The 111,647-nt window shown below is 72.5% G+C and carries 103 protein-coding genes, 6 tRNA genes and 1 riboswitch (1 of these 110 running past the window's edge); of the genes, 55 read left to right on the top strand and 54 right to left on the bottom strand.

The genetic code is table 11. The annotated features are described in order from the left end of the window. The 3 genes from ABTY61_RS26815 to ABTY61_RS26805 form a co-directional block, all read left to right on the top strand. On the top strand, positions 1–2,291 hold the 3' portion of the coding sequence (locus ABTY61_RS26815; protein ID WP_350507633.1) for a helicase-associated domain-containing protein. 133 nt of this gene lie to the left of the window's left edge; the window shows 2,291 of its 2,424 coding nt (coding positions 134–2,424); its start codon lies beyond the left edge, outside the window; its stop codon occupies positions 2,289–2,291. A gap of 615 nt (positions 2,292–2,906) precedes the next feature. Continuing rightward, a complete protein-coding gene (locus ABTY61_RS26810; protein ID WP_350507632.1) occupies positions 2,907–6,842 on the top strand; it encodes a DEAD/DEAH box helicase in 3,936 nt (1,311 codons plus the stop codon). 268 nt (positions 6,843–7,110) lie between these two features. Beyond that, the gene (locus ABTY61_RS26805; RefSeq protein WP_350507631.1) at positions 7,111–7,302 is read left to right on the top strand and encodes a hypothetical protein; all 192 of its coding nucleotides are present in this window, start codon (positions 7,111–7,113) and stop codon (positions 7,300–7,302) included. Positions 7,303–7,558: 256 nt separating this feature from the next. On the opposite strand, the gene ABTY61_RS26800 is transcribed toward ABTY61_RS26805, so the two are convergent. The 3 genes from ABTY61_RS26800 to ABTY61_RS26790 all read right to left on the bottom strand — a co-directional run bounded on the left by ABTY61_RS26800 (position 7,559) and on the right by ABTY61_RS26790 (position 9,605). After that, a tRNA-Phe gene (locus ABTY61_RS26800) sits at positions 7,559–7,636 on the bottom strand. Between the two features lie 89 nt (positions 7,637–7,725). Next, positions 7,726–8,271, bottom strand: coding sequence for a Uma2 family endonuclease (locus ABTY61_RS26795; protein ID WP_350507630.1), 546 nt, complete (start codon positions 8,269–8,271; stop codon positions 7,726–7,728). Positions 8,272–8,720: 449 nt separating this feature from the next. Continuing rightward, entirely contained in the window at positions 8,721–9,605 is an 885-nt protein-coding gene (locus ABTY61_RS26790; protein ID WP_350507629.1) for a restriction endonuclease, read from the bottom strand. A gap of 727 nt (positions 9,606–10,332) precedes the next feature. Here ABTY61_RS26790 and ABTY61_RS26785 point away from each other — a divergent pair. The 5 genes from ABTY61_RS26785 (at position 10,333) to ABTY61_RS26765 (ending at position 12,335) form a co-directional block, all read left to right on the top strand. Next, complete coding sequence (locus tag ABTY61_RS26785; protein WP_350507628.1) at positions 10,333–11,241, top strand: HNH endonuclease signature motif containing protein; 909 nt, start codon at positions 10,333–10,335, stop codon at positions 11,239–11,241. A 125-nt stretch (positions 11,242–11,366) separates the two neighbouring features. Beyond that, positions 11,367–11,504, top strand: coding sequence for a hypothetical protein (locus ABTY61_RS26780; RefSeq protein ID WP_350507627.1), 138 nt, complete (start codon positions 11,367–11,369; stop codon positions 11,502–11,504). A gap of 111 nt (positions 11,505–11,615) precedes the next feature. Continuing rightward, on the top strand, positions 11,616–11,771 hold the full coding sequence (locus tag ABTY61_RS26775) for a hypothetical protein (RefSeq protein ID WP_350507626.1): 156 nt from the start codon (positions 11,616–11,618) through the stop codon (positions 11,769–11,771). A gap of 142 nt (positions 11,772–11,913) precedes the next feature. Then, positions 11,914–12,039 carry a hypothetical protein gene (locus ABTY61_RS26770; protein WP_350507625.1) on the top strand — a complete coding sequence of 42 codons (126 nt, stop codon included), beginning with the start codon at positions 11,914–11,916 and terminating at the stop codon, positions 12,037–12,039. Continuing rightward, positions 12,036–12,335 (top strand): tyrosine-type recombinase/integrase, encoded by a 300-nt coding sequence (locus ABTY61_RS26765; protein ID WP_350507624.1) that lies wholly within the window; start codon positions 12,036–12,038, stop codon positions 12,333–12,335. The genes ABTY61_RS26770 and ABTY61_RS26765 overlap by 4 nt, the downstream gene beginning before the upstream one ends. Positions 12,336–12,741: 406 nt before the next feature. Here the strand turns inward: ABTY61_RS26765 and ABTY61_RS26760 are convergent, their stop codons facing one another. The 4 genes from ABTY61_RS26760 to ABTY61_RS26745 all read right to left on the bottom strand — a co-directional run bounded on the left by ABTY61_RS26760 (position 12,742) and on the right by ABTY61_RS26745 (position 18,988). Continuing rightward, positions 12,742–13,959: a response regulator transcription factor gene (locus tag ABTY61_RS26760; RefSeq protein WP_350507623.1), complete on the bottom strand. Its 1,218-nt coding sequence runs from the start codon at positions 13,957–13,959 to the stop codon at positions 12,742–12,744. After that, entirely contained in the window at positions 13,956–16,973 is a 3,018-nt protein-coding gene (locus ABTY61_RS26755; RefSeq protein WP_350507622.1) for an ATP-binding protein, read from the bottom strand. The genes ABTY61_RS26760 and ABTY61_RS26755 overlap by 4 nt, the downstream gene beginning before the upstream one ends. A 295-nt stretch (positions 16,974–17,268) precedes the next feature. Then, positions 17,269–17,742 carry an NUDIX domain-containing protein gene (locus tag ABTY61_RS26750; protein ID WP_350507621.1) on the bottom strand — a complete coding sequence of 158 codons (474 nt, stop codon included), beginning with the start codon at positions 17,740–17,742 and terminating at the stop codon, positions 17,269–17,271. 28 nt (positions 17,743–17,770) lie between these two features. Further along, entirely contained in the window at positions 17,771–18,988 is a 1,218-nt protein-coding gene (locus ABTY61_RS26745) for a helix-turn-helix domain-containing protein (protein WP_350507620.1), read from the bottom strand. A gap of 111 nt (positions 18,989–19,099) precedes the next feature. Here ABTY61_RS26745 and ABTY61_RS26740 point away from each other — a divergent pair, with 111 nt between their 5' ends. The 12 genes from ABTY61_RS26740 to ABTY61_RS26685 all read left to right on the top strand — a co-directional run bounded on the left by ABTY61_RS26740 (position 19,100) and on the right by ABTY61_RS26685 (position 29,074). Then, the gene (locus ABTY61_RS26740) at positions 19,100–19,690 is read left to right on the top strand and encodes an ATP-binding protein (RefSeq protein ID WP_350507619.1); all 591 of its coding nucleotides are present in this window, start codon (positions 19,100–19,102) and stop codon (positions 19,688–19,690) included. Beyond that, positions 19,687–19,914 (top strand): hypothetical protein, encoded by a 228-nt coding sequence (locus ABTY61_RS26735; protein WP_350507618.1) that lies wholly within the window; start codon positions 19,687–19,689, stop codon positions 19,912–19,914. Before ABTY61_RS26740 ends, ABTY61_RS26735 begins: the two co-directional genes overlap by 4 nt. 316 nt (positions 19,915–20,230) lie before the next feature. Beyond that, positions 20,231–21,328, top strand: a complete 1,098-nt coding sequence (locus ABTY61_RS26730) for a hypothetical protein (protein ID WP_350507617.1) — start codon at positions 20,231–20,233, stop codon at positions 21,326–21,328. Next, positions 21,322–23,367: a phosphoketolase family protein gene (locus tag ABTY61_RS26725; RefSeq protein WP_350507616.1), complete on the top strand. Its 2,046-nt coding sequence runs from the start codon at positions 21,322–21,324 to the stop codon at positions 23,365–23,367. The genes ABTY61_RS26730 and ABTY61_RS26725 overlap by 7 nt, the downstream gene beginning before the upstream one ends. After that, positions 23,367–24,416, top strand: a complete 1,050-nt coding sequence (locus tag ABTY61_RS26720) for an enolase C-terminal domain-like protein (protein ID WP_350507615.1) — start codon at positions 23,367–23,369, stop codon at positions 24,414–24,416. The genes ABTY61_RS26725 and ABTY61_RS26720 overlap by 1 nt, the downstream gene beginning before the upstream one ends. Beyond that, positions 24,413–24,853 carry a hypothetical protein gene (locus ABTY61_RS26715; RefSeq protein WP_350507614.1) on the top strand — a complete coding sequence of 147 codons (441 nt, stop codon included), beginning with the start codon at positions 24,413–24,415 and terminating at the stop codon, positions 24,851–24,853. Before ABTY61_RS26720 ends, ABTY61_RS26715 begins: the two co-directional genes overlap by 4 nt. Next, positions 24,853–25,515 carry an HAD family hydrolase gene (locus ABTY61_RS26710; protein ID WP_350507613.1) on the top strand — a complete coding sequence of 221 codons (663 nt, stop codon included), beginning with the start codon at positions 24,853–24,855 and terminating at the stop codon, positions 25,513–25,515. The genes ABTY61_RS26715 and ABTY61_RS26710 overlap by 1 nt, the downstream gene beginning before the upstream one ends. After that, positions 25,512–26,303, top strand: coding sequence for a methyltransferase domain-containing protein (locus ABTY61_RS26705; RefSeq protein ID WP_350507612.1), 792 nt, complete (start codon positions 25,512–25,514; stop codon positions 26,301–26,303). The genes ABTY61_RS26710 and ABTY61_RS26705 overlap by 4 nt, the downstream gene beginning before the upstream one ends. Next, the gene (locus ABTY61_RS26700; protein WP_350507611.1) at positions 26,300–27,136 is read left to right on the top strand and encodes a creatininase family protein; all 837 of its coding nucleotides are present in this window, start codon (positions 26,300–26,302) and stop codon (positions 27,134–27,136) included. The genes ABTY61_RS26705 and ABTY61_RS26700 overlap by 4 nt, the downstream gene beginning before the upstream one ends. Next, complete coding sequence (locus ABTY61_RS26695; RefSeq protein WP_350507610.1) at positions 27,117–27,866, top strand: phytanoyl-CoA dioxygenase family protein; 750 nt, start codon at positions 27,117–27,119, stop codon at positions 27,864–27,866. Before ABTY61_RS26700 ends, ABTY61_RS26695 begins: the two co-directional genes overlap by 20 nt. Before the next feature lie 96 nt (positions 27,867–27,962). After that, on the top strand, positions 27,963–28,610 hold the full coding sequence (locus ABTY61_RS26690; protein WP_350507647.1) for an L-threonylcarbamoyladenylate synthase: 648 nt from the start codon (positions 27,963–27,965) through the stop codon (positions 28,608–28,610). 53 nt (positions 28,611–28,663) lie between these two features. Then, the gene (locus ABTY61_RS26685) at positions 28,664–29,074 is read left to right on the top strand and encodes an NUDIX hydrolase (RefSeq protein ID WP_350507609.1); all 411 of its coding nucleotides are present in this window, start codon (positions 28,664–28,666) and stop codon (positions 29,072–29,074) included. Positions 29,075–29,140: 66 nt separating this feature from the next. Here the strand turns inward: ABTY61_RS26685 and ABTY61_RS26680 are convergent, their stop codons facing one another. The 6 genes from ABTY61_RS26680 to ABTY61_RS26655 all read right to left on the bottom strand — a co-directional run bounded on the left by ABTY61_RS26680 (position 29,141) and on the right by ABTY61_RS26655 (position 35,350). Next, complete coding sequence (locus tag ABTY61_RS26680; RefSeq protein ID WP_350507608.1) at positions 29,141–29,473, bottom strand: hypothetical protein; 333 nt, start codon at positions 29,471–29,473, stop codon at positions 29,141–29,143. A 272-nt stretch (positions 29,474–29,745) separates the two neighbouring features. Further along, complete coding sequence (locus ABTY61_RS26675; protein WP_350507607.1) at positions 29,746–31,506, bottom strand: relaxase family protein; 1,761 nt, start codon at positions 31,504–31,506, stop codon at positions 29,746–29,748. After that, positions 31,503–32,075, bottom strand: coding sequence for a plasmid mobilization protein (locus tag ABTY61_RS26670; RefSeq protein ID WP_350507606.1), 573 nt, complete (start codon positions 32,073–32,075; stop codon positions 31,503–31,505). Before ABTY61_RS26670 ends, ABTY61_RS26675 begins: the two co-directional genes overlap by 4 nt. Before the next feature lie 449 nt (positions 32,076–32,524). Beyond that, entirely contained in the window at positions 32,525–33,472 is a 948-nt protein-coding gene (locus ABTY61_RS26665) for a DUF2637 domain-containing protein (RefSeq protein WP_350507605.1), read from the bottom strand. 121 nt (positions 33,473–33,593) lie between these two features. Next, positions 33,594–34,223 (bottom strand): ATP-binding protein, encoded by a 630-nt coding sequence (locus ABTY61_RS26660; RefSeq protein WP_350507646.1) that lies wholly within the window; start codon positions 34,221–34,223, stop codon positions 33,594–33,596. 80 nt (positions 34,224–34,303) lie between these two features. Further along, a complete protein-coding gene (locus ABTY61_RS26655) occupies positions 34,304–35,350 on the bottom strand; it encodes a hypothetical protein (protein ID WP_350507604.1) in 1,047 nt (348 codons plus the stop codon). Positions 35,351–35,973: 623 nt separating this feature from the next. Here ABTY61_RS26655 and ABTY61_RS26650 point away from each other — a divergent pair. The 4 genes from ABTY61_RS26650 to ABTY61_RS26635 all read left to right on the top strand — a co-directional run bounded on the left by ABTY61_RS26650 (position 35,974) and on the right by ABTY61_RS26635 (position 39,558). Further along, entirely contained in the window at positions 35,974–36,606 is a 633-nt protein-coding gene (locus ABTY61_RS26650; protein WP_350507603.1) for a helix-turn-helix domain-containing protein, read from the top strand. Between the two features lie 663 nt (positions 36,607–37,269). Continuing rightward, on the top strand, positions 37,270–37,452 hold the full coding sequence (locus ABTY61_RS26645; protein WP_350507645.1) for a helix-turn-helix domain-containing protein: 183 nt from the start codon (positions 37,270–37,272) through the stop codon (positions 37,450–37,452). Next, entirely contained in the window at positions 37,452–38,660 is a 1,209-nt protein-coding gene (locus ABTY61_RS26640) for a tyrosine-type recombinase/integrase (RefSeq protein WP_350507602.1), read from the top strand. The genes ABTY61_RS26645 and ABTY61_RS26640 overlap by 1 nt, the downstream gene beginning before the upstream one ends. A 142-nt stretch (positions 38,661–38,802) precedes the next feature. Beyond that, a complete protein-coding gene (locus ABTY61_RS26635; protein WP_350507601.1) occupies positions 38,803–39,558 on the top strand; it encodes a DUF6928 family protein in 756 nt (251 codons plus the stop codon). Positions 39,559–39,634: 76 nt separating this feature from the next. On the opposite strand, the gene ABTY61_RS26630 is transcribed toward ABTY61_RS26635, so the two are convergent. The 6 genes from ABTY61_RS26630 to ABTY61_RS26605 form a co-directional block, all read right to left on the bottom strand. Beyond that, the gene (locus ABTY61_RS26630) at positions 39,635–40,273 is read right to left on the bottom strand and encodes a hypothetical protein (RefSeq protein WP_350507600.1); all 639 of its coding nucleotides are present in this window, start codon (positions 40,271–40,273) and stop codon (positions 39,635–39,637) included. 314 nt (positions 40,274–40,587) lie between these two features. Next, on the bottom strand, positions 40,588–41,772 hold the full coding sequence (locus tag ABTY61_RS26625) for an NADAR family protein (RefSeq protein WP_350507599.1): 1,185 nt from the start codon (positions 41,770–41,772) through the stop codon (positions 40,588–40,590). 238 nt (positions 41,773–42,010) lie between these two features. Next, a tRNA-Phe gene (locus ABTY61_RS26620) sits at positions 42,011–42,084 on the bottom strand. A 27-nt stretch (positions 42,085–42,111) separates the two neighbouring features. Next, positions 42,112–42,185: transfer RNA gene (locus tag ABTY61_RS26615), tRNA-Asp, on the bottom strand. A gap of 55 nt (positions 42,186–42,240) precedes the next feature. Continuing rightward, positions 42,241–42,313, bottom strand: a tRNA-Glu gene (locus ABTY61_RS26610). A 165-nt stretch (positions 42,314–42,478) separates the two neighbouring features. Next, positions 42,479–42,820: a metallopeptidase family protein gene (locus tag ABTY61_RS26605; RefSeq protein WP_350507644.1), complete on the bottom strand. Its 342-nt coding sequence runs from the start codon at positions 42,818–42,820 to the stop codon at positions 42,479–42,481. 70 nt (positions 42,821–42,890) lie between these two features. Between ABTY61_RS26605 and crcB (ABTY61_RS26600) the strand changes: the two genes are divergently transcribed. The 6 genes from crcB (ABTY61_RS26600) (at position 42,891) to ABTY61_RS26575 (ending at position 48,402) form a co-directional block, all read left to right on the top strand. Continuing rightward, positions 42,891–43,364: a fluoride efflux transporter CrcB gene (gene crcB / locus ABTY61_RS26600; protein ID WP_350507598.1), complete on the top strand. Its 474-nt coding sequence runs from the start codon at positions 42,891–42,893 to the stop codon at positions 43,362–43,364. Then, positions 43,361–43,747, top strand: coding sequence for a DUF190 domain-containing protein (locus ABTY61_RS26595; protein ID WP_350507597.1), 387 nt, complete (start codon positions 43,361–43,363; stop codon positions 43,745–43,747). Before crcB (ABTY61_RS26600) ends, ABTY61_RS26595 begins: the two co-directional genes overlap by 4 nt. Further along, the gene (crcB, locus tag ABTY61_RS26590) at positions 43,744–44,118 is read left to right on the top strand and encodes a fluoride efflux transporter CrcB (RefSeq protein ID WP_350507596.1); all 375 of its coding nucleotides are present in this window, start codon (positions 43,744–43,746) and stop codon (positions 44,116–44,118) included. The genes ABTY61_RS26595 and crcB (ABTY61_RS26590) overlap by 4 nt, the downstream gene beginning before the upstream one ends. Before the next feature lie 211 nt (positions 44,119–44,329). Further along, the gene (locus ABTY61_RS26585) at positions 44,330–44,959 is read left to right on the top strand and encodes a hypothetical protein (RefSeq protein WP_350507595.1); all 630 of its coding nucleotides are present in this window, start codon (positions 44,330–44,332) and stop codon (positions 44,957–44,959) included. 195 nt (positions 44,960–45,154) lie between these two features. Then, entirely contained in the window at positions 45,155–47,332 is a 2,178-nt protein-coding gene (locus ABTY61_RS26580) for a DEAD/DEAH box helicase (RefSeq protein WP_350507594.1), read from the top strand. A 236-nt stretch (positions 47,333–47,568) separates the two neighbouring features. Continuing rightward, positions 47,569–48,402 carry a TIGR02452 family protein gene (locus ABTY61_RS26575; RefSeq protein ID WP_350507593.1) on the top strand — a complete coding sequence of 278 codons (834 nt, stop codon included), beginning with the start codon at positions 47,569–47,571 and terminating at the stop codon, positions 48,400–48,402. Between the two features lie 69 nt (positions 48,403–48,471). Here the strand turns inward: ABTY61_RS26575 and ABTY61_RS26570 are convergent, their stop codons facing one another. Next, positions 48,472–48,807 carry a hypothetical protein gene (locus tag ABTY61_RS26570; protein WP_350507592.1) on the bottom strand — a complete coding sequence of 112 codons (336 nt, stop codon included), beginning with the start codon at positions 48,805–48,807 and terminating at the stop codon, positions 48,472–48,474. 99 nt (positions 48,808–48,906) lie between these two features. Next, positions 48,907–50,001: a hypothetical protein gene (locus ABTY61_RS26565; protein ID WP_350507591.1), complete on the bottom strand. Its 1,095-nt coding sequence runs from the start codon at positions 49,999–50,001 to the stop codon at positions 48,907–48,909. 286 nt (positions 50,002–50,287) lie between these two features. On the opposite strand from ABTY61_RS26565, the gene ABTY61_RS26560 reads away from it, so the two are divergent. Beyond that, positions 50,288–50,752 (top strand): RICIN domain-containing protein, encoded by a 465-nt coding sequence (locus ABTY61_RS26560; RefSeq protein WP_350507590.1) that lies wholly within the window; start codon positions 50,288–50,290, stop codon positions 50,750–50,752. A gap of 78 nt (positions 50,753–50,830) precedes the next feature. On the opposite strand, the gene ABTY61_RS26555 is transcribed toward ABTY61_RS26560, so the two are convergent. From ABTY61_RS26555 to ABTY61_RS26545, 3 genes are all read right to left on the bottom strand, one after another. Beyond that, positions 50,831–51,526: a tyrosine-protein phosphatase gene (locus tag ABTY61_RS26555; RefSeq protein WP_350507589.1), complete on the bottom strand. Its 696-nt coding sequence runs from the start codon at positions 51,524–51,526 to the stop codon at positions 50,831–50,833. Positions 51,527–51,662: 136 nt separating this feature from the next. Beyond that, complete coding sequence (locus ABTY61_RS26550) at positions 51,663–52,424, bottom strand: SDR family oxidoreductase (RefSeq protein ID WP_350507588.1); 762 nt, start codon at positions 52,422–52,424, stop codon at positions 51,663–51,665. A gap of 10 nt (positions 52,425–52,434) precedes the next feature. Beyond that, complete coding sequence (locus ABTY61_RS26545; RefSeq protein ID WP_350507587.1) at positions 52,435–53,652, bottom strand: DNA glycosylase AlkZ-like family protein; 1,218 nt, start codon at positions 53,650–53,652, stop codon at positions 52,435–52,437. 112 nt (positions 53,653–53,764) lie between these two features. Here ABTY61_RS26545 and ABTY61_RS26540 point away from each other — a divergent pair, with 112 nt between their 5' ends. Together ABTY61_RS26540 and ABTY61_RS26535 are read left to right on the top strand one after the other, a co-directional pair. Further along, positions 53,765–54,517, top strand: a complete 753-nt coding sequence (locus ABTY61_RS26540) for a nucleotidyltransferase domain-containing protein (protein WP_350507586.1) — start codon at positions 53,765–53,767, stop codon at positions 54,515–54,517. A 48-nt stretch (positions 54,518–54,565) separates the two neighbouring features. Beyond that, positions 54,566–54,641, top strand: a tRNA-Lys gene (locus tag ABTY61_RS26535). A 68-nt stretch (positions 54,642–54,709) separates the two neighbouring features. Here the strand turns inward: ABTY61_RS26535 and ABTY61_RS26530 are convergent. Continuing rightward, positions 54,710–54,961: a hypothetical protein gene (locus tag ABTY61_RS26530; protein ID WP_350507585.1), complete on the bottom strand. Its 252-nt coding sequence runs from the start codon at positions 54,959–54,961 to the stop codon at positions 54,710–54,712. 250 nt (positions 54,962–55,211) lie between these two features. Here ABTY61_RS26530 and ABTY61_RS26525 point away from each other — a divergent pair, with 250 nt between their 5' ends. The 3 genes from ABTY61_RS26525 (at position 55,212) to ABTY61_RS26515 (ending at position 57,810) form a co-directional block, all read left to right on the top strand. Continuing rightward, positions 55,212–56,867: a sensor histidine kinase gene (locus ABTY61_RS26525; RefSeq protein WP_350507584.1), complete on the top strand. Its 1,656-nt coding sequence runs from the start codon at positions 55,212–55,214 to the stop codon at positions 56,865–56,867. A gap of 24 nt (positions 56,868–56,891) precedes the next feature. After that, on the top strand, positions 56,892–57,413 hold the full coding sequence (locus ABTY61_RS26520) for a F0F1 ATP synthase subunit B family protein (protein ID WP_350507583.1): 522 nt from the start codon (positions 56,892–56,894) through the stop codon (positions 57,411–57,413). A 133-nt stretch (positions 57,414–57,546) separates the two neighbouring features. After that, positions 57,547–57,810, top strand: coding sequence for a hypothetical protein (locus tag ABTY61_RS26515; protein ID WP_350507582.1), 264 nt, complete (start codon positions 57,547–57,549; stop codon positions 57,808–57,810). Positions 57,811–57,816: 6 nt separating this feature from the next. Here the strand turns inward: ABTY61_RS26515 and ABTY61_RS26510 are convergent, their stop codons facing one another. After that, positions 57,817–59,250 carry an MFS transporter gene (locus ABTY61_RS26510; protein ID WP_350507581.1) on the bottom strand — a complete coding sequence of 478 codons (1,434 nt, stop codon included), beginning with the start codon at positions 59,248–59,250 and terminating at the stop codon, positions 57,817–57,819. Between the two features lie 147 nt (positions 59,251–59,397). Next, positions 59,398–59,973: a TetR/AcrR family transcriptional regulator gene (locus ABTY61_RS26505; RefSeq protein ID WP_350507580.1), complete on the bottom strand. Its 576-nt coding sequence runs from the start codon at positions 59,971–59,973 to the stop codon at positions 59,398–59,400. A 255-nt stretch (positions 59,974–60,228) separates the two neighbouring features. Between ABTY61_RS26505 and ABTY61_RS26500 the strand changes: the two genes are divergently transcribed. Beyond that, a complete protein-coding gene (locus ABTY61_RS26500; protein ID WP_350507579.1) occupies positions 60,229–61,212 on the top strand; it encodes an alpha/beta fold hydrolase in 984 nt (327 codons plus the stop codon). Positions 61,213–61,294: 82 nt separating this feature from the next. On the opposite strand, the gene ABTY61_RS26495 is transcribed toward ABTY61_RS26500, so the two are convergent. Further along, positions 61,295–62,011: a G1 family glutamic endopeptidase gene (locus ABTY61_RS26495; protein WP_350507578.1), complete on the bottom strand. Its 717-nt coding sequence runs from the start codon at positions 62,009–62,011 to the stop codon at positions 61,295–61,297. Between the two features lie 351 nt (positions 62,012–62,362). On the opposite strand from ABTY61_RS26495, the gene ABTY61_RS26490 reads away from it, so the two are divergent. The 9 genes from ABTY61_RS26490 to ABTY61_RS26450 all read left to right on the top strand — a co-directional run bounded on the left by ABTY61_RS26490 (position 62,363) and on the right by ABTY61_RS26450 (position 73,978). Next, complete coding sequence (locus tag ABTY61_RS26490; RefSeq protein WP_350507577.1) at positions 62,363–64,075, top strand: LCP family protein; 1,713 nt, start codon at positions 62,363–62,365, stop codon at positions 64,073–64,075. A 341-nt stretch (positions 64,076–64,416) separates the two neighbouring features. Further along, entirely contained in the window at positions 64,417–66,171 is a 1,755-nt protein-coding gene (locus ABTY61_RS26485) for an LCP family protein (protein ID WP_350507576.1), read from the top strand. Positions 66,172–66,308: 137 nt separating this feature from the next. After that, a complete protein-coding gene (locus ABTY61_RS26480) occupies positions 66,309–66,758 on the top strand; it encodes an SRPBCC family protein (protein ID WP_350507575.1) in 450 nt (149 codons plus the stop codon). 214 nt (positions 66,759–66,972) lie between these two features. Further along, positions 66,973–67,767 carry a VOC family protein gene (locus tag ABTY61_RS26475; protein WP_350507574.1) on the top strand — a complete coding sequence of 265 codons (795 nt, stop codon included), beginning with the start codon at positions 66,973–66,975 and terminating at the stop codon, positions 67,765–67,767. A 116-nt stretch (positions 67,768–67,883) separates the two neighbouring features. Next, on the top strand, positions 67,884–68,633 hold the full coding sequence (locus ABTY61_RS26470) for an HAD family hydrolase (RefSeq protein WP_350507573.1): 750 nt from the start codon (positions 67,884–67,886) through the stop codon (positions 68,631–68,633). Then, the gene (locus ABTY61_RS26465; protein ID WP_350507572.1) at positions 68,630–71,035 is read left to right on the top strand and encodes a glycoside hydrolase family 65 protein; all 2,406 of its coding nucleotides are present in this window, start codon (positions 68,630–68,632) and stop codon (positions 71,033–71,035) included. The genes ABTY61_RS26470 and ABTY61_RS26465 overlap by 4 nt, the downstream gene beginning before the upstream one ends. A gap of 175 nt (positions 71,036–71,210) precedes the next feature. After that, positions 71,211–72,944, top strand: coding sequence for a pyruvate dehydrogenase (locus tag ABTY61_RS26460; protein WP_350507571.1), 1,734 nt, complete (start codon positions 71,211–71,213; stop codon positions 72,942–72,944). A 91-nt stretch (positions 72,945–73,035) separates the two neighbouring features. Then, the gene (locus tag ABTY61_RS26455; protein WP_350507570.1) at positions 73,036–73,701 is read left to right on the top strand and encodes a helix-turn-helix domain-containing protein; all 666 of its coding nucleotides are present in this window, start codon (positions 73,036–73,038) and stop codon (positions 73,699–73,701) included. Between the two features lie 31 nt (positions 73,702–73,732). After that, positions 73,733–73,978 (top strand): DUF6126 family protein, encoded by a 246-nt coding sequence (locus tag ABTY61_RS26450; RefSeq protein WP_350507569.1) that lies wholly within the window; start codon positions 73,733–73,735, stop codon positions 73,976–73,978. 72 nt (positions 73,979–74,050) lie between these two features. Here the strand turns inward: ABTY61_RS26450 and pdxR are convergent, their stop codons facing one another. Beyond that, positions 74,051–75,493: a MocR-like pyridoxine biosynthesis transcription factor PdxR gene (pdxR, locus tag ABTY61_RS26445; RefSeq protein WP_502895438.1), complete on the bottom strand. Its 1,443-nt coding sequence runs from the start codon at positions 75,491–75,493 to the stop codon at positions 74,051–74,053. A 231-nt stretch (positions 75,494–75,724) separates the two neighbouring features. Between pdxR and ABTY61_RS26440 the strand changes: the two genes are divergently transcribed. Further along, on the top strand, positions 75,725–76,621 hold the full coding sequence (locus tag ABTY61_RS26440; protein WP_350507567.1) for a sigma-70 family RNA polymerase sigma factor: 897 nt from the start codon (positions 75,725–75,727) through the stop codon (positions 76,619–76,621). Between the two features lie 86 nt (positions 76,622–76,707). Here the strand turns inward: ABTY61_RS26440 and ABTY61_RS26435 are convergent, their stop codons facing one another. From ABTY61_RS26435 to ABTY61_RS26420, 4 genes are all read right to left on the bottom strand, one after another. After that, on the bottom strand, positions 76,708–77,445 hold the full coding sequence (locus ABTY61_RS26435) for a glucose 1-dehydrogenase (protein WP_350507566.1): 738 nt from the start codon (positions 77,443–77,445) through the stop codon (positions 76,708–76,710). A gap of 132 nt (positions 77,446–77,577) precedes the next feature. Beyond that, positions 77,578–78,495 (bottom strand): undecaprenyl-diphosphate phosphatase, encoded by a 918-nt coding sequence (locus tag ABTY61_RS26430; protein ID WP_350507565.1) that lies wholly within the window; start codon positions 78,493–78,495, stop codon positions 77,578–77,580. Between the two features lie 135 nt (positions 78,496–78,630). Continuing rightward, the gene (locus ABTY61_RS26425) at positions 78,631–78,804 is read right to left on the bottom strand and encodes a hypothetical protein (protein ID WP_350507564.1); all 174 of its coding nucleotides are present in this window, start codon (positions 78,802–78,804) and stop codon (positions 78,631–78,633) included. A gap of 194 nt (positions 78,805–78,998) precedes the next feature. Continuing rightward, positions 78,999–79,778 (bottom strand): NRDE family protein, encoded by a 780-nt coding sequence (locus tag ABTY61_RS26420; RefSeq protein ID WP_350507563.1) that lies wholly within the window; start codon positions 79,776–79,778, stop codon positions 78,999–79,001. A 136-nt stretch (positions 79,779–79,914) separates the two neighbouring features. On the opposite strand from ABTY61_RS26420, the gene ABTY61_RS26415 reads away from it, so the two are divergent. Next, positions 79,915–80,451: a carboxymuconolactone decarboxylase family protein gene (locus tag ABTY61_RS26415; RefSeq protein ID WP_502895439.1), complete on the top strand. Its 537-nt coding sequence runs from the start codon at positions 79,915–79,917 to the stop codon at positions 80,449–80,451. A gap of 11 nt (positions 80,452–80,462) precedes the next feature. After that, positions 80,463–81,272 (top strand): isocitrate lyase/PEP mutase family protein, encoded by an 810-nt coding sequence (locus tag ABTY61_RS26410; protein WP_350507562.1) that lies wholly within the window; start codon positions 80,463–80,465, stop codon positions 81,270–81,272. Between the two features lie 108 nt (positions 81,273–81,380). Here ABTY61_RS26410 and ABTY61_RS26405 read toward each other — a convergent pair whose 3' ends face one another. The 12 genes from ABTY61_RS26405 to ABTY61_RS26350 form a co-directional block, all read right to left on the bottom strand. Then, positions 81,381–81,638, bottom strand: a complete 258-nt coding sequence (locus ABTY61_RS26405; protein ID WP_350507561.1) for a hypothetical protein — start codon at positions 81,636–81,638, stop codon at positions 81,381–81,383. A gap of 125 nt (positions 81,639–81,763) precedes the next feature. Continuing rightward, the gene (locus ABTY61_RS26400; RefSeq protein WP_350507560.1) at positions 81,764–82,894 is read right to left on the bottom strand and encodes a cytochrome P450 family protein; all 1,131 of its coding nucleotides are present in this window, start codon (positions 82,892–82,894) and stop codon (positions 81,764–81,766) included. Then, on the bottom strand, positions 82,858–84,414 hold the full coding sequence (locus ABTY61_RS26395; protein WP_350507559.1) for a cytochrome P450: 1,557 nt from the start codon (positions 84,412–84,414) through the stop codon (positions 82,858–82,860). The genes ABTY61_RS26400 and ABTY61_RS26395 overlap by 37 nt, the downstream gene beginning before the upstream one ends. After that, positions 84,411–85,037 carry a GTP-binding protein gene (locus ABTY61_RS26390; protein WP_350507558.1) on the bottom strand — a complete coding sequence of 209 codons (627 nt, stop codon included), beginning with the start codon at positions 85,035–85,037 and terminating at the stop codon, positions 84,411–84,413. The genes ABTY61_RS26395 and ABTY61_RS26390 overlap by 4 nt, the downstream gene beginning before the upstream one ends. Continuing rightward, positions 85,015–85,380 carry a DUF742 domain-containing protein gene (locus ABTY61_RS26385; protein WP_350507557.1) on the bottom strand — a complete coding sequence of 122 codons (366 nt, stop codon included), beginning with the start codon at positions 85,378–85,380 and terminating at the stop codon, positions 85,015–85,017. Before ABTY61_RS26385 ends, ABTY61_RS26390 begins: the two co-directional genes overlap by 23 nt. Further along, the gene (locus ABTY61_RS26380) at positions 85,377–85,790 is read right to left on the bottom strand and encodes a roadblock/LC7 domain-containing protein (protein ID WP_350507556.1); all 414 of its coding nucleotides are present in this window, start codon (positions 85,788–85,790) and stop codon (positions 85,377–85,379) included. The genes ABTY61_RS26385 and ABTY61_RS26380 overlap by 4 nt, the downstream gene beginning before the upstream one ends. Before the next feature lie 96 nt (positions 85,791–85,886). After that, the gene (locus ABTY61_RS26375) at positions 85,887–87,119 is read right to left on the bottom strand and encodes a sensor histidine kinase (protein WP_350507642.1); all 1,233 of its coding nucleotides are present in this window, start codon (positions 87,117–87,119) and stop codon (positions 85,887–85,889) included. A 286-nt stretch (positions 87,120–87,405) separates the two neighbouring features. Next, positions 87,406–89,607 (bottom strand): SpoIIE family protein phosphatase, encoded by a 2,202-nt coding sequence (locus tag ABTY61_RS26370; protein WP_350507555.1) that lies wholly within the window; start codon positions 89,605–89,607, stop codon positions 87,406–87,408. A 54-nt stretch (positions 89,608–89,661) separates the two neighbouring features. Next, on the bottom strand, positions 89,662–90,774 hold the full coding sequence (locus ABTY61_RS26365) for a PP2C family protein-serine/threonine phosphatase (protein WP_350507554.1): 1,113 nt from the start codon (positions 90,772–90,774) through the stop codon (positions 89,662–89,664). 366 nt (positions 90,775–91,140) lie between these two features. Next, on the bottom strand, positions 91,141–91,719 hold the full coding sequence (locus ABTY61_RS26360) for a TetR/AcrR family transcriptional regulator (protein ID WP_350507553.1): 579 nt from the start codon (positions 91,717–91,719) through the stop codon (positions 91,141–91,143). 29 nt (positions 91,720–91,748) lie between these two features. Further along, the gene (locus ABTY61_RS26355) at positions 91,749–92,573 is read right to left on the bottom strand and encodes an alpha/beta fold hydrolase (protein WP_350507552.1); all 825 of its coding nucleotides are present in this window, start codon (positions 92,571–92,573) and stop codon (positions 91,749–91,751) included. A 144-nt stretch (positions 92,574–92,717) separates the two neighbouring features. Next, complete coding sequence (locus tag ABTY61_RS26350) at positions 92,718–93,008, bottom strand: YiaA/YiaB family inner membrane protein (protein WP_350507551.1); 291 nt, start codon at positions 93,006–93,008, stop codon at positions 92,718–92,720. 196 nt (positions 93,009–93,204) lie between these two features. Then, positions 93,205–93,363, top strand: a riboswitch (cyclic di-AMP (ydaO/yuaA leader). A gap of 12 nt (positions 93,364–93,375) precedes the next feature. On the opposite strand from ABTY61_RS26350, the gene ABTY61_RS26345 reads away from it, so the two are divergent. Then, positions 93,376–94,224 carry a M23 family metallopeptidase gene (locus tag ABTY61_RS26345; protein ID WP_350507550.1) on the top strand — a complete coding sequence of 283 codons (849 nt, stop codon included), beginning with the start codon at positions 93,376–93,378 and terminating at the stop codon, positions 94,222–94,224. Positions 94,225–94,289: 65 nt separating this feature from the next. On the opposite strand, the gene ABTY61_RS26340 is transcribed toward ABTY61_RS26345, so the two are convergent. Further along, positions 94,290–95,207, bottom strand: coding sequence for a hypothetical protein (locus ABTY61_RS26340; RefSeq protein ID WP_350507549.1), 918 nt, complete (start codon positions 95,205–95,207; stop codon positions 94,290–94,292). A gap of 42 nt (positions 95,208–95,249) precedes the next feature. On the opposite strand from ABTY61_RS26340, the gene ABTY61_RS26335 reads away from it, so the two are divergent. The 4 genes from ABTY61_RS26335 to ABTY61_RS26320 all read left to right on the top strand — a co-directional run bounded on the left by ABTY61_RS26335 (position 95,250) and on the right by ABTY61_RS26320 (position 98,073). Continuing rightward, positions 95,250–95,846 carry a GNAT family N-acetyltransferase gene (locus tag ABTY61_RS26335; protein ID WP_350507548.1) on the top strand — a complete coding sequence of 199 codons (597 nt, stop codon included), beginning with the start codon at positions 95,250–95,252 and terminating at the stop codon, positions 95,844–95,846. A 116-nt stretch (positions 95,847–95,962) separates the two neighbouring features. Then, positions 95,963–96,706 carry a sensor domain-containing protein gene (locus tag ABTY61_RS26330; RefSeq protein WP_350507547.1) on the top strand — a complete coding sequence of 248 codons (744 nt, stop codon included), beginning with the start codon at positions 95,963–95,965 and terminating at the stop codon, positions 96,704–96,706. A gap of 101 nt (positions 96,707–96,807) precedes the next feature. Continuing rightward, a complete protein-coding gene (locus tag ABTY61_RS26325; RefSeq protein ID WP_350507546.1) occupies positions 96,808–97,590 on the top strand; it encodes a hypothetical protein in 783 nt (260 codons plus the stop codon). A gap of 36 nt (positions 97,591–97,626) precedes the next feature. After that, entirely contained in the window at positions 97,627–98,073 is a 447-nt protein-coding gene (locus ABTY61_RS26320) for a GNAT family N-acetyltransferase (protein ID WP_350507545.1), read from the top strand. Here the strand turns inward: ABTY61_RS26320 and ABTY61_RS26315 are convergent. From ABTY61_RS26315 to ABTY61_RS26280, 8 genes are all read right to left on the bottom strand, one after another. Continuing rightward, positions 98,070–99,281: a hypothetical protein gene (locus tag ABTY61_RS26315; RefSeq protein WP_350507544.1), complete on the bottom strand. Its 1,212-nt coding sequence runs from the start codon at positions 99,279–99,281 to the stop codon at positions 98,070–98,072. The two genes, ABTY61_RS26320 and ABTY61_RS26315, sit on opposite strands and share 4 nt — an antisense overlap. A 373-nt stretch (positions 99,282–99,654) precedes the next feature. Then, on the bottom strand, positions 99,655–100,482 hold the full coding sequence (locus ABTY61_RS26310; RefSeq protein ID WP_350507543.1) for a hypothetical protein: 828 nt from the start codon (positions 100,480–100,482) through the stop codon (positions 99,655–99,657). Between the two features lie 194 nt (positions 100,483–100,676). Beyond that, positions 100,677–100,750, bottom strand: a tRNA-Met gene (locus tag ABTY61_RS26305). Positions 100,751–100,815: 65 nt separating this feature from the next. Further along, the gene (locus ABTY61_RS26300) at positions 100,816–102,207 is read right to left on the bottom strand and encodes a PrsW family intramembrane metalloprotease (RefSeq protein WP_350507542.1); all 1,392 of its coding nucleotides are present in this window, start codon (positions 102,205–102,207) and stop codon (positions 100,816–100,818) included. 116 nt (positions 102,208–102,323) lie between these two features. Further along, entirely contained in the window at positions 102,324–103,154 is an 831-nt protein-coding gene (gene trmB / locus ABTY61_RS26295) for a tRNA (guanosine(46)-N7)-methyltransferase TrmB (RefSeq protein WP_350507541.1), read from the bottom strand. A gap of 82 nt (positions 103,155–103,236) precedes the next feature. Beyond that, positions 103,237–104,472, bottom strand: coding sequence for an L-2-hydroxyglutarate dehydrogenase (lhgD, locus tag ABTY61_RS26290; RefSeq protein WP_350507540.1), 1,236 nt, complete (start codon positions 104,470–104,472; stop codon positions 103,237–103,239). Between the two features lie 414 nt (positions 104,473–104,886). Beyond that, a complete protein-coding gene (locus ABTY61_RS26285) occupies positions 104,887–106,476 on the bottom strand; it encodes a TROVE domain-containing protein (protein WP_350507539.1) in 1,590 nt (529 codons plus the stop codon). Between the two features lie 612 nt (positions 106,477–107,088). Then, a complete protein-coding gene (locus ABTY61_RS26280) occupies positions 107,089–108,516 on the bottom strand; it encodes an NsdA family TPR-like regulatory protein (protein WP_350507538.1) in 1,428 nt (475 codons plus the stop codon). A 710-nt stretch (positions 108,517–109,226) separates the two neighbouring features. Here ABTY61_RS26280 and ABTY61_RS26275 point away from each other — a divergent pair. Then, entirely contained in the window at positions 109,227–111,356 is a 2,130-nt protein-coding gene (locus ABTY61_RS26275; protein ID WP_350507537.1) for an asparagine synthase-related protein, read from the top strand. The last annotated feature ends 291 nt before the right edge of the window (positions 111,357–111,647 follow it).

Raw genomic sequence — 111,647 nt, 5'->3', positions numbered from 1 at the left:
TGACGGACGCCTCGACGGCCCTGGGGCTGAGTGAGATCAGCCTCGGGGACCTTCAACTGCTGCTCGCTGTGGCGACCTTGGCCGAACGGTTGCACGGTCCGCTACCGGCCGTCCCGCCCGCTCATCACCTGTTCATGGGTTACGGCGGCCGTTCACCGCGGCTCGACGCGTCTGCGGTCGACCCCGCTGACCGGTCCGTGACCCGGGACCAGCTCTTCCGATTCCTGCAGCTCGACGGCGCCGGTCGGTCTGCGGCCGAGGCCGCGCTGTCGCGGTTGGCCGAGCGGGCCCTGGTGCTGCCCTCGTCCGGAAGCAGGGTCATCGTTCCGATCATGGTCCACCGCCAGGCGGGTGAAGGCGGCGGTTACGGCCGGCCCGCCGAACAACTGCTCACCGAGGCCTTCAACGCTCCCGAGATTCACTGTGTCGCGCAGGGGCTGGGGCTCGCGAAGGCGCGGACTCGGGACGAGGCGCAGCGGCAGATCGTGGACGTGCTCAGGGACGCGAAGCGCGTGCGCGCCATGGCCGCCGAGGCGCCGCCCGCGGCCTTGGACCTGCTGGACAAGCTGGTCCCGGGCCCGCCACTGCTGCGCACGCACTGCTTCGTCTCCCGGTACGGCGGTTTCTACCCGGGCTCCGGAGGAAAGTTCACCTTCCGGGAAGGCGGCTCGGGAGATCCCGGCACGGACTGGCTGGCCGCTCGTGGCCTGGTCCTTCCAGTGGATGAGGACCTGGTGGAACTGCCGCGCGAGGTGGCCGACGCGTTGCGCGACCACGACCGTGCGCCGAGCTACCAGCCTGCTCCGCCCCGGGTCGAGGGCGCGGTGGAGATCCCCGGTGGCGCAGTCGAGAGCCAGGCCCAGGCGGCGTTGGCCGAGGCGGCCTCCCGGGTCGAGCTGATGCTCCGTCAGGTGGCCGCACAGCCGCTCGTCGTGCGCAAGGCGGGCGGAATCGCGGTCCGGGACACCCGCCGGCTGGCGAAGGCGGTCGGCATGCCGGAGGAACAAGCCCGGCTGTGGCTCGACCTGGCGAACAACGCGGACCTGATCACCCCGTGCGCCGAGGAACCGCAGGCCCCGGCGAGCGGCCGGGGCCGCGCGCGCCGGCCGGAATCCCAGCCACCTGCCCGGATGCTGCCCACCGAGCGGTACGACGTGTGGCTGGCGGCCGCGCCTGCTCAGCGGCTGCTGCCGCTCGTCGCCACCTGGGCAGTGGTGCCCGAGGTGTTCAGCCACTGGCCGGACGAGAACGGCACCCCGGTTGCGCTGGTCGCGCCGGAGGACGCCGAGGCCGTCGATCTGCGCCATGCCGTGCTGGAGGCTCTGGCCACCCTTCCGGCCGGGCACGGAATCGCCGACGGCAAGGCTGCTCGCGCGCGGGCGACCGCCCTCGCCGGTCTCATCGCCACCGCGGTCTGGTTCCGCCCGACCGCCCTCGCCCAGGGCTCGTGGGAGGTGGAGCGGGTCGAGGCGACCCTGGCGGAGGCAGAACTGCTCGGGGTCGTCGCCCACGGAGCGCTGACCCCGCTCGGGCACGCCGTGCTCGGGCTCCTGAGGGCGGGGGCGCACCGCCACTTCCCCGCCGTTCCGGGCGCCGGGCCGGCGCTGCGCGAGCATCCTGCCCTGGACGACGCGGTCCGGCAGTTGTCCGTGGCCCTGGACGCGCTGCTGCCCGCGCCGCAGACCACCGCCCGGTTCCAGGCCGACCTCACGGCCGTGGTCGCCGGAGCCGCCGCACCGGAGCTGACCGACCTGCTGGCCGCCTGCGCGGACCGGGAGTCGGAGGGGCATGCCGTGGTGTGGCGGATCACCCCTGCGGCGGTCCGCCGGGCGCTGGACTCCGGATGGGACGCCGCCGACCTGCTGGCTCGGCTCGCCGACGTCTCCGAGGGCGGGCGGCCGCTTCCGCAGCCCCTGGCGTACCTGATCAAGGACACCGCGCGGACCCATGGCCGGATGCGCGTGGTGCGCTCCGCCTGCTGCATCCGCTCCGACGACGAGGCACTGGTCTCGGAGCTCGCCGCGGCCCGTGCGCTGTCCAGGCTCGGCCTGCGACGGATCGCGCCGACCGTGCTGATCAGCACGGCCGAGCCCGAAGCCACCCTGGCCGCGCTCCGGTCTGCCGGCTACGCCCCCGTGCTGGAGGCGGAGACCGGGACGACGGTCATCGAGAAGGCCCGCCGGGAACGCGGTCCCAAGCGCATGCCGTCACTGTCCGGAACACGACCGCGCCACGGCAAGGGACCGAGCACCGCATCGGCGTTGGCGAGCGCGCTGCTGGCCGACCGCTGACGCAACGAGCGAGCTGTCGGAGGTCGTCGGCCGCGATGATCTCGGTAAGGATCCCCCAGTCCGGGTGTTCGAAGTCTGCACGTACGTTCAGCACGCACTCGTAGGCCCATGGCGGCGCCGGACATCGCGGTTGGAGTCCGCTCCGACAGTCGGTGCCGGGAGGCGCGGGAGGCGCGGGAGGCGCGGGGGGCCGACTCGACCGACGGCCGGCTCGGTTCGATTCGGCGTGAGACGGGGCCGGCCCGGCATAAGCGGGTCGTGTGGCCGTCCCGTCACAGAAGGGTGGAATATGCCTCAGGTTCGCCAAATCCGGCGATAAGATGCCGACTTGGGACCTGGGAAAGCCTCTCCGGCCGGTGAGCCGGTCCTGCTGCCGTTGTGCCTTTCCGTCGGCCGAGGATGCGCCGGCTGTCGTCTTGCGCTCGACACGCGAGGGCTACGGCGCACAGATCGCCCTGCCGGCGGTGCGTGCCGTGCGACCTCCGCGCGACCCGTTCTGCGCGAACTCGAGCTGCCAGGTGGTTGTCGTGCGACCCGTCCGACCCCCATGCAGTCCTTGTCCACATGTTCCGGTGACCACCCCGACAGGTGCGCCGGTCAGGAGAGGAAGAGACCATGATCGACGGCACCCTCGGCCATACCCGGCGGCTCTTGAGTCCCGTGACGGGCCACCCGTCGGCACGTCAAAGGGATGACGACGAGTCGGCCTGGCAGCCCGCGGCGACCCTGCTGGTCGCCGGGCTGGATATCGCTCGTGAGATCACCAGACTGATCGTCGGTGGTCAGACCACGCGGGTGGAGGGGAAGTTGCTCTCCCTTGCGGAGAGCGAGTTCTTCCGGGTGGCGTCGGGCGTCGAGGAGACCCATGCCCACGTGGAGCGCGGCCGGGCCGCGCTGCTCGACCGCCACCCGGGGCGCGCCACCGAGTTCGAGCTGGTGTGGGCCACCGCCACGGTGGGTCTGCGCAGGGGGCACCTGCTTCACGCGCTCGTCGCAGGCGTGCTCTGCGAGCTGGTGGAGGAGTTCGGCGGTAGGCCCGCCGACCAAGCCGAGATGGACGACCGGATCCGCCAGGAGTCCCTTTGGTGTTGGCGTGAGCTGGTGCTTGCCGGACTCTCGGGCCGCGAGTCGGTGGGAAGAAAGTCCTATGGGCCGAACCGGGGTGTCTACCCCAACGACGAGACCTCGAAGGCGCGCAAGGACTGGGCGTTGCGGCGCACGGGAGCACGCAGCAACAGCGCCCAGGGCGAGAAGTTGGCGGCCCGCGATCTGGTGGTGCGGATCGGCAGGGCCATCGAACCCGCGCCTCACCGCGTTGGGCCCGAGGACTCGCTCAGCGTGCTCGACCAGATGCTTCCGCCGGCCCTCGCTGCCGCCACCCGCAGGCGACTGGCACGACATTCCGGCACTGCCGAACTGACGGCCTATCAGGCCGATGCCATCCCGATCCTGGCCAAGGCGATGGGCTCGGGCGAGAACCTGTTGCTCAGCGCGGTGACCGGGAGCGGCAAGTCACTGCTGGGGCAGCTCGCAGCAGGGTATGTGGTGGGTCGCCGGGAACTGGGCCACCGCAACAGGCGGGCGGTCATAGCATTGCCGCTCAAGGCGCTGGTCGGCGATGTCGTGGACGAGCTGACCGACTGGTTCAATGACGCGGGGCTCCAGTACCGCGTGTTGGGTGGCAGCCGCGACTACCCCGAGAACGTGGAGGATCTGGCCGCCGGCCGGTACGAGGTCGCGGTGATGATCTACGAAACCCTCGACGGGTACCTCAGTAGCGGGCAGGACCCGCTGCGCGGTTGCGGTGTCCTCATCGTCGACGAGCTGCAGTACCTGGACGACGAGGCGCGCGGCCCCAGACTCGAGTCGATGCTCACCAAGGTCCGGCTCAACTACCCCACCCTCCCCATCGTCGGCATCAGTGCCGTGCTGTCCCAGGGGAGCAGGGACAAGCTCGCGCGGTGGCTCGACGTCGACAGTGAGAGGCGAAGGCACACGTCACGGCGTCCCGTGCCGTTGGACGTACGTGCGTTCGACGGGTGCACCTGGCGTAAGTTGCGTGATACCACCGCGGTCGACGACGTGGCGAATGAGACGGACCTTGGTCCCGTGGAGGTGGAGCAGCTCGACCTCAGGTCGGAGTTCTTGTCCGAGTGGGCGAAGGACAGGGTCTGGGACCGTTCGATCGTCGCCCGCGCGCGCAGCGGCGGCAACGTCCTGGCCCCGGCGGTGGTCGTCCACAAGCTGAAGGAGATCCCCACCCCCCGGATCCTCGTCTACACCCGGTCCAGGTCCAGCGCTTTCGCTCTTGCCGAGGCGATCCAGGCGGCGATGGACCGCGAGTTCGGCGCGGTCCGGCGTACCCGGCCGAACCCGTGGCTGTCCGGCAGATACCGCGATGAGACATTGACCCAGCTGGAGGCGGCCGAGAAGCAGGGGCGCCTGCGGCGAACCGCTGCGCACGGCGCACGCAAGGACGTCGAGACCGCCTTGATGACGGGTTGCGCCTACCATACGCGCCAGCTGACACGCCCCTTGCGTGAGCTCGTGCAGGAGGAGTTCCGAGGCGGGCTCCTGCACGTTCTCGTCACCACCGACACCCTCAGTGTCGGCTTGAACCTGCCCGTCGACGTCGTGGTGATCGCCAGCACGACCGTGAGTACCGGTGGCGCGGCAGGTGAGGTGCGCTCGCTCGGTCTGGGGGAGGTCAAGAACAGGATCGGCCGCGCGGGCCGACTCGGTCTGAGCGCCGGCGGGGACGCCTGGCTGCTCACCGAGGATTCGGAGTACCTGCACCGCAAGCTGCGCCGTGACGACGACATGGACGCAACGACGTTGAGCACCACCGACGGGCTGTGGCAGCACTACATCCTCCCGAGGCACGGCGGGACCGAGGTCGCCAGCCGCATGTCTGACGAGGACATGGTGCTACTGGTGCTTCAGGACATCACGGCACGCGGCCGCAGCCAGTCACTCGCCGAGCACCACCGCAGGGCGGACGAGGTGATCGGGGCGACCCTGCGGGCTGGCCTGGCGGCGTCCGAACTGCCATCGGCGAAGCGGTTGCTCACCGAACTGACGAGTCGTCGTCTTGTCGCCGGGTCCGAGGCGCGCGGCTGGAAGGCCTCCGCGCTGGGCATCGCGATCGCGGTCAACAACCTGCCGCTGTCCGCGGCGCCGGTGCTGGAGCGACTCGCCGACCTCACCGCGTCGAATGCCTGCGAACTCGACCTGCTGGCGGTGGCGGCCTCCAGCTCCCCGGTGCGGCGGCTGAACTGGATCTCCATGATGCCGTGGAACCCGGACTGGACGCAGGGCGACCTTGAACAGCGGACGATCGCAGCGGTCAGCCGTCTGATCGCCCCGTTGCGTGTGGTCGGGAGAGATGCGCGACTCGACGCCGACGAGCGGCTCCTGCAACAGCTTCGGCAACGTGATGCCCACGCCGTGCTGGGTACGCTGCCGGAATCGGTGTTGGCGGACGAGGCCCTGACCGAGGACAGCGTGCTCGTGCGACTGGTGGAGGACGCCGCCGGGCTCGACGACGCGAACGTGGCCCTGCGCGCACTGATCGCCTATCTCTGGCGTCATGGCGCATCGTTCGGCCAGATCAAGGGGCGAATCGAGGCCGCGACCCGCTACGAGCGGGAACGCAGCCGGCGTCGCCGTAAGGGGCGCCTCGAGGTGCGCCGCGTGGAAGTGCACCTCGCGGATGTCGAGCAGCTTTGCGACCAAGTGAGCAACGTGCTCGGTGCCGCTGACCACTACGCTCGGCACCGCGACGCGGGGGTCCGCACCCAGCGGTTGCGCCCACTGGCCGAGGCGATCTGGGCGGGGGTTCCTGCGTGGCTCACCCCGCTGCTCGACTTGCACGTCGAGGCATTGCACCGTGAACGGCTGCTCTCAGTGGTCGGTGACGAGGCGCCCGAGGAACTGTGTGACCTCCTCGAGGACGAGCGGCTGGCGCTGACGCGCCCCGAGATCGACGCAGCGCGGACCGCGCTCGACGGCCGAGATCGCAGGCAGCAGCGCGATCAGGCACGGCTGCCGGTAGGTCTGGGCGCCAAGGAGGTCGCAGATGACCCGGACGCCCCCACCTACGGTGACTTCTTCAGCGACCTCAGCCAGGCGCAGGACGTCCCCGACGTGCTCGCCCTCCTTGCGGACCTCCTGGAGTGTCACCACCTCACGGTCGAAGTCGCGGACCACGCCGTGCGGTTCCGGGCTCCCTCGGCCCGTAGCGCGACCCTTGTCGTTTCCGAGGAGCGGGTCACCAGTGCCATCGTTCGGGAGGTCCTCCTGGACGTCGGCCAGAGCGAGGAAGCCCGCGCCCTGCTGTGCTTGAACGGTATGACTGACCGGGCGAAGACTTTCGCCCAAGAGGCCCTGGGGATGGGACGCTTGCTGCTCACCGGCGTGGACGGCCTGCTCGTGCTGCTGAACCGGTCGTTGCGTGCGGGGCACGATGCCGAAACCCCGGTGGCCGAGGCAGTGCTCGGTGTGTTCAGCACGGAGAGCGGGAGGGTGTCGGTCGTCGCGACGTCCACCTGAGGGCAGAGGACCGCAGAACGCAGGAGCGGGGCGGACGCGAGGCGTCTGCCCCGCTCCTCTGTCCGGTCGCACGACCGCCGAATCGCGCGTGCGACCCCCGGGCGTCGATTGGCCCGCTGTCAGCTGGCCTTGCGACCCGTGCGTCCGGCATACATCACTCAGGCGCCCCAAATCCTGGGGAGCCACACGTACGGGAAACGGCCGCCGCCTCCGGCTGTAGGAGGTGGGAAGCGGCGGCCGTCCGAACGAACGCTCAAGGAGAACGCTCGTGAATAATGAAACCACCGGGCTCAAGGGCGCGGTAGCCGCCATCGGCGGCACCGATCTGGCGGTGCTGGTGACCGACGGCAACCTCGCCCCCTTCGTCCTGGACATCATGGCTGTCACCCTGAGCCTGGCCACCCTGTTCTACGCGGTCGCGCTGCTCGTCTCCGCGTTGAAGGGCACCGCCGGCGAGTGACCTGCCAACCCCGGCGCCGGGTGCTCAGGCCCCGGCGCCGAGGGTTCCACTGAACGCGAGGACTGCCACAGAGCCCGGGGGCGGCTGCGCCGCCTTCACCTCCGCCGCTGTGCTCCGCCGGCTGGTGGCCCCCGGTCCAGAACCGCTGGAGACATGCGATCGCCTGAGTCCCGTTCGCTGCGCCGTTGGCGTCAGAGGATGCGAAAATGCCCCCGAAGCGATCTGCTTCGAGGGCATCGTGCCTGGTCAGGCGATGTGGCCAGGGCCGGGGTCGAACCGGCGACCTTCCGCTTTTCAGGCCAAGCCGGGGCGACGAGATGCCCCACTTTGGGCTCTCCTGCCATCCGCAGAAGGCTGCCGTCGGACGCCGCGGTTCGGGCCGGTTGGCGTCAACCGGTGGCGGGCGGTGCGAGCGGGTGCGGGTCAGTACGGCAGTAGGTCGTTCGTGACCAGGTCGAAGTCGAACGGCTCGGGGATGCGCAGAGTCTCGCCGAACTCGATGTCCTCGCGGCGGTGGTATTTCGTACCGTCGGGCCGGCTGAACAGGGTGACGGTCTTCTGCCTGGCGTCGACCAGCAGGTACAGCGGGATGCCCATCAACGGGTAGTCGCGGACCTTCCCCACCCAGTCGTTCTCCGGGTTCGAAGGGGAGACGAGTTCGACGGCGATGGCGGCGAACTCGGACGGGACCTGGTTGTCGGACGTTTCCAGTGCCTCGCTCGGAAGGTACGTCAGATCCGGGTTGCGGCTCTTGCCGACGTTGGGTGACACCAGGTCGGTGTTCTCGCTCGGCAGCAGATCGACCGGGGCGTGCCTGTCGAACTGGCGGCGGACCAGCAGCAGGTTCCGTTGGTGGATTCCCGAGGGGCTGACCATCATGACGATGGTGTCGCCCGAGATTTCCACCTTGAACCCGTCGGGCAGGCTCCGTCGGGCTTCTTCGAGGAGTGCGAAGTGCTCCGGGTTCATGAGGGGTGTCTCCTGGAGTGTGCCGGGCAACACCCTCAGAGTAGTCCGGCGCCCGGGCCGACAGCGCTCGTGCGCGGTGCTTGCTGCGGCGCCCGTTCTCCGGCCCCTCGCGGGGCCTCGACCGCTCCGGCGGCCGACCGTCCGCCGTGCGGTTGGCATCAAGCGACACGAAGATGCCCCCGAAGCGAGCTGCTTCGAGGGCATCGTTCCTGGTCGAACACTGTGGCCAGGGCCGGGGTCGAACCGGCGACCTTCCGCTTTTCAGGCCAAGCCGGGGCGTTGAGATGCCCTGGTTTGGGCGATTCTGCCGTCCGTGGACGCCTGCCGTCGGACGCCACCGTTCGGGACGGTTGGCGTCAGCGTTGGCGTCAACCGGACCGTACGGACCCCAGGCACTGCGTTCTCGGGCTCGGCGTGAGGGGCTATGAACCGCACGCCATGGCCTACCGTTACATTTCGGAGGCTCGATGGCGCTCTTTTGGGTGCGTGAATTTTGATGAGATATCGACCGTCGAGTACTCGCGCGCGAGCTCCTGCGCTGTCCATCCTTGAAAGACAGCCTTCTTGCTGCCGTCCTCGTCGACATAGGGGTGGCCGATGGCGAAGAGTCGATCCTCATCATTGGCCATTAGCGCAAGGAAGCGCAGCATGGGTTGCTCCACGCCGCGCACACAGACCTCTGATGATCCCCCGTAGAAGGCCTTGTGGAACCATTGCGCATGTGGCTTCGAATAGAATAGGGGGAAGGCTCCAGGCTGGTTTAGCTTCTGTTTCCGGCGTCCCGCAGGGGACTTCTCTTGGTCGGCAAGTTCCGGGATTAGGCACCAAACTCCAGTCGTCTGACCTTCCTTCTGCTTCATCAATGTCCAGAACGGCTGGCCTGTGGCAGACTCGCTTGGCAGTGCGATAGGCGAGATCATGGAAGCGATCACGCTGCCGAGATGGGGGAGATCGCCACCCGAGTAGTGCACAATACCGTGATCTTCCAGGTATTTCTTGGCGGCTGGCTGGAATCCGCTCTTTGAGATGAAGATCCCGATGGTGCTCGGAAGGTCACGGATCTTGCCCGCGAATGCGATTGCATCGTCCCGCTCGACTGGGCGGCGGGTATCCTTGCACTCGATGGCTACGCGATGATGGAGGCCGGCGACATCAAATTCGTAAAAGATGTCGATGTTGTAGGAATTTCCGCGGTTGTCGTAGACTGTAGCCCGTCGCGATACCGAGATGTTCTTCCCGTGGGCCCCGAGAAGGGTCTGATATACGAACTGGATGTAGCTCTCGAAAGATTCGCCCGAGTTTGCCATGGCGTGTCCGGTCTGGTCCTTTTGCATGGATGTGGTGCTGCGGCGCGGTGTCGCCCGTAATGGCCAGGCCGATGCCGACGATGATCACGGGCCTCGGGCGGGCCGGTGCGCCCTTTCGAGAGCAACCGGACCCAAAGCGTTCAGGCTGCTCCCGAGCGCCCTTTTCGGCATTGGTCGGCCTACCTGCTGCGAGAATCTCACTCCTCAGTAGGTACTGTCGCCGTCCAGCCGCTGTCAGGCGATCGGTCCTGACTTCCCCCGATCGGATTCAATGCCCACCCTCGGTCCAGAACTGCTGGAGTCGCGCGATCGCCTGGGCCTTGTCCAGCTTGGCGACCTGGTCCTCGGTGAGTCCGACACGATTGATCAGTATGTAAACCAGATCCACGGGAAGCGCCGCGCGTGATGGTTCAGGCGCGCCTCGATCGGTAAGTGTGCCGTCCAGGACGCACGGCCAGAAGACATCCTCCGTCACGTCCGGGTGCTGGGCTCCCCCGCGCACCCGCCCCGGGACGTCACGGGCCCCTCCCAGACCCGGCCGATGACCGCCCCGACGGCCTCCTGCGCTGACACCCGCTCACCCCGGGAACGGTGGCGGAACCTTCGGCCGCCGCCCGAGGGGGCGGAGCCGGTGTCGGTGGGCCGTGCAAGCCTGTGCGCATCGGTGGGAGGGAGCACGGCGTTGCCGAAGAGCAGGGTTCGCAGGAAAGCCGGACAGAAGGCCGGGCGGAAGACCTCGCCTGAGGTCAAACCGGTGGCGCTGTACCACGACATGGCCGTGTACGAGAACTTCGAGCGCTCTGCGCCGCGCATATTTCAGGTCCTCCACAAGGCACAGCAGACCGCACCGGGGGCGCCCCGGCTGCTGTTCTTCGACGTGCAGGGCCACCGGGACAGCGAGGGCGGCTACGACCACGACGCTTGGGAGATGCTCAATGACTTCCTGCCTGAGAAGGCGTTCCCCTACGTCACCGAGCTCCACACACCGCTGTACGTGATGAAGAACCCGCGTCGGCAGAACGACCTGGTCCCGGACCAACTGCTCGTGGGCTACCCGGAAGGGGAGGAGAAGTCGTTCTGGTACGACATCGACTCCCTGCCCCTGCGCACCCGGGAGACCGAGGAAACCAGCCGCAGAACCTCCCCGTCCAAGCAGTCGATCATGGAGTACCTCGGGATCGCTGAGGAGTGCCTGATCTGCTGGGGCTCACCGGTCGAGCGGGCGCATGTGGTTCCTGCCTCTCTGGGCGGCTCGATGGACGTCCGGAACTTCGCCCTGCTCTGCGTGGAGCACCACCGACAGGCGCCGGACATCGCCGACGCCGAGGCCTTCTGGGCTTGGGTCGACTACGCCGAGCTGCGCGATTCGGGCAGCAAGTGGAAGCGGGCGCCGGAGGAAGTGAAGCGCTGGGTGGAGGCCAGCGGTGGTCGGGTCGAGCCCGTGGACCGCGGCGAGACGGCTTTCCTGGCCGCGGTGGAGTTCGAGCTCCGTCACCTCTACAACTGGTCCGACGAGGACTTTGCCAAGGTCTCCTGGGCCTTTCTGGAGGAGTACCACCACGTGCTGGACCGCGCGACCGGGCGGCACTTCGGCGTCGAGCGGAAGGTCGCCACCCACGCCTGGGCCTACCACGTGGCCATGCTGAGGCTCTCCCGTTCCTGACTGCGGCCCGCAACGACCGTGGTCCGGGTCGGCGAGGAGTGTCCTCGAGGCCCTGGCCACGAACGACCGCCATCCGTGCCCCAGGCAGTATTCGAACCTGCTACATCGGCAAGACTCGTGACCAGGTGTTGGAGAAGATTACGGCGCTCAAGGCCCAGGACAACCAGGGCATCCCGACACCCGACACGAACGTGAAGGTGGCCGAGTACCTGACCCACTGGCTGGCTGCGGTCGTGAAGGTGAATCGCCGGCCGAGGACCTAGCAGGGGTATGAGAGCGTGGTCCGGGGCCACCTTGGCGCAAGAAGCTCAGGACCCTTCGGGCTGGGGTGCTGTGCCGCGGGCGAGTGCTGCGAGACCAAGCTGTCCCGCCGCATGGTGCAGTCGATTCACGCCGTCCTGCGGAACGCCCTGAAGAGCGCCGTCCGGGAGGAGCTGATCCTGCGGAACGTCGCCACGCTGGTGCAAGCGCCCACGCCCGACTACGGCACCGGGAAGGGCCTCACTGTCCCGCAGGTCCGCTTGCCCTGAAGGCGGCCAGCGCGGACCGCCTGCACGCCCTCTACGCCCTCGCCCGCGCCATGGGTCTGCGGCGCGGAGAGCTGCTGGGCTTCCACTGGGCGGCGGTGGATCTGGAGCGCGGGATGCTCATCGTCTCAGCAACCTCCAGCGGGTGGACGGCACCCTCCAGATCGGCCCGACCAAGACGGCGTGCTCGCTGTGGCCCCTGCCGCTCGTTCTGGCGGCTCTGCGGGCCCACCGGGAGCGGCAGGCTCAGGAGCGGGCGGGCGGCGCGTGAGCGGTGGAAGGACACCGGCCTGGTGTTCACCAGTCGGATCGGGACGCCGATCGAGCCGGACAACCTTCGGTGGAGCTGGTAACCCGCTCCGGGATCGGCTCGGGCTCTCGCTCCGGTTCCACGACCTCCGCCACGCCTGCGTGAACCTGCTGCTGCTCGACCTGGGTGTTCCGCCTCATATCGTCCGGCAGATCGCTGGCCACAGCGACATCGCCGTGACGATGAAGGTCTATGCCCACGCGTCCCTGGACGAGCAGCGGAAGGCCCTCGGGCCGCTGAGCGACAAGCTTGGCTGAGCCGTTGGCGTACCAGTTGGCGTACGGGACATGAAAACGGCCCCGGAGAGTGATCTCTCCGGGGCCGTTTTGCCTTTTCAGGCGCTTGTGGCCAGGGCCGGGGTCGAACCGGCGACCTTCCGCTTTTCAGGCCAAGCCAGGGCGGTGAGATGCCCCAGTTTGGGCGCTTCTGCCGTCCGTGGGAGTGTGTATTCGGTTGCTGCCATTCGGGGTGGTTGGCGTCAGCACTGGCGTCAACCGGGATGCGAACCGGCTGGCCCAGCCACATCCTTCGCGAGCGTGAACCGATCCGCACGGGCTCAGCCGACCAGCGCAAGGCCGCAAGGCACTCCGCCGCAGGGAAGTCGATCACGCGCTTGGTGGTGATATCGCCGGGGTGAGTGACTCGGCGGGCTGGGCGAGGGCGTCATTCTCGCGGGTGGCTGGTCCACGCGGCAACGGCCGGCCAGGTGAGAGATGGGTGGGATGCGGAGCTGTGCTCCTCGGTGACGTTGGTGCGGGCAAACTTTAGGGCCGAGGTCGGGCCCAACTCGCCCTTGCCCCTCACGAACCCGTTGAACTGGAGGCATTGGACACTGCCGGGGGGCTCGGCCATGGCAGTGGCCATGAGGGGGCTCAGCGGGATGGGCTCAACGTCCTTGGCGACGAGCAGCACTGTTCCGCTGACCACAGGGGTGCTGGTGAGGAGGGCGTCCGGGCTGGGCTTTCCGGTTCCGCGAAGGCTGAGAAGCTCGACCGCGTACTTCTCTCCGTCATATGTCATCGATTTCGCGACAGCCAGATCGCCAGCACCGCACGAGATCATCCGGTGTGAGATCCGGCGAAGGTATGCGTCGAGGCGGGCGAGATCTTCTGGGTGTGGGTCGGCGCTGTCGTGGAAGATCCCATTCCGGATAGGGATGAAACCCTGGAGGTGCTGTCGTGCTGCGGAGTCAGGTGCGACACAGGCAAAGAGACGACGGAAGTTGCTGCTGGCGTCAGGACCGTCAGCGAGCGCTGTGCATACGTTGAACCACGTTCCCATGGCCGGCGCAGCGAGCTTCTCGATGGTGATTCCAGGTAGGGCGAATGGTGGCGTACTGGAGAGGCCAACCACGGCTGCGAAGCGCAGTACCGATTCCAGGGCGTGTAGCCCCTCAGTGAGCTGCTTCTCGGGGTCGGTGGTCCGGATGTACCGGGCAAGGCGTGAGGCTATGGGCGTGGGCAGCTGCTCGCTCGCTATAGTCAGGGTCTGCTCATGGTGACTGGCGAGGACGGTAGTTACGCGGTCAAGGAGTTCCTGGTCGGCGTCGTCCTTGTCGATCCAGTCAGTGGCTCCGAGTCGCATGGCCAACTTGACTTGTTGCTTGGCGCCCTCCCCGGACAGGACAAGAGTGGGGATGCGCGAGCCCTCAGCGTGAAGCTGCCTCAGTAGCCACAGGCCGCCCCACTCCTCCGGGGGCATCTTCATGTCGATGAGGATGAGATCGAAGGGCTGCGCGGCAAGCGCGTCAAGGGCTGCCTGGCCGTCACCGACGAAGGTAAGCCGTGCCTTGGCCCGCCGGAGTGGCATGCACAGGGTTTTTGCGACATCGGTCTGATCGTCTGCCACCAGAATCTGGATGTTGGTGAGAGGTTGGGTCATGTCGTCTCCGGGTCTGCGGTTGGCGCGATGGGGATGGTGATGAGCCACGTGGTACCGGAGTTCACGGGCAGAGCCGAAAGGTGTCCGCCGGCGCGCGTAAGCAGCGAGCGCGCTCCGAGGAGGCCGAGGCCGTTTCCTCCGGGTTTGGTGCTGCGGATCCGCTCGCCAGATTCGAGGGCTGCGAGGACATCGGCTGGGAGGCCAGGGCCGGAGTCGGAGACTTCGATAACGGCTTCGTTGTCATCTGAGGTCCAGTCAAGGGCCATCCCACCACCATGGCGCATGGCCTCTATCGCGTTGCCAACCAGGTTGTCCAGAATCGCGCGGAGGGTTCGCTCTCCCAGAGCAACATGTGCAACGCTCCGGGCGTCGGGGACCGACAGTGAGATCGTTTGAGGAAGCCGGGAAAGCAAGGCTGCAGCGTACGAACGCAGGAAGGACCCCAGCTCGCTGCTCAGCTCGTCGTCGTGGCCGAGCATAGAGGTGGAAGACTTGAGCCGGACGGCGAGCGCCTGGGCTTGGTCGAGGTGCTGGCTGGCCGCCCATTGCTGCTTGCGGCCCATAGTGCGTGTGGTGGCAGGCGCAGAAGCGGCCGTGCGCGCGGCGGTAACCTGGTTTTTCAGGTCGTGGAGGAGGTCCGCGACGGTGGCGCGGTACGGCTCGGTTCTGGGTTGGAGGACGGCAAGCGCAGCGCCAGCGATAGGTCCAGGAGCTGTCGGGACGTGTGCCCGGGTGACTGTCGCCTCGATGCCGAGTTCGAAGGGCCGGAGAGCTACGGTCCTGGTCACACCAGCCCAGAGAGCACAGGTGCGGCCGACTGCCGCCTGTTGTGCGTCGTTGAGGGCGGCGGTGAACCTGAATCTCAGGGGCTCGTGACTGAGCAGCTCGACGCTCGCCTGGCCGGACGTCTTTACCAGGGCGCTGGCAAGCGCGTCGAGGACAGCCCGTTCGCGGCCAGTGAGTTGGGCATCGGGTACGTCTGTTCCGAAACGGATGTCGACACGTCCACGGTGCAGTAGTGCCCAATCGTCAATGAGCTCTGGAACGTGGGCGCCGGGATCATCAGTGCCCATGCAGCGATAGATGTCGCAGAGCCGAACCAGTCGATCGAGGTCCTCGCGAGTCAGGGACTCAGGCTCATCGAGTTGCTCTATGTATTCGACGACCTGCGAGAGCTCGACATCGATACGTCGGGACTGGTCGTCAGCCAACTCGGCCTCGCGAGCGGCACGAAACGCCTTCTCGAACCGGTCAGTCTGCTCGTCGAAGCTTACGACGCGGGTCATGAGCTGGTCAGCTTCGGTGGCCCACTCGAGAAGCGCTTCGGCGGATGCTGCCCATTGGAGACCGAACAGTTTTCCAGCGATCCACCGTTGAAGAGGAACGGTGGTCCTCGTGAGTGCCGCCGCTTGGTGGGCCAGGAGGAAGCGAGCCACTGACTGGTCGCGTGCAGGCGTGGACGCCAGGGCTTTGGCTGGTCGGCGATCAGCGAGGTTGTCCAGGATACCCAGGACTACCTCGCTGGCATTGTGGCGTGCGGCTGTTTTCGATGGACCTGCGGCGCCTTCCCTGACACTGACGCTGGCAGACAGCAGGGCGCTTGAAAGCACGACTGTGGCGCGGCGTTGCTTCAGATGGTCTGGCCCGTATTCGCGCAAGGTGTAGTCGATATGAAGCTGCATGCTGCTGGCGAGGCGGCCGAGGACAGTCGAGGGATCGTGCTCGGCGTCGGGCATGATCGTCCGCCACAGCGGACTCCACACTAGAGGCCACTCCTGAGCGAGAGACGCTGGGAAGTTCTTAGCGATGTAGACGGCACCGATTACAGCCTGGAAGGCGTTTGACCCCACCTCGACAGGGATTCCGTGGTTGGCCTGCCCAATGCCCAGCAGGAGGGCAGGCGCCAGCCCTGTCTGGCGTAGAACAGAGTCGTACACGGTGTTGGTCACAGAGCTGGTGACAACTGATTGGGGTGGTGAGAGAACCGCCCTCTGGGCCCGGACAAGGAGGTATTCGAAGTTGAGGACCTGAGAGCCCATGAATCCGATCGCCTGGTTGTCCTGCTGGTGAAGCGGCGCCAGGAGATTGCGTTGTTCGTAGGCCCAGGAAGCGTGGATCAGGGCCTGTCCCAGTATCGGACGGGCTGCGGGAGGTAGGGAGAATAGGTCCTGCAGCCGCTGTACAGCTGCGGCGTGTTTCTCGGGGCCAGGGATTTCCCCGGGCGCCTGGCGGGGAGCCGACCTGATCGAGATGTCCTTCAGTACGTGGGGCATGTACTTGGAGACGAAGTCCAACGCCGCGTTTCGGGCCGCTGTCTTCTTGTTACTACCTTGTCCCTTTCCCGGCCGACCCAGTCTGTCCGTCACGACGGCTATGAAGACTTTGGCGTGATCAGGGCCTTCGTCGCTGAACTTGTAGCTGGCAGGCTGCTTGCCGCTGCGGGAGAGGAGAGCCTCAAGCATGGTTCTTGGGTCAGCGAGTACCTCCGATCGCGCCATGTTCCCAGCCAACCCGCCTAGGAGCCGCTCGGCCACATCCTGCTCATCAAGAAGGCACAGCACGCCGATCAGCTGGCGGAACAAGCCACCCGCGACGCTCAACGGCAGTGGCTTACCGAGAAGGCCGGCACTGACTCGGCACGAGGGAATCAGCCAGGACTGGTTGACGGCCCATTCGGCGAGTTGGGGTGTGATGGTGCTGGCGTGCTTGCTCAGCGCACCTGCTGTCAACGAGGGCAGTTGCTGATAGCCCCGGACCGCACCGAGCCGCCTTGCGTAAGCGTCTCCGAGCGTTGAGAGGGTGTCCAGTAGCCCTCGCGTCACTCCCGGTAGGAGATCCTGGTGCTCGTAGACGAAGGAGATATGGGTGAGCGCGACGGCCACCGCCCGCCTGATGTTGCCACTCGGCGCACGGAGGCCGACGCTCTGAAGGTGTGTCAGGACAGGCGATATGTCGTGTTCGCGATCGACCACGCAGTGTTCAAGTACACCGAGTGAGCGTCCGATTGAGGTCACGGGAGCGCTCGCTGTCATCTATCCCCCACGCGCACATGCCATCCGTAAGTCGCCCTGACAATACCGGCGGCGCGGTCCCTAGGGGTCGTGATCGACAAGATCCGACTGAGCTAGACCGCGTGTGGGGTGGTGAGCCAGAGCGGCCCACCACCCCACCGCTGCTCAGACGTCGACACGGACGATCTTCCGGTCGGCCTTGAGATAGTAGGTCGCCTCGCTGGCGAGCTCGGCCTCCCATGAGGGCGGACAGTGGCTGCTGGGTGTTGCCCTCTTCTGGGACGCCCCGGGCGACTGGTCAAAGGCGAGGCGTCCCGTGCTCCAAGTAGGAGGTCGCCGAGCGAGATCGGGCGTCAAGGCCGGCGTGGACCCGCCGGGCCAGGCGAGGGATTAGGAGCTCGTCGATCTGGTCGGCGGTGTGGAAGGCGTACTCGCCGATCTCCACGCCGTCCAGGTTGATCTGAGCTCGCTCCTCAGCCGAGAGGATCCCCCCGTCGAAGACGAAGAGCAGCTTGTCGCCCTCGGTCGGGTGGGGTGCCCAGTCCGCGACGAGGAGGCGGCCGATGGGCGGGGTGATGCCGAGCTCCTCCTTGACCTCTCGGGCCGCGCCCTCGCTCGGGGTCTCGCCGGGGTGGAGGTAGCCGCCCGGGATCTCCCAACCCGGCTTGTACGTGGGCTTCACCAGGAGCACGCGGCCAGCTTCGTCGAAGAACAGCACGCCGGCGGCGGTGCGCGGCTGGGCAACGGCCTCGGGGGCGTCGGAGTCGCTCATGACCATGACTGTAGCCGTCCCCGGCGGGCTACCCCACGATGCGCAGTCGCTGGGCCACGCCCGCGAGCTGGTGGCTCGGCTTGCCGCGCTGCTGCCTGACCCAGGTGGTCACCAGGTGTCGTGGGATGAAGTGGTAGCGGACCTGTTCCGGGGCCAGTTCCTCGGCGTCCAGTACCAGGGCGAGGGCCTCGTCCGTGCGGTTCTGCGCGCTGTAGGCGCGGGCTACTTCGAGGGTGTGGCGGACACGCCGCTCGAGCGGCAGGGTGGAGGAGTCCACGCGCGGCCCCTGGTCTGCGGCGACCTGGACATCGCCCAGTTCCATTGCCGTTGAGATGCGGTGGATGGCGACGTTGGTCGGCCCGAAGGCCGTCCACATGTGGTTGGCGTCGTGGCCAAGGCGCTGTGCGGCCTGGTCCGCCTCGGAGAGGAACGTGGTCACCGTGGCCCGGTCGTCGAGCCGGGCGGCGGTCACTGCGCCGACGAGGAAGAGGGTCCCGTAGATCGACAGGTATGTCGGCGAGGCGTCCACAAGGCCACTCTCCAGATAGCCCGCTGAGTCCGCCACCAGGTCCCGCGCTGCGGTGAGGCGACCGCTGGAAAGGAGGCAGTGGGAGACCGATCGGAACAGGGAACCGGTGACGACGAGGTCGCCCGACTCCTGCGCTGCAGCAAGACCGCGGTCGGCGGCCATCCAGGCGAGATCGGCTTCCCCTATCTTCGTCAGCACCATGGCCGCGCCCTGGTACGCCATCGCGAGCAGGGCCTTGGCCTTCAGCTGGTCTTCGCCGTCGTAGGCACGGACAGCAAGCTGGGCGTCCGCCAGGATCTCCGGGATGAGACGAGTGGCCCTGGCGTACCGGGCGTCCTGGTAGGCCGACCATGCGGACCCGACGTCCGCTCGCAGGATTTCCAGGTCGGGTGGCGGATCCGTGGACTCGGACGCCAGTAACGGTGACATGTGCTTGTAGTCCGTGAGTGCTTCGCGCAGCTTCGGCACCGCGCCACCCCGGCTGTCGGTACTCCAGTCGATGAGGGACGGTTCGACCAGCAGGTCGCCCAGTTGTACGTCGAGCGCAGCCGCCAGCGCTTTGATCACCGAGAGCCGGTCGAGTTCGATACGGCCGTTCTCGACCTTGCTCAGCCAGTCGGCGGTCCGCCCGACGAGGCCGGCCAGTACCTCCTGCGGTATGCCTCGTCGGCGGCGGTACCAGGCGACGCGCTCCCCGATGCTCAGCGTCTCGGTCATTCCTCGCATGCCCCCAGCCTGGCGCTGCTTGGTTTCCTTACCCCGGAAGAATTTTCCGGGTTCCGCTGCGTCCATCCTCCTAGCGTTCTGACGTGCCATCAAGCAGTGCTGATGAGCCGCCTGTTGCGAGACGAGGAGGGGCATATGGCGATGGAACGTCGCGGCCGACAGGCCACTGCACCCGCCACGGAGGAGGCGGTCGCGCTCCACCCGGACTCTGAGCGTCCGCACATCCGGCGGCCACCGGGCAGCCTCGTCCTGGGCGACAGCAGCGTGCCCACGCAAAGCACACGGATCGAAGAAGTCCGGTGTGTCTCGGTGCAGATGAGGTTCGTCCTGTCCGCCCGTTCCGTGCCCTTGATCCGGACATCGGTGAGGCGGATCGCGGATGCCTGGGGATTCGACGCCCTGCTGATCGACGATATCGAGCTGGTTGCTTCTGAGCTCTCGGCCAACGTCGTGTTGCACGGTGGCGCGGCGGGCTGTGCTTGCTTCGATGTCCGCCTCGCTCCTTGCCCCTGCGGGCTGAGGATCGAGGTCTCGGACGAAAGCCCGCGGTTGCCTGGCGTCGAACAGTCCGAATCGACCTCGGAGCACGGCCGTGGGCTCTTCCTGGTCGAGGCGGTATGCCGGCGCTGGGGCGTCGAGGAGGGTGGCGGCGGCAAGGTCGTCTGGGCCGAAGTCGGAGCTGATGCGGCGTGAACGCCTACCACGCGTCGTCGGCCCGACACCGGGGCGCGCACCACGACCCGTTGGGTGCCGCGCTCACCTGGCTGTGGGTACTCGGCCACCTGGTCGTTCTGACGCTCCTCGGACTCACGGCACACCACCAGCTCAGCGCTGATCACTCCGGCCCCGCCCTGGCGGCCGACCACGAGCCCGACCGCGAGCCACTGCGTGAGCCCGCGGTCGAAACCGGGGCCTGACAACGATGCCAGGCCCGGCACCATCGCGCACCGCTGATCAGAAGGGAGCACAGCCATGACGTTCACCAGCGTTCGCCTGGAGGCGCCGCAGCCTCCGCCGCCACCTCCCCCGCCGCCGCCGGCACCGCCGACCCCGCAGCCGCCCTACCCGGGGCGGTAGGCGGAAGAGAGACCGTGCGGGCCTGCCGGACGGAACCCGGCAGGCCCGCACGGGCTGATCCTCCCAGACGGCGGTAGGGAGGACGGCATGTCCAGCACGGCGCACAGGCGGACGACTCATCCCAGGCCCGGTCCAGACACCGACGGAGAACGGATCATGACGGCAGTCCTTGGAGACTCATCAACAGCAGCGCTCACCCTCCCGCACGTCGAACGCCTGGCGGACCGCTTCGGCGTGCCGGTAGAGGACGCACTACTCATGGCGATCAACCTGTTCGGCATCTCCTCCGTCCACGCCCGCCACCGGGCCCGGGTCGCAGTGCGCATGGCCACCCGGCCCGAGGTCTCCTGGATGGTGATCGTCCCGCTCAACGCCGAGGCATCACCGTTCAGGCTGGAGGGCCACGACCTCATGCTGGCCGGCAGCCCGATCGCCACCGTCGAGCGGGTCGCCGCCGATGAGGCGGTCGGCGGGTACTTCCGGGACGGCGGTCGCGCCGCCACGCTCAACCCCAACGCCCGCAGCCGCTGCGTGGGGTGCGCGTTCTGCCCGAACACGCTGGAGGCGGCAGCAGACCCCCGGCTCGCCGAGGAACGGGAGCTGAGCGAGTTGCTCGCCGCCATGGTCGAACAGCACCCCCACCGGGACCTGACCGAACTGCGCGAGGTCACCGTGTCGACCGGCTGTTTCGAGCGCGAGCGGGCTGCCGTTGACCACCTGATAGGACTGCGTCAGGTGCTCAGCGCCCACGGAATCGGCGCCCGGATCGGCTTCCTCACCTCGGTGATCCGGAGCACCGGCGCTTTCGAGGAACTGGCCCAGCGCGTGACGCCGTTCGTGCTCCGGCTGACCGCCGAGTGCTTCAGCCGGCGGGACCTGCTGCTCAAGGCCAGCAAGGCGGTGCTGACGGCCGAGGAGATGCCCGAGGTCCTCCGGCGGGCGATGGCGGCCGGTCATGCCACGTCGTTCACCTACATAGTCGGTCTGGACAGCCTCGCGGAACTCAGCGACGGGGTGTCCAAGTTGATGCCGTTCGTCACTGAGTTCCCGAACTTCCAGGTCTACCAGGCGCACAACTCGATCATGGCTGGCCTGCGGGCCGGCGGGTCCGACTCACTGGAGTTCTACCTCCGAGCGCGCCGCGAGATCGAGCGGATCGTGAGCCCGACCGGGCTCCGTCCGGCAGCCTGGGAGTGCTACCGGCCGCTGTGGTACTTCACCTTCGACGGCGAGAGCCTGGTGCCCCCGTGCTGAGCCGGGCCGATGCGCTCTGGAGGGCCGCCGTCTACGTGTCGGTGGTGCTCCTGCACCTCGACGAGAACGTGCTCCTGGAAGAGCCCTTGCGAGCCCGCCACATCAAGCGCCGACCGACGGGCCACTGGGGAACGGTGCCGGGAACCGCGTGGGCCCTTGCCCACACGGCGCTCGCAGCGGGGGAGGCGGCTCCCTGCCGGGCCCTCGTTCCCGTACTCGGTGCCGGCCACGCGGGTGTGGTGCAGCTGGCCTTCGCGTGGTTGTCGGGAGAGCTCGCCTCGGTACGTCCGCAGTACTCCCGGGATGCCGCGGGCCTGGCGCGTCTGGCCCACGACTTTCCCGAGGTGGACGGCCTTGGGGCAGAGGTTCACCCTCTACTCGGAGCGGGGTCGGCTCCGGGGGGCTGTCTCGGTGGTGCCTTGGCGTTCAGCCACGGGTTCGCACTGGACACGCCTGACCGGGTCGTTCTCCCGATCATCGGGGACGGCGAGTGCGAAACGCCCACCACAGCGGCCTCCTGGCTCGCGGCACGGGCGTTGCCTGCAAGCGCGGTGGTCCCGATCATCCACGTCAACGGCTTCCGCATGGGCGACCGGTCCCTGCTGGGCGCGATGACGGACGGGGAACTCGCCGGATACGCGGCCGGGCTGGGCTGGCAGAGCCGCGTGGTGCACGTGTCTGCTGCCTCCCGCGATGAACATGAGTCCTTCCGACAGGCCCTCCTGGAGTCCGTGGGGCAGGCCGCAGACGGTGCGCGTACCGCCGTCTTCCTGCGGTGCATGAAAGGCTGGAGCGGGCCGGAGCAGATCGGTGAACGGCCGCTCCTCGGCACGCCTGGCACCCACAAGACACCGCTCGGCCTGGCGCGCGAAGACGGCTGCCAGCGAGAGCTCCTGGGGCAGTGGCTCGCCTCGTACCGGCCGGCAGAGCTGTTCGACACCGATGGGCGCCCGACCGGAGAGCTGGCCGGCGCGCTCGAAACGGCAGGGCGGCGCCCGGCAGCCCCGCTCTCTCAGCCGACTGCGATCCAGCCCGTGCGCCGTCCGACCTGGGACGGCGGCGACTTCGGGTACGCCATGGACCAAGTTCTTCGGACCCACGCCGTCGCAGGGGATTTCCGCCTCTTCAGCCCTGACGAGCTCGCCTCGAACCGCCTCGGTGCGCTTCAGGACGAGCCGTGGGTGTCCGAGGTCCTGGCGGAGGAGGTCCTGCTGGGATGGCTGTGCGGCTGGCTCGCCGGTGGCCGACGCGGTGTCCTGGTGTCCTACGAGGCTTTCGCGCCGCTCCTGACCTCCGGAGTCGTCGGCCACCTCAAGCACCGTCGGCTCACCGCCGGAGCCCCCGCACCAAGCCTCAACCTGCTGCTGACCTCGTACGGGTGGCACAACGTCTACACGCACGGCGATCCCTCTCTGGCGACTGCCCTGCTGGCGACGTGCGATCCGGCCGTGCGGGTGCTGACCCCGGCGGACCCTGCGCGGGCGGCCCTCGTCCTGGACGAGGCGCTGGGGTCGACCGGCCGCGTCAACATGGTGGTCGCTGGCAAGCATGCGACGGCACAGCAGCCGGACGAGACCATCGAGCAGGAACTGGCACGGGGCGTGGCGGTCTGGCCTCACCTGAGTGATGAGGGCGAGCCCGAGCTCACCATTCTGGTTGCAGGCGATCTTCCTGCGGAGGCCACCACAGTGGCGGTTCCCGTGATCCGAGCCCAGTTGGGCTGCCGGATTCGCGTCGTGGGTGTGCTGGACCTGACGGTCCTCGGAGATCCGCAGGTCTGGCCAAGGGGCCTGTCGGCGGCCGAGACAGCGACGTACCTTGGCGAGAACGCTGCGGTCCTCGTGGCCACGCTGGGCCACCCGGCTGCCGTCTGGGGACTGCTCGCCGGACGGCTCGGCCGTCCTGTCGAAGTCATCGGCTGGCGCGAGCCCCCTGGGCCGATGTCCCAGGCAGCACTCGCCGGTGAACTCGGCCTCGACCCGGCTGGTCTGCTTCAGGCTGCCCGCAAGCTGACCGCCCCGCGGGAGGTGGCGTGCTGATGGACGTCACCATCGACAAGATCGAGACGATGCTGGTCGGAGCCGGCGCGGCTGCCGGGGACGACACCGTCTTCGTCACCGTGCACGGCGGTGGCCGGACAGGTTGGTACGGCCCGGTCAGCGAGCCCGTCGGCCGCGCTGTCGACGTGCTATCCCACGCTGCGGTTGGTCACCTCGTGACCGACCACGACGGCCACCGAGCACGACTGCAGGTCGCGGCCGGCGCACTGGTCGGCAGCGTGGCCGAGTGGGCCGTCGGAGCAGTGGACTGTGCTCTGTGGGATCTCCACGGACGTCTGGCCGATCAGCCAGTAGCCGACCTGTTGGCCCCGGCAGCGAGCCGCTCGTCCGTACCGGCGTACGCCTCGTGGCTCCGCCTTGATCTCAGCGGCCCTCCCGCTTCGGGTGCCCTGGCCCAAGTCGCCGACGAAGGCTGGGCCTTCACCAAGTGGGGTCTCCGGCGCCGACCGGATTCCACCACCGCCACCGAAGCCAGGCACCTTCTCCAGTCCGTGGATCGGGCAGCCGAGATCCTCGGCAAGGGCTTCGCCGTCGACGCGGTCGGAACGTGGAGTCCCGAGCTCGCCACTGCGTTCGCGAAGCGATTCGACAACCCGGCACTCACCTGGCTGGAAGACCCCTTGCCGGAGCACTACCTGCGGATCTACCACCGCCTCGCCAACGCCGGCCTGCCCGTGGCCGTGGGGGAGCGACTGCGGCCGGAGGAAGACCTGCCCATGTTGTTCGACCAGGTGAGGCCGAAGGCGCTCACCATCGACGTCGTCGCGTGTGGCGGGCTAACCCGAGCCGTCGAGATCACCGCGGCGGCTCGCCAGGTCGGCGTCCCCGTCTACCCCCACGGCCGTTCGATGGTGCCGGGGATCCACCTGGCGGCGGCTTTCCCCGACGCCGTCCCCGCCGTCGAGTACCGCCGTCAGTGGGAGCCCCGCCGCCAGACCCTCTACGCCGAACCCTGGACACCCGAGCACGGCCATCTCCCCTCGCCCCGAACCCCCGGCCTCGGCACCCAACCACGGAGACCCCAATGACCCGGAGCAGCGAGAGCCTTCCCGTCCGCGGCACGACCCGGCACGACGAACAGGGTCCCCTCCTCGTGCTCGACCACCGCCTCGACGGCCACGACACCTTCCTGTCCGGCGAACTCGACCTTGGCGATGGGCGCGCGCCGGTGCGCATCATCAGCCTCGACGACGTCACCGTCCTGCGGCCGATGTATCGGGTGGCGGTGCCAGCGCCCGTCTGGTCGGGCACGCTTCACCTGCCGCACGGACTGCGTCCGCGCACCATCCCGACGGACCTCGCGGAGGCGGCCCAGAGGCACGGACGCAACCTGGACGCGCTCGACCAGGCGGAGATGCGGTACGCGCTCACCTTCCTCGGAGAGGCCACGACGGAGTCGATCCGTACAGCGCGCATCGAGGCGATCGTCTCCGCCTTGCCCGTCACCGGAATGGAGGCCGCCTGATGGAGCCCGTCGGATCGCTGATCAGCCTCGACATCGGAGGCACGCTGGGGAACGCGCAGGGCCCGGGTCTCGCCGCCCACCTGGCTGCCGCCTCGCCGCTTGGCCCGAAGCAAGCCCGACGCATCATGCGCGACGTCCTGCACACCGCGCCCGAGATCACCGATGCGGTGGTCGACCGGGTGTGCCGTGCCCTGAGCATCGAGCCATCGGCCTTCCCCCGAGACCTTCCGGTGGCCCCGCTCGTGCTGTTCCCGGGGACGGTCGATGCGCTGCAGGAACTCAGCCGGGAGGCGACCGTCGTGACGCTGTCGAACGTCACGTGCACGGAGGCCGACCCCGAGCGACTCCTCAAGCTCCTGTCCCCTTGGGTCAGCGGCCACTTTCCCTCGTGCCGCACCGGCTACGCCAAACCGGACCGCCGGGCCTTCTGGGCGGTCGCCGACTCGCACCAGGTGCCGCCCTCGCAGATCATCCACGTCGGCGACGACTGGGAGTGCGACATCCGAGGTGCCACGGCCGCGGGACTCCGTGCCGTGTGGGTGTCCCACGGGCGTACGGTGCCTGACGAAACGTCACTCGTTGGACATGGCGTGCTGGTGGCCAACGATCTCGCTGATGCTGTGCAGCACGTACGTCATCTACTCGACCGGAGGCTTCCATGAGCTTGTTCACCGGCACCGTCGGCTACTACCGCCAGTACCGCCCGGGTATCCCGGAGGAGGTCGCCACCGTCCTCGACCAGGCCGCACCGAAGAGCAGCCCTCGCCGGCTCCTGGACGTCGGCACCGGCACCGGCCTGGTCGCCGAGGCCCTGCTGGACCGGTTCGACGACATCATCGCGATCGACAACGACAGCGAGATGCTCGCGGCGGCGGAGTCGGCTCTCCGCCCCGCACTGCCGGACGGGACTGCCCTGGCACTCGTCGAGTCCACGGCCGAGGACTTCACGCCTCCGGCGGGCTGGCTCGCCGACCTCGTCACGATCTGCCGGGCCTTCCACTGGCTCGACCAGGCCACCGTCCTCGCGCTCCTCGACGACCAGGTCGCGCCGGACGGCGCGGTCGCGATCTTCGGGGACAACAGCTTCTGGGCTGCGGACAGCCCCTGGAAGCAGTCCGTGCGCGCGGTCGTCCAGGAGTTTCTCGGAGAGGAGCGCCGGGCCGGCACCAGCACCTTCAAGCACCACAACCGGCCCTACAGCGAAATCATGGAGGAATCCCCGTTCAACCAGGTCGAAGAGGTCCGGGTGCCGGTCCAGCGCACCTGGACCACCGAGGGCATCCTCGGCTACCTCTACTCGACCAGCTTCGCCGCACCCCATCTCTTCGGCGATCGACTCGCCGACTTCGAGACCGCCGTCCGGGCCGTTCTCGCCGAGCACAGCAGCGACGACACCTTCCTTGAGGACAACGAGTTCCTCATCCGGATCGGCCGCCGGAGCGGGATGTGACGCCAGCCGCAGCAACGGCTCGGCAGTACGGTCGGCTCGCCGCCCCGGACGTCGCTGCCGGGCTCGGTGCCGGATCGGTGCTGTGCCTGCCGATCGGCTCCGTCGAACAGCACGGCCCCCACCTGCCGTTGAACACGGACACGGTCATCGCGGAGCAGTTCACCACCCGGCTGGTCGAGCGCTACGGCGACCACCACGACCTGTGGGCGCTGCCCGCGATCCCGTACGGCCTGTCGCTGGAACACATCTGGTCGCCCGGAACGGTCTCGCTGCGAGTGGCGAGCTTCATGTCCCTGCTCGACGCGGTGGTCGGCGGCTACGTCCGATCCACCCCTGCCCGGACCCTTCTGATCGTCAACGGCCATGGCGGCAACCGCGGCGTCCTGGAGGCCGCCCTCTACGAGTTACAGGAGCGGTACGCGCTCGCAGCCTGTGTGATCCACCCGAGTTCGCTGTCGGCCTTCCGAAGCGAAGGCGAGCTGCCGGAGATTCACGCCGGCCACCGCGAGACCTCGCTCATGCTCGCTCTCGCCCCCGAGGACGTCCATCTCGACCGCCTCCCTGTGGACTTCAGCGCCGACGGAGAGCGGCGCGGGGAGATCGACCGGTTGGTGCTCGACCGTGGAGCGACGTGGCCGTGGAACTCCGGCGACAGCGCCATCGGGGCCTGCGGGGTGATCGGCGGCGACCCGCGAGCAGCGTCCCCCGACGTCGGCCACGCGATCGTCGAGAGCGCCCTGGACTCGGCTGCCGGAGTCCTGACCCAGCTTCTCCCTCACCGCCCGCAGTGGCCCGCCTTCGTCAGGAGTTCCCATGGCCCTCACCCCTGCTGAGAAGAGCGCCTTCATACGTGACGGCCTGCTCATCAAGCGCGGCGCCGTTGGCTCCGATCTCGTCGCTCGCGCTCGTGTGCTCGTCGACGACTGGCTCCGAGAGTCGATGGACCCTGCCCTCATCCACTCCTACACCCAGCGCACCTTCGCCCCTGAACTCGGCGGCCACCCCGATCTGCTGGGTCTCTTCTCCAGCTCCGGGGCAGCCACTCTCGCTGGTGCGCTGCTCGGAGACTTCCAGCCCGTCTCAACCACGCAGATCCAGGTCCGCATCCCCGAGTCGCAACCCGAGAAGGCGATGCACGTCGACGGCGTCGCCTGTCCCCACCTCGATCCCGACGAACTGCGGACCTTCTCGCTCCTCGTCGGCGTGGTGCTCTCCGACATCACGGACCCGACCGGCGGAGCGCTGCGCTACCAGCCCGGCGGACACCTGACCATGTCCGAGTGGTTCCGCGACCAGTGGTCCCTCGGCATCACTGACCAGGTCCCTCCGGACGTCGATGCCCGAGCGGGCACGCCGTTCCTCGGGGCTCCTGGAGACGTCCTGCTCATGCACCACCTCGTGCCGCACGCCGTAGGCCGCAACCTCAGCCGCGAACCCCGGATCATGGCGTACTTCCGCGTGTCGCACGTCGCCCATGCCGAACACCGACTCCAGTCACTGCGGGACCCATGGCTGGACTACCCGGGTCTCGCCGGACTGCACCAGGCCGAGGCGTCCTCGTAGGAACCTCCCGCAGCTCCCCCGTGCCGGACAGCCGTTGGAAGCACTACTGCCGAGCCAGACCTGATCCAACTCGCCGATCTTGAAAGCGGAGTGTTCATGCAGCAGATCCCAACCGACCAGCTCGACCGAGCCGCCAGCGCCCTCGAAGCCGGCGAGCTGGTCATCGTCCCCACCTCGCGCTGGTACATGATCTGTGCCGACGCCACCAACGCGCCCGCCTGCCGGAGCATCTTCGAAGGCAAGCGGCGGCCCACCGCCAAGTCCCTCGTCCTCGTCACCCCGTCCCTGGCGGACTGCGAACAACGCTTCGTGATCTCCGACGAGGCCCGCAGCCTGGCGGAGGCATTCTGGCCGGGCGATCTGGCCCTCCTCCTGCCTTGGCGTGACGCCGACGAGGGTGCTCGGCATTCTGCCGTCGGTACTCCGGCCCTCGTCACCAACTCCCCGGGCCCACTCGGGATGCTGGCCTCGCTGACCCGCACTCCCATCGCCGCGACCACTGTCAACATCTCCGGGGATGCGGGCATCGACGCGCGCGGGCCGGCGATCTCGCCCGAGGAGGTCGCCGACTTCCTGAGCCTCACGGGTGTCAAGGCGACCGTGATCCTGGACAGCGGTGTCTGCCCGGCCGCCAACCACCTGACGATCATCGACTGCTCGACCGCTGACGCACGTCTCGTCCGGGCCGGACTCGTTCACGAACGCGCGGTCGAAGCGGTACTCGGACGCGAGATCCTTTCCTGAACGGAGCCACCGATGCTCCGATCTCGGCGCCACCTCTCGCGGAAGGAGTAGGCGTGACGCAGACGTCCGACGGGGTGCCTGGTATCGCCGCTGCGATCGTGGTTCACAAGGGCCGCGTGCTGATGGTGCGGCGCCTGGTCAGCGAGGGGGAGCTGTCCTGGCAGTTCCCGGCCGGCAAGATCGAGGCCGGGGAGACGCCGTTGCAGGCCGCTGTCCGTGAGACCCGGGAGGAAACGGGCCTGAACGTGGCAGCCGTCAGGCTCTTGGGCGAGCGTGTCCACCCGAAGACAGGGCGGTGGCTGTTCTACGTAGCCTGCGCGGTCCAGACCGGAGAGGCGCAGGTTGCGGCTCCCGACGAAGTGGCCGAGCTTGCCTGGGTCTCGCCTGATGAGATCCCCGCATACGTGCCCTACGGGATCTTTGAGCCCGTGCAGGCATGCCTGGACGGCGCGTCCCTCGGTTAACCGCGCTGCCGGACATGCTTGCCGCGGGGTCGTCACCGGTTTGGGGCGACCCCGCGCCAGTTCGGCCTACTCGTTCCAGATCGCTCCGGCCATCATCCCGTCGAAGGCGAGGGCTCTCATGGCGGTGTCGAAGTCGTCCCATTCGTGCTCGGGTTCGATGTAGTGCAGGTCGAAGTCGGCCCGGGTGAGGTCGGGCTCGCGCCACTCGTGGGCGCAGCGGCAGCGGACGAAGATCTGGTCGTGGACGGCGAGGAGGAGCCAGTCGCGGCGGGCGCCGCAGGCGGTGCAGGTGATGGTGATGCCGCGGGGGTTGAGCTCGGCGGGGTGCGGGACGGCGCGGATGACGGCACGCGCGGGTTCGGGGGCGGGGTTGTAGAAGTCGTGGTCGTAGTCGGTCATGCGGTCCCTTCGGGTCGGCAGCGGGGCAGCACGGGACCATACGACGAGCGGTGCGGGAATGGATCCCTCCCAGCGAGAAGGACATCGAATCGACACCGTCACCTCGCTGCAGGGTAGTTGTGGCGCTCTGGCTGAGCGGGTTTCCTCGGGAAGTCCCGGCGGTCTGCTTCGTTGGCTGGGTTCTGCTTTCGGCGGCGGCTGACGGGTGATGTCCGTGCTGGGCGAGATTGGTGGGCGGGTGCGGAGGCTCCGTACCCGCCCACCTGGGTTGGTCAGCGTGTTCGGCGCACCTGGTCGGGTTCGACCGGCGCCGGCAGTGTGATGACCGCGGTGGCCGGTGTGCCGGGGGTGCGGGCGGTGGTGCGGGCGCGGGCTGCCCTGGTGCGCAGTTCGTCGGGGGTTGCGGCCGGTGCGGGGGCGGGGAGGCCCGCGTCGCGGCGGATGCGCCAGGTGAGGACGGCGGCGGGTGAGTCGGCGGTGGCGAGTTCGCGGCGCCCGGCGGCGTTGGTGAGCAGGGTGGTCGGGTTGTGGCCGGCGGCCTCGGCCTGGGCGAGGGTGGCGGCGAGGGCTGCCCAGTTCTCCTCGGCGAGGAGCCGGGTGGCCTGGTCGGCGGGCAGCGTGCGGCGGACGGCGTCGGCCTGCCGGTCGTGGTCGGGCTTCGGGAGGAGTCGGCCTTCGAGGGTGAGGTGGGCGATCGGCTTGGCCGCGTGCCGGGTGTAGGCCGCGCGAAGGTGGTCCGCCGCCGTGCGGGCGGCGTCGGCCTGGTGGCGGTGGCCTTGGGCGGCGTGCCACTTGGCGATCACGATGGCGAGCAGGACGAGGCTGGTCAGGGCCGTGGCGGCGGCCGTGCCGTCCTCGCCCCGGCCGGTGGCGGGTCCGGCGTGGAGGAGTTCGCGGGCGGCGGAGCGCATCGCGCGCAGGTCGGCGCCGGCGGCGCGGGTGTGGGCGGTGCGGGTGTACTCCAGGGCCCGTGTGGCCTGGTGGAGTTCCTTCCTGCTGAGGGTGGGGCTGGTGGCGGCGAGCGTGTCGAGGACTTCGAGGCCGCCCCGGATCACCGCTTCCGCGCGGGCGACGTCCTGGTCGTCGTCGAAGGCCGGGTAGGCGCGTTCGATGGTGGTGCTGGCCCGGTGGCGGCCGTCAGCGGGCCAGGTGCGGGGGTCGGGCGTGGGGAAGGCGGGTTCGTCGACGCCGAGGGCGAAGCGGGCCTGGATCTTCGGCTGGGTGAGGTCGGAGGCGAGCTTGCTGCCGGAGAACCAGATCGGCCCGCTCTCGCCGCTGGCGGGAAGGGCGAACTTGTAGCCGGTCACGTCGCCGGAGGGAACGCGGCGCACGGCGAGGAGCACGCCCTTCGCGGTGAGTCGGGCGGTGAACTCCTCCTCGTCCGCGGCCCCGGCCAGGGCCTGGCGTACGGCGGTTCGCAGGCGGTCGCGGTTGGTGCCCTCCTGGCCGAGGCGCTGGGCCTTGTGCAACTCCGTGCCCTTGGCGCGCTTGGGGATCGCATCCCGGTACTCGCGGGTGCGGGTGTCGGAGAGGTCCTTGAGCTTGTACTCGCGTTCGATCTTCGTGAGTTCGGACTCGACGCGGTACTGGTCGCTGCGTAGGCGGGCCTGCGTGAGGTCCGCCCGGACAACGGTCGCGAGGATGTGGATGTGGTCGTCGGCGTGGCGCACGGCGATCCAGCGGCAGCCGTTCGGGTCGCCGTCTGGTGCGATGCCAGCGGCGGTCACAATCCGGCGGGCGATGGTGCCCCATTCCTCGTCGCTGAGGATGCGGTCGGTCAGGTCGGCGCGCACGGGCCGGTGGTAGACGTGCTGGGTGACCGGCTTGCCGTAGCGGACGACGTGCAGGTCGAGCGCGTCGCGGAGCTGGACCAGGGTGGCATCTGGGTCGACTGGGTCACGGCCGGGGTCGGGGGCGAAGCCGCCCCAGGACGCGACGATGTGCGGGTCGGTGTGCTCGTTGGCCTTGCCGGGACCGAAGAGGTACTTGAGCGCGCCGTGCGTCTTGGACCCGCGTATGGGCTTGCTGATCATCGGCGCTTCGCCTTCGCCAGGCGCATGGCCGACGCGTCGACCTCCGCAACGGCCGCCCGGACCTCGGCGACCAGGGCCAGAGCCCTGTCGAGGACGGCCCCCGCCGGGCCCGGCTCGATGCCGATGCCGGCGTTGAGCCGGTAGGCGATCTGGTTGGCGTTGTTGCCGACCGGCGCCAGCTGGCCGCGTGCCGCGTCGAGCGCCACGATGGCCCGCTCCAACTGCTCGTCGCGGGTAGTGATGCCGGCGAGGTCCTCGGCCAGCGCCTTGCGCTCCAGGTAGGCGGCAACGTTCAGTTCGGCTGCGGCGGCCAGCTGCTCGATGCGCGCCTTCTGGGCTTCGGTGCAGCGGAAGCCCACCTTCTTCGGCAAGGGGTTATCGGGGTCACGGCGGCGACGCTTCGGGGCGCGCTGTACGCGGCGGGCGGCGCTCGCGGAAGAGCTGGCAACGGGGAGCGTCAGCACGTCGGCGATGGGCTCGGACGGCGTGTCGGAGGGCTTCTCCTGCTTCGCCGCGCCCTCGCGGTGAAGCTCCGGTGCTGCCGCCCTCGGCAGCACCGGCTCGTCCACGCCCTCCTGGGCGGGGACGTCCGCGTACGTGGCCCCGTAGGGGCCCCGTATGCACTCGCTTGCTCCGCCAGGGGCAGGGAGGTAGTCAACTCCGTTGCAGTCCTGGGAGCTTACAGACTTCCCGAGCAGGCTGTGCAGGGTTCGTCGGACGGCGTTCACGCGTGTCGTTCCTCGGTGGCGGCTGGCGATGCGGGCTGGTGAGTGTGCGGGTGGGCAGTGTCCGTGTGGTTGCCGGTTTGGACATGCCGGAAATCGCAGGTATGGGCGACGTGTCAGGCGCGGCCTTCCCGGGACCGAACGCCACATGGGACTGGTGTCCGCGGTGCGAGTCGAGTCCGGCCGGGTGCAGTGACCGGGCGGCGGTGGCCTTCTGCCGAGTGCGGCGGTGGGTCGGCAGAAGTCGGTGTCCGGCTGACCGACCGGGCCGGTCAACCGAACACCAGGGCCGGTCAGTCGGCCTCGGAACGCGGAGGGTTCTGTTCGTCGGCCTGCTCTTCGCGGAGCTTTCGCATCAGCTCGGTGAGGCGGGTACTGCCGAGCGGAAGGCCGGCGTCGCGTACGGCCTGCTCGACGATCGCGCGGGTGAGACGGCCCTCGGCGGCGACCGCCGCGCGGCCCACCTCCAGCAGCCGCTCCATCGGCGCGCCCGGCGGACGCCCGATCGGCTTGTTCTCAGCCCGGGCGACACCTCCGGCGGCTTCGGCCTGGGGGTCCGGGTCATCGGCCGGTCGGTCGTCGGCTTCTGCCGGTTCGGAGTCGGGCAGCGCGTCGCGCCACTCTGCGGGCAGAAGTCCGGCGGCGGACAGGAGTGCCAGGAGCGCGTTCTCGTCGCTGCGGTCCTCCACCCGTTCCTGCCGGAACTCCGGTACAGGGTCGGCGGTCACCGGGTCGGCAGAAGCCTCGGTGCGCGGAAGGGCGCTCTGCTCAGCGGGAGCGCTCGCGGTGTCGTGCCCGTGGCGGGCGATGAGGATGTAGAGGTGGACGGCGCCGCCGAGGGCGAGCGGGGCGAGGGTGGACAGGACACCGACGACCGTGTCGGTGAGCCTCAGCCCGCTGCCGGTGGTGGGCAGTTCGTTGAGGCGGACGGCGTGCAGGGCGTTGGCCCAGACGCTGGTGGCGGTCGCTCCGGCGAAGAGCGTCCAGGCGTAGGCGCGGGCGGGCCAGCGGGCCTCGCGCAGGACGAGCAGGGCCCGGACGCCGTAAGCGATGAAGCCGTCGACGATGATCGGGAACAGGTAGGTGAGCGGGCCGCGCACGTGGGTCGCACCGGCCATCTGCCGCAGCGCGTCGTAGGAGAGGACGAAGCCGAGGACGCCGAGCAGACCGACGGCGAGCCGGTCCCAGATGGTGGCCCGAGCAGGCGGGGTGTGGGCAGGGGGTATTGCGGCGGTGGTCAAGGGTGTTGCTCCAGGGGTGGCCTCGCCGCAGGCGGGCATGGCGAAGCGGCGAGGCGAGGGGCGGGGTGAAGTTCGGGGAAGGCCGGCGCGCTGACCGGGCGGCGCTGAGCGCCAGCGCCGGTCAGGCGACGCGTAGCCTGCGGCGGTCGGCGCCGGTGAGGATGGCGCGTTCGCACATCTCGGCGAGGCGCGAGGCGGTGCGGTCGCCGAGGGCGTTCTTGACCTCGCCGGGCGCCAGGTTGGTGGTGAAGATCGTCGGGAGCAGGTGTTCGTAGCGGTGGTCGACCAGCCGCAAGGTCAGCTCCTCGGTCCACTCGGACGCCTTGGCGGCGCCGAGGTCGTCGAGGACCAGCAGCGGGCAGGCCATCAGCTCGCGCATCTCCCGCTCGGTGTCGGTGCCCTGGCGGGGCCGCTGGGAGGCGTACAGCTCGGTGGCGGTGAGCTTGGTCCAGCGCAGACGAACCCCGGCCTTCAGCAGGCTGCGGATCGCCCCGTACGCCTGGTGGGTCTTGCCCGAGCCGGTGGGTCCGGCGATCAGGAGCGAGGGCCCCTGGGCGATGCCCGGGGTGCCGCCGGGGCCGGGTCGGCAGGCCAGGGTGACCTGCTGGACCCAGGTGGCGACCTCGGGGTGGTCGGCTTCGGCGAGGCGGTAGCGCGGCGGTATGCGCTGGTCGGCGAGCTCCAGCGCGGTGGAGGGCTGGTCGGTGTCGGGCAGCGGCCGGTCGGGGTCGATGCCCTTGGCGGCCAGCATCCGTTCCAGGCGCAGGACGGCGCCGGAGGCCGGCTGCGGCTCGCGACGCTCGTCCGTGCGACGGGGGTTGGGCAGGCTGGTCACAGGTCCCCCTCGTAGTAGTCGCGGGCGTCGGCCGGGTTGGCGAAGGGCTGGTACGGCGCGCGGGCGGCTCCGTGCCCGGCGCGGGCGGGCCCGGCGGGCTGGGCGTTGATCGCCTCGTGGACCATGCTCGGCAGCACGCTCGGGCTCATCGGCTTCGCCGCGTAGAGCCGCAGTCCGGCGCGGATGTCGTCGTCGCTGGTGCCGCCGTCGAGCAGGCCCTTGATGACCTTGCCGAGGTGCCCCCGCACGTCGCCCGGTACCGGCTTCGGGCAGGTGGCGACGTACTCGGCCAGCAGGTCGCCCGCGTTCACCGACGGCTTGCCGGTGGGCGCCGCGACCAGGACCGGGCCGTCCCGGTGGGGTGCTGCCGACGAGGGTGCTGGGGTGGGCGCGGCGCCGCCGCCCCCTTTAGGGGTAGATCCATGGTCCAAGGTCCATGGTCCAGGCACGACGTTCTCCGGAGTCCTCCGGAGGGATTCCGGAGAAGCCGTCTGACCTGCACTTTTGCTCGGAGCCGCCGCAGCTGGCACCGGCAGGGCCACGGCGGGGGTGGGATCGGGGTCGGCCGAGAAGGGCCGCTGGGCGGGGACGGTCTCCGCGAGGGGCGCGAGCGGTTCCGGAAGGCTCCGGAAGTTCTCCGGAGCCGGGCGCGCACAGCCCTGGCCCTTGGCCTTGCACTTGCCGCACCAGCCCGCGGGCTCGTGGACGGGGCAGGAGGGCAGGCGCGAGGGGGTGGGGTGGGAGATCTTCTGGTGCTCGTGCCACTTGGTGACGTGCAGGTACTGGCGGCCGTCGCAGCCGGTGTACCGGCAGATCAGGCCGGTCTCGGCGAGCTGGCGCAGCTCGTCCTCGGTGTCGAGCGCGGTGTGCTCGGGCCGCAGCGACCACAGGGCGCCGTTGAGGACGGCCGCGTTGTCGCGGTGACGTCCCTCGTCGTCGGCCTGGGTGAGCAGGCAGACGAACGTGCGCTCGGCGGTCAGGGAGACCGAGGCGAGGTCCTCCGAGACGGGGTACTCGGGCTTGATGGTGCGGATGCGCGCCATGGCCTACCACCCCGCCTTCGGGGAGGCGGAGTGCGAGACAAGGCGTGCGCTGGCGGCACGCCGCGTCGTACGCTTGGGCACGGAGATTCCTTCCCCGGTGACATTTCGGACGGCAATCCGGTCGCCGCGGTCGATCGTCGTGGATGGGCGGTTAGGGGATCCGTGGAGGCCCTCGGTGTTGGTAGCACCGAGGGCCTCGGTGTAGCTGGGCAGCCTCTTCGGTGAGGCCGCAGCAGCTCTGGTCAACTGCCAGTCATGCAGAGGGCGTTGATGTGACCATCCGCTTGGCGGCGCGAGCTCGACACTATGTCGAGCCCCCCTCGAAGATCCAACGCGAAGTGGCCCCATCCGCTCACGGCAGACAGGGCGGTCCGCCCCGTGTCGCGAGGCTGCTCGACACGGTCTCCCGGCAGCGCTTGGGCGCGAGCCCGCTCGGCTACGCGCCGGCGCGACGGAAGGCGCCACCGCGCGAAGGTCTGGGGAACTCGGCTTCGGCTTGCAACACAGCAGGCCGGTCTTCCTGTGTCGTCATGGGCTCACCTCGTCCGGCAGGTCGGGAAGTCGGTGCCCCAATCCCTACCACGGACTTGCGGCGACACACAATCGGAGCTAATTTTGCATCCATGACACAGACCGACTGGCCGTCCAAGGTGACAGCCCGCGTCGCCGACGCTCTTCGAGCTCGGCGCAAGGAGCTCGGCCTGAGCGCCCAGGACGTCACCGACGCTTGCGCCGCGCTCGGGTACCCGATCCCGCGCACCGTGATCGCCAACCTCGAGAGCGGCCGGCGGGCGAGTGTCGATGTTGCCGAGCTCCTCGTCCTTGCGGAGGTCCTCGGCGTGCCCCCGATCACCATGCTCTTCCCTCTCGGTACCGCCCCCACCATCGAGGTGCTGCCGGGGCGGGAAGTGTCGATGTGGGACGCAGTGGCCTGGGTGACTGGCGAGTCGCGGGAGGAGGCGATGAAGACGCCCACGCAGACCGTGCTCAACATGTTCCGCGAGCACGGCATCCTCGTCTCGGTCGCGATGCTCAGCCGCGAGCTGGGCGAGGAGAAGCGCCGCGAGGCGGCCCTGGCCAGAGATCCCGAGCACCGAGCGAAGTTCCTCGACACGGTCGCCGAGCTCGACAGGATTCACGCACGAGACATCCAGTCGCTCCGCAACTGGCGTGCTCGCATGCGCGAACTGGAGGTCGTGCCCCCCGCGCTGCCTGATGAATTCGCCTACCTGGAGTCCTCGGAGGCCGCCCAGTAACGAGCCCGTTCCGGGCCGACCGCCCGAGCACCCCTCGGCCGTCGCCGCGCCATTTGGTGCGGCCGGAATCCAGAGCTACTGTCACACCCCACTGCGGCTGCCAACCGCGTGAAACGCCCATCCACGACGATCAACCACGGTGCCGGGTTGCCGCCCACAAACCACCGGGGAAGGAACCGCGTGCTGTCCACGCGTCGCCATGCCGTCGGCCAGACTGCCACTGGCCCGGCGCAGGCCGAGGTCATCCTCGGCCGTCTCGCCGTACCTGCCATGCTTGCCGCCATCGCGGCCCACAGACCGATCTGACGGTCTGTTCACGCTGTAGCCGGTGACCACGTCCCGGTGCCGCCTTCGGGCCGACAGCTTCTTCCCAGTCACCCGCCGCCCCGCACCGGGCCGGTCGGGACTTCTCTTCTGTTCACGGCAGAGGCGTCCAGTCGCCAAACCTTCGCCCCTGCCGGGCCAGATCCCTCCGCACCTGGGCGCTCGCGCGCCCGCCAACTGAAGGGTCCTGTCCCTAGCATGGCACTCTCGATCGTTGCTTCGCCGAAGGTCCCGGCGCCGCCGTCGCTCACCTCCGCCGAAGCCGCCGGCTCGCTCGGCGGTCCGGTCCTCGTCTCCGCACCTGCCGCCGCTCCGGCCGGGGCGGCCGACCCCACGGCCCTGCATGAGCAGCTCCTGCTGACCATCCCGGACGTCATGGCCCAGCTCCAGCTCGGCCGCTCCACCGTCTACGACCTCATCCGCACCCGTCGCCTGCCCTCGGTGACCATCGGCCGCTCCCGCCGCGTCCCGGCCGCTGCCGTCCGGACGTTCGTCGCCGAGCTCGCGGAGGTGGCGGCCTGATGGCCAAGCGCAACCCCAACGGCGCGGGCAGCATCACCCTGCGCAAGGACGGCCGCTACCACGGCCGCGCCTACGTGATCACCACCTCCGGCCTCCGCAAGCGGGTCTCCATCTACGGCAAGACCTGGGACGAGGTCCACAACGCCCTCGTCGAACTGCAGGCCGACGCCATCAACGGCATCCCGCTGCCCGACACCGACTCCAACGTCGCCCAGTACCTCAACTACTGGCTCGCCGAGGAGGTCCTGCCCAACCGCCGGCCCAAGACCTACCAGGGCTACGAGAGCGTGGTCCGCGTCCACCTCATACCCGGCCTCGGCACCAAACGGCTGCGCGACCTGCGCGCCCAGGAGGTCCGGGTGTGGCTGAACCGGGTGCGCGCCGAGTGCCAGTGCTGCAAGGGCGGCTGGGACGCGCAGCGGCCCAAGCCGATCTGCTGTGCTGCAGGCGAGTGCTGCAAGCGGCTGCTGTCCGCGCGGATGATCCAGTCCGTGCACGCCGTGCTCCGCAACGCGCTGGAGCACGCCGTCCGTGAGGAGCTGATCCACAAGAACGTGGCCAAGCTCGTGAAGGTCCCCGCGCCCGACTACCGGATCGGCAAGGGCCTGACCACCGCTCAGGCCAAGCTCGTGCTCAAGGAGCTGAGTGGCCACCGCCTGCACACCCTCTATGTCCTCGCGCTGATGCTCGGCATGCGCCGGGGCGAGCTGCTCGGCCTGCGCTGGAGCTCCGTCGACCTGGAGCGCGGCACCCTCACGGTGAGCACCAACCTCCAGCGGGTCGAAGGCGAGCTGCGACTCGTCCTACCCAAGACGCTGTCCTCCGAGCGGACTCTGCCGCTGCCCGCGCCGGTCCTCGCCGCCCTGGCGGACCACCGGGAGCGTCAGGCCGTCGAGCGGGCCGCCGCCGGCATGGACTGGCAGGAGAACGGCCTCGTCTTCCCGTCCCGGATCGGCACCCCGTACGAGCCGGACAACCTGCGTCGCAGCTGGCATGCGGTCCGCGGGCGCCTCGGCTTGGACGACCTCCGCTTTCACGACCTCCGCCACACGTGCATCACCCTGCTGCTCGACCTCGGCGTGCCCCCGCACATCGTCCGGGAGATCGCCGGCCACAGCGACGTCGGCGTGACCATGAAGGTCTACGCGCACGCCTCCCTCGCCGAGCGTCTCAAGGCCCTGAGCCGCCTCGGGGAGGCGCTCTCCTAGCCTCGGCGCTGACCCGCCGTCATTCGCCCGGTGCCCGGCGAGCCCCGATCCAGTGGGCCTCGCCGGGCACCGGTGTCGTAAGCGGTTGGTAGCTTGCGACCCGCCTCCAGATCGGGGGTCCGCTGTTTCCGAGAGGTGATCCATGGGAGCCAAGACCGGGTTGCTCGTCTATCTGGACGGTGCTGCGTCTGGCCCGCTGCGCCTTCCTGCGGAAGCGGACCGCGAGCGTACGGCGGCTCTGGTCGGCCGCCTGTATCCCGGCTGGGAGGTCGAGGAGGCAGCGGGGTGCGAACTCGGCGATGCAACCCACCCGCCGGCCGGGACTGCGTACGTCGGGAGCTTCCCCGGAGTGGACATCATCTGTGACCGGCACTGGGGGAGCGACTATCCCTCGCGGCTGCCGCAGCATCTGATCGATGCGAGCGCGGGGCGTCGGCTCGTCGTGCACTGGATGCACAGCGTGGTGGACTTCCTGGCCTTCGCGGTCTGGGAGGACGGTCGGTTGGTCCGCTCGCTCAGCCTCTCGCCCGACGGCGGTGTGGTGGAGGACATCGGCGAACGCTTCCCGTTCGAGGCACCGTTCTGGGCCGGGGCGCACGCGGTGGAGTTGGACGAGGCGTGGGGCGCCCAGGACCCGTACCCCTTGCCGTTCCACCCCCTCGAACTCGGGGAGGAGGCGCTTCGCGCCTTCTTCGGCTTTGTGCTGGAGGGCGCGACCGAGCCTGACGACATCGACCCGTACGAGGTGGCACTGCGAGGCTTTCGTCTCACGGCGCCAGGTGGGCCCACGCAGGCGGAGAAGGAGGCCGTGTTGCGGGCAGCCGTCAGCAGGATGGCGCCGCCGCGGATGTTGACCTACGGTCCCGACGGCTCCCTGATTGTGGTCGACCGTCGGTGACCGACATGGGGTTGAGCTGTCAGCCTGTCCCCGTAGCGCGATGAGTGGCTGGATCCGCTCCTGCGTGAGCAGGCGGTCACGCCGAGGTGGTCTCCTCCTCAGTGGGGACGTATCCGCATTGCTCCGGGCTGCACCGTGTCCTGTGGTCCCGGCCCCAGAGGCTGGTGTCGCGTTCGGTGGCGCGGGCGACATGGGCGAGGCGGCGCTGTCTGAAGCGCGGAACGGTCGAGGGCAGGGTGGTGAAGGTCTCGGGGAGCACGGCCAGCATGCTGCTGACCTGCTCGCCGTCGATCATCGTCAGGAGCATGCGGCACTCCCACCAGCGTCGCCCCGCTTCCGGGTCCGGCCAGCAGTAGTCGGCCGGATCAGGAAACAGGTAGTGGGGACCACCGGGCGCGAGATGAGCTTGGAGCCACGGACTGCTCCCGCCGCGGCCGAGCCGCAGGCGCCCGGCTTCCTCGTGGAGGGCGGAGACCGCGTCGGTGTCCAGAGCTTTCAGGACCCTCGCCTCGCGGGGAAGTGGCTGACGACCGGCAGGGGCCTTCACCGGCCAGCCCGCCAGCAGGCCCATGCGCTGGCGGGCGCTGAGCGGGGGGACTCCCTTGCGCGGGATCGGGAGTGGAGACGGGGGAGTCCAGCGGAGTCCGATCTTCTCGATGTGCGAGACGATCCAGGCTCGCTTCTCCGGGCCGGCCGTGTTCCAGAGCCAACTCATCGGCCGTTCCCTCATCGCCCGTTCCCGCCTGCCGTCGGGCTTCCCACGGGTGGGACGCCGAGCGCGCGGCCTGGTGCCCACGGGCAGGTTGTGGCCCAGGTCGGCCAGGAGCCTGATGCGGTCGAGGGTCTCCTCGGATGAGACCTCCTCCGGCAACCGCCGAGCGCGACCGGCCAGGTACCGGATCTCGATGAACGCCTGGATCGCCAGGTGAGCGGCCAAGTCCCGGTCGTCGACCTCCCCCGAACCGGGGCTCCCGATCGTGGGCGTTGACTTCGGCACTGCTGGCAACAGCTGGTCGTCGTGGGCGCCCGTCATATCTGCGAGCTCGTGGATTTCCCGGTCACCGTTGGACCCTCGGGATCGCGGTGGCTGCCGAGCGACTGCTCGGCGAGGAGTTCGGACCGGACCAGCTCAAGCAGGCGACCCATCCAGTTCCGCCCGCGGCCGTCGGCGACGTCCCGCCAGAAGGGTGAGTCCGAGAAGCCGGTGTAGCTGATCGTCGCGTCCCCAGTGGAGAGGAGGACCGTAGCGACCTCGGGGTGCTGGGTGAACTTCGCCCGCAGCAGCCTGCCCATCACCGCGAGCCGCATCGCCGGCCAGTCCGCCCGCTGAACCGATCGGCCGCCCAAGTCCTGTGCTTCCCGCCCGGACGGAGCTTCCTGGATCCGCTGGCGATCGGCGGCGTCGGCAGTCGACAGGGCCCAGTAGCCGTGGAGTACGGAGGGGTAGGTCTCGCCAGCGACGACGATCTGTGTCGGGTAGTCGTTGCGCAGCACGAACAGTCCCAGCACCTCGGGCCAGCCCTGCGGGTAGACGGTCTGGTGGGAGATGACAGCCGCCCGGCCGGGCCCGCTCGGATCGTCGGCGTACTGGACGGCGCGCCTCTCCTGTTCGCGGGCTACGCCTTCGTCCCCGCGGCGGAAGTAGTCCAGCGTCTCCTGGTGCATGTCCGCCGTCACTACCGGGCCATCCCCGTCCACGGCCTCACCCAGGTCGGTGAGAAGGATCCGCAAGGGGCGGTCCTGGAGGTCCATGTCGCCGAGGACATAGATCCGGCGGTGAGGTGGGACTGCCAGGTAGGCGTCCCGCAGCAGTGCGCGGTTCGGCTCGTCGGGCTCCTGCTGGTAGCGGCGGATCGCCTCCCAGCAGCGCTGCCCGGTGCTCGGTCGGCCGTTGAGTTCCTCGATCTTGTCGGCGACCTCGCTCAGAAACCCGTCCGGGGTCAGCGGTTCACTGCGACGGGAGCGCCACTTCGAGGGTTCGTCAGGAAGATCGGGAGCTCCGGGCCGTGTCACGGCGATTCGGCCCGAGGCCAGGAGCTTCTCCAGGCCGGCCAGGTCGGTCCGGTCCTGACACCTGACCGCGCCGTCCGCGAAGACGATCAGGTCGTCGAGGTAGTACTCGGCATCCCATCGACTCCGCTGCCAGACGTGGCAACAGGCCCCGTCGATTCTCTCCCCATCCACCGTTCGATACGTCGGTCCCCGCCACGTCATGGGTGCACGTTACTGCCTTGGTGTCGGGGTGGCGTGTGCTTTCCCGCTCGGCCCTGGGGAAGCTCGACGGGGTGGCTCCCTGTGATCGACATCGCATCGCGCCGGTCACCGGAGTGCCTGTCTCGGCTGCCTGGATCTGCTGCCGTTCGGGCCCGTTGGCGTCAGCGCTGGCGTCAAACGGCATGAAAAAGCCCCCGCAGCGCGATGCGCTCGGAGGCTTTCTGCTGGTCAGGCTATGTGGCCAGGGCCGGGGTCGAACCGGCGACCTTCCGCTTTTCAGGCGGACGCTCGTACCAACTGAGCTACCTGGCCGTACTGCACCGTCTCTTGCGAGACGAGCGATCCCGACGGGACTTGAACCCGCGACCTCCACCTTGACAGGGTGGCGAGCTAACCAACTGCTCCACGGGACCTTGTAGTGGCGAACCACCAAGGTCTTGCGATACTGCACTTTACTACGGCACTGCGTGCCCCCAACGGGATTCGAACCCGTGCTACCGCCTTGAAAGGGCGGCGTCCTGGGCCACTAGACGATGAGGGCTTGTGGTCCGTTCGGCTGTTTCCAGCGTTCCCGGGGACGTCGAGAAGCATATGGGATGCGGGGCGGATCGCCAAAACGGGTTTGGGCCGGGTGGGGGTGGGGGGCTCCGCGGGGGCGGGTGGGGCCTGTCCGTGGGCCCTGCCGGCGGGGCCCACGGCGGCGGGGTCAGGACCAGCCGAGCTCGTCCAGTTCGTGGTCGTCGAAGCCGAAGTGGTGGGCGACCTCGTGGATGACGGTGGTGCGGACCTCGTCGACCACCTGCTCGCGGGTCTCGCAGTGCCGCAGGGTGGGGCCGCGGTAGATCAGGATGCGGTCGGGCAGGACACCGGCGTACCACTCGCCGCGCTCGGTGAGCGGGGTGCCCTCGTAGAGGCCGAGGAGTTCGGGGTCGCCCGGTTCGGGTTCGTCCTCGACGAAGACCGCGACGTTGTCCATCATCGCCGCGAGCTTCGGGGGAATCCGGTCCAGGGCGTCGCTGACCAGCGTCTCGAACTCTTCCCGGGTCATCTCCACCGGATCATTGTCGGGTCTGGGGTGACGGTGTGCCAGGCGGCGGACGGCGGTGTTTGATGGGCCCGTGACGACCTCGGAGAACGCGTTGGACGACACCGCGACGGCGGCACCGGCGCCGCCGCGCCCGCCGGTGCTGCGCGGGCAGGGGCCCGCCGTGGCGGTGGTCGCGGTGGGCGGGGCGATCGGGGCACTGGCGCGGTACGCGGCCGGGCTGGGCTGGGAGACCGGGCCGTCGGCCTTCCCCTGGACGACGCTGCTGATCAACGTGGTCGGCTGCGCGGTGATCGGGGTGTTCCTGGTGGTGGTCACCGAGGGGCGTCCGGCGCATCCGCTGCTGCGGCCGTTCTTCGGCACCGGGGTGCTGGGCGGGTTCACCACCTTCTCGACGTACGCGGTGGACGTCCGCCGGCTGCTGGAGGCCGGGCGGCTCGGGCCCGGCCTGGCGTACCTGGGGCTGACCCTGCTGGGCGCGCTCGGCGCGGTGTGGGCGGCGGCGGTGCTGACCCGGCGGCTGATCCGCCGCGGGGGTGCCCGGTGAGCCGGCTGAGCGGGCCGGCGCTACGGCTGACCGTCCTGGTGGGCGAGAGCGACACCTGGCACCACCGGCCGCTGTACAGCGAGATCGTGCACCGGGCGCGGGCGGCCGGGCTGGCCGGGGCGAGCGTGTTCCGGGGGATCGAGGGCTTCGGCGCCTCCTCGCTGGTGCACACGGCGCGGCTGCTGTCGCTGAGCGAGGACCTGCCGGTGGCGGTGGTGATCGTCGACCGGGAGGAGCGGGTGCGGGGGTTCCTGCCGCAGCTGGAGGAGCTGGTCGCGGAGGGGCTGGTGCTGCTGGACCGCTGCGAGGTCGTCCGGTACGCGGGCCGGGGCACGGAGCCGGGGGCGGGGCCGGACGCGGGGTCGGGGGAGAGCGCGGAGTGAACTGGCTGCTGGTGGTGGCGGGCGCGGTGGTCGGCGCTCCGCTGCGGTACCTGACCGACCGGGCGGTGCAGTCCCGGCACGACTCGGTGTTCCCGTGGGGCACCTTCACGGTGAACGTGGTCGGCTGCCTGGTGCTCGGCCTGCTGACCGGGGCGGTGGCGGCCGGGGCGGCCTCCTCGCACGTCCAGCTGCTGGTCGGCACGGGCTTCTGCGGGGCGCTGACCACCTATTCGACGTTCTCGTACGAGACGCTGCGGCTGGCCGAGTCCGGTGCGGGGCGGTACGCGCTGGCGAACGTGGCCGGGAGCCTGGCGGCGGGGCTGGGCGCGGTCTACGCGGGGGCGGAGCTGGCCTCGGCACTCTGGGGCTGAGCGGGGCCGAGACGGGGCCGGGTGGGGCCGCGGCGGGGCGGAGGCGGGCTTCCGGGACGGCCTCCCGGCGGCGTCCGGGCGGGCTTCCGAGGGGGCGGTCGCCGAGAACTGCGCCACCCGCCCGTGTCCCGCCGCGCCCGGCGCGCGTTGGGCACCGAAAGCGGCCGCGCGGCAGTGGGCGGCCCGGGTGGGGCGATGGAGAGGGAGCTCGGTGGCTTCGGTGCGGGCGGCGCGTTCGGGCGCGGTGGTACGGGCGGCGGCGGTGCTGGCGGTGGCCGGGCTGGGGCTGACCGGGTGCATGTCGGTCGGTCCGGCGGCGGAGGAGAAGCACGGCGTGGCGCCGGTCGGGCAGGCCGGTCCGGCGGGCCGGCCGGGGGCGACGGGCGGCCCCTCGACCGCGGCGGGTAGCGGGCACCCGGGGGGCGCGTCAGGGCGCTCGGAGCACCAGGGGGGCTTGCAGGCCGAGAACGCGCCGGCCGGGGCGACGAGCGCCGCGCCGGGCGAGCTCGCGCCCGGCGCGAACGGCACGGTGGCCGGTGTGGTCCCGGTGCCGGGGGCGGGTGCTCCCGAGGGCGCGCCGGGCGGCAGCGGTGCGTCGGGCGGCGCGAACGTCAGCCCCGCGCCCCATCCGGGCGGCTCCTCGGCGGGCTCCACGGGCACCGGGGAGGGCCGCTCCGGCGGCGGTGCGGCCGGGACCCCGTCGGCCACCCCGAGCGGTCACCCGTCCGGCACCCCCGAACCCGAGCACACCACGCCCGCCGCGACCGTCCCGCCGGGCCCGGAACCCTCCGCCGGCAGCTCCGGATCTTCGGCCCCGAGCCCGCATGCGGGTGCGCATTAGCGATCTGGCCAGGGCATTTGCCTCTGATACCGAGGGTCGTCTATGGTGGTAGATCGTTCGTTTGATTCATTTGATTGGCGCCCTATTCCCATCTGGCGCCCTTGGCGCGTTCCGGCGATCCGTGGCTGACCGCATAGAGGCGGTTGTGAAACAGAACCCCGGACTTTGGCGCGTGCCACTTCCGGAAGGTTTTGCATGTCTCTCGTTGACGACGCCCGCTTCGCCATGCCCGCGAACGAGGCTGCCGCCGATGTCACCGACACCACCGAACTGATCGCCGAGGCCGCCGAGTCGGCCGTCGAGGTCACCGAGACCACCGACGCCGCCGAGACCGTCGAGGAGGCGGCCGAGGCCGCCGAGCCGACCATCACCTTCGGCGACCTGGGCCTGCACGACGACGTCGTGCGCGCCCTCGCCAAGCGCGGCGTCACCACCCCGTTCCCGATCCAGGCCGCGACCATCCCGGACGCCCTGGCCGGCAAGGACGTGCTGGGCCGCGGCCGCACCGGCTCCGGCAAGACCCTCAGCTTCGGCCTGCCGCTGCTGACCCGCCTCGCCGACGGCGAGCGCACCCGCGCCAAGCACCCGCGCGGCCTGATCCTGGTCCCGACCCGCGAGCTGGCCATGCAGGTCGCCGACGCCCTGGAGCCCTTCGGCTCGGTGCTCGGCCTGCGCCTCAAGGTCGTCTGCGGCGGTACCTCGATGTCGAACCAGATCTACGCGCTGGAGCGCGGCGTCGACGTCCTGGTCGCCACCCCGGGCCGCCTGCGCGACCTGCTGAACCGCGGCTCGGCCAAGCTGGACGACGTCCAGACCGTGGTGCTCGACGAGGCCGACCAGATGGCCGACATGGGCTTCCTGCCCGAGGTCACCGAGATCCTCGACCAGGTGCCGGCCGGCGGCCAGCGCCTGCTGTTCTCCGCCACGCTGGAGAACGAGATCGACACCCTGGTGAAGCGCTACCTGAAGAACCCGGTCACCCACGAGGTCGACCCGTCGGCCGGCGCCGTCACCACCATGACCCACCACATCCTCGTGGTGAAGCCCAAGGACAAGGCGCCGATCACCAACGCGATCGCCGCCCGCAAGGGCCGCACGATCATCTTCGTCCGCACCCAGATGGGCGCCGACCGCGTCGCCGAGCAGCTGATCGAGGCCGGCGTCAAGGCCGACGCGCTGCACGGCGGCATGACCCAGGGCGCCCGTACCCGCGTCCTCGGCGACTTCAAGGACGGCTACGTCAACGTCGTCGTCGCCACCGACGTCGCCGCCCGCGGCATCCACGTCGACGGCATCGACCTGGTCCTCAACGTGGACCCGGCCGGCGACCACAAGGACTACCTGCACCGCTCCGGCCGCACCGCCCGGGCCGGCCGCTCCGGCGCCGTCGTCACCCTGGTGCTGCCGCACCAGCGCCGCGGCGTCTTCCGCCTGATGGAGGACGCGGGCGTCGACGCCAGCCGCCACATCCTGGACCACGCCTTCGACGCCGAGGTCGCCAAGATCACCGGCGCCCGCTCGCTCACCGAGGTCCAGGCCGAGAGCGCCGCCAACATCGCCGGTGCCGCCGAGCGCGAGCTCGCCGACATGACCCGCCAGCTGGAGCGCGCGCAGCGCCGCGCCACCGAGCTGCGCGAGGAGGCCGACCGCCTGGCCGCCCGTGCGGCGCGCGAGCGGGCCGACCTGGGCATCGAGGACGAGGCCCCGGCCGATGCCCCGGAGGGCGGCGAGGAGGCCGCTCCGGCCGCCGCCGAGGCTCCCGCCGCCGCCGCGCCGCAGGCGGAGGAGCGCACCCCGGCCTACCGCGAGGCCCGCAGCGAGCGTCCGGCCTTCGGTCGGGACCGTGACCGTGACGACCGCGGCGGTCGCTCGGGTGGCTTCAACCGTGACCGTGACGACCGTGGTGGCCGCTCGGGTGGCTTCAACCGTGATGACCGCGGTGGCCGTTCCGGTGGCTTCGGCGACCGTGAGCGCTCGGGTGGCTTCAACCGTGACCGTGACGACCGCGGCGGCCGCTCCGGTGGCTTCAACCGTGATGACCGCGGTGGCCGTTCCGGTGGCTTCGGCGACCGTGAGCGCTCGGGTGGCTTCAACCGTGACCGCGACGACCGCGGCGGCCGCTCCGGTGGCTTCGGTGACCGTCCGGCCCGCACCTTCGGCGACCGCCCGTCCTTCGGCCGGGACCGCGACGAGCGCGGCGGCAGCAACAGCCGTCCGTTCGCGCGCCGCGACGACCACCGCGCCGGCGGCCGTCCGCAGGCCGACCGCGGTGGCTTCAACCGTGACCGCGGCGGCTTCGGCGACCGTGACCGCGGCGGCTTCAACGGCGGCGGCTTCAACCGCGACGACCGCAAGCCGCGCTGGAAGAACTGACCTCGACCGAGGTCGTGCGGCACGGCTGGTGATCGACCGCCGGCCGGCTGACTGAACCACGTACGAAGGGCCCGCTCCGTCCCCCGGAGCGGGCCCTTCGCGTTCCCCCGGCGATATCCCCCGATACCCCCGGTACCCCCCGACACCTCGCCGGCACGCGCCCCCCCCGAGGTGTTGTTCTGGAAGTGAGAATAACCTGTGGCGCGCGCCGAGGGTAGTCCCGTAGCGTCACGGACATGAGCAGCAGACTGCATGACGTGGCACGGGTGAACGAGGAGATCGCCGCGCGGGGGAGCTACCGGACGGCCGGGGGCGAACTCGTGCAGGTGGGGGAGCAGTTGGCGGCCGCCCGGGCCGGCACGGTGTCCTATGCGCCGACGGGGCTGGACGCGCTGCTGGCGGCGGGGGAGCGGGGTCCGGCGGGCGGGCGGATCGAGGTGACGGCCGAGGGCAGCGTCGAGGCGGCCCGGCGGCTGGTCGCGGCCGGGGCCGGGCCGGTCGGGGTGCTGAACTTCGCCTCCGCGCGCAACCCCGGTGGCGGGTACCTGCGCGGCGCCCGCGCCCAGGAGGAGGACCTCTGCCGCAGCGCGCTGCTGTACAGCTGCCTGGTCGAGGCGCCGGACTACTACGAGGCGCACCGGGCCTCGACGGACCTGCGGTACAGCCACCGGGTCATCGTCTCGCCCGCCGTACCGGTGATCCGGGGCGGCCGGGGCGAGCTGCTGGCCCGACCGTACCCGGTCACCTTCCTGACCTCGCCCGCCCCCAACGCCGGTCAGCTGGAACGGCGTTCGGCCGGTACGGACGTCCGGGGCGTGCTCGCCGAGCGGGCCCTGCGGGTGCTCGCGGCGGCGGCCCGGCACGAGGTGCGCGCCCTGGTGCTCGGCGCCTGGGGCTGCGGGGTGTTCCGCAACGACCCGGCCCAGGTCGCCGAGGCCTTCGAGGGCGCGCTGGCCCGGTACGGCGGCGCGTTCGAGCGGGTGGTGTTCGCGGTCTGGGACCGCTCGCCGGTCTCGGCCAACCGGGCGGCCTTCGAGGCGCGGTTCGGTACGGCGGTCGTGCCGTCCTGAACCGGGGCCGGCTCGGGGACGGGCGGTGAAGGACGGGCGGTGAAGGACGGGCGGTGCAGGCCGGGCGGATCAGCGCTTGCGCGCGGACAGCACCGTCGCGGCCGTCGAAGCCGCCGCCACCACCCCGGTGACGGCGAAGACCGACGGCCAGGCGCCGATCCGCTTCGCCAGCGGATGCGAGCCGCCGAAGGCCGCCACGTACAGGCCGGTCAGCGCCGCCGCGGCCGCCGTGCCCGAGCTGCGCCGCCACTGCGCGGCCGCCCCGGCACCGGCCACCGCCAGCACCGCACCGCCCAGTTCGCGCCGACCGCTCCAGCGGGCCACGCCGTAACCGCCGACCAGACCGCTCGCCGCGGTCAGCGCGGCGGGCGCGGCGGCCGCGAGCGCGTTCGGGACCTTCGCCATCGTCGACTCCACTCGTAGGGCTCGTAGGGGACGTGCGTCGGCTTCCGACCCTAACCCGGTGAACGGAGCGGCCCGCCGGGGGCCCGGGGCCCGGAGCGCTCAGCCGAACGCCGACACCGTGGCCGCCCCCGGCACCGTCCGGGCCAGCAGGCGCGCCGCCTCCCCCGGGTCGAGCACCCGCTCCAGCCGCAGCTCGCCCGGGACCTCCTGGAGGAAGCGGCCGGCCGACCAGCTGCGCTCGTACGGCAGCGGCTCCAGCACCAGGGTGCGCACGCCGTCCAGCACCGGGATGTCGCTCGGCGTGCCCTCGTTCCACAGCCAGGAGCCGTCCGGGGCGACCAGGTTGAAGGCGCCGGTGGCGATCAGCCGGCGGCCGTCCAGGAACTCCGTCCGGGCCAGCGCCACCACCTGCGGGTCCTGCGGGGTGCCGGGCAGGTGGCCGCCGCCGATCAGCACGTCGGCGAGCAGGGTGTGCAGCTGGAAGGTGTCGCTCAGGCCGCTCATCCGCAGCAGGTAGCCGGTGCCGGTGGGGCGGTCGAGGACCAGCAGCGGCTCGTCGTCGAGCACCAGCGCCAAGTGCGTCAGGCCCTTGAAGTCGTGCCGCTCGCCGTCGTACCGGTCGAACAGCTCCAGCAGCACCTCGGTGACGCCCGAGGCGCGGGCCTCGGCCCGGACCGGCGGGTGCGCGTACACCGCCCAGGCGGCCTGCTGCCACAGGTGCAGCGTCCACCAGGCGACCACGGCCAGGTGCGCGTGCCAGGGGTCGAGGTGCGCCGGGTCCTCGATCCGGGCGTGCGCCTCGGCCGGATCGTCCGCCTCCTGGTCCGGCAGCGGCCCGCCGCCGGTCCGCGCCCAGTGCTCGACCAGCCGCTGCGCGCCGGCCAACGCCCCGCGCAGACCGGCCAGTACCGGGCCCGCGCAGGCCACCGGGTCGGCACCGGACTCCACACAGGCGCCGACCACCATGGCCAGGTGGGCCCGGGGGAACGGTGGCGCGTCCGGCAGCAACGCGGCCAGCCGCGGCCCGGCCGCCCGCCGCTCGGCCGGGCCGGCCGGACCGAACACCCCGCCGACCAGACCCAGGGCCGGGCCGAAGCCCTCGTCGTCGCCGGCCGCGACCACCGCCTCCAGTGCGGCCACCGCTTCGAGGAGGGTGGGCTGCTGACGGGTCGGCGAAGTGCTCCGGGTGGACATTCGCCGCAGCATAGGCGGCGCCGCCCGTGCACCGGAAACCCCCTGCGCCCCGGCCCGGTGACGGATACTCGCGCGGTGACCGCGTCTCCCGAACCCCGCCACGTCGGGCCGCTGTCCGGCGTGCTGCTGTTCGCCGCCGGGGCCGAAGCCGGCGACCGCCCACCCCGGCGCCGCGATCACCCCGCCGCAGACCGTCGCGCGGGCCGGCGGCGCGCCTCGGGCCCGAGGCGCGCCGCCGCAGCGCGGAGCGGGCCGCGCTGTCAGCCGCTGGTGCGAGACTGCGGCCATGACGGACAGCGCCCCTGACAGCACGCCCGGCCAGGCGGTCACCGACGGCCGCTACCGGATCCGCAACGTCGGCAGCGGCCTGCTGCTGGAGGTCGCCGAGGCCTCCCGCCGCAGCGGCGCCCGGATCCGCCTCGGCGCGGACGACGGCTCCGACGCCCAGCTCTGGCGGCTCACCGCCGTCCACCCCGGCGGCGCGCTCTTCCACATCGAGAACGCCGGCAGCGGCAAGCGCCTCGACGTCACCGGCGCCTCCCCGGAGGACGGCGTCCCCGTCCAGCAGTGGTCCGCCAACGCCTTCGGCGCCCAGGAGTGGCTCCTGGAGGCCCACGTCGACGCCCCGGGCACCTACACCGTCACCAGCTTCATCAGCGGCAAGCCCCTCACCGCCACCGACACCGGCGCCCAGCAGTGGGAGGACACCGACGCCCCCACCCAGTGGTGGCGCTTCGAACGGCAGCGGTAGGGCCGCCCATCCTGCCCGGGCCTCGGATCTCGGGCCTCAGGCCTCGGGCCTCGGGCCTCGGGCCTCGGGTCTCGGGTCTCAGGCCGAGAGGTTGGCCCGGAGGGCGTCCAGGTCGGCGGGGGTGAGGCCGTGGGCGGCGAGGTAGGCCGGGACGGTGCCGTGGTGGGTGCGGATCCAGGCGAGGGAGGAGGCGATGAGGTCGGCGTTGATCGGGCGGGAGATCCGCTCGGTGCCGGTCTCGTCGATGTACGGGGTGGGGCCGTCCTCCAGGTCGAGGCCGGCGTTGGAGAGCAGGAAGTCGGCGGTGATGTCGGCGTCCGAGGCGCCCAGCAGGGACTGCAGGACGGCGATGGTGAGGCCGGTGCGGTCCTTGCCGACGGCGCAGTGCACGATCACCGGCACGGCCTCCGGGGCGGCCAGTCGGCGGATCACCGCGGCGAGCGAGGGGCCGGCGGTCTCGGGCATGAAGGTGTAGAGCTCGGCCTGGTCCTCGGGCCAGGGCCGGTCGAGGTCCTCGCGGTTGGCGGGCAGGGTCGGCAGGTTGATGGACTCGTGGTCGAGGCCGTGCCGCTGGTCCGGCCAGACCTCCAGCTCGAACGGGCTGCGCAGGTCGATCACCGTCCGCAGGCCGAGGTTCTTGAGCTTCCGGGCACCCTCCTCGGTGAGCGCGTGGAGGGAGCCGGAGCGGTACAGGACGCCCCGGCGCAGGGCGCCGATCCCGCCCGCGTCACGGAAGTTGCGCACACCGGGGATGTCGATGAAGGCAGCGGTCATGGCCCCACCGTACGGGCGCGGACGGAGCGGGGGGAAGGAAAACGGAGAGGACCGTTCGCTTAACCCCGTCCCGGACCCCCGTCCCGTACGCCCGTCCCGCACCGCCGTCCCGTACGCCCGTCCCGCCGCCGCGTCGTCAGCGGCCGCCGGAGACCTCCAGGAACGCCCCCGTGGTGTACGAGGCGGCCGGGGACAGCAGGAACAGCACCGCCTCGGCGACCTCCTCCGGCTCCCCGCCGCGCCGCATCGGCAGGCCCGGCGCGACCCGGTCGACCCGGCCCGGCTCGCCGCCGAGCGCGTGGATGCCGGTGTGGATCAGGCCCGGGCGCACGCAGTTGACCCGGATCCCCTCGGCCGCGACCTCCAGGGCCAGCCCGCGGGTCATCGAGTCCACCGCGCCCTTGGCGGCCGCGTAGTCGACGTACTCGTTCGGCGAGCCGATCCGGGAGGCGGCCGAGCCCACGTTGACGATCGCGCCGCCGCGCCCGCCGTGCCGGGTGGACATCCGGCGGACGGCCTGGGCCGCGCACAGGAACGGGCCGGTGATGTTGGCGGCCCAGATCCGGTTCAGCCGGTCCTCGTCGATGTCCTCCAGCCGGCACTGCCGCTCCAGCGTGCCCGCGTTGTTCACCAGCCCGGTGAGCGGCCCGAGTTCGGCGTCCACGGTGGCGAACAGCCGCTCCACCTCGGCGCTGCGGCTGACGTCGGCCCGGACGGCGATCGCGGTGCCGCCCCCGGCGCGGACGGCGTCCACCACGGCCGTCGCCGAGGCCTCGTCCGTACGGTAGTTGACGCACACCCGGTAGCCGCGGCGGGCGGCCAGCAGGGCGGTGGCGGCGCCGATGCCGCGGCCGGCGCCGGTGACGAGCAGGACCTCGTCGGTGCTGGTGGTCGACATGGGCCGTACGCTACCCGGCGCGCCGCCCCGCCGCGGCGGCCTCCCGCAGCGCGGCGACCTTCGGGGCGCGGCTCCTCGGCGAGTCGAGGCTGAACCCGCGGGCGTCGCCCAACTCGTCCCGGACGAACGCCTCGGTGCGGGCCACCGTCGCGCGCAGCGCGTCGTCCGGCGGGACGAAGGACAGGTGGACGATCTCGGCCCGCTCGGTGTCGTACTCCCACAGGCCGACGATCCGGCCCCGGTCCAGCACCAGGTGGGTCTGCGGGTCGGTCTCGCCGCCGAAGGTGCGCCCGGCCCGGCCGGCGGGCAGCGGGCGGGCGGCGTCCGCCGGGTCGAGCAGCCGGGACATGTCCCGGTGCAGCAGGTGGATCCCGTCGATGCCGGCCAGCAGGGTGTAGTGCGGCTCGGCCGGCACCTCGAACCCGGCGAACTCCTCGACGAGTTCGGGCGGCAGCAGCAGCTCCGAGCCGGGGGCGACCGGCACCGGGCCGGCCTCGGCGACCGCCGCGCGGGCGGTGGCCGCGGAGAAGCCGGAGAACCAGCGGAAGTGCCCGAGGCTGGCCGGCCCGGCCCAGGAGAAGTAGCGGCGGGCGAGGTCCACGGCGTTCCCCGAGACCGGCTGGTCCCAGCCGACGTAGCCGTAACGCTGCTGGTCCAGACGGCCGTTGACGGGCACCCGGCGGATCCGGCCGCGCGACTGCAGCAGCCCGAGGGCGAGCGGCAGGGTGGTCGCCGGCCCGCGCTTGCGGCCCGGCTCGCCCAGCGACCGGACGGCGCCGCCGACCGCCTCCCGGATCGTGGTCGGATCCAGCGGCCCGCCGTCGGCCAGCGCCCGCTCGATGGCCAGGCAGAGCTGCTCCACCTCGTCCCGGCCGACCCCCAGGTGCTTCGCCGCAGCCGCCAGCTCGCCCTCCGGGGCGGCCGCGCCCACCGCCAGGCCGAGCGCGAAGTCGGCGGCCGGCAGCACGTAGGTGCAGCCCCGCGCCGACGGCAGCTCGTGCACCGCCAGGCCGGCCACCTCTGCGTCCACCGCCGCCCGACCCAGCCCGGCCCGGGCGAACAGGCCCAGGTACGGGGCCGCGCCGCCCACCGAGCGGGCCCAGCCGGTCGCGGCCAGCGCCTCGGCGGCCGATGCCCCGGTGTGCGGGCGGTCCAGCCACTGCCGGTGCGACCACCAGGCCCGCAACTTCTCGACGCCGACGGCTTCCGGGCGGGGATCGTGCTCCATGGGGCCAGTATCGGCGGCCCGGCGTGCCCCGGGCCGGAAATCGCTCGCCCGGCGCGGCCCGTTCCGGAGAGGATGCGGTACCCGGAAGAACCACTGATCGAGAGGAGAACGCATGCCCGCCGTACCCGGCACCGTGCTGCTCTCCGGCATCGTCGGCTCCACCGCCTACGGCTTCGCCCACGCCGGCTCCGACGTCGACCGGCTGGGCCTGTTCGCCGTCCCCACCGAGGAGTTGCACGGCCTGCGCCGCCCGGCCGAGTCGCACGTCACCACCGAGCCGGACGTCACCCTGCACGAGGCCGCCAAGTGGTGCCGGCTGGCGCTGTCCTGCAACCCGACCGCCTCCGAACTCGTCTGGCTGCCCGAGGACCTGTACGAGACCGCCACCCCGCTCGGTCGCGAACTGGTCGGGATCCGGTCGAGCTTCCTCAGCGCACCCGCCGTCCGCAACGCCTATCTCGGTTACGCGGACCAGCAGTTCCGCAAACTGCTGACCCGCGACACCACCGACCCGGCCACCCGCCGCCGGGCCGCCAAGCACGCCCGGCACCTCGTCCGGCTGGTCGAGCAGGCCGTCCGCCTGCACCGCACCGGCCACCACCTGATCCGGCTGCCCGACCCCGAGCGGGTCCGCGACCTCGGCGAACGCATCGCCGATCGCCCCGCCACCGCCGAACAGCTGCTCGCCGACGCCGCCGACCGCCTCGCCCGCCCCGGCGTCCTGCCCGCCGCCCCCGACCCCCGCCCCGCCGAGGCCTGGCTCCGCCGCGTCCGCGCCGCCCACTACAGCCCGCCTCGAGCCGCGCCCCCCGCACCCGGCGCGCCCACCCAATCCACTGGCGGAGCCCTGGGCCCCACCGGGTAGGATCGCCCTGGCCCTCCCCACCCGGGACCATCCGGTACGGAGGGCCGCGGGCCACTAGCTCAATTGGCAGAGCTGCGGACTTTTAATCCGTAGGTTCAGGGTTCGAGCCCCTGGTGGCCCACCACAGCACAGCACCCCGGCCGGGTTCCCCGACCGGGGTGCTGCTGCGTCTGCGGGCGGTTCACTGGCCGTTCAGCGGCGGGCCCGCCAGAGGCCGTAGAGGCCGACGCCGGCGCCGGTGATCACCTCGAACCCGCCGCTGCCCGCGGTCAGGTAGACCCCCGTGGCGATCACCAGCAGGGTGACGAGGGCGATCAGGTCCAGGGCCCGGTGCCGGGTCGAACCGGTGGGGGCGGTCTCCGGCCCGGGGGCGTGCGGCTCGGGGGCCTGCGGCGGGTTGACGTCGGCGGACCGGCCGGGGACGTCGGGGTCTTTGTCGGTCATGGTCCGAGCTGACCAGAGGTTCCGGCGCTGACCCAGGCAGGCGTACGACCCCGCCGGTTCCCGTATGCGGAGGCCGAGGGCTCGGACGGCGCGCTGCCGTCTTTGAACGCCGCGTGCGTCGGCGGGCGTTCAGGAATGTTCAGGACTGTCCGAGGGCGTTCGAAGTACGCTGAACACCAGGCGAATTGACGAATGGACGGCGGGGAGAGTCGTGGCAGAACGATCGACAGGGGCCGACCCGGGAGATCTCGTGGCCGCGGCCGCGTACGACGGGCAGCTGGCGGCCTTCGTGGACGATCTGAACCGGCTGCACATCGAGTTCGGGGCGCCCTCCTACGGCGAGATCTGCGCCGCCGCCGACGTCTTCAAGCTGACCAAGGCGGGCATCACCGACCTTCTGACCGGCAAGCGACTGCCCTCCATGAACTTCCTGCTGGAGTTCGTCCGGGTGGTCAGCAATCCGCTGCCGGTGGACGCAACGAAGCCGAAGGGCCACCGGGCGCACCCGGAACTGATCGAGCTCTGGCGCCGCCGGTGGGTGGACCTCCGCGCGCTCAACCGGCAGCTCCAGGCCCCGCTGGGCCGGATCCGGAACGCCACCAAGCTGCTGGTCGAGACGGCGGAGCGGACGGCGGCGGAGACCATCGGCTCGGCCGAGGCGCACGCGTGGCAGCTGCGCTCCTGGGCGGAGGCCGAGGCGGCCCACCTGGTGGAGGAGGCCCGGCAGCAGGTCGCCCGGCTGCTGGGAGAGGCCACCGAGCAGGCGAACGCCGTGCGGGCCGAGGCGGAGCGGATCCGGGCGGAGGCCGTCCAGTCCGCGGGGGCGCGCGCCGCCGAGGCCGACCGCCGCGCGACGGCGGCGAGGCAGGAGGCCGAGGAGGTACGGCGGTCGGCGCGCGCCGAAGCGCAGGGGATCGTGGACGAGGGCCGACGGGTGAGCCGCCTGCGGACGCCCGCGGCTCTGCGCGAGCTGCGGGAGGCGGCGGAGAAGCTCGCCGAGGAGCAGGTGCCCGAGCTCATCCGGACGATCACCACCGGTCGACTCCAGGAGACGGTGAGCGGGCTGGTGTTCCCGTCGGTCGGGCTGTACGGGCGTGATGACGTGGGGCGGTTGGCCCATTGCTTCGACGAGCTTGTGAGATTCGCCGTCAAGCAGGCCCTGCTGCACCGGAACGCCACGGAGATCTTCGGCGATCTGTCCCGGCGCAATCAACTACTGACTCATCGTCAGCTGTTGCTTCTCTCGGAGCTGGAGGGCCGGGAGGCCGACCCGGAGCGGCTGACCGACCTCTTCAAGCTGGACCATCTCGCGACCCGCCTGCGCCGCAACACCGAGAACAGCCTCATGTTTGCAGGCGCGGTAGGCCGCCGTCGGACCGGTCCCGTTCCGCTGCTCGATGTGTTCCGTGCCGCCGCTGGCGAGGCCGAGTCATACGAGCGCATCGGGGTCGGGGCGGAGGCCGTCCCGCCGGTCGAGGTGGCCGGTCCCGCTGTCAATGACCTCGTCCACTTGCTCGCCGAGCTCTTGGACAACGCCACTGTGTTCTCTCCCCCGTATGCCCAGGTCCGGACTGCTGCCCACGCCCTGCCGGACGGTCGGGTGCTGATCGAGATCCACGACGCCGGCATCGGCCTCAGCTCGGACGGCCTCGCCGAGATCAATGAGCTCCTGACCAACCCACCGCTGGTGAACACGGCTTCCGGCGGGATGGGCCTGTTCGTGGTCGGCCGCCTGTCCCTGCGGCACGACATCCGGGTTCAGCTGACGCCGAGCGACAGCGGTGGCACCACTGCGCTGGTCATGCTCCCGGGCTCGCTGGTTCAGCTCCCCGCCGCCCCTGACATGGGCGTTCTTCCGTCGGGGAGTGGGTCCGCCGTCGTGCCCGGGGGCGGTGAAGGTGAGTGAGGAAGGCTCAACTATCTTGGTGTCATGGGACCTTTGAAGCCGGATGTTGCACAGCTGGTCATCGGACTCGTCTGCTTCTTCCTGATATTCGGGATCCTCGGGGCGGTTCTGCTGCCGCGGATCGAGAAGGTGCTGGGGGAGCGGCGGGACGCCACTGAGGGGGGTGTCGAGCGGGCGGAGGAGGCGCGGGCCGAGGCCCAGCGGGTGTACGAGGAGTTCCAGGCGGAGCTCACGGCGGCGCGGCACGAGGCGGCGGTGATCCGCCAGACCGCGACCGAGGAGGGCGCGGCGCTGATCGCGCAGCTGCGGGCCGAGGGGCAGGCGCTGCGGGACGGGATGCTGGCCGAGGCGCAGGTGCAGCTGGCGGCGGACCGGGTGCTGGCCGAGGCCGAGCTGCGGGAGGACGTGATCCGGCTGGCCGGGGAGCTGGCGGGGCGCGTGGTCGGGGAGCCGCTGGCGGAGCTGCCGCGGACCCGGGAGATCGCGGACGAGTTCTTCGCCGCGCACGATGCTGCGCACGACGCCGGGGCCGGAGCCCGGGCCTGACGCAGCCGTCGTCCCTCCCCACTCGTACTTCCCCGTCGAACGGCTCGGGCCCCGGGCAGTGGATCGACCACTGCCCGGGGCCCGAGCCGTTCTGCGGGGGCAGGACGTCGGCCATGTCGGGGCGGTGCGGCCGGTGGAGGGGACGCACCTGGTCAAGGCGGCCCTGGTCGGTGGCGCGGAACCGGCCTACCCGGAGGGCGCCTCGGCCGAGGTGGACGCGTTCTCGGTGTTCGGCGGGGTGGACCTGACCGTTCCGGCCGGGACGGCGGTGGAGGTCAGCGGGTTCTCGCTGCTCGGCGGCCGGAGCCGGGGCGTGGCCGGTGAGCCGGGCGGCGCGGTGGTCAAGGTGCGCTCGTACTCGCTGGTCGGGGGCGTGAAGGTCCGGCAGGCCGGCTGACCCCGGTCAGCGCCGGGCCGGTACCGGGGCCGGGGTGGGGGCGCCGGGGGCTGAGCCGGCGGTGGCGGCGGCCGAGGCGGTGGCGCGGGAGAGCCGGACGGTGAGGCCGATCATGGCGAGGACGGCCGCGAGCGCGACCCAGCCGGCGGTGGCCGCGGCGACCGCCGGGCTGTGGTGGTCGAGGACGGCGAAGTAGCTGCCGCCGATGACGGCGACGCCGGTGACGGCGGCGAACTGCTGGGTGGTGGAGAGGGTGCCGGAGGCGGTGCCGGCCCGTTCGGGGGTGATCCCGGCCATCGGGGCGCCGATCAGGGAGGGCAGGACCAGGCCGTTGCCGATGCCCATCAGGCCCATGGTGGCGAGCAGGACGGGCAGGGCGTGGCGGGCGCCGTCGGTCTGCAGGGCGAGAGCGGTGAGCAGCAGGCTCAGCGCGGTGATCGCGCCGCCGACGACGGGGACGCGCAGCCCGTACCGGGGGATCAGCCGCTTGCCGGTGAGCGAGCCGGCCATGGCGAGGACGGCCATGGGGGTGAAGACCAGGCCGGAGCGCAGCGGGCTGTAGCCGAAGCCGGTCTGGACGGTCAGGCTGATGACGAACACGAAGCCGGCGAAGAAGGCCATGAAGGCGGCGTTGACGGCGAGGCCGGTGCGGAAGACCCGGCCGCGGAACAGGTCGGGGTCGAGCAGGGGCTGTCCGCCGCGGGCGGCGAGCCGGCGCTCCCAGCGCAGGGCGGCAAGGGCGGCGGGGACGGCGGCGGCGAGCATCGCCCAGGCCCAGAGCGGCCAGCCGGCCTCCCGCCCGAGGACGAGCGGGACGAGGGCGAGGGCCAGCGAGCCGGAGACCGCGAGCACGCCGATGCCGTCCAGGGCGGGGCGGCGGCCGGTGGTGGTGCGGGGCAGGACGGCGGCGGCGACGGCGAGGACGACCAGGCCGACCGGCAGGTTGACCAGGAAGACGGCGCGCCAGCCGAGGCCGAAGAGGTCGCCGTCGAGCAGCACGCCGCCGAGCAACTGGCCGCAGACGCCGCTGAGTCCGCCGGTGACGCCGAACCAGGCGAGGGCGCGCGCCCGGCCTTCGGCGGGGATGGCGGTGGTGATCAGGGCGAGCACCTGGGGGACCATGGCGGCGGCGGTGAGGCCCTGGAGCATGCGGGCGAGCACCAGCTGGGTGGGGGACTGGGCGAGTCCGCAGAGCCCGGAGACGACGGTGAAGGCGGCCATGCCGGTGAGGAACATCCGCCGGTGGCCGAGGATGTCGCCGAGGCGTCCGCCGAGGACGAGTCCGGTGGCGTAGCTGAACACGTAGCCGGCGACGACCAGTTCGAGGGCGGCCTGGCCGGCGCCGAGATCGGCGCGGATGGCGGGCAGGGCGACATTCACGACGTTGCCGTCGAAGCCGTACATGAAGAACGCCGCCAGGATGACGGGGAGCAGGGGCATGGGGTCTGGCCTCCGGCGGGAGTAGTTATTGGTGGAAGTGCCAAAAACCTGGGTGCGGGGAAGCCCGGAGCCCCCGTGGGGGCTCGGGCGGTGGGGTGGTGAGGCGCTCAAGTGCTCAAGTGCTCAAGTGCTCAAGCGCTCAAGGGCTCAGGGGCGCAGGTCCTCGACGATCGCGTCGACGGTGGCGTGCAGCGACTCGGGCTCGAAGCCCGCCTTGGCCTGGAGCAGCAGGCCGTGGAAGCCGGCCATCACCTGACGGGCGAGCACCTGCGGGGCGCGGTCGGCGCGGATCTCGCCGCTGAGCCGGCCGGCCTCGATCGCGGTGGTCAGCGAGGCCTCCAGTGGGATGAAGGCCTGGCGGGCCAGCTCGGCCAACTCCGGTTCACAGATGGCCAGTTCGGTGACAGTGTTGACCGCGAGGCAGCCGCGGTGGTCGGCCGAGGCCTGGTCCACCCCGGTCAGCAGCAGTCGACGGATGCGCTCCAGCGGCGGGCGGTCGCCCCGGACCGGGTTCGCCCCGGCGCCGCCGCCCTCGCGGTAGCGGCGCAGCGCCAGTTCGAACAGCTGGCGCTTGCCGCCGAAGGCGTTGTACAGGCTGCCGCGCAGCATGCCGGTGCTCTCGGCCAGGTCGTCGGTCGAGGTCGCGGTGTACCCCTTGGTCCAGAAGGTGTTCATGGCCGCGTCGATCGCGGCCTCGGTGTCGAACTTCCTCGGGCGTGCCATGGGGAGGATCGTGCCAGTTGTTGTCAGTCCTGTCAAAAACTCCGTCAGATCCCGGCGCGGTCGGGACCCCGGCGCCCGCTCCCTGCGTGCACGGACCAGGGTGGGTTCGCGCCAATGAGGGCCGTGATTCGCGTCAATCGACAGGCCCGCGCCGGGCCGGGCACCGCCGGCGCCGAACGGGTCGGACCCGCTGCCCTACGATGCCGCCCGAACGAAAACGATCACTTGGGGGAATTCATGTTCCGCACAAAGGCATTGACTGGACGTCAGCCGAAGCGCCGCCCGGTCGTGGCGGCCGCCGCCGCGCTCGCCGCCGTCACGGTCCTCACCACCACCGGCAGCGCCGCCGAGGCCTCCGCCACCCCGCCGGGCGGGCTGCCGGGCTTCAAGGACGGCTTCGTGGTCAGCGACGGACTGCGGATCCACTACGCGGTGGCCGGGCACGGCCCGGCGCTGGTGCTGCTGCACGGCTGGCCGGAGACCCTCCAGGCCTGGGAGCAGGTGGCGCCCGCGCTGGCCGAGGACCACACCGTCATCGCGGTCGACCTGCGCGGGCTGGGCCGCTCGCAGGCCTCCGACAGCGACGCCTACGGCAGCTACACCCCGCTCACCCTCGCCGCCGACGTGCACGCCGTGGTGGACCGGCTCGGCTTCGGCGGTACCAAGGTCGCGGTGGCCGGCCACGACATCGGCGGCGGGGTGGCGCTGGCCTACGCCGCCCGGTACCGCGACCAGGTGAGCCAGCTGGGGATCCTGGAGGCGCCGCCCACCCTCTGGTACCTGAAACTGGTCGCCGACAAGCCGAACTTCCTGTGGTGGGACTCCTTCGTCAACGGCCAGCAGCCCGGAGTGGCGGAGCAGTTGGTGGCAGGCAAGGAGAAGGTCTTCTACGGGTCGGTCTACAACAACGGCGGTCCGGGCGGGGCGCCGAGCGCCAAGGCCCAGCGGGAGTACATCGCCGCCTACAGCCGCCCCGGCGCCACCCGCTCGGGCTTCGACTTCTTCCGCCAGCAGGACACGGGCATGCGCGACGTGCAGGCGCTGCTCGACCACGGCCGGTTGACCATGCCGGTGCTCGGCCTCGGCGGCCAGAACAGCATGAAGGACTCGATCGGCGAGGAGATGAAGAACGTCGCGACGAACGTGACCACCGCGGTCGTGCCGAACGCCAACCACTGGGTGCTGGAAGAGGATCCGCAGTTCGTCATCGACCAGCTGCGGCAGCTGCTGGCCCGCTGACCGGACCCTGCCGGACCCTGCCGGGGCCGCGGGGCCGGTGCCGGGGCGGGTGGGCGCCCGCCCGCCGCGGCACCGGGGGCGGTCACTCCGCCAGGAAGGTCTCGCTGAAGCTGGTGCCGCCGGAGCCGAGGCCGCCGGTGCTGGCCTCGTAGGTGCCGTTGGAGCTGGGGTCGAGGGCGACCGGGCCGGCCGAGCCGAGGGACTTGCCGTTGACGGTGGCCGAGGTGAAGTTCAGCGTGCCGAAGTCGGGGTACGCGCCGGTCGGCGACTCGATGATGACCTCGGCGCTGGTCCGCTGGGCGGTGGTGGACTTGGTGGTGGTGTAGGTCCAGCCCCGTGAGGAGTCGGTCAGCTTGAGCGTGTACCGGTTGCTGCCGACGTAGTTCACCGAGGCGGTGATGTGGTCGCCGGCCGACACCGGGTACGAACTCAGGCTCAGGTAGACCGGGTTCGCCGGGTACATCTCGTACCAGGCCTGGTCGACCGGGCTCCCGCTGGAGCAGTCGGTCGCCACCCCGGTCTGCTCGACGCTGGAGGAGCCGTATCCGTCGATGCCGACCCACGGGGCGTAGAGGTCGTTGGTGGAGTTGCAGGTCGCGTCCGGTTCGGTCCAGGAGGCCGAGACCGAGCTGAAGCCGCTGCCCGTCGCGGCGTAGCCGCCCCAGTTGTAGCCGTTGGTGTTGTACTGCAGGGGGCGGAAGGCGAGCCCCTGGGCCGCTGCCGCGGTGGTCGGCGCGACGGGGGCGAGGGTGGTGGCCGCTGCCGCGAGGGTGGCGAGGCGGATCATGAATCTGCGCATGCTGACTCCTTCGTGAGGGGACGAACAGGAGGAGCACACGCCAACTGAGGCCGTGGGGGCGGCCGTTGGCGAGTGGTAGTTCAGGATGGGCCGACTGTCATGGCCAGGGCAAGGGGATCAGGGGGAAGGTTGGCCAAGCCATTGCACTGTCGGGTGCACTACTTGACGATGCGTCGGCGAACCGATGCCGCCGCCGGACTCGTCTCGGCCGAGGTCAATCTGCGGTAAATCGGTTCCAGCGCTGGCAATTCGACCTCGAACCGCTTTGGCGTGATCCGTTTCTGTGTTTCGCTGGCGGCTCCATGCCTTGTCGAACACGGATCGAACGGTCCGGGAGCCGGGGGACGCACCATGGCCGAGCGCACCGAGAGCACCGAGCAGCCGCAGGGCCCCGAGCGGCCGCAGGGCCCCGAGCAGCCGCCGCAGGCCGGCGGCCGGGCCGCCGCCCGCAAGGCCGGTGGCGGCGGGCGTTCCCCGCTGCTGATCGCGGGCCGGGTGGTTGCCTGCGGGGTCGGTCTCGCGGTGTTCGCGGCCAGCGGGGTGGTCTGGTACGAGTACACGTCGCTGACCGACGGGATGACCACCTCCAAGGCCCTCGACGAGACCAGGAAGGACGCCCCCAAGCACCTCGACAACTCGATCAACCTGCTGCTGATCGGCCTGGACAGCCGCAAGGCGATGGACGGTTCGGACCTCGACCCGTCGATCGTGGAGAACGAACTGCACGCCGGCCACGACTCCGAGATCGGCGGTTACAACACCAACTCGCTGATCCTGCTGCACATACCGGCGGGCGGCGGCAAGGTGCAGGCGGTCTCCATCCCGCGCGACGACTACGTCATGACGTACAAGGGCGACGGGACCAAGATGGGCATGGCCAAGATCAAGGAGGCCTATGGCAACGCCAAGGACCAGTTCAACGGCAGCCCCAAGGCGAAGGGCCTCAAGGGCCCCGACCTGGAGAAGGCCGGCCGGGACGTCGGGCGCGCGGCCACCATCCGCACCGTCCAGACCTTCCTCGACCAGCCCGTCGACCACGTCGCCGAGGTCAACCTCAAGGGCTTCTACGACATCGCCAAGGTGCTCGCGCCGATCGAGGTCTGCCTCACCCACCCGGTGGACGACCCGATCATCGCCAGGACGGCCACCAAGGCGGGCGGTGGCACCGGACTCAAGCTCCCCGCCGGGCACAGCAAGCTGGACGCCGCCCAGGCGCTCTCCTTCGTCCGCCAGCGCCACAACCTGGACGACGGCCACGGCAACTCCGACGACTTCGCCCGCACCCACCGCCAGCAGGCCTTCGTCTCCTACGTCGTCTACAACCTCAAGCAGAAGGGCATCGTCGGCGACCTCGGCAAGATGCGGGAGCTGATGGGTGTGCTGCAGCAGGACCTCGTCATCGACAACCAGTGGAACGTCCTGGACTTCGCCCAGCAGGCCCCCAATCTGACCGGGGGCAACGCCGAGTTCCGCACCCTCCCGGTGGCCGATCTCTCGTCGGTCAACGGCCAGGACGTCAACCTCGTCAACCCGGCCAAGATCCAGAAGATCGTCAAACAGCTCTTCGGCTACGCGGACGCCGCCCCCGCCCCGGCCGACGCGACCCCCGGGGCCCCGGCCACCACCCCGGCCCCGGCCCAGTCGACCGCGACCGCGCCGCCGACCGCGCCGCCGACCGCCGCCGCCAAGGCCGTCACCGTGGACGTCCTCAACGCCTCCTCCGCCGCCGGGGTGTCCTCCTCCGACGAGGCCAAGGCCCTGGTCGGCATGGGCTTCAAGGAGGGGAGGACCGGCCCGGCCGCCAGCCGTCCGAAGACCACCACGGTCAGTTACGGCAAGGGCGCCAAGGACGGCGCCGACCAGATCGCCGCCCGTTACGGCGTGACCGCCGCCGAGTCCGCCTCGGTGGGCCCCGACCGGGTGGTCGTGGTCCTCGGCACCGCCTTCACCGGCGTCGCCGCCGACCGGCCCACCACCGCCCCGGCCGACCCGGGCACCAACGTGGCCCAGCAGGGCCCGATGGTCGACGCCCAGGCCGACGGCGGCATCCCCTGCGTCTTCTGATCCGGGCGGTTCCCATCGGGTTCCCATCGGGCTCTCGCCCAGGTCTCGTCCAGTTCTCACCGGGTTCCCGCCCGGTTCCGGCCCGGTTCTCCGAGACCGACGACACCCCGCCCGAGTCGGTCGATTCCGGACGTTCTGTGGCGGGAGTGCCCGGTGGCCTGCGGGGTGGTTGGTGTACCGGAGGTCGGTGATCGCCTTCGGTCTCCATATGATCGGAAGCCACGATGGTCGGTCTGTACCGACTTTCGTACGTACAACCAGGGAGCGGGTTCCGGCCGTCTCCCTGAGTGCGGTGCGCCAGATCGTCCGGGGCGTCGCTTCCGTCGGTGAAAGGTAAGCGCATGGCAGGTCGCAGGGGCGAGAGCCCGGCTCGGGGCGAGGACGCGCCCGGGGCACTCCCGGCGGACGGTGCGGCGGGCGGCGTGCCCGCCCCGCGCTCCGGCGGTCGGGCCGAGGCCCGGCGTGCCGCGCAGGGCAAGGGCGGCGGCCGGTCGGACGGCGGGTCCGGCGGGTCCGGCGGGACGGGCCCGGGCGGCCGGGCGGCGGCGCGGCGCGGTGCCAAGCCCAAGAAGAACGTGAAGAAGATCGTCGCCTGGTCCGCGGCCGGTGTGCTGGTGCTGATCGCGGGCGCCGGCGGCGCGATCTACTTCAAGCTGAACGCCAACATCAAGTCCTTCGACGCCGACGCGATAGCCGCCGACCGCCCGCCCGAGGCCAAGGCCGACGCGGACGGCAACAAGCCGGTCAACGTGCTGCTGATCGGCTCCGACAGCCGCGGCGGCAACAACTCCGACCTCGGCGGCGGCGAGGACGGCGGCGCCCGCTCGGACACCACGATCCTGTTGCACGTCTACGCCGACCACAAGCACGCCGTGGGCATCTCGATCCCGCGCAACGCGATCGTGCCGATCCCGTCCTGCAAGCTGCCCAACGGCAAGTGGACCAAGGGCGGCAACGACCTGTTCAACGCCGCCTTCTCGGTCGGCGGCAGCGACAGCGGCAACCCGGCCTGCACCCAGAACACCATCGAGAAGGTCACCGGCATCCGGGTCGACCACACCATCGTGGTGGACTTCAACGGCTTCGCCGCGATGACCAAGGCCGTCAACGGGGTGGACGTCTGCCTGCCGAAGGCGATCTACGAGGGCGACATCAACCCCAACCTGCACAAGAAGGGCAACCTCGTCCTCCCGCAGGGCAAGCAGACCGTCGAAGGACAGCAGGCGCTCGACTACGTGCGCCTGCGGCACGGCATCGGCGACGGCTCCGACATCGGCCGGATGAAGCGCCAGCAGGCCTTCATGAGCTCGCTCGCCACCAAGATGAAGAAGGAGGGGCTGAGCCCCACCAACCTGCTGCCGCTGGCCGACGCGGCCACCAAGTCGCTGACCGTCGACCCCGGTCTGGACTCCGCGGACAAGCTGCTCTCCTTCGGCCTGTCGCTGAAGAACATCGACATGCACGACCTCAAGTTCGTGACGGCGCCCTGGCGCTACCGCACCCAGGACGCCAACATCGACCTGGTCCAGCCCGACGCCAACAAGCTCTGGGACACCCTCAAGGCCGACCAGACCATCGACGGCCAGAACGCCACCGGCCAGCAGCCGGACGCCGCCGCCGGCACCACCGCCCCCCAGCAGGCCGCGCCCAGCACGCCCGCCGCGCCGGCCGCGGACCCCTCCAACGCCTCGGTCAAGGTCGCGGTCTACAACGGCACGGTCGTCAACGGCCTGGCCGGCAAGGGGACCGACCTGCTCAAGGGCGCCAAGTACTCGGCGAGCACGGCCGGCCAGGCGGCGAACACCAAGTACAAGACCACCACGATCGAGTACAGCTCAAGCCAGAAGGCGAACGCCGAGAAGCTCGCCGCGCTGTTCCCGGGCGCGAGCCTGGAGCCCAGCAGCGCGAAGGGCATCTCGGTGATCGTCGGCCAGGACTTCGCCGCGGCCAACGGCATGGGCACCACCGCGCCCACCGCGGGCGCCACCCCCGGCGTCCAGACGCCCCCGCAGCCGCTGCCCACCACCGTCACCAACGACGCCCGCTCGGCGGACGACGACATCTGCGCGAACACCACCTACGGCAGCGGCGGCTGACCGCACCCGCCGGACCGACCGCACGACCCCGGGGCGCGTACGGCCCGGGGTCGTGCCATCGTGGGCTCAGGGCCCGTCCCCGGATCGTCGCCGGACCGGGCCGCAGAGGGGACCACCGTCACCGAAAGGCGGACCCCATGCCCGAGATCGCCATGCAGATCGACATCGCCGCGCCCCGGTCCGCCGTGCTCGACGCGCTCAACACCCACGTCGGGCTGACCAGCTGGTGGACCACCGGCGTGGACCGCGAGGGCGAGGTGCTGCTCTTCGACTTCCCCGGCGTCCCCGAGCCGTTCCGGCTGCGCCGCGAGCGGGCCGACCCGGACCGGGTGCTGTGGGCCAACGCCGGGGCCTTCCCGCCGCACTGGGCCGGTACCTGGATCAGCTGGGACCTCTCCGACCAGCCCGACGCCCCCGTCCGCACCCGGCTGCTGTTCCGGCACGGCGGCTGGCAGCCGGGCAGCGAGGAGGGCGTCCCGATGGTGGCCGGCACCTGGGCCGAACTGCTGGTCCGGCTCAAGGACTACGCGCAGAGCGGCAAGGCGCAGCCGCTCTTCGTCACCGCCCTGCGCCACGACGAGGAGTGAACGCGGGGTCACCGCCCGGCCGCCGCCCGGCCGCCGCCCCGCCGCCGGTCGCCCGCGAGGGCGCCGTCCGGTGGCGGGAACGCGGCGCCGGACCGAAGGTGGGCGGTGTACCGCCGTCGTAAGCGCCGTCCGTGCGGACGGCCGTACCGGTCGGGCCGGGCCCCGCCCGCCCGACGACCCCAGCCGGCCACCACCGCCTCCGGGAGGCCCCGCAATGCCCCTAGTGACCGATCCGTACAAGCCCGGCACCCCGTGCTGGATCGACCTGATGGCGAGCGACCAGCAGGCCGCGCTCGACTTCTACCGCGACCTGTTCGGCTGGCAGGGCGAGGTCGGCCCGGCCGAGTTCGGCGGTTACGCCGTGTGCACCCTCAACGGCCGTCCGGTCGCCGGGATCATGGCGCGGTCCGGGCCCGAGGGCCAGCCGCTGCCGCCCGTCGCCTGGACCACCTACCTGGCCTCGGACGACGCCGACGCGGCCCGCGCCGCCATCGCCGGGGCCGGCGGCACGGTGCTCTACGAGCCGATGGACGTCGGCACGATCGGCCGGATGCTGGTCGCCGCCGACCCGACCGGCGCGGTGTTCGGGGTCTGGCAGGCGATGGACTTCATCGGCGCGGGCGTCGTCAACGAGCCCGGCGCGCTGGTCTGGAACGAGCTCAACACCTCCGACACCGACGTGGCCGGCCGCTTCTACCAGCCGGCGGTCGGGCTGCGCCCGGCCACCATCCAGGGCGGCTACGTCTCGCTGAACGTCGGCGACCGCACGGTGGGGGGCATGCAGGCGATCCCCGGGTACCTGGGGGCCGGCACCCCCTCGCACTGGATGACGTACTTCTCGGTGGACGACACCGACTCCACGGTGGACGCCCTGGTCAAGGCCGGCGGCTCGGTGCTCCAGCCGCCGTTCGACATGCAGTCCGGCCGGATGGCCGTGGTCCGGGACCCGCAGGGCGCGCTGTTCGCCGTCATCCAGGCGCCCGAGGCGCAGATGCCGGACTCGCCGTAACCGGTGCCGCGGCCGCGACGGCCCCCGGCCGCGGCGGGCAACCGGAAGCCGCCCTTCCCGCGACGCGCCGCCGGGAATGGGCGGCATCCCCCGCGTTCCCGGGGCAGACTGCACCCATGCTGGGGCTACCGGACGACATCCGCGCTTTCCTCTTCGACCTCGACGGGGTGCTCACCCAGACCGCCACGGTGCACGCCGCGGCCTGGAAGGACACCTTCGACGCCTTCCTGCGCGCCGAATCCGCCCGTACCGGCGGTCCGTTCGTCCCCTTCGACGCCGTCACCGACTACGACACCTACGTGGACGGCCGCCCGCGGCTGGACGGCACCCGCGCCTTCCTGCACAGCCGGGGCATCGACCTCCCCGAGGGCACCGAGGACGACCCGCCGAACACCCGTAGCGTGCAGGGCGTAAGCCGGGCCAAGAACGACACCGTGCTGCGGCTGATCCGCGAGCAGGGCGTCGCCCCGTACGACGGCTCGGTCGCCTACGTGCACCGGCTGCGCGCGCTGGGACTGCCCCGCGCGGTGGTCTCCTCCAGCGCCAACTGCCGGGACGTGCTGCGCTCGGCGGGCATCCTGGACCTCTTCGACGTGATCGTGGACGGCGTGGTCGCCAAGCAGCGGTCCCTGCCCGGCAAGCCCGCCCCGGACACCTACCTGTACGCCGCCCGGGAGCTCGGCGTCGAACCCGCGCACGCCGCCGTCTTCGAGGACGCGCTGGCCGGGGTCGCCTCCGGCCGGGCCGGCGGCTTCGGCGCGGTGGTCGGGGTCAACCGCACCGGGCAGGCCGCCGAACTGCGCCGCGACGGCGCCACCGTGGTCGTCGACGACCTCGCCGAGCTGCTGGGGGAAGACGAGCGATGAGTCCTGCCGACAACTTCGCCATCGACCCCTGGCAGGTCACCGAACACGGCGTGGACCAGGACGCGTTGGCCCGCGCCGAGTCCGTCTTCGCGCTCTCCAACGGCCACATCGGCCTGCGTGCCAACCTGGACGAGGGCGAGCCGCACGGCCTGCCCGGCACCTACCTCAACGGCGTCTTCGAACTGCGTCCGCTGCCGTACGGCGAGGGCGGCTACGGCTACCCGGAGTCCAGCCAGAGCGTCATCAACATCACCAACGGCAAGATCATCCGGTTGCTGGTGGACGACGAGCCCTTCGACCTGCGCTACGGCGAACTGGTCAGCCACACCCGCTGGTTGGACTTCCGCGAGGGCCTGCTGCACCGCGACTGCGAATGGACCTCCCCGGCCGGGCGGACCATCCGGGTGCGCTCCTCCCGGCTGGTCTCGCTCACCCAACGGGCCATCGCCGCCGTGGAGTACACCGTCGAGGCGGTGGACGGGCCGGTGCGGATCGTGCTCCAGTCCGAGCTGGTCGCCAACGAGCAGCTGCCCGGCGGCCCGGAGGGCGATCCGCGCGCCGCCGCCGTGCTGGAGGCGCCGCTGCAGGCCGAGGCGCACCACGCGAGCGGCACCAAGGCCGTCCTGGTGCACCGCACCCGGTTCAGCGGCATCCGGGTCGCCGCCGGAATGGACCACGTCATCGAGGGTCCGGAACGGCTCGACACCGTCGCCGAGGCCGAGGCCGACCACTGCCGGATCAGCGTCACCACCGTGCTCGCCCCCGGACAGCGGCTGCGGCTGGTCAAGTTCATGTCCTACGGCTGGTCCGGCACCCGCTCGCTGCCCGCCGTCCGGGACCAGGTCGAGGCCGCGCTGAACGCCGCCCGCTACACCGGCTGGGACGGGCTGGTCGCCGAACAGGCCGACTACCTCAGGGAGTTCTGGGAGACCAGCGACGTCGAGATCGAGGGCGACGTCGAACTCCAGCAGGCCGTCCGGTTCGCCGTCTTCCACGTGCTGCAGGCCGGCGCCCGCAGCGAGGAACGCGCCATCCCCGCCAAGGGGTTGACCGGCCCGGGGTACGACGGGCACAGCTTCTGGGACACCGAGACCTTCGTCCTGCCGGTGCTCACCTACTGCCTGCCCGGCGCCGTCAACCAGGCGCTGCGCTGGCGGCACACCACGCTCCCGCTCGCCCGCGAACGCGCGGCCCAACTCGGCCTGTCCGGAGCCGTGTTCCCCTGGCGGACGATCCGCGGCGAGGAGTGCTCCGGGTACTGGCCGGCCGGCACCGCGGCCTTCCACATCGGCGCCGACATCGCCGCCGCGGTCGCCCGCTACGTCCGGGCCAGCGGGGACGCGGAGTTCGAGCGCGACTACGGCCTCGAACTCCTGGTGGAGACCGCCCGGATGTGGCGCTCGCTCGGCCACCACGACAGCGCCGGGAAGTTCCGGATCGAAGGCGTCACCGGTCCGGACGAGTACAGCGCCGTCGCCGACAACAACGTCTACACCAACCTGATGGCGCAGACGAACCTGCGCGCCGCCGCCGAGGCCGCCGTCCGCCACCCGCGCGAGGCGGACGCGCTCGGCGTGGACACCGAGGAGACCGCCGCCTGGCGCGACGCCGCCGCCGCGATGTACGTCCCGTACGACGAGGACCTGGGCGTCCACCCCCAGGCCGACGGCTTCACCCACCACCAGGTGTGGGACTTCGAGTCCACCCCGCCGGAGAAGTACCCGCTGCTGCTGCACTACCCGTACTTCGACCTGTACCGGAAGCAGGTGGTCAAGCAGGCCGACCTGGTGCTCGCCATGCAGGTCCGCGGCGATGCCTTCACCGACGAGCAGAAGGCCCGCAACTTCGCCTACTACGAGCGGCTCACCGTCCGCGACTCCTCGCTCTCCGCCTGCACCCAGGCCGTGATCGCCGCCGAGGTCGGCCAGCTCGACCTCGCCTACGACTACACGGCCGAGGCGGCGCTGATGGACCTCCACGACCTCGGCGGCAACACCCGCGACGGCCTGCACATGGCTTCGCTCGCCGGGGCCTGCATCGCCCTGGTGGCCGGCTTCGGCGGGCTGCGCGACCACGGCGAGACGCTCGACTTCCGGCCCCGGCTGCCCTCCGGGCTGATGAAGCTGAGCTTCTCGCTGCTGGTCCGCGGCCACCTGCTCGGCGTCCGGATCGCCCACGACGGCACCACCTACACCCTGCGCCGGGGCGAGGTGATCCACCTGCGGCACGACGGCGAGACGGTCCAGGTCAAGGCCGGCTCCCCGGTCACCCTGCCCACCACCGCCCCGCCCGCCCAGGAGCGCTGCATCCAGCCCCCGGGCCGCGAACCGGCCCGCCGCCAGCCCCAGGCGGGCCTGGCCGCCGGGAAGCTCGGCCAGCATGACCACCTGGCGGCGGAGTAGCCGGGCCTGCCGGCGGCGGAGTGGCCGAGCCGTCCTGCACCGCAGTGGCCGGGCCGGCCGCTCGCCTGTTCGGGCCCGCTCCGGATGCGGAGCGGGCCCCCGCGCCGGAGGGTGGGCACGTCCTGTGACAACCGGCGCCCGGCTGACGCCCGGCGCCCGGCGAAGGGGAGCACCCGTGGCGACCGTGGCCGAACAGATGGTGGAGGTGCTCCGGCAGGCCGGGGTGGAGCGGGTCTACGGCGTGGTCGGCGACAGCCTCAACCCCGTGGTGGACGCGATCCGCCGGGCGGACGGCATCGGCTGGGTGCACGTGCGCAACGAGGAGGCCGGCGCCTTCGCGGCCGCCGCCGAGGCCGAGCTCAGCGGCCGCCTCGCGGTCTGTGCCGGCTCCTGCGGCCCCGGCAACACCCACCTGATCCAGGGCCTCTACGACGCCCAGCGCAGCGGCCTGCCGGTGCTCGCGCTCGCCTCGCACATCCCGTCCGGGCAGATCGGCACCGGCTTCTTCCAGGAGACCCACCCCGAGCGGGTGTTCACCGACTGCAGCAACTGGTGCGAGATGCTCTCCACCCCCGCCCAGCTGCCCCGGCTGCTGCGGGTCGGGATCCAGCACGCGCTCGGCTCGCACGGCGTCTCCGTGCTGGCCTTCCCCGGGGACGTCGCCGCCCTCCCCGCCGCCGGGCCGACCGGCAGCAGCCACTTCCTCACCGAGCAGGCCGTGGCCGCGCCGCCCTGGTCCCAGGTGCAGGAGCTGGCCCGGCTGCTGAACGCGGCCCGCCGGGTCGCCCTGTTCTGCGGCGCCGGGGTGCGCGGGGCGCACGCCGAGGTGATGGCGGTCGCCGAGGCGCTGAACGCGCCGGTCGGGCATTCGCTGCGCGGCAAGGAGTGGATCCAGTACGACAACCCGTACGACGTCGGGATGAGCGGCCTGCTCGGCTACGGCGCCTGCCACGAGGCGCTGCACTCCGCCGACCTGGTACTGCTGCTCGGCACCGACTTCCCGTACGACTCCTTCCTGCCGCAGGCGCACACCGTCCAGGTCGACCACGACGCGACCCGGCTGGGCCGGCGCACCGCGCTGGAGCTGGCCGTGCACGGCGACGTCGCGGCCACCCTGCGGGCCGTCCTGCCGCTGCTGGACGCGAAGCCGGACCGGTCCTTCCTGGACGGCATGCTGCGCAAGCACTGCAAGTCGCTGGAGGACGTGGTCGGCGCCTACACCCGGGACATCGAGAAGCACCTGCCGATCCACCCCGAGTACGTCGCCTCGGTGCTGGACGAAGTCGCCGCCGAGGACGCGGTGTTCACGGTCGACACCGGCATGAACAACGTCTGGGCCGCCCGCTACCTCCAGCCCAACGGCCGCCGCAGGGTGATCGGCTCCTTCCTGCACGGCTCGATGGCGAACGCCCTCCCGCACGCGATCGGCGCCCAACTCGCCTGCCCCGGACGGCAAGTGGTCGCGATGGCGGGCGACGGCGGGATCGGCATGCTGCTCGGCGAGCTGCTCACGGTGGCCAAGTACCGGCTGCCGGTGAAGACGGTGGTCTTCAACAACGGCGCGCTCGGCATGATCAAGCTGGAGATGCTGGTCTCCGGCTACCCGGAGTCCGAGATCGACAACGGGGACGTGGACTACGCGGGCATCGCCCGGGCGATGGGCATCCAGGCCAAGCGGGTCACCGAGCCGGCCCGGGTCCGGGAGGTGCTGGTGGAAGCGCTGGAGCGGCCCGGACCGGTGCTGGTGGACGTGGTCACCGACCCCAACGCGCTGTCCATCCCGCCGCGGATCACCGCCGCCCAGGTGAAGGGCTTCGCGCTGGCGGCCGGGAAGACGGTGCTGTCGGGCGGGGTCGGGCGGATGGTCGACCTGGCGCGCAGCAACCTGCGCAACGTCCCGCGGCCGTGAGCGGGGCGGGGCCGGATCCGGACCGGCTCCGACGGTTTGCCCCAGAGGCAAAATTCTTGCCCCGACGGCACGGCGGGTGTCCACTGGTCACATGACCAGCAGCTCCACCGGCACCCCCGCCGACGGCCGGCAGTCCGACGACCGGCAGTCCGACGGCCGGCAGATCGACGACCAGGAGGTCGCCGGCCTCGCCGCCCGCCTCCGTGAGCACCGGCTCAGCAGCCGGCTCACCCTGGAGGTCGCCGCGGGCCGGGTCGGCCTCTCCCCAGCCTATCTGTCCCGGCTGGAAACCGGCCGTCGACAGCCCTCGCTGCCCGTCCTGCTCGGCCTCGCCCGCGCCTACGGCACCTCGGTCTCCGGGCTGCTCGGCGAGACCATGGCCGAACCGGACCCGGTGGTCCGCGGCGGCGCCATCGAGCCCGGCCGGGCCGGGGGTTGGGGCTACCGCCGGGCCGGTGCCCCCGGCCGCGCCATGCAGGCCCTGCGGGTGCACGTCCCGCCGGGCGTCCAGGACGCGGTGGTCCGGGTCCACCCCGGCGAGGAGTGGCTGTACGTCCTGCGCGGGGAGCTGAAGGTCACCCTCGGCGACCGCGTGCACCACCTCGCCCCCGGCGACTCCGCCCACTACGACTCGCTCACCCCGCACTGCATCGCCGCCGAATCCGACACCGGCGTCGAACTGCTCTTCATCCACACCCTGTTGCAGAGCCCCGGCGGCGAACTCTGCCTCGGCGGCGGACCCGCCGCGAGCCACTGACCTGCCGTCGGACCACCCGGAGGAGATCACCATGGCCGATCCCACCACCACCGGCACCACTGCCGACACCGCCACCGGTGCCGTCCCCGTCGGTGCCGTTCCCGTCGGTGCCGTTCCCGTCGGAGCCGCCGACACCGCAGCCGGCCCGAAGACCATGGACGCCGGCAAGTGGGCCAACAAGCGGGTCTACCTCCGCCTGGTCATCTACACCGCGGGGATCCACGCCTTCGCCGGCTTCATCATGCTGCTGTTCGAACTGGGCAGCCGCAACAAGTAGGTGGACCCTCCGGACCCTCCTGCCGGGCGCCCGCCCGGACATGGTCAGCCCCTCAAGGCCCCTCGAGGCCCCTCAGGCCCCGCGGAGCACCCCGCAGAGGGCCCCCAGGGCCGCCGGGAAGGCGTGCTCCGGCGGGGTCCCGTAGCCGATCACCAGCGCGGGACCGTCCTCCTCCGCCGTCCCCGGCACCTCCGGGTCGGCGCGGTGCCAGGCGAGGCCGCTGAGGGCCAGCCCGGCGGCCTCGGCGCGGGCCAGCAGTTCGGCCTCCGGCGTGGAGCCGGGCGGGAGTTGAACGACAGCGTGCAGACCGGCCGCGATGCCGGTGACCCGCACCCGCGGGGCGTGCTCGGCGAGCGCGGCCACCAGCCGGTCCCGGCGGCGCCGGTAGTGCAGCCGGCACCGCCGCACGTGCCGGTCGTACGTCCCCGAGGTCATCAGCTCGGCCAGGGTCAGCTGGTCGAGCACCGGGGACATCGTGTCGGCCAGCACCTTCAGCCGGGCCACCGGTTCGACCAGCGCGTCCGGCAGGGCCAGCCAGGCCAGCCGCAGGCCCGGGGCCAGGCTCTTGGCGGCGGTGCCCGCGTACACCACCCGCTCCGGGTCGAGCGCCTGCATCGCGCCGAGCGGTTGCCGGTCGTAGCGGAACTCGCCGTCGTAGTCGTCCTCGACCACGTACCGGTCCTGCTCGCGCGCCCACCGCACCGCGGCCGCCCGCCGGTCGGCGGACAGCGGCGCACCGGTGGGGTACTGGTGGGCGGGGGTGAGCAGGGCGGCGGCGGAGCCGGCGTCCAGCCGGTCGACCAGCGCGCCCTCGCAGTCCAGCGGCAGCGGGACGGTGGCCAGCCCGGCGGCCCGCACCACGGCGTGCTGCGGCGGCAGCCCGTACCCCTCCACCGCGAGCGACCGGGCCCCGCGCTCGCGCAGTGCCGCGCACAGCAGGGCGAGGCCCTGCTGGAAGCCGCTGCAGATCAGCAGGTGCTCCGGGTCGGTGCGGACCCCGCGGACCCGGGCCAGGTAGTGGGTGAGCGCCTCGCGCAGCTCGATCCGGCCGAGCGGGCCGCCGTAGCCGAGCGCCTCGTGCGGGGCGGTGGCGAGGGCGCGGCGGGCGGCGGCCAGCCACGCGGTGCGGGGGAAGAGCGAGAGGTCGGGCCGCCCCGGCATCAGGTCGTGCCGCACGCTCCGGTGCGGACCCCCGGCCGGTGCGGACCGCTCGCCCCGCACCGGCACGGCCCGGCGCGCGACGGTGGTGCCGGACCCCTGTCGCGAGCTGAGCCACCCTTCGGCGGTGAGCTGCCCGTACGCCTCCACCACCGTGTTGCGGGCGATCCCGAGGTCCTCGCCGAGCGCCCGGGAGGACGGCAGCCGGGTACCGGGCGCCAGCCGTCCGTCCTGCACCGCCTCGCGCAGCGCGTCCTCCAGCGCCGCCCGCAGGCCCGCGCCGGCACCGCGCCGCTCGGTGAGGTCCAGATGCAGATCGCCGCCGAAGGAGGTCCAGGAGCCGTTCACGGGCCCCATTCTCGCCTGTCGGGCGCGGCTCCGGGCGCGGCTCCGGGCGCGGCTTCGGGCGGGGCGGCGGGCGCTCCGTGTCGAGGTGTCGAAGTGGTCGAGGCGGTGGCTGCCCTCCGTCGGGTCCGGCAGAATCGGGGCGGGGTTCTCGGGGCTCCCGGGGTTGCTGGGGCTGCCGGGTGCTCGGGGTGGGCGGTGTCCGTCACCGGTTCGACGGATCCCGACGCGAGGATGTGACAGATGAGCGGGGAAATCTCCCGAACGGAGCTGCTGGCCGCACGGTTCGAGGCCGAGCGGCCCCAACTGCGCTCAGTGGCCTACCGGATGCTCGGCTCGGTGGCCGAGGCGGAGGACGCCGTCCAGGAGGCATGGCTCAAGCTGAGCCGCAGCGACACGGACGGGGTGCGCAACCTCGGGGCCTGGCTGACCACCGTGGTCGGCCGGGTGTGCCTGGACCAGCTGCGGTCCCGGGCCTCCCGGCGGGAGGACCCGCTGCCCGAGCAGGACGGGCAGGTGCGGCTGCCGGACCCGGTGGTGAGCGGGCCGGCGACGCCGGACCCGGTGCACGAGATCCTGGTCGCCGACTCGGTGGGGATCGCGCTGATGGTGGTGCTGGAGACGCTCTCCCCGGTGGAGCGGGTGGCCTTCGTGCTGCACGACATGTTCGACGTGCCCTTCGACGGGATCGCCGAGGTGCTCGGCCGGACCGCCGCCTCGACCCGGCAACTGGCCAGCCGCGCCCGCCGCCGGGTGCAGGGCGCCACCCCGGCGGCCGACACCGACGACGGTCTCAAGCGCGGGGTGGTGGAGGCCTTCCTGGCCGCCTCCCGGGGCGGCGACTTCGACGCCCTGCTGACGGTGCTCGACCCGGAGGTGGTGGCCCGCTCCGACGGCGGCACGCTGGTGCCGAGCGTGCTGCGCCGGGGCGCGGCGGACGTCGCCGCCCAGGCGATCGCCTTCGCCCGGTTCGCCGCCGACGGGCGCCTGGTGCTGGTCAACGGCTCGCCGGGGGTGGTGTCCTTCGCCGGGGGCCGTCCGCTGTCGGTCATGTCCTTCACGATCCACCGGGGCCGGATCACCGGCCTGGACATCCTCACCGACCCGGCCCGCCTGGCCGCGCTGGGGCTCGGTGCCTAGAACGCCCTCGGGCCGTCCGGCAGTTCGCCGGACGGCCCGAGGGCTGTCGTCGATCAGGCGTCGGTCAGGCGTCGGTCAGCGGCCGGTCAGCCCAGGCCGCCGGTGGCCCGGAGGTTCTGCCCGGTGATCCAGCGGGCGTCCGGCCCGGCCAGGAAGGCGACCACGTCGGCGATGTCCTCGGGCTGTCCGAGGCGGCGCAGCGGGGTCATCGCCGCGACCCGGTCGAGCGCCTCGGGCGGGTTGGTGCCGCGCAGCAGGTCGGTGTCGGTGGCGCCGGGGGAGACGGTGTTGACGGTGATGCCGCGCGGGCCGAGTTCGGCCGCGGCGACGGCGGTGAGCTGTTCGACGGCGCCCTTGCTGGCCGCGTACGCGGCGATGCCGGGGACGGGGCGCGCGGTGTTCACGCTGGAGATGTTGACGATCCGTCCGCCGTCGCGCATCCGGCGGGCCGCGTAGCGGACGGTGGCGAACACGGCGCGGGTGTTGACGGCCAGGACGGCCTCGAAGGCCGTGTCGTCGAGGTTCGCGAGCGGGGTGGGCGTGAAGGACTTCGCGGCGTTGTTCACCAGGATGTCCAGCCCGCCGAGCCGGTCCTCGGCCTCGGCCATCAGCCGCTCGGCGGCGCCCGCCTCGCCGAGGTCGGCCCGTACCGCCCAGGCGCGGCCGCCGGCCGCCGCCACCGCGTCGACCACCGCTTCGGCGGCTGCCCGGTCGGTGGCGTAGCCGAGGACGACGTCCGCGCCCTCGCGCGCCAGCCGTTCGACGATCGCCCGTCCGATGCCCCGCGAGCCGCCCGTGACGACCGCCGCTCTTCCCTCGGCCACCTTGCGCACCTGTCCTCCCACCGTGAAGTCGCTTGCCCTGTCGGTGACATCGTCGCCGAGGCGGGCGGGCAGCGCGCGCAGATTTCCGGCGTCGAGGGGCTCCGGCGTCGAGGGGCTCAGACGGAGAGGGGCTCAGACGGAGAGGTAGACCGCGCTGCCGAGGCCGGCCAGGAAGCAGTACACCGCGAACGGCGTCAGGCTGCGGGTCTCGAAGTACTTGGTGAGGAAGCGCACCGAGATGTAGCCGGCCACGAAGGCGGCGACGCTGCCGGCCGCGACCGGGCCGAGGACGGAGGAGTTCTCCGGCTTGAACAGCTCGGGCACCTTGAGCGCCGAAGCGGCCAGGATGACCGGGGTGGCGAGCAGGAAGGAGAACCGGGCGGCGTCCTCGTGGTGCAGTCCGCGCAGGATGCCGGCGCTCATGGTGACGCCGGAGCGGCTGATGCCGGGGAACAGCGCCAGGATCTGGGCGGCGCCGATCCAGGCGCCCTGGCCGAAGCTGAGCTTGGTCAGCCGGACGTCGGAGGCGACCGCCGGGTCGAGGCCGGGCTCGTCGACGGGGGCGGCGTACCCGGCCCGGCGGCGGCCGCTGCCGCCGCGCTTGAGCCGTTCGGCGCCGAGCAGCACCAGCCCGTTGACGGCGAGGAAGACCGCGGCCGGCAGCGGCTTGCCGAGCGCGTGCCGCAGGGCCTTCTCCAGGACGAGGCCGGCCACGCCGACCGGGATGGTGGAGATGATGAGCAGCCAGGTGAGCTTCTCGTCCCGGGTCTCCACCCGGCGGTGGCGGATCGAGCTGACCAGGCCGCCGACCACCCGGACCCAGTCCCGCCAGAAGAAGACCACCAGGGCGAGCGCGGTGGCCAGGTGCAGGGCGACCAGTGCGGCGAGGTAGGAGGATCCGTCGGCGGTCATGTCGAGGTCCTGTTGGATCTTCCCGCCGATCACGGCCGGGAGCAGGATGCTGTGGCCCAGGCTGGAGACCGGGAAGAGTTCCGTCACACCCTGCAGCAGGCCGACGCCTATCGCTTCCGGGTAGGTCAGGGTGGACATCGCGCACCTTCGCTCGGGGGTCGGTGGTCGCCGGATTCCGGTGGCCACGGCGAAGCTACTACGGGCATGTAGACGCCTGGCAGCCCTGCTTCCAGAAGTTCATCGAGCGTATGTCCGGGCGTCATCGGGGCCGGTTCACCCGAACAGGGCGCCGGCCACCGTGCCCAGCAGGCTGCCGCTCGGCACGGCCCGGTGCACGGCGCCGCCGAGCAGCAGGCCGGCGGTCGCCGCGAGCGGGACGCCCAGCAGCGGCAGGGTGACGGCCAGCAGGGCGGCCAGTACGGCGGACGGGCGGGGTGGGCGCTCCATCGCGGTCCTCCATCGGGTGCGGGGGTCGACGGAGGCCCACGATGCCGCCTCCCGCAGCGTCAGGTTCAAGTCCGTTTCCGGGACTTGCTCTGGACGTCCGACCGGGATGCGCGTCCGGCCGGGACGGACTGAGATGCATGTTCGACCGGGACGGACGGAGATGCACGTCCGACCGGGACGGACGTCCGTCCGGTTCAGACCGCCACCCGCCGCCACCCCGACCCGTCGGCGGGCACCGGCGCGGTCGCGAAGTCGTAGCGCAGCAGCTCCGGTCCGAGCGCCAGCAGGGAGATCGAGGAGGAGCCCCAGATCCGCCCGTCGCCGAAGTCCCGTCGCTGGATCAGCGCGGCGTCCTCGTCCGGCGCCAGCCCGTCGCCGGTGACGATCGGCAGCCAGCCGCCCCAGGCCCGTCCGGTCGGGCCGTCGGCGGTGGGCCGCGGCCGGGGTTCGGCGCGGAAGCGGGCCCGGAAGTGGTCGGCGCGGGCGGCCATCAGCGAGCGGATCCGCTCGGAGGCGGTGCGGTTGGCGGCCAGGCCCTCCAGCCCGTCGTTGACCACCACGCTGAGCCCGGTGGGCAGTTCGTGCTCGTCGAGCCGCCCGCCGCCCCAACTGCTGACCCGGGCGCCGTCGGGGCGGACCTGCACGAGGTGGAAGGGGTCGTACGGGGTGAGGTCGAGGTGGCCGATCCCGCCCTCGCGGACGGCGGTGGGCGGCAGTTCGCCGCGGCTGAGCCGGGTGTCGGCGGGGGCGGGCGGGCCGAAGCCGTTCAGCAGGCAGGCGGCGGTGCGCCGGGTGGGGTCGACGGCCAGCCAGGTGCCGCCGGCCGCGAGGTCCAGTCCGCCGAGCAGTTCGGGCCGCTGCGGCCAGTGGCGGTCCGGTGGCAGCCAGGCGCGTCCGAGGTACTCGTCCCGGACGGAGAGCAGCAGTACCGGTACCGCTGCCTCCGGCTCGATGCTGATGAACGCCGTGCACACGGTCGTGTTCCCCCTGACCCCTTCGTGCGGAGATCCACCAGCGATCCTCGCACGCCTGTTCGTGCACCGGAAGTGGCCCAAGGAAACGCCGGCCGAATGCACCAGGGGCGCGGGCCAGTGGGCTCCTAGGCTGGCCATCGTGACGACGAACGTGACGACGAACGAGACGACGAACGAGACCGCCCGCACGAACGGGGCCGCAGCCGACCCCTCCGGCACCCCCGTGCCCGCCCCCGAGCAGCGCCTGCAGATGCCGCGACTGGCCCCCGAGTTCTACCAGGCCATGATCGCCGTGGACCGAGCCTCCCGGCAGGGCCTGGACCCGGTCCTCGCCGAGCTGGTCAAGGTGCACGCCTCGATGATCAACGGCTGCGCCTTCTGCATCGACATGCACGCCACCGACGCCCGCAAGAACGGCGAGCAGGACCACCGCCTGGTCTCCCTCCCCGCCTGGCGCGAGACCCCCTGGTTCACCGCCCGCGAGCGCGCCGCCCTGGCCCTCACCGAGTCGGTCACCCTGCTGACCCAGGGCCACGTGCCGGACGCCGTGTACGCCGAGGCCGCCGCGCACTTCGAGCAGGCCGAACTGGCCCAGCTGATCGCGCTGATCGCCACCATCAACGCGTGGAACCGGATCGGCGTGTCCACCCGCATGAGCCCGGCCGCGAAGTGAGCGGGGCAGCGATGACCACCCAGCGGGAGAAGGCCCGGCTGCTCCGGGAGTTGCACCGTCCGGGCGAGCCGCTGGTGCTGGCCAATGTGTGGGACGCCGCGAGCGCCCGGCTGGTGGCCGTCGCCGGGGCACGGGCGCTGGCGACGGCCAGTGCGAGTGTGTCCTGGTCGCTCGGCAGCGCGGACGGCGGCGGCGCCGACCGCGAGCAGGTGCTGGCGCGCACCGCGGACGTGGTCCGCTCGGTCGAGCTGCCGGTCTCCGCGGACCTGGAGAGCGGCTACGCGGACACCCCGGCCGGGGTCGGCGAGACGGTCGCCGCGCTGCTCGCCACCGGCGCGGTCGGGGTGAACCTGGAGGACGCGGACCACGCCCCGGAGCAGGCCGCGGAGCGGGTCGCGGCGGCCCGGGCGGCGGCCGACGCGGCGGGCGTCCCGCTGTTCGTGAACGCCCGCACCGACGTCTTCCTGCACGGCATCGGCGAGCCGGAGGGCCGGCTGGACGAGTCGGTCCGCCGGCTGCGGGCGTACGTCGAGGCGGGAGCGGACGGCGTGTTCGTCCCCGGCGTCGACGACCCGGAGACCATCGCGGCCCTGGTCGCGGCCGTCCCGGTCCCGCTGAACGTGCTGGCGGCGCCGGGCTCCCCCTCGGTCGCCGGGCTGGCGAAGCTGGGCGTGGCCCGGATCAGCCTGGGCCCGGGCCTGGCCAAGATCGCGTACGCGGCGGTCCGCCGGGCGGCCGAGGAGGTGTACGCGAGCGGCACGTACACCTCCCTGGATGGCGGGCTGACCTACCCGGAGCTCAACGGCCTCTTCACGGGCTGAGCGTGCCGGGCCGGACCCCCTGAGGGGCGGGAGCGGGCGGCCGGCCGGACGGGGGTCGGTCAGCCGCCCGCTCCGCCGCCCGTCGGGGTGCCCCGGGGCGGCGGACGGTCAGCCGATCTGCCCGCTGAGCCCCGGGTGGGACATCTGGTTGGTGCCGATGGCCTCCACCTCGTCGGCGGTGTGCCCGACCACCGGGAGCTTGCCCGCGGTCTGCAGGGCCAGGTCGGCGGGGGAGAGGGTGAGACCGTCCGTGAGGCCGCCGGTGGCGTCCGGCGAGCTGGCGGTCTGGCTGGCGGCGGAGGCCGCCGGGACGGCGAGGGCGAGGCCCGCCATGGTGAGGGCGGCGAGGGTGGCGAGTTTCTTCATGCCCTGCCGAACGACCGGGCGGCCCTCAGGTAACCGGGTGACGGCGAGCGTCACCCTGCCACCGCCGCCGTCGCCCCTCCGCAGGCCGTTCCCCGCAGACCGTTCCCCTCCTCAGGCCGTCCCCCTCAGACCGTCACCCGCAGCGTCCGCACGCTGTTGCTCACGAACGAGCCGATCGGCTCCGGCCGTTCGCCCTCCGCCAGGGCCAGCGCCGGGAACCGTCCGAACAGGTGCCGCAGCGCCGTCTCCGCCTCCAGCCGGGCCAGCCCCGAGCCGAGGCAGAAGTGCGGGCCGTGCCCGAGCGACAGGTGCCGGGCGGGCTGCCGGGTGAGGTCGAAGCGGTCGGCGTCCGGGTAGTGCCCGGCGTCGCGTCCGGCCGCGGCGTACGAGGCGAGCAGGGCTTCGCCGCGGTGGATCACCACGTTGCCGACCTCGATGTCCTCGCTCGCGTAGCGCAGCGGGAACTGGCCGACCGGTGAGTCGTAGCGCAGCGTCTCCTCCACCACTGCGGACCACGGCTGCGCGCCGTCCAGCACCAGCCGCAGCTGGTCGGGGTGGGCGAGCAGGGCCCGGACCGCGTTGGTGATCAGGTTGAGCGTGGTCTCGTGCCCGGCGACCAGCATCAGCAGCAGGGTGCCGACGAGTTCGGCCTCGCTGAGCCCGTCCCCGTCCCCGTCCCCGTTTCCGTCCCCGGCCTCGCGGACGGCGATCAGGTCGGTGGTGAGGTCGTCGCCGGGCACCGCCCGCTTGGCGGCGACCACCGAGGCCAGCAGTGCGTTGAGGTCCCGCTGGGCGGCGAGGGCCGCCTCGGGGGTGGCGGAGCTGGAGACCAGGGTGTCGGAGAGCTCGTGCAGTTCGTGCTGCTGCTCCGCCGCGAGGCCGAGCAGTTCGCCGATCACCTGCATCGGCAGCGGGTAGGCGAAGTGCTCGCGCAGGTCGAACTCGCCCTCCAGCCGGGCGACTTCGTCTAGCAGGGCGAGGGTCCGGGCCTCGATCGCGGGGGCCAGGGCGGCTATCCGGCGCGGGGTGAAGGCCTGGCTGACCAGGCCGCGCAGCCGCTTGTGGTCCTCGCCGTCGGCGGTGATCATGCCGGGCACTGCGACGAAGTTGAGCAGCGGCCAGCCGTACGGCAGCCGGCCCTCCCGGAAGGTGGTCCACAGCTGGGGGTTCTTGCCGACCCGGGGGTCGGCGAGCAGCGCCTGGAGGGTGTCGTGGTGGGTTACCGCCCAGACCACCACCCCGCCAGGGAGCTCCACCAGGACGGCCGGGCCGGCTGCCCGGAGCCGGGCGTTCTCCCCGTGCTGGTCGCGCCCGAAGGGGTCGAGCCGGACGGGGGCGGACCGGACGGGGTCGGGCCGGACGGGCTCGGGGCGGGGGCCGTGGGAGTCGTCGGCGGTGTCCATGCGGGCCTCTCGGGGGCTGGCGGGCGGGGCGGGGTGAAGGCGCTGTACAGCACCGGAAGGGCGACCAGGGCCCGCGACCACGGCGACGGCCGCCAGGCCAACTCGCCCGGCGGTACGGCAAGTTGGAGGTCCGGCAGGCGGTGCAGCAGGGTCTCGATCGCGGTCTCGACGATGATCCGGGCCGGGTGCTGGGCCGGGCAGACGTGCCGGCCCGCGCCCCAGGCGAGGTGGGCCCGGTTGCCGCCGAGCGAGCCCTGGGCGGCCGAGGCGGAGCCCTGGGCGGCCGGGTCGGCGTTGGCCGCGGCCAGGCCGAGCACCAGCATGTCGCCGGCGTTGATGTACTGGCCGCCGAGCACGGTGTCGCCGGTGGCCCAGCGGCCCGGGAAGTTCTGGGTCGGCGGGTCGCGCCAGAGGACCTCCTCCAGCGCGTCGGAGACGGTCAGCCGCCCGCCGGTCAGGGTGGCCCGGAAGCGGCGGTCGGTGAGCAGCAGCCGCAGGGTGTTGCCGATCCAGTTGATGCAGGTCTCGTTGCCGGCGACCATCATCACCACCAGGTGGTGCGCAGCCTCCTCGTCGGTCAGCGCGGCCGGGTGGGCGAGCAGCCAGGAGGTCAGGTCGGCATCGGGGGCGGCGCGGCGGTGCCGGACCAGTTCGCTCAGGATGGTCTGGAACTCCCCGGCGGCACGCACCGATTCGAGCCCGCTGTCGACGAAGTGGCTGATCAGCTCGATCATCCGGGGCCCGCTGGCGGGGGACAGGCCGATCAGCTGGGTGGAGACCAGCAGCGGCAGCGCGCGGGCGTACTGGCCGATCAGGTCGGCGGTGCCGTCCGGGCCCCAGCTGTCGATCAGGCCGTTGGCGGCGGCCTCGGTGGTCTCGCGCAGCTGCCGGTGGTCGATCTGGGCCAGGGTGTCCGAGACGGCGGCGCGCAGCCGCTGGTGCTCGGCGCCGTCCAGGTTGAGCAGGGTGGGCCGCCAGGCGGTCATCGGCTGGAGCCGCGAGTCGGGGGCCAGCCGGCCCTCGGCGGGGACCCGCCAGTGCCGCGAGTCCTTGGAGAACAGCGCCTCGTTACGGGTGAGTTCGAGCAGTTCGCCGTAGCCGAGGACGAGCCAGGCCTCGACCCCGGGCTCCAGCTCGATCGGCGCGACCGGACCGTAGCGCTCGCGCAGCCGGGCGTACAGGCCGTGCGGGTCGTCGGCGACGGCCTGGCCGTACAGCGGGGTGAGCGGGGCGCCGACCGGTAGCCCGCCGCCGGGCAGTCCGCCGCCGTACGGGGCGCCGGGCGGGTTGCCGTACGGGCCGGTGCCGTAAGGGGTCCCGGTGCCGTGCGCGACCGGGCAGCCGGAGGCCCGCGGGGGTTCGGGGGCGCTCACGGCTGGAGCTCCAGCAGCGAGCTGCGGTGCAGGTGGTCGACGAAGTCGATCAGCAGGTCGTAGGACTGCCGCCGGTCCCGGGCGTCGCAGTACAGGATCGGCACCTCCGGCAGCAGGTCCAGCGCGGAGCGCAGCTCCTCCTCCGGGTAACTCGGGGTGTCCGGGAAGGTGTTGACCGCCACCGCGAAGGGGATGCGCTGCTCCTCCAGCCGGCCGAGCACGTCGAAGCTCTCGTCCGGCCGGCGCAGGTCGACCATCGCGATGGCGCCGAGCGCGCCCCGCGACAGGTCGTCCCAGAGCGGCCAGAACCGCTGCTGCCCGGGGGTGCCGAACAGGTACAGCGCGAGCCGGGAGTTGAGCGTGATCCGGCCGAAGTCCAGCGCGACCGTGGTGGTGGTCTTGCCGCTGCGCCCGGTGAGGTCGTCCACGCCGCTGCTGGCGGCGGTCATGGTCTCCTCGGTGCGCAGCGGGGTGATCTCGCTGAGCGAGCCGACCAGGGTGGTCTTGCCGACCCCGAACGGGCCGGTGACCAGGATCTTCACCGCGCCCTGCACCGAGGACGGCAGGTACTGCGGCCCGGCCGGGGTTCCGGCGGGGGCTTCAGCGGAGTTGGCGGAGGCCAACGAGCACCTCTTCCAGGAGGGTTGTGGGCAGGCGTTCGGCCTGCGGGACGGGCGGGAGCACCTGCACGGCGCCGAGGTCCCAGAGGTCGCCGACGAGCACCTTGACGACGCCGAGCGGCAGCCCCAGGTGGGCCGCCACCTCGGCGACGGACAGCAGGCTGTGGCAGAGCCCGAGGATGCGCCGGTGCTCCCGGTTGAGCAGGACGTGCTCGGGCAGTGCCGGGGGTTCGGGCACCCCTAACGGTCCGGGCAGGGCGCTGACCAGGCTCTCGATGGCCAGGTCGGCGCGGGTGGGGCGGCTGCGCCCGCCGGTGATGACGTAGGGCCGGACCGGCCCGTTCACCGAAGGCCCCCCGCCGCGTGGTCGACCCGCGGCGGGCTGGTGAGGTGGGTGCCGATCCGCTCGACCAGGACCTGCATCTGGTACGCGACCAGCCCGGCGTCGACCGCCTCGCCGGTCACCACGGCCAGGTGGGCGCCGGCCCCGGCGGCGACGATGAACAGGTAGCCGCCGCCGTACTCGATGATGATCTGGCGGGTGGCGCTGCCGGGACCGCCGAAGCCGGTCGCGACGCCGCGGGCCAGCGACTGCAGTCCGGAGCAGGCGGCGGCGAGCCGTTCGGCGTCCTCGCGGGCGATGTCGGTGCTGCGGCCGATCTCCAGGCCGTCGTTGGAGACGACGACGGCGTGCTGGACCTGGGGGACGGCGATGATGTCGGCGAGCAGCCAGCCGAGATCGGGGGTGGTGGTCATGGAACTCTCCGGAGCGCTGGGGACGTCGGGGGGAAGTCGGGGAGGACGGGGGAAGCCGGGGGAGGCGGGACGGGACGGTTCACGGGACGGGACGGTTCAGTGCAGGCCGGGCGGGCCCTGGGCCCGGCTCCGGGCGGCCGACCGGCCGCTGGCGGTACCGGCCTGGAACATCGCCATGAACGCCTGGGCGTCCCGGGCCGAGCGGTACGGCGGTTCGGGCGGCGGGGGAGCCGCGTGCTGGGCGGGGCGGTTCGCGCGGTCGCGCCGGTGGCTCCGGCGGGGCAGCGGCGGCGGGGTGTTGTCGGCCGCGGCGGGCCGGCCGGTGGGCGGGGTCTCCACCAGTGGGTGACCGGCGCCGGGGTGGTCGTAGTCGTAGCCGGTGGCCGGTCGCGGGTCGGGGGTGAACGCCCGGTCGTCCGGCCCGAGTCCGGGGACGGTGGGCGGCAGCGGTTCGGTGAGCAGGGCGTTCGGCAGCAGGACGACGATGCGCACGCCGCCGTACGGTGAGGGCGCCGAGCTGAGGGTGACCCGGAAGCCGTAGCTCTCGGCGAGCCGGCCGACGGCGGCCAGCCCCAGCTGCGGCACCTCGCCGAGCCGGGAGACCTCCAGGCTGCTGCCCCCGGCGAGGGCGGCGGCGGCCTTGGCGACGGCCTGTTCCGGCATGCCGACGCCGCCGTCGTCGATCTCGATGACCGCGCCGTTGTGCACCGGCATCAGCGTGACGAACACCTGGGTGCTGGGCGGGGAGTATCGGGTCGCGTTGTCCAGCAGTTCGGCGACGGCGTGGATCAGCGCCTCGGCGGCGGCGCCGACCACCGCGGTCTCGATCCGGCTGCGCACGACCACCCGCTGGAACGGCAGGATCCGCGACTGGGCGCCGCGCACCACGTCCTCCAGCGAGACCGGCTCCGGCCAGTGCCGCCCGGCCCGGGCGCCGCACAGCACGGCCAGGGTCTGGGCCAGCCGGGCCTGTTGGGCGGCGGCGTGGTCGGCCTTGAGCAGGCCCTCCAGCAGCGCCGGGTCGTCGTGGGTGCGCTCCATCTCGTCGAGCAGCGCCTGCTGGTCGTGGGCCATCACCAGGATCCGGCGGGCGACGCTGAGGAAGGCCCGCTGGCTGGAGGCGGTGAGCTCCTGCTCCTGCTGGGCGGCGGCCAGGTCGGCGCCCCGGCGGGAGAGTTCGGCGGTCAGCTGCTCCTGGAGCCGGGCGAGTTCGCCCTCCAGCCGGTCGACCCGGCCGCGCTGGGTGACGGACACGGCGCGGTACCGCGCGGCGGCCACGAGGGCGAGGACGGCGAGCACGCCGGTAGCCGTTGCGCACCACTGAGTCATCGTCACGCCGCGAATTCTAGGGTGATGATCCTACGAAGGTGTGAACGGATCTCGCCATGTGACTTGATCTCGTCAATATCGAGTCAATACGCCGCCGTCCCGGCGTCGTTCGACCCCGATCCCGGGCCGCTGACGTGCCGTCCGATCGTTCGTCCAGGGCCTTTCGACCTGCTCGACGGCACGCATGTCGGCCGATTGACGTCCTGGGATGTGGGGGACTCGTGCGCACGGTGTTGCCGAAGGGGTCACATCCGGTGCAGGAGCACTGCGGTGCGGGAGCGCGGTGTCAGCTGCCGGACGGCATCCGGTGCAGGAGCAGCAGCGCCACGTCGTCCGGCCGGGAGCGCCGCTCCGTCACGTTCAGGGTCAGCAGGTCGGCCAGCCGCTCCAGCGCGGGCGCCGGGCCGATCCGCCCCGGGCCGGCTTGCCGGGCCCACAGCTCCAGCCCGCCGATCATCCGGTGCACCGACTCGTCGTAGTCCTCCTCGCGGTCCTCCACCAGCCCGTCGGTGTAGGCCAGCAGCGTCTCCCCGCCCGCCAGCCGGTCGGTGGTCAGCGGATACGGCTGCCCCGGGTCCACGCCCAGCGGCGGGCCGCCCGGCAGCTCCAGCTCGACGGCCGTGCCGTCGGCGGCGATCCGCACCGGCGCCGGATGCCCGGCCCGGGCCGCGGCCAGGCGGCCGTCGGCCGGGTCCAGGGTCAGGTAGAGGCAGGTCGCGAACAGCTCGGTGTCCAGCTCGGCCAGCAGCCGACTGGTCCGGGCCAGCGTCGCCGCCGGGTCGTGCCCGTCCGTGGCGTACGCCCGCAGGCCGCTGCGCAACTGGCCCATCACGGCGGTCGCCTCGGCGTTGTGGCCCTGCACGTCGCCGATCACCAGCCCGATCCGGCCGTCCGGCAGCTTCAGCAGGTCGTACCAGTCGCCGCCGATCTGCATGCCCTCGGTGCTCGGCAGGTAGCGGGCGGCGCTGGCGATCCCCGGCAGCCGGGGAAGGGTGCGCGGGAGCATCGCGCGCTGCAGCTCGCCGGCCCGGTGGTGGTGGGTGTCGTACAGCCGGGCCCGCTCCAGGGACTGCGCGAGGATGCCGGCGAAGGTCGAGTACAGGGTGCGGTCCGCGCGGCTGAACGCGCGCTCGGCGGCGAAGGTGATCAGGCAGGAGCCGACCTGCCGGCCGGAGGCGACCAGCGGCAGCACCGCCCAGGCGGCCGGGGAGTCCGCCCGCACCGGCCCGGCGCCGGGCTCGCTGAACAGCGGGGCCGAGCGGGCCGGCGAGTGCGGCATCACCTGCTCCGAGAGGTCCGCCAGCCGGGTCAGCTCGGCCCGCCGGGGCCCGCCGTACACGGTGTGCGAGACCGGCAGCAGCCGGCCCTCGTCCACCAGGTCCAGCACGATGCCGGCGGCGCCGAGGGCCGGACGGGCGACGTCGGTGACGGCGGTGGTGACGTCCCGAACGGTCACCGCCCGGGACAGCGCCCGGGTCAGCGACAGCAGCAGCGCCGTCCGGGCCCCGGTCGGGTCGTGCGGCGGCTCGGCGTCCCGGGGCGGGCGGTGGTCCACGTCGGCGAGCAGCCCGGCCATCCGCACCGGGCGGCCGTGCACGTCCAGCATCACCTCGCCGGACTCCTCGACCCGCGCGACCTGCCCGCCCCCGCGCAGCACCCGGTAGCCGATCCGGTAGCGGCCGCCGCTCGCCAGCGCCTCCGCCAGGGCGGCCTGCACGTCCGGCAGGTCCTCGGGGTGGACGAGTCGCTCCAGCTCCGGGGCGGCCCCGTCCGGGGCGACGGGCCGGCCGGCCACCGCGAAGGCGGCGGCGTCCCAGTGGCTCTCCCCGGTGACCAGGTCGCGCTCGAAGGCGCCGTGCCCGGCGGCCCGCACCGCGAGCGACAGCAGCGGGTGGGCCGGCGCGGCGTCCGGGGTGGCGGAGGCCCGCTCCCGGGGCCGGTCGGCGGTGTGGTCGAGCTTGTGGTCCAGCAGGTGGTGCAGCCGGTGGGCGCAGGCCCCGGCGATCGTCTCCAGCACGTCCAGATCGCGGCCGGGGACGGTGCCCCGGTGCGCCAGGGTGAGGGCCAGCACGCCGGTCGGCCGCTCGTCCACCACCAGCGGGAGGGAGACCACGGCGACCATCCCGGTCCCCGGACCGGCGTCGCGGTTCGGGTAGTCGATGCCGGTGTGCTCCGGGCCGAGCAGGTACGGGCGGCGCAGCCTCAGCGCCATCGCGGCGGGCAGGTCGCCGGCCGGGTCGACCAGGCCGTAGCGCTCGTGCGCCCGGTCCGGCAGTCCGTGCGAGGCGGTCAGCCGGAGCATCCCGGCGGAGTCCAGCAGGTACAGCGCGGAGCCCTCGCCGGTGATCCAGTTCGGGCCCTCGGCGAGGACGGTGCCGAGCAGCTCGGCGGCGCTGGTGCAGCCGAGCAGCAGGCGCACGCAGCGCATCGGGCTGCGGACGGCCGGACTGCCGGCCGGTGTCCGGCTCTCGTCCTCGGGGATGGGCACTGAATCTTCATACCCCATTTCCGGAGTCGGCGGCCGTCGCCCGACCCGGGTGCCTCAGCCGGCCGCGGCCGTGCCCAGCCGTCGCACCAGCACCAGCGTCCGGTCGTCCGCCACGTCCTGCGCCACCGCGTGCACCAGCCGCCCCGCCGCACCCCGGACCAGCTGCTGCTGGGGCCGGTGGGTGCGCACCTCCGGCTCGGCCGCCGCCAGCAGCCGGCCCACCCCCTCGTCCAGGTCCCGGCCCGGCACCTCCACCAGGCCGTCACTGAACAGCAGCAGCGAATCCCCGTACGCCAGCCGCCCCGACGCCGCCGGGTACGGCGCCCCCGGCACCAGCCCCAGCGCCGGACCGCCGTGCTCCGACGGCACCCAGCCCGAACGCCGGCAGAACCGCACCGGCGGCGGATGGCCCGCGTTGAACAGTCGGTAGCGGCCCGTCGCCGGGTGCAGCGCCAGGTGGACGGCCGTGGCGAAGTCGTCCTCCCAGCCCATCCGCATCAGGTGGTCGTTGGCCGCCGGCAGGAACGCCTCCGGCGGCACCCGGCCCAGCAGCATCGCGAACGCTCCCGACAGGTGCGTCGACCGGGCCGCCGCCCGGCTGCCCTTGCCGGACACGTCCACCAGCACCAGCTCCAGCAGGTCCTCCTCCGGCCGGTGCGCGCACAGCAGGAAGTCGCCTGAGAACGACGCGCCACCCGCCGGGGCCAGCGCACTGTCGAAGTGCCAGTCCAGCAGTCGCTCCGGCAGCCGCGCCAACGCCCGGTTGTGCTCCGCCAGCTCCAGCAGCATCGAATCGCCCTGGGTGCCGCGCAGCCCCAGCCGGTCCCGGAACCGGTTCGCCGTCAGCACCGTCGCCCCCGTCGCCGCCAGCACCACCGTCACCCCCAGCCGCACCCCGTGCGGGTCCTGCACCACCGCCCCCAGCAGACCGCCCGCCAGCGCCGCACCCACCAGCACCCGCAACTGCCCGCGCCGCAGCACCATCCCGCCACCCACCACCGGCAGCACCAGCGCCGACGGCGGCCACCCGTACGGCAGCAGGATCGGCAGCACCCCCAGCAGCACCGTCACTCCGAGCAGCACCCCCAGCGCCACCCGCCCGGCCCGGACGTCCCCGTCCAGCAGCCGGCCGTACCACCGCCGCACCCTTGCTATCAGTGCGGGCACCCGGGACCTCCGCGAAGGCGTGGGCGGTCCCCTGTCATGACCACCAGTCAGCCGGGCCACACTAACCCCTCCACCCCCAGCCCCCACCTCCCTCCCCGTCCACAGGAAGCCACCCGGCCCGCCTCCCCACCCACGCCCCGCACCCCGATCCGCGTGCCCCGAAAGGGGCGCGGGGAACTGCGCGCACCGGAAGACCCTGAAGTCCCAGCCGACCACCACAGCCATCCGGCTCCCGGTCGCCCGAAGTCGGCCCGTCCGACTTCTCGTGCCCGCCAGCACGTCCCGGTTGTGCCGGTGCCGCTGCCCGGTCCGGCCCCGCGTGTCCTCCGGCGCCGGAAGTCGACGGGGCCGACCTCTCGTGCAGCCCTATGCCTCGGCGGTTCCGGGCCAGGTGTGGAGGCCGGTGGTGAGGGTGGTGATGAGGCGGTCGTGGGTGGTGGTGAGGTCCTCGGCGAGTTGGAAGGCGCCGCCGATGGTGAGGGAGGCGAAGCCGTGGGCGAGGGAGCGGACGGTGCGGGCGGCGTGGATGGCTTCGGAGCCGTCGAGCCCGTACCCGCGGAGGACGGCGACGATGACGCCGACGAGGCGGGTGGCGGCGCGGGTGAGGTCGTCGTCGGGCTGGGGGGCCTGGGGGAGGGCGGCGTAGCGGTGGGGGTGTTCGGCGGCGTAGGCCTGGTAGGCGCGCAGGACCGCGCTGACGGCGTCGTCCCCGCTGCGGCCGACGGCGGCTTCGGCGAGCCGGTCGGCGAGTTCTTCGGTGACCCGGACGGCGACCAGGCGCCGCAGTTCGCCGAGGCCGCCGCTGACGTGCTTGTACAGCGAGGGGGTGGCGACGCCCGCCCGGGTGGCGACGGCGGCGAGGGTGAGGGCTTCGGAGCCCTGGTCGTCGATGAGGGCGAGGGCGTGGTCGACGACCTGGTCGGGGGTCAGTCCTACGCGGGGCATGGCTTCGGGTTCTCCGTGGGGGCGAGGGGTCAGGCGAGTTCGGCGAGGAAGGGCAGCAGGGTGTCGGCGACGGCGCCGGGGTTGTCGGCCATCGGGTAGTGCCCGGACCCTTCGATCATCACCTTGCGGGCGCCGAGCTTCTCGGCCTGGAGGTCGGCGACGGCTTCGGGCTTCGGGAAGTCGGGGTCCTTGCTGCCCATGAGGACGAGGGCGGGGCAGCGGACGGCCGCGCACCAGCCGATGGGCGCGGAGTCGCCGGTGACGTGGCCGCGGGTGGCGGTCCGGCGGCCGGGGGTGCGCAGGGCGGCGACCAGCCCGTCGACGTAGCCGTCGAGGTCGGCGGGGCGGGGGCCGGGGTAGGCCATCTTGCGCAGGTAGTAGCCCCAGACGCCGGGCCACCGGACCATGGCGGCGCCCATGACGACCATGACGCCCTGCATGAGGGCGTTGGCCCGGTATTCGACGAAGGCGTCGATCAGGGCGATCCCGGCGACCCGCTGGGGTGCGTCGCCGGCGACCTTGACCACGGTGGCCCCGGTGTAGGACTGCCCGACCAGGACGGCCCGTTCGATGCCGAGGTGGTCGAGCAGGGCCAGGACGTCGGTGGCGACGGCGGCGGGGCTGTAGTCGTCCCAGACGATCGAGGACTCGCCGAAGCCGCGCACGTCCATGGTGATCACCCGGTGGCCGGCGGCGGTGAGCAGCGGGTGCAGGTGCCGGTAGGCGCGGCGGGAGTCGAGCATCCCGGGGAGCAGGATGACGGGGGTGCCGTCGCCCTGCCGGGTGTCGTCGTACGCGAGCCGGCCGCCGGGGACGTCGAGGTACTGGGTGCTCGGGGTGGTGGTGCCGTTCATGGTGGGCCTCCGCTGGCTCGGTCGTTGCTGCCGATAGCCATAAAGCTAAGGCTAATAGCCTTAGCCGTCAAGTGCCCCGGTCGAACCGGCCGACAGCGGCGGCAGCGCCCTCCCGCCCGCGTCCTCCCGCCCAAGTCCCCCCGTTCAGATCCCCTCGGCCCTGAACGGGTCGTGCTCGCTGAGCAGCTTCTCCAGCCGGGCCTGGTCGACCCGGGCGACGGTGTCCGAGGACTCCTGCCGGTCCCGGATCACCTTGGCCAGCGTGAACGAGGAGGTGACGGTGTAGAGGAGGCCGATCCCCAGGAAGGCCCGGGTCCAGCCGCCGACGGGCAGGTAGGCGATCCCGGCGGCGAGGGCGGTGCCGGAGATGGCGAAGGAGAGGGCGGCCTGGGCGAAGTACGCGGCCGTGGTCCGTGACTGCATCGGTGCGCTCATGGCGCCAGGATGCGGTGGGGCGGTCGGGTCGCACATGAGTAGGAGTACTCAGATGAACCGGGTGATTGAGGGGTCGTTCGTTGACGTCCGATCACCTGTTCCACGGCCGTCCCGGGCGGATGGCTTGGAATCAGAGCGTCCTAGGATTAACGTTTGATAACGCAGCGCGGTCGTCAACGCCGTACCCAGACGGCACCGTGCGCCGTCGCCTAATCCCGCCGACCGGCCTCCGGGCAGGTCAGGGAGCCGGGGAACCACGTTCCTTGGGGTGAATCGGCGGGGCTCCGGCCCGGCCGTAGGAGACCTTCCTGCTCCGAACCCGTCAGCTAACCCGGTAGGCGCGAAGGAAGGAAAGGAGCGCGCCTCCGTGGCGTCGACGCACACTCCGGCACACCCGGCCGGCCCCGCAGCCGGTACCCAGCTCCTCGACCACCCCGGCCCGGACGGCCCGGAGCCCTTCGATCCGGAGGACTTCGCCCCGGAGGCCGAGGCCAACCGCCACCGGATGCCGCGTCAGACCCGCGGAGCCTCCCCGCTGCTCGGCGTCACCGCCGTCGCCGCCACCCTGGGTGCCACCGGCTTCGCCTCCGCGACCCCGGCCGCCGCGCCCGCCATCGAGACCCCGGACGAGGCGCCGGTCGCCCTGGCCGCCGACCCCGGCCTCGCGCTCGCCGCCCGCATCCAGCAGCAGGCCGACAGCCAGCGCACCGCCGCCGAGGAGGGCGCCCGGGTGCAGGCCGCCCAGGAGGCCGAGGCCAAGGCCGCCGCCAAGGAGGCGGAGGCCAAGCGCGCCGCCGAGGAGGCCGAGCGGGCCAAGGCCGCCGCCCTCACCCTGCCGGTGAAGGACTACAACCTCTCCGCCCACTACGGCCAGAGCGCCCGCTACTGGGCCCACCTGCACACCGGCCTGGACTTCGCCGCCGACACCGGCACCCCGGTCTTCGCGGTCGGCCAGGGCACCATCACCTCGGCCGGCTGGTCCGGCTCGTACGGCTACCGGATCGTGGAGACCCTCCCCGACGGCACCGAGATCTGGTACTGCCACCTCTCCTCGATCATCAAGGGCTCCGGCACCGTCACCTCCGGCCAGCAGATCGGCAAGGTCGGCGCGACCGGCAACGTCACCGGCCCGCACCTGCACCTGGAGGTCCGCCCCGGCGGCGGCGCCCCGGTCGACCCGGAGACCTGGCTCCAGCAGCGCGGCCTCAACCCGTAAGGACCGCCGAAGAGCGTACGGAAGGGCCCCGGGCGCGTCGCCCGGGGCCCTTCCGCGTCATCGGCTCACTCCGCCGGCTCCTCCGCCGCGGCTTCCGGCTCCTCCTTCGAATCCTCCGCGGGCAGCTGCGCCAGGTAGGCGTCGATCTCGGCCGCCCCCGGCTCCGGCGCGAGCTCCGGGAACTCCTCCACCAGCAGCCGCGGCAGCCCGGGCACCGTCCAGTCGCCGAGCAGGTCGAGCGCCGCCTCGGCCGCCGCCGCCTCGAACTCCTCGAAGCCCCCGGTCAGTTCCTCCGGCATCGGGCGCCCCAGCGCGTTCAGTTCGGCCAGGTTGCGGTAGCTGCGCCGCATCAGGCCCTGCTCCAGCAGCCGTCGCGCGCCGTCGGTGGCCATGCCGACGGACAGCACCCGGCCCGGCCCCCAGCCCTGCTCGTCCGGTTCGTCCAGCCAGCCGGTCGGCCCCAGCGCCCCGTACCCGGCCAGCCGCTCCTCCTCGTCGAGCCCGGCGAAGCCGGCCAGCCAGTCCCGGACGGCCGCGGGGTCGCCCACGTCCACCCCGTGGGCGTGCAGCAGCACCGCGTACAGCCGGGGCCAGGTCACCAGGTCGGCGCGGCGCAGCAGCCCGACCGCGACCTCGCCCTGCCACTCGGCCTCGGCGTGCAGCCGCTCCTGGCGCTTGGCGTTGAGCCGCTTCACGGCCCGCTGGTGGTCGACCAGCAGCCGTACGGCCTCGCCGTAGGCGAACGGGTCCTCCTCCGGTGCGGGTTGGACGTAGAGGTGGAGCCGCTCGTACAGCAGGTGCTCCACCGCGTCGGAGGTCAGTTCGGGCCAGCCGTCGTGCATCCTGCCCTCGCCCAGCTCCAGCAGCGCCAGCACCGTGCGCAGCGGCGCTTCGGCCACCGGCGCGCGGTCCTGCCCGGCCGCCCAGGCGAGCAGGTCGGCGGCCCTGGTGCGCGGGGCGAGCCGCAGGTCTTCGTCGTTCATGCTCCGAACGGTAGTCGCCGGACGCGGGTAGGGTCGGCGGCCATGGTCCCCGTACGCCTCACCGGCCCCCGGCTCGCGATCCGCGAGTACCACCACACCCCGGAGGAACTGGACGCGCTGCACGCGCTGTACAGCGACCCGGAGGTGACCCGCTACCTCCCCTTCGAGCCGCGCGACCGCGAGACCTGCGCCGACCAGATCGAGCTCTACCTGGAGGAGGCGATGGCCGAGGAGCGGCACACCTACCGGCTCGCCGTGGTCCGGCGGGAGGACGCCGAGGACCCGGAGGACGCGCTGCCGGTCGCGCACGCCAGCCTCACCCTCGGCACGTACCGCTCGGCCTACCTCGGGTACGTGCTCAGCCGCCCGGTGTGGGGCCGCGGCTACGCGGGCGAGATCGCCGGGCTGCTCTGCGGGTTCTCCTTCGGAGCGCTCGGCCTGCACCGGCTGGCCGCCCGCGTCGACGTGGAGAACGCGGCCTCGGCCAAGGTGCTCACCCGGCTCGGCTTCCGGCTGGAGGGGCACGTCCGGCACGACCTGTACAAGGGCGGCGTCTGGCGCGACTCGTACCAGTACGCGCTGCTCGCCGACGAGTGGACCGGTCCGTCCGGCCCGTCCGGCCCGCGACAGGGGGGTTAACCCCACCCCCGATGCGCCGGTCCCCCGGATGTCTCCCGGGCCGCGCCCCGGCCAGACTGGAACACGTCAGCGAGTGGGAACGACCGCGAGAACAACGAGGGGCCGGGGGCCGGGAGATGAGCAGCAGCGGAAGCACACTGGACCAGGGGTGGGACGCCCCGGGCGGTTACGGCGACGAGGGGACGGGCCCGGTCCGGGCCCGCCGCACCGATCAGCCGCCCGGCTTCTGGCGGGCGCCGTTCTCCGGGCACTACTACCGCGAGGTCGGCTACGCGCTCACCGGCCTGCCGGTCGCCATCGCCGGCTTCGCGGTCGCGATCGCCCTGTTCTGCCTCGGCGTCGGCACCTTCGTGACCGTCCTCGGCCTGCCGGTGCTGGCCGGTCTGACCATCGCCGCCCGGGGCCTGGGCCGGGCGGAGCGGGCCCGGGTGCGCGAGATGCTCGCCGTGGACGTGCCCGGCCCGGCGCCGGTGCGCCAGGTGCGTCCGGGCAATTGGGGCGCGATCACCGCGCGGCTGGCCGACGGGGCGGGCTGGAAGGCCGCGCTGTACCAGGTGGTGATGTTCCCCTGGGCGGTGTTCAGCTTCACCCTCACGCTGGTCTTCCTGCTGCTCGGCTGGGCGATGGCGCTCTACCCGCTCTACCACTGGGTCTTCCCGCGCTACACGTCCTGGCACGGGTACCAGCTGTTCGACTTCACGGACAGCCACCACGTCCGGCACGTGTACTACGTCGAGGGCACCTGGCAGATCGCGGCGTTCTCGGCGATCGGCGTGCTGCTGGTCTTCCTCACCGCGCGGCTGGTCCACGGCCTGACCAACGTCAACCGGGCCGCCGCCCGGGGCCTGCTCGGCCGCTGAGGCCCGGCCCCGCACGCCCCCGCACCCTTCCTGCCCCGCCCCACCCGCGCACCGGACGCGTTCCGGATGCGGGTGGGGCGGGCCCGTGTTCGGATGGCCGGGTGGCCACCGCCCCCACCCCCGTACCGGCCCCGGACGTCCTGGTCACCTCCCGTCCGCTGGACGAGTACTGCACGTCGTTCGGCCTGACCCGCGCCGGGCTCGCCGCCCTGCCCGGCCCGCTGCTGGACTGCCCGGGCGGTGCGGCGGGCCTGGCCGCCGAGGCGCGCGAGCTGGGCTGCCGGGTGATCGCCGTCGACCCGGCGTACGCGCTGCCGCCGCCCGAGCTCGCGGACCGGGCCCTGGCCGCCCGGGCGTCGATGGCCGTCGCGATGGCGGCCCACCCCCAGCTGTACCCGGCCGCCCGCCCGTGCCGCTCCGACTGCCTGGACCGTCCGGACCGCTTGGACCGCTTGGACCGCTACCTGCGCAGCTGGGACCGCGCCCGCCGGCTGTTCGCCGCCGACGCGGCCGCCCATCCGCAGCGCTACCTGGCCGCCGCACTGCCCCGGCTGCCCTTCGCGGACGGCGCCTTCGCCCTCACCCTGAGCGGCTACCTGATCTTCGCCTACCCCGAACTGTTCGACCCGGAGCGCCAGTTGGCCGCCCTGACCGAGCTGGTCCGGGTGACGGCCGCGGACGGTGAGGTGCGGGTCCAGCCGCTGAACGACGGCCGCGGCCGCCGCTGCGGCCACCTCGACCGGCTGCGGTACGCGCTCGGCGAGCGCCGGATCGCCAGCGAGGTGCGCCGGGTGCCGCGCGAGGACGGCCGCACCCGCGCGGTCCTGGTGCTCCGGGCCGTCGACCGGCGCCTCCGCCGGCCCGCTCCGGCACCGGCCAGGTAATGGTCACTAGGCAGGTGAGCCCCTATACTCGCCCATATGAGCGAGACCACGATCCGGCCCGCCCGCCCGGCCGACGCCGACCGGCTCACCGCACTGATCCAGGCCTCCACCGCCTACCGCGGCGCGTACTTCGCGATGATCGACGGCTACGTCGTGCGGCCCGACTACATCGAGCGCCACGAGGTGCGGATGGCCGTCGACCGCACCGACGACCGGCTGCTCGGCTTCTACGGGCTGATCCACGAACCGGCCGAACTGGACCTGATGTTCGTCGCCGATGACGCCCAAGGGCTCGGCATCGGGCGGGCCCTGGTCACCGACATGCTCGACCGGGCCCGGGCGGCCGGGATCGCCACGGTCAAGGTCGTCTCGCACCCGCCCGCCGAGGGCTTCTACCGCCAGGTGGGCGCCGAACGCACCGGCACCCGGCCGCCGCAGCCCAGGACCCCGTGGGAGCAGCCCGAACTGCGCTTCACCGTCTAGGAGTTCGCCTGCGGGTGGTTCGCCTTCGGCGGGTTCACCTGCGGGGGACCCGCCGACGCGGCGCCGTCCGGTACGGGGCCGTCCGACGTGGCGCCGTCCGGCTCCGGGCCCGGCTGCGCCGGACCCGCCGGCCCGTCCCCCGTCGGCTGCGCCGGGACGAAGGCCACCGCCTGCAGCCGGGACAGTATCTTCTCCGCCAGCCAGCTGCGGTCCGACCCGTACGGAATTCCCTGCGGGTCGACCAACTGCGCCGCCACCGCGTCCCGCAGCCGCTGCGCCTCGGCGCCGGGCAGCCGGGAGAGCAGGCCCCGGGCGGCCAGCAGCGCGTGGTACTGCTCGAAGCCCGATCGCGGGCGCTCGATCGCCTCCAGCACGCTCGGCAGGTCCGCCAGTGACGGGTCGCCCTGCATCAGCGCAAGGGCCTGGATCCGGCGGCCCTCGGAGCCGTCCGCGAAGAGCGCCCGCACCTGGTCGGCGGTCAGCGCCGAGCGCTTGGCGGTCGAGCGGACCTCCGCCACCACGCCGTCCGGCCCGGTGGGGGAGTCCGAGGAGGGCGGCAACTGGGCGGCCAGCGCGGCGGGTTGGTCCGCGCTGCCGCCGAGCAGTCCGAGCTGCTGCATGGCGCGCACCCGCAGGTCGTCCGCGCCCACCTTGTCGCCGTGCCGGTCGCGGTCCTGTCCGGCCAGGAAGAGGTCCAGCGCCTCGTCCGTCTCGGTCAGCACCCGGGGCAGCGCCAGCCTGGTCACCAGCCAGCCGGCCAGGAAGCCGAGGACCAGGAAGTACAGCACCAGCGCGGCCGCGAACGGCACCGCGGCGTCCTCCCCGCCCAGCGCGGGCGCCAGCGCCGTACCGAGCTGGTGCAGCCGCTCGCCGAGCGAGCCGAGCTGGGTGAGCCCGACGCCCAGCAGCACCTTGGTCAGCCAGTCGGAGACCTGCTCCAGATTGGTGTTCGGCGCGTACGAGCCCTGCGGCTCGCCGGAGCCGCTCCTCACCCGGGGCACCCCGAACAGGAAGCCCAGCGCGCCGCCGAGCACCGTCGAGGCACCGGCCACCACCAGGCCGCCGCCGAGCGCCTGCCAGGCCTGCGCCCGGCCGAGCGCGAACAGCAGCAGCCCGAGCAGTCCCGTACCGGTCAGTACCCCGGCGGCCGTCCACTGCGCCCTCCGCAGCGCCGGCCCACCGGCCCGTCGCCTTGTCCTCGTCGCCATCGCCCACCCCCTGTGTCCGCGCCGACTCTAGCGCCGGGGCCCCGACACAGGAACGCCCCAGGAGCGCCGTCGCTACGACGTGAGGGGCCGGGCGGAAACGCAGACGGCCCGCAGGCTGCTCCCCGACGCCGGCCCGTGCACTGGCCTGGCGTCGAGGCACCGGGGATGTACCGGTGAGCCTGCGGGCCGGGTGACTGCTGTGGATTTCGCCTGCCGGAGGCCAAGGCCTCACCCTGCGCAGGCAGGGGCGGCTCTAGCGAGCAGCCACCTCACACATCCTGATGGAGTTCAACTCAGGATCACCTCCTTTCAGTGTGCTGCCACTGTAGGCAGCCCCCTGTGGGGAGGGCAACGGATTATTCGCGGGCGCCGCTCAGGCGCTCTTCACCTTGGCCTGGAACTTGGTGTAGTCGATCACGTTGTCGGGCGACGGCAGCTGGACGGTGACCGGCTTGTCGAAGTCGGTGAAGTCGATCTGGCCCTTGTCCGCGCCGGTGGTCTTCTCCATCCGCACCGGGTAGAACTTGCCCTCGGTGGCGACGTGGAGGAGCGACTCCTCGCCCTTCTCGTCCTTCTCCTTGAGGCTGAAGGTCTTGACCCCGTTGACGGTCCCGGCGGTGCCCTTGGTGGGGGCGGTGCCCTTGTCGTTGCCCAGCATCTCGCTCACCCAGGTGAGCTTGCAGAAGTCCATCATCGGCTTCATCTGGGGGTCGCCGTCGAAGCCGGTCAGGTAGCGGCCCTTGAAGAGCTCGGCGACGGCGTCGCCCTTCGGCCCGCCGAAGGTCTTCCAGAACTGGGCGTCCGGCTTGAGGAAGGACTGCTTGCCGTCGCTGATGATCTCGAAGGAGCCCATGCCGGGCATGGCCATGGTGCCCTGGCAGTCGCCCTTGGTGTCCATCGCCATGTTCATGGTGATCACGCCGTCGTCGCTCGGGATCTTGCCGGACATCTTGAGCGAGGTCGCGGCGGAGACCGCGTCCTGAGCCTTCTGCTCGATCTCCTTGGCGCTCAGCGTGTCGGTGTCGAGCTTCGCCACGGTCGGGGTCGGAGTCGGCGTGGCGGTCGGAGTCGGAGCCGCCGCAGCGGTGGTGCCCGCGGGCGCGGCGGCCTTGTCCGAGTCCTTGTTGTCGCCACAGGCGGCCGTGCCGGCTCCCAGCAGGAGGCAGATCGCGGCGGTGCTCACCAGGCGCTTCGACAGCATGGGTCGTTCCTTATCCAGGGCACGGTCCCGCCGCCCCCCACTTGGATGAATTTTTCCTCAGTATGGAGGAGCGCTATGACAGCGGATCTTGGAATGGGGCGCCGTTACCGCTTCGTGGCAGGACCGTGCTCTGCCCGTGTCGGGAAACGCAAAAGGCCCGGAGGAAGAATCCTCCGGGCCTTTTGGCTACTGAGTAGCGGGGACAGGATTTGAACCTGCGACCTCTGGGTTATGAGCCCAGCGAGCTACCGAGCTGCTCCACCCCGCGTCGGTGAACACAACAATACGGGGAAGTCGCCGAGATGGGAAATCGGTTCTTCGGGACGCCCTCGGCTACCCCCGGGCGGCCCCTGTGCCGGCTCCTGTCCCGGCCCGTCTCCCGGGCCGCCCGCCGTGCCGCGCGGCACGGGACCTGGCCCACAGCGCGAAGCCCACCAGCGCCGCGAAGCAGGGCACCATCAGCACCCCGTAGACCACCAGGAACCCGTCTGTCCCCAGGTCGGCGGCGGCGTTCCAGGTGCCGTGCAGCACCATCGCCAGCAGCAGCCCGGCGGGCGCGGCCAGCCGGGCCAGCCAGCGCCGCCCGGTGGTCAGGGCGACGGCCAGGCCGATCCCGGTGAGCGCGGTGAACAGCGGGTGGGCGAAGGGGGAGAGCAGGGCGCGCAGCACGAAGGTCTGCACGGTGCTGTCGAAGTCGCGCAGGCTGGGCGGATCGCCCAGGCCGATGCTGTCCAGCCGGTTGCGCTGGTCGGTGCTGAAGGCCCGGCCCAGGTAGAGGGCGTTCTCGGTGAAGGCGAAGCCGCAGGCCGTCGTCCCGCCGAGCACCATCCCGGCGGCCAGGGTGCGCGGTCGGGAGCGGCGGTGCGCAGAGCCCGGGGCGGGCGGGGCCGGGCGCAGGTAGGGCAGCGGCCGCAGGTACGGGCGGAGCCGCAGCCGGCCGCGGGCGTGCGGTCCGGCCGGGCGGCGCTGGTACGGGCGGGGGCGCCGGGGCGCGGGCGCCCGGTGCAGCAGCGGCGCGCAGGGGCGGCCGGTGCGGCGGCCGCGGCAGCGCCGCCGGCCGAGCGGCAGCAGCAGCACCAGGAGGGCGGTGGCCTTGGCGCTCTCCTCGATCACCGGGGTGGCGACCCCGGCGCCGAGCAGTCCGCCGAAGGCGTTGTGGTGGGCGGTCAGGTAGTCGGCGGTCCAGTTGTTGGCGAGGATCGCGACCGTGGTGGCCGCGCAGGCGCCCCAGCCGAGGCAGAACACGGTGTGCCGCAGCGGCACCCGGGCGGTCAGGTTGAGCCAGGCCAGGCCGCCCAGGACGAAGGGCAGCGGCACCATCGCCAGGCCCAGGCCCACCAGCAGTCCGACGGTGCCGGTCTGGCGCTGGACCAGGTGCAGGATCAGCGCCCCGCAGCAGAGCAGGGTGAGCACGGTGGCCGTGGTGACCGAGGAGAGCGGCGTCCAGCGGCTGCGGGCCCGGGGCGCCGCGCCCGGGCCGGCGGTGCGGGCTCCGGTGCCGGTGCCGGCCGCTGTGTCGGGGGCCGTCGTCGCGGCGGTCGGTGGCGCGGCGGTCTGTGGCGCTCCACCGGGCCGGGACAGCAGCCGGTCGGCCCGGCGCCTCCGGGGCCCCGGGATCGTCCGGGTGCCGCCGGTGCGCGGGACCGTACCCGGTGCGTCGGCGGCGGTGCGGGCGGTCGCCCGCCCCAGCCAGGCTCCCCGGCCGCCGCCGGACGGGCTGCCCATGCGGCTCAGGGTAGGCCACGGCGGCGGCCCGTCGGGAGGACTCCGGACGAACCGTTCGTCCCGGGTCCGAGCGCCCGGTCAGGCCGCCGCGGCCCGTTCGAACGGGTGCCGACGGCTCAGCGGCGGCGGAACAGCAGGTCGTGCACCACGTGGCCCTTGGCGATCCCGGCCCGCTCGAACTTGGTGACCGGCCGCCAGTCCGGCCGGGGCGCGTAGCCGGGGACGCTGCCGTCCGGGTGGTCCGCGGGCTCCAGCCAGCCGGTCCCGTCACCCTCCGGGTGCAGGTTCTCCAGCTCCGGCGAGGCGGACAGCACGTCCAGCATCTGCTCCGCGTACGGCTCCCAGTCGGTCGCGCAGTGCACCAGGGCGCCCGGGGCGAGCCGGGGCAGCACCAGGTCGAGGAAGGACGGCTGGACCAGCCGGCGCTTGTGGTGCTTGGGCTTCGGCCACGGGTCGGCGAAGTAGACCCGCAGGCCCGCGAGCGAGGCGTCCGGCAGCATGTCGCGGAGCAGGATGACGGCGTCGCCGGCGGCCAGCCGGACGTTCTGCGAACCGTCGCGCTCCAGCATGCCGAGCAGGTTGCCGTGGCCGGGGGTGTGCACGTCGGCGGCCAGGATTCCGGTCGACGGGTCGGCGGCGGCCATCGCGGCGGTGGTCTCGCCCATGCCGAAGCCGATCTCCAGGGTGACCGGCAGGCCGCCGAACAGCTCCCCCAGGTCGAGCGGGGTGCCGTCGATCGGGACGCCGTACGTCTCCCAGCTCCGGTCCAGGGCGCCCGCCTGGGCGTTGGTCATCCGGCCCCGGCGCGGCTGGAAGCTGCGGATGCGCCGCTCCCGGTGCTGTTCCTCGGTGGCCTTGTGCGGGTACATCGGCGCGGGGTAGGCGGCCGGCGCCGCGGACAGCCGGGCGGACGGCGATTGCTGGGGGATCGGGGCGGTGGCAGTCACAATCACCCGAGTCTACGGGGCCGTGCGGGGCGCCCGGAGGGGTGTGTGACGGGGCTCATCCGGCCCGGGCCCGGCCGCGGGCTCAGCCGCCCGCCTCCAGCGCGGCCAGGGCCCGGCGGGCCACCTCGCGGCCGATCGGCAGCGAGGCCGTCGCCGCGGGGGAGGGGGCGTTCAGCACGTGCACCGTCCGGCGCGGGGAGCGCGGGTCCCCGGGGTCGAAGCCGGCGAAGGCGAAGTCGTCCAGCAGCGAGCCGTCCCGGGCCACCGCCTGGGCCCGCACCCCGGCCGTGGCCGGCACCAGGTCGGCGGCGGTCACGGCGGGCAGCAGCCGACGGACGGCCGTGGTGAACGCCCGCTTGGACAGCGAGCGGTGCAACTCGCCGACCTCGTACCGCCAGTGCCGCCGCAGGATCCGCCAGGTGCCGGGGAAGGCGAGGGTCTCGGCCAGGTCGGCCGGGCGGACGGTTCGCCAGTCGTACCCCTCGCGGGCCAGCGCGGGCACCGCGTTCGGGCCGACGTGGACGTCCCCGTGGATGCCCCGGGTGAGGTGCACCCCCAGGAACGGGAAGGCCGGGTCGGGCACCGGGTACACCAGGCCGCGCACCAAGTCCCGGCGGTGCTCGGCCAGTTCGTAGTACTCGCCGCGGAACGGGACGATCCGCACCCCCGGGTCGTCCCCGGCCAGCCGGGCGATCCGGTCGCTGTGCAGCCCGGCGCAGTTCACCAGCACCCGGCAGCGCAGCTCCTCGGCGGCGGTGCCGACCGTCACCCCGTCCCGGCGCCGGTCCACCGCCCGCACCGCCGTACCGGGCCGCAGTTCGGCGCCCGCCTCCCGGGCCAGCCGGGCGTACGTCGTCGCGACGGCGGGGAAGTCGCAGATGCCGGTCGTGCCGACGTGCAGCCCGGCCCGCCCGACCACGGCCGGCTCGTACCGGGCGATCCCGGCCCGGTCCAGCTCGGTGACCGGGATGCCGTTCGCCCGCCCGCGCTCGGCCAGCGCCGCCAACCGGGGCAGCTCGGCTTCGCCGGTCGCCACGATCAGCTTGCCGGTGACCTCGTACGGGATGCCGTGCTCGCGGCAGAACTCCACCAGCTCGGCGGCGCCCTCGACCGCGAACCGGGCCTTGTACGAGCCGGGGCGGTAGTACACGCCGCTGTGGATCACCCCGCTGTTGCGCCCGGTCTGGTGCGCCGCGAAGCCGGTCTCCTTCTCCAGCACCGCCAGCCGCAGCCCGGGCCTCGCCTGGGTCAGGGCGTACGCCGTGGCCAGGCCGACGATCCCGCCGCCGACCACCACGACATCGAACTCGTCCGCCACGCTGCGCTCCTCGTCACTGCCGGGCCGCCGTCGCCGGTGCCGGTACGGGGCTTCGTCCGCTGCCCCACCGGCTTCCGCCGCAGATGCTGCCACGGCTCCACGCGGGGGTCGAGACCGCGTGACGGGCGGGGCGGAAGTCGCGCGTCGGTCGGCCCGTCAAGGCTCCGCCGCGCGGCTACGCGTCCCTCACCCGCTCGACCACCCGTTCGATCCGGGGCATGCCGAGGTGGGCGGCAGTGTCTCCTGCCGCCCACCTCGCCCCCGGGCGCGGCCGGTCCCCCGGTCCGGCCGTGGTGTGGCGCGCCGAGTCCCCCGACTCCGCGCGCCACGCCCCCCCTTGGTCCGGCCGTGGCGGTCGCGCGCAGGGCCCCCGACCCCGTGCGCCACCGCCGCCCCCGTCCGGCCGTGTGTTGGTCAGACCTCCCAGGGCCAGCCGGCGTCGGCTCCCGCCTCCAGGAGGGGGATCAGCCGGAAGGCCGCGTCGCTCAGGCCGCCGAAGGTGTGCCGGTTGGCACCGCCGCTCGGGCCGTGGCCCGCGGCGTAGCCGGCCAGGTTCCAGGTGTAGACCGGGACGTGGGCCGGTATCAGGTCGAGAGGGTCGCTGCCCCGGTAGCCGAAGCCGGGCTGTTCGTCGGTGACGATCACCACCCGGTCGTGGCCCCGGTAGTGGCTGCGGACGGCCTCGGCGGTGTTGGTGCCGCCGAGGTTGGAGAAGCGCTCCAGCACCCGCAGCACCGCCTCACCCCGGCCGACCTCGACCACCCGGCTGATGCTGCCGAACTCGACCAGGTCCGCCTCGGCCGCGCGCACCTTCAGCGCGGTGCCGAAGATCGCCGCAGAGTCGGCCCGGTTGAGCTGGGTCTGCGCGCCGGGCCGGTCGAACATCGAGCCTGAGCGGTCGACCAGGACCAGCGTCCGGCCGGGCAGTTCGGGCACGTTGGCGAGCGAGTGGCCGAGCGCCGTCTCCAGCGCGTGCCCCCACCGCAGCGAGGGCGCGTGCCGGTACGCGGCCAGGTAGCGGAACGGGAACTGGCGCGAGCGCCGTACCTCGCCCTCGTCGGAGATCCGCCGGGCCACCTCGGCCGCGGCCTCGTCCGACACCCCGGCCCGGTCGAAGTTGCGCAGGTTGCGGACCAGCGCCATCGGGCCCATGGAGGGGATGACCGCCTCCCAGACCGGAGCGTCCAACGGCCCCTGCAGCCAGCCCGCCAGCGCCTCCCAGGTCAGTCCGGCTGCTGCCAGTCGCTCCGCGCCGTCCTTCGCCGTCACGGCCGTCCGGCGCTGCTCGACCGGCAGCGCGAGCAGCTCGCGGTTGGCGGTCAGCATCCGGTCGGCGGCGGGCGGCGCGGCCTCCTCCGGCCGGTGCCGGCGGTCCAGCGCGTACCCGAACAGCGCGCCCTGCCAGGGCTTGGCCGGGTCCGGCGCCGGGTGGGTCAACTCCAGGACGTCACCGAAGCGGTAGCCCTTGCCGGCGGTGTCGTACTTGAGCAGCGCACGGGCGTCGTACAGCCGGCGCACCGCGTCCGCGACACCGCGCTTGAGCGGCTTGGGCAGCGCCCGGCCGTAGCGCGAGGTCCAGTACGAGAGCAGCTCGCCGGGCTCGTCGGCCCGCCGCAGCACGGCGTCGACGGCCTGCCGGGAGTATCCGTGGGCGCCCGCGTCCAGCCGGGCCCGGGTGAACTCGGCGGCGCCGACCAGCGCGGCGGTGCGCAGCTGCGCACCGTGCCGCAGCCAGCGCAGCAGCCCGAGGGTCCACTCCGGGTCGCTGACGGCGAGCCCGCGCACCAGCGCGGTGTAGCGGTCGTCGCGCTTGCCGCCGCTCTCGTAGAAGGTGTCCTGGCCGACCAGGTTGGCCACGGCGAGCAGGAACAGCTCGGACTTGCCGTCCCGGACGAACCCGGTGCCGCCGTTGTGGTTGGCCGTGCGTGCGCCGGTCGTGGTCACCGGTGACTTCGGATCCGCCTTCGGACCCGTCTTGGCCTTGCGGATGTTGAACCTGGACATGCTGCAGCCCCCCTCGGCGTGCTCGGTCGTCAGCGGGAGGGAGGCATGCTGCGGCCGGGGTGCCCGAGATCGTGCCGGTCGTCGTGCGACGACCGGCGTCGGCGGAGGTATATGCCTTGTGCTCTACCGGATTGAGCTAGCGGCCGCACTCGCGCACGGCACGCCCGGGAATTGAACCCGGAACCGCAAGATCCGAAGTAACCCCCGCCTGCGCACCGGGCACTCCGAAGCGCAGCTGCCTCCCGAGATCAGATGTGGCCGCGGTCGATGGAACTCGGCTTCAACGCACCCCTGGAAAGGGGCACTCCACAGAAGTAACCGCTGCCGTCGCACCGGGAGGTGCGGAATTCTATTCACGTCTGGGTGTCCAGAGTTCGGATTCGGCTGAGGTGACGAAGCTGCTCTACCGACTGAGCTACACCGGCGTGAAGCCGATGACGGGACTCGAACCCGCGACCCGCCCATTAAGAGTGGAAGTAACCTCTGCCTGCGCACCTGGACGAGAGAGACCTTATCCAGGCCCCTCTCCCCAGCGCATCCCCTTTATCGCCAGGCCGATTCCGCGGCCGATTCCGCGGCCGATTCCGCGGCCGTTCCGTCGGCTCCGGCGGCTCACGCCGGAGCGACGATCACCGCCCGCGCCCGCTCGGTCAACTCCCGCACCCGGCGCTCGCCCTGGAACGGCTCCAACCGCCGCAGCATCTCCACCACGTACTCCCGGCTGCGCTGCGAGGAGATCCGGCCGGCCACCTCGACGGCGCGCTCGCCCGCGGCGACCGCGGCGTCCAGGTTTCCCGCCTCGGCCTCGGCCATCGCCGAGACCACCAGCCGCAGGCCGTGCGAACGGACGAAGCCCTCGGTGGGCTTGGCCAGCGCCTCGCGGGTGAACTGCCGGACCTTGGAGGGCACTCCGAGGTCGCGGAAGCACTCCGCGGCGTCGGCGGCCAGCCGGTCGTAGGCGTAGAAGTCGATCCACGCCGGATCCGGATCCCCGGCGCGCGCCCGTTCGAGTGCGCTCTCCGCAGCACCGAGCGCCGTCGCGCACGCCGCCGCGTTGCGGGCCTTGGCCTGGGCCCGTGCCTCCACCAGGTGGAAGAAGCTCATGGTCCGGGCGGTGGCCAGGCTGCGGTTGCGCTCCAGCGCGGCCTGGGCGAGGTCGACGGCCTCCTCGGCGAAGCCCCGGTAGCCGGCCTGCAGGCTCATCGAGGCCAGCACGTACCCGCCGAGCGGCACGTCGGCGGCGGCCCGGGCGAGCCGCAGGGCCTGGATGTAGTACCGCTGGGCGGCCTCGTGCTGCCCGGTGTCGAAGGCCATCCACCCGGCCAGCCTGGTCAGTTCGGCGGTCGCGCCGAACAGCGCCCGGCCGACCGCGTCGCTGTACGAGGCCAGCAGCAGCGGCGCCGCCTCGACCCGCAGGCACTCCGGCACCATCGACGAACGCCAGTCCCCGCCACCGTACTTGGAGTCCCAGCGACGGGCCTCCTGGGCGGCCTCGCGGAGCTTCACAGCGTCCGAGTGGCCGACCCGGTACGAGGAGTTCTCACTGGGGGAGCGCGGCACCTCGCGGGCCACCGAGCCGTCCGCCGGGTTGATCAGCCAGCGGGAGACGGGCGTCGCGTACGCGGCGACCGAGAAGGTGCCGGCCAGGCTGTCGCTCCAGCGGCCGCCCCCGGGCCCGCGGCGCAGATCGAGGTCGACCCGGAACAGGTCGGTCGCCGAGCGCACCGCGTCGGCGACCTCGCGCGGGAAGGCCAGGCCGAGTTCGGGCGCCGGGTCGGTGTCGCCCAGGCCGATCTCCTCCAGCGGGACGGGCCGGCCGAGCTTGCCGCCGATCGCGGTGGCGATCAGGTGCGGGACGGGCCCCTGCGGGACCATGCCCTTGCTGACCCAGCGGGCCACCGAGGTCTTGTCGTAGCGCAGCGTCAAACCGCGTTGGGCGCCCAGATCGTTGACCCGGCGGGCCAGTCCCGCGTTGCTGATCTGGGCGAGGGTCAGGAGCGTGCCGAGCCGTTCGTTCGGTCCTCGTGGGCTGACGGTCATGGTGGCGGGGGCACCTCCTGCGGCCTTGTGCGCGGGGCCCGGGCGGCACCGGGCCGTAGCTGCTGTACCTAGAGTAGTCGGACGCGTTCCGACGGTTAAGAGGCCGCATTCCGGATGGCGGGATCGCGCACCCGGCGGTGGAGCGCCGGGCCCCCGCGGCGGTTGGTCCGGACCACCCGGAGCGGTTCGGCCGGGCCGCGCGCCGGAGCGCCGTGCTCCGGTCCCGTGTTCACGTGCGCCCGGCCGTGCCCCCTGGCCCGACCGGCTGCTCGGCGATTCGCTGGTGGTCGTGGGTCGGCCCGCCGTCGAGGACCCGGCGGGCCGGGGGATGCCGCCGCCTCAATCCCCGCGGGCGGCGGTGAAGTCCGGGAGGGCATGCGGATGCCCTCCCGGGCTGGGCGACGCCTTTCGGCCATCTCGCGATGCCCATGTCAAGGGTGCCGCCCGGGCGGTCCGGGCCACGGAGGGGGAGGCCCGGCCCGCCCGAACCCACCCCGACCCCGGACCCGGTGCCGACACCCGCCCCGGTCCCGCCGAAACGGAAGCGGAACCGACAACACCGGCCCCGGCAGCGCCCGGTGGTGGCACGATGTCTCCTGACGGCGCGCCGGAACGCGGGCACGCCCGGACGCGCCTGCGGGCCGCCCCCGGCCGCCCGCCCGACGCCGGACGCGCCGCGCGAGTGCAGGTCCTCGTCCGGTGGAGGCGCGATGCGGTGGCTGACGGGCTGGAGCACGGGCACGCCCCGGGCGGGCGCGCCGGTGCACGAGGCCCTCGCCACGGTCGCCCCGATCGCCGCCCGCCCCCTGTGGACCGGCCCCAACCCGCTCTGGGCCGTGGGCGACTGGCGGCCCGAGGAGATCCGCCTGGTCACCCTCCGCCCCGGCGCCCGCGCCACCGTCAGCACCGGCCCCACCTCCCCCGACCCGGTCGCGGACACCCCCGCCACCACCCGGCTCGCCGTCCTCGGCCACTGCGGAGCCACCGACGCCGAACTCGCCGCCGGCCTCGCCGCCGCCCGCGGCGGCGCCGTCCGCCACCTCACCGCCTGGCCCGGCAGCTACACCGTCGTGCTGCGCACCGGCACCCGCTCCACCCTGCTGCTCACCGACCTCGCCGGCACCCAGCCCGTCTTCCACACCCCCTGGGCCGGCGGCACCGCGTACGCCACCGCGGCCCTGCCGCTCGCCGACCTGGTCGGCGCCGCGCTGGACACCGGCCACCTCGCCGCCCGGCTCGCCTGCCCGGAGTCCCCGGAGGCGCTCGGCACCGGCACGCCGTACCTGGGCGTCCAGCGGGTGCCGCCCGGCCACGTGCTCGCCGTCCGCGGCGGCCGCCCGTACCTCGACGCCTACGACGAGCCGCCCGGCGCCGAACAGCCGCGCGACGAGGCCCCCGCCATCCGCGAACTCACCCGCGCCCTGCTGGAATCCGTCCGCTCCCGGGTCCGCACCCCCGCACCGGCCACCGAGCCGGCCGGGCGCGCCCGGCTCGGCGTCGACCTCTCGTACGGGACCGCCTCCGCCACCGTCGCCCTGCTCGCCGCGGCCGTACCGCTGCCGGCCGGCCCGACCGGTGCGCCCGGCACGCCGACCGGACCGGCCGCCGGGGCCAGGACCGGCGCCGTCAAGGGCTCCTGGGTCCGGACCGCAGCCCAGGGCCCGTCCGCCCCCGAGCAGTTGGCCGCCGTCACGCTCGGCGAGACCGAACCGCCCACCACCCTCGCGCTCGCCCCCGACACCCCGCGGCTGCGGCACACCGTGCTCGACCCCGGCCCCGACGCCCTCCCGTACGCCGTCCTGCGCGCCGACCCGCAGTCCGGTCCGCTCACCGACGAGCCCGGCCCCGAACTCGTCGCCGCCGCCCGGGCCGGCGCCCGCTTCGACGCCGGCGGCACCGACCACCTGACCGGCTACGGCGCCCGCCAGGTCCTGGACGGCCACCCGGCCCGGCTCGCCGACCTCATCCGGGCCGGCCGTCCCCGCGAACTGCTGCCCCCGGTCGCCGCCCTGGCCGGCGCCGACCGGGCCGCCGCGGGCGTGCTGGCCGGTGCGCTGCGCACCCCGCTCACCGTGGTCCGGGCCGCCCACCGGCTCTCCCGGGTCCGCTATGCCGAGGCGCTGGACGAGGCGGCCGCCAAGCTCACCGCCCGGCACGTCCCCGACGGCGCGGGCACGGCGGGCGACCGCTCGGCCGTCGACCTCGCCTGGTGCGTCCCCGGCCCGGCCGCCCGCTGGCTCTCCGACGAGGCGCTCTCCTCGGTGGCCCTACGGCTACGGCTGGCGGCGCGCAGACCGGCGCCCGAGGAGCACCCCGGCGCGCACCGGGCCCGCCACGCCCTCTACCGCCAGGCGCGCTCCTACCGCACGCTCCTGCACGCCGCCGAACGGCCCGGCCAGCGGCTGCACGCGCCCTTCCTCGACAACCAGGTGGTCCGCGCCGCCCGGCTGCTCCCCGACGACGTCCGCCTCCAACCCGGCGCCCGGCACGCCCTCCTGCACGCCGTCCTCACCGGCGCCGGCCGCACCGACCTGCCCCCCGACTGGGGCCGCGGCCCCCGCCCCGACCGCACCGCCCCCGCCCGGGCCGGCCTGCGCCTCGCCGCCGACGGCCTCGCCGAACTCTTCGACGCCCCCCTCCTCGCCGAAGCCGGCCTCATCGACCTCCCCGCCGTCCGCGCCGGCCTCGCAGACCCCGCCACCCCCCTCTCCCCGGCCGCCCTCGCCGGCCTGGCCGACCTCGTCTCCACCGAACTCTGGCTCCGCCGCCTCCGCGCCCGCCGCCACGGCGCCTGCTGGACCGGCCTCCCCCACCCCCAACCCCCAGCCCTCACCCCCTGACCCACCGCAGGCATGCGGGACGATCCCGGAGGGCGCGCGGACAACGCCCCCCCGCGCCCACAACACCCCACCCCTCAACCCCACCCGCCCCCACTCACTCACCCGCCCCCACCCCACCCACCCACTCACCCGCACCAACCCACCCACCCCCACCCCACCCACCCACTCACCCGCACCAACCCACCCACCCCAACCACCCCCTCCCCTTCCCCAGGCGAGAGGGACGCGCTGCGGGAGGGGGCGGTGGAGGGGGTGGGTGCGGAGAGGGGCGTGACGGGTGATTTTCAGACC

The organism is Kitasatospora sp. NPDC096128, assembly GCF_040303105.1.
Lineage (GTDB): Bacteria > Actinomycetota > Actinomycetes > Streptomycetales > Streptomycetaceae > Kitasatospora.
This window is presented reverse-complemented; position numbering and strand designations above follow the sequence as displayed.

What these genes read in the sequence shown, in the direction of transcription:
- ABTY61_RS26810 (WP_350507632.1), top strand. Translation starts at nt 2,907, where the DNA reads ATGATCGACGGCACCCTCGGCCATACCCGGCGGCTCTTGAGTCCCGTG.
- ABTY61_RS26795 (WP_350507630.1), bottom strand. Translation starts at nt 8,271, where the DNA reads ATGAACCCGGAGCACTTCGCACTCCTCGAAGAAGCCCGACGGAGCCTG.
- ABTY61_RS26790 (WP_350507629.1), bottom strand. Translation starts at nt 9,605, where the DNA reads ATGCAAAAGGACCAGACCGGACACGCCATGGCAAACTCGGGCGAATCT.
- ABTY61_RS26775 (WP_350507626.1), top strand. Translation starts at nt 11,616, where the DNA reads ATGGTGCAGTCGATTCACGCCGTCCTGCGGAACGCCCTGAAGAGCGCC.
- ABTY61_RS26760 (WP_350507623.1), bottom strand. Translation starts at nt 13,959, where the DNA reads ATGACCCAACCTCTCACCAACATCCAGATTCTGGTGGCAGACGATCAG.
- ABTY61_RS26750 (WP_350507621.1), bottom strand. Translation starts at nt 17,742, where the DNA reads ATGAGCGACTCCGACGCCCCCGAGGCCGTTGCCCAGCCGCGCACCGCC.
- ABTY61_RS26745 (WP_350507620.1), bottom strand. Translation starts at nt 18,988, where the DNA reads ATGACCGAGACGCTGAGCATCGGGGAGCGCGTCGCCTGGTACCGCCGC.
- ABTY61_RS26740 (WP_350507619.1), top strand. Translation starts at nt 19,100, where the DNA reads ATGAGCCGCCTGTTGCGAGACGAGGAGGGGCATATGGCGATGGAACGT.
- ABTY61_RS26730 (WP_350507617.1), top strand. Translation starts at nt 20,231, where the DNA reads ATGACGGCAGTCCTTGGAGACTCATCAACAGCAGCGCTCACCCTCCCG.
- ABTY61_RS26720 (WP_350507615.1), top strand. Translation starts at nt 23,367, where the DNA reads ATGGACGTCACCATCGACAAGATCGAGACGATGCTGGTCGGAGCCGGC.
- ABTY61_RS26715 (WP_350507614.1), top strand. Translation starts at nt 24,413, where the DNA reads ATGACCCGGAGCAGCGAGAGCCTTCCCGTCCGCGGCACGACCCGGCAC.
- ABTY61_RS26710 (WP_350507613.1), top strand. Translation starts at nt 24,853, where the DNA reads ATGGAGCCCGTCGGATCGCTGATCAGCCTCGACATCGGAGGCACGCTG.
- ABTY61_RS26705 (WP_350507612.1), top strand. Translation starts at nt 25,512, where the DNA reads ATGAGCTTGTTCACCGGCACCGTCGGCTACTACCGCCAGTACCGCCCG.
- ABTY61_RS26695 (WP_350507610.1), top strand. Translation starts at nt 27,117, where the DNA reads ATGGCCCTCACCCCTGCTGAGAAGAGCGCCTTCATACGTGACGGCCTG.
- ABTY61_RS26690 (WP_350507647.1), top strand. Translation starts at nt 27,963, where the DNA reads ATGCAGCAGATCCCAACCGACCAGCTCGACCGAGCCGCCAGCGCCCTC.
- ABTY61_RS26680 (WP_350507608.1), bottom strand. Translation starts at nt 29,473, where the DNA reads ATGACCGACTACGACCACGACTTCTACAACCCCGCCCCCGAACCCGCG.
- ABTY61_RS26675 (WP_350507607.1), bottom strand. Translation starts at nt 31,506, where the DNA reads ATGATCAGCAAGCCCATACGCGGGTCCAAGACGCACGGCGCGCTCAAG.
- ABTY61_RS26660 (WP_350507646.1), bottom strand. Translation starts at nt 34,223, where the DNA reads ATGCTGGCCGCCAAGGGCATCGACCCCGACCGGCCGCTGCCCGACACC.
- ABTY61_RS26655 (WP_350507604.1), bottom strand. Translation starts at nt 35,350, where the DNA reads ATGGCGCGCATCCGCACCATCAAGCCCGAGTACCCCGTCTCGGAGGAC.
- ABTY61_RS26650 (WP_350507603.1), top strand. Translation starts at nt 35,974, where the DNA reads ATGACACAGACCGACTGGCCGTCCAAGGTGACAGCCCGCGTCGCCGAC.
- ABTY61_RS26640 (WP_350507602.1), top strand. Translation starts at nt 37,452, where the DNA reads ATGGCCAAGCGCAACCCCAACGGCGCGGGCAGCATCACCCTGCGCAAG.
- ABTY61_RS26635 (WP_350507601.1), top strand. Translation starts at nt 38,803, where the DNA reads ATGGGAGCCAAGACCGGGTTGCTCGTCTATCTGGACGGTGCTGCGTCT.
- ABTY61_RS26630 (WP_350507600.1), bottom strand. Translation starts at nt 40,273, where the DNA reads ATGAGTTGGCTCTGGAACACGGCCGGCCCGGAGAAGCGAGCCTGGATC.
- ABTY61_RS26625 (WP_350507599.1), bottom strand. Translation starts at nt 41,772, where the DNA reads ATGACGTGGCGGGGACCGACGTATCGAACGGTGGATGGGGAGAGAATC.
- ABTY61_RS26605 (WP_350507644.1), bottom strand. Translation starts at nt 42,820, where the DNA reads ATGACCCGGGAAGAGTTCGAGACGCTGGTCAGCGACGCCCTGGACCGG.
- ABTY61_RS26580 (WP_350507594.1), top strand. Translation starts at nt 45,155, where the DNA reads ATGTCTCTCGTTGACGACGCCCGCTTCGCCATGCCCGCGAACGAGGCT.
- ABTY61_RS26575 (WP_350507593.1), top strand. Translation starts at nt 47,569, where the DNA reads ATGAGCAGCAGACTGCATGACGTGGCACGGGTGAACGAGGAGATCGCC.
- ABTY61_RS26570 (WP_350507592.1), bottom strand. Translation starts at nt 48,807, where the DNA reads ATGGCGAAGGTCCCGAACGCGCTCGCGGCCGCCGCGCCCGCCGCGCTG.
- ABTY61_RS26565 (WP_350507591.1), bottom strand. Translation starts at nt 50,001, where the DNA reads ATGTCCACCCGGAGCACTTCGCCGACCCGTCAGCAGCCCACCCTCCTC.
- ABTY61_RS26560 (WP_350507590.1), top strand. Translation starts at nt 50,288, where the DNA reads ATGACGGACAGCGCCCCTGACAGCACGCCCGGCCAGGCGGTCACCGAC.
- ABTY61_RS26555 (WP_350507589.1), bottom strand. Translation starts at nt 51,526, where the DNA reads ATGACCGCTGCCTTCATCGACATCCCCGGTGTGCGCAACTTCCGTGAC.
- ABTY61_RS26550 (WP_350507588.1), bottom strand. Translation starts at nt 52,424, where the DNA reads ATGTCGACCACCAGCACCGACGAGGTCCTGCTCGTCACCGGCGCCGGC.
- ABTY61_RS26545 (WP_350507587.1), bottom strand. Translation starts at nt 53,652, where the DNA reads ATGGAGCACGATCCCCGCCCGGAAGCCGTCGGCGTCGAGAAGTTGCGG.
- ABTY61_RS26540 (WP_350507586.1), top strand. Translation starts at nt 53,765, where the DNA reads ATGCCCGCCGTACCCGGCACCGTGCTGCTCTCCGGCATCGTCGGCTCC.
- ABTY61_RS26530 (WP_350507585.1), bottom strand. Translation starts at nt 54,961, where the DNA reads ATGACCGACAAAGACCCCGACGTCCCCGGCCGGTCCGCCGACGTCAAC.
- ABTY61_RS26520 (WP_350507583.1), top strand. Translation starts at nt 56,892, where the DNA reads ATGGGACCTTTGAAGCCGGATGTTGCACAGCTGGTCATCGGACTCGTC.
- ABTY61_RS26510 (WP_350507581.1), bottom strand. Translation starts at nt 59,250, where the DNA reads ATGCCCCTGCTCCCCGTCATCCTGGCGGCGTTCTTCATGTACGGCTTC.
- ABTY61_RS26505 (WP_350507580.1), bottom strand. Translation starts at nt 59,973, where the DNA reads ATGGCACGCCCGAGGAAGTTCGACACCGAGGCCGCGATCGACGCGGCC.
- ABTY61_RS26495 (WP_350507578.1), bottom strand. Translation starts at nt 62,011, where the DNA reads ATGCGCAGATTCATGATCCGCCTCGCCACCCTCGCGGCAGCGGCCACC.
- ABTY61_RS26490 (WP_350507577.1), top strand. Translation starts at nt 62,363, where the DNA reads ATGGCCGAGCGCACCGAGAGCACCGAGCAGCCGCAGGGCCCCGAGCGG.
- ABTY61_RS26485 (WP_350507576.1), top strand. Translation starts at nt 64,417, where the DNA reads ATGGCAGGTCGCAGGGGCGAGAGCCCGGCTCGGGGCGAGGACGCGCCC.
- ABTY61_RS26480 (WP_350507575.1), top strand. Translation starts at nt 66,309, where the DNA reads ATGCCCGAGATCGCCATGCAGATCGACATCGCCGCGCCCCGGTCCGCC.
- ABTY61_RS26475 (WP_350507574.1), top strand. Translation starts at nt 66,973, where the DNA reads ATGCCCCTAGTGACCGATCCGTACAAGCCCGGCACCCCGTGCTGGATC.
- ABTY61_RS26470 (WP_350507573.1), top strand. Translation starts at nt 67,884, where the DNA reads ATGCTGGGGCTACCGGACGACATCCGCGCTTTCCTCTTCGACCTCGAC.
- ABTY61_RS26465 (WP_350507572.1), top strand. Translation starts at nt 68,630, where the DNA reads ATGAGTCCTGCCGACAACTTCGCCATCGACCCCTGGCAGGTCACCGAA.
- ABTY61_RS26455 (WP_350507570.1), top strand. Translation starts at nt 73,036, where the DNA reads ATGACCAGCAGCTCCACCGGCACCCCCGCCGACGGCCGGCAGTCCGAC.
- ABTY61_RS26450 (WP_350507569.1), top strand. Translation starts at nt 73,733, where the DNA reads ATGGCCGATCCCACCACCACCGGCACCACTGCCGACACCGCCACCGGT.
- pdxR (WP_502895438.1), bottom strand. Translation starts at nt 75,493, where the DNA reads ATGGGGCCCGTGAACGGCTCCTGGACCTCCTTCGGCGGCGATCTGCAT.
- ABTY61_RS26440 (WP_350507567.1), top strand. Translation starts at nt 75,725, where the DNA reads ATGAGCGGGGAAATCTCCCGAACGGAGCTGCTGGCCGCACGGTTCGAG.
- ABTY61_RS26430 (WP_350507565.1), bottom strand. Translation starts at nt 78,495, where the DNA reads ATGTCCACCCTGACCTACCCGGAAGCGATAGGCGTCGGCCTGCTGCAG.
- ABTY61_RS26425 (WP_350507564.1), bottom strand. Translation starts at nt 78,804, where the DNA reads ATGGAGCGCCCACCCCGCCCGTCCGCCGTACTGGCCGCCCTGCTGGCC.
- ABTY61_RS26410 (WP_350507562.1), top strand. Translation starts at nt 80,463, where the DNA reads ATGACCACCCAGCGGGAGAAGGCCCGGCTGCTCCGGGAGTTGCACCGT.
- ABTY61_RS26405 (WP_350507561.1), bottom strand. Translation starts at nt 81,638, where the DNA reads ATGAAGAAACTCGCCACCCTCGCCGCCCTCACCATGGCGGGCCTCGCC.
- ABTY61_RS26380 (WP_350507556.1), bottom strand. Translation starts at nt 85,790, where the DNA reads ATGACCACCACCCCCGATCTCGGCTGGCTGCTCGCCGACATCATCGCC.
- ABTY61_RS26375 (WP_350507642.1), bottom strand. Translation starts at nt 87,119, where the DNA reads ATGACTCAGTGGTGCGCAACGGCTACCGGCGTGCTCGCCGTCCTCGCC.
- ABTY61_RS26360 (WP_350507553.1), bottom strand. Translation starts at nt 91,719, where the DNA reads ATGCCCCGCGTAGGACTGACCCCCGACCAGGTCGTCGACCACGCCCTC.
- ABTY61_RS26355 (WP_350507552.1), bottom strand. Translation starts at nt 92,573, where the DNA reads ATGAACGGCACCACCACCCCGAGCACCCAGTACCTCGACGTCCCCGGC.
- ABTY61_RS26350 (WP_350507551.1), bottom strand. Translation starts at nt 93,008, where the DNA reads ATGAGCGCACCGATGCAGTCACGGACCACGGCCGCGTACTTCGCCCAG.
- ABTY61_RS26340 (WP_350507549.1), bottom strand. Translation starts at nt 95,207, where the DNA reads ATGAACGACGAAGACCTGCGGCTCGCCCCGCGCACCAGGGCCGCCGAC.
- ABTY61_RS26335 (WP_350507548.1), top strand. Translation starts at nt 95,250, where the DNA reads ATGGTCCCCGTACGCCTCACCGGCCCCCGGCTCGCGATCCGCGAGTAC.
- ABTY61_RS26330 (WP_350507547.1), top strand. Translation starts at nt 95,963, where the DNA reads ATGAGCAGCAGCGGAAGCACACTGGACCAGGGGTGGGACGCCCCGGGC.
- ABTY61_RS26320 (WP_350507545.1), top strand. Translation starts at nt 97,627, where the DNA reads ATGAGCGAGACCACGATCCGGCCCGCCCGCCCGGCCGACGCCGACCGG.
- ABTY61_RS26315 (WP_350507544.1), bottom strand. Translation starts at nt 99,281, where the DNA reads ATGGCGACGAGGACAAGGCGACGGGCCGGTGGGCCGGCGCTGCGGAGG.
- ABTY61_RS26310 (WP_350507543.1), bottom strand. Translation starts at nt 100,482, where the DNA reads ATGCTGTCGAAGCGCCTGGTGAGCACCGCCGCGATCTGCCTCCTGCTG.
- ABTY61_RS26300 (WP_350507542.1), bottom strand. Translation starts at nt 102,207, where the DNA reads ATGGGCAGCCCGTCCGGCGGCGGCCGGGGAGCCTGGCTGGGGCGGGCG.
- ABTY61_RS26285 (WP_350507539.1), bottom strand. Translation starts at nt 106,476, where the DNA reads ATGTCCAGGTTCAACATCCGCAAGGCCAAGACGGGTCCGAAGGCGGAT.
- ABTY61_RS26280 (WP_350507538.1), bottom strand. Translation starts at nt 108,516, where the DNA reads ATGACCGTCAGCCCACGAGGACCGAACGAACGGCTCGGCACGCTCCTG.
- ABTY61_RS26275 (WP_350507537.1), top strand. Translation starts at nt 109,227, where the DNA reads ATGCGGTGGCTGACGGGCTGGAGCACGGGCACGCCCCGGGCGGGCGCG.